Source organism: Pseudomonas sp. TE3-3-F2023, from assembly GCF_036784815.1.
In the GTDB taxonomy this organism is placed as follows: Bacteria; Pseudomonadota; Gammaproteobacteria; order Pseudomonadales; family Pseudomonadaceae; genus Aquipseudomonas; species Aquipseudomonas pudica.
In genome coordinates, this window is record NZ_CP145113.1 from 2,421,557 (window position 1) to 2,535,930 (window position 114,374).

96 protein-coding genes and 11 tRNA genes (2 of these 107 running past the window's edge) are annotated in these 114,374 nt (G+C 64.3%); 80 read left to right on the plus strand and 27 right to left on the minus strand.

What is annotated here, in order from left to right; all coding sequences use genetic code 11:
- Positions 1–3,109: the 5' portion of a ribonuclease E gene (gene rne, locus V3314_RS11025; RefSeq protein ID WP_338460214.1), read on the minus strand. It extends 188 nt beyond the left edge of the window; only the first 3,109 of its 3,297 coding nucleotides appear in the window; its start codon is at positions 3,107–3,109; its stop codon lies beyond the left edge, outside the window.
- 799 nt (positions 3,110–3,908) lie between these two features.
- Here rne and rluC point away from each other — a divergent pair.
- From rluC to sppA, 3 genes are read left to right on the plus strand one after another with little or no spacing between them, the layout of a single operon-like run.
- The gene (gene rluC, locus V3314_RS11030; protein ID WP_013971570.1) at positions 3,909–4,865 is read left to right on the plus strand and encodes a 23S rRNA pseudouridine(955/2504/2580) synthase RluC; all 957 of its coding nucleotides are present in this window, start codon (positions 3,909–3,911) and stop codon (positions 4,863–4,865) included.
- A 3-nt stretch (positions 4,866–4,868) separates the two neighbouring features.
- Positions 4,869–5,543, plus strand: coding sequence for an HAD family hydrolase (locus tag V3314_RS11035; RefSeq protein ID WP_046617002.1), 675 nt, complete (start codon positions 4,869–4,871; stop codon positions 5,541–5,543).
- Between the two features lie 6 nt (positions 5,544–5,549).
- Positions 5,550–6,539, plus strand: a complete 990-nt coding sequence (gene sppA, locus V3314_RS11040) for a signal peptide peptidase SppA (protein ID WP_046617001.1) — start codon at positions 5,550–5,552, stop codon at positions 6,537–6,539.
- A 135-nt stretch (positions 6,540–6,674) separates the two neighbouring features.
- On the opposite strand, the gene V3314_RS11045 is transcribed toward sppA, so the two are convergent.
- Entirely contained in the window at positions 6,675–7,253 is a 579-nt protein-coding gene (locus V3314_RS11045; protein ID WP_046617000.1) for a nucleoside triphosphate pyrophosphatase, read from the minus strand.
- Positions 7,254–7,349: 96 nt separating this feature from the next.
- Here V3314_RS11045 and V3314_RS11050 point away from each other — a divergent pair, with 96 nt between their 5' ends.
- From V3314_RS11050 to V3314_RS11130, 17 genes are all read left to right on the plus strand, one after another.
- Complete coding sequence (locus V3314_RS11050; protein ID WP_012313431.1) at positions 7,350–7,877, plus strand: YceD family protein; 528 nt, start codon at positions 7,350–7,352, stop codon at positions 7,875–7,877.
- Positions 7,878–7,890: 13 nt separating this feature from the next.
- The gene (gene rpmF, locus V3314_RS11055; protein WP_010223221.1) at positions 7,891–8,073 is read left to right on the plus strand and encodes a 50S ribosomal protein L32; all 183 of its coding nucleotides are present in this window, start codon (positions 7,891–7,893) and stop codon (positions 8,071–8,073) included.
- Positions 8,074–8,106: 33 nt separating this feature from the next.
- Complete coding sequence (gene plsX / locus V3314_RS11060) at positions 8,107–9,087, plus strand: phosphate acyltransferase PlsX (RefSeq protein ID WP_024086524.1); 981 nt, start codon at positions 8,107–8,109, stop codon at positions 9,085–9,087.
- A 231-nt stretch (positions 9,088–9,318) separates the two neighbouring features.
- A complete protein-coding gene (gene fabD, locus V3314_RS11065) occupies positions 9,319–10,257 on the plus strand; it encodes an ACP S-malonyltransferase (RefSeq protein ID WP_080958534.1) in 939 nt (312 codons plus the stop codon).
- 15 nt (positions 10,258–10,272) lie between these two features.
- A complete protein-coding gene (fabG, locus tag V3314_RS11070; RefSeq protein WP_003247160.1) occupies positions 10,273–11,013 on the plus strand; it encodes a 3-oxoacyl-ACP reductase FabG in 741 nt (246 codons plus the stop codon).
- A 203-nt stretch (positions 11,014–11,216) separates the two neighbouring features.
- A complete protein-coding gene (acpP, locus tag V3314_RS11075) occupies positions 11,217–11,453 on the plus strand; it encodes an acyl carrier protein (RefSeq protein WP_013971576.1) in 237 nt (78 codons plus the stop codon).
- 188 nt (positions 11,454–11,641) lie between these two features.
- On the plus strand, positions 11,642–12,886 hold the full coding sequence (gene fabF / locus V3314_RS11080) for a beta-ketoacyl-ACP synthase II (protein WP_015269411.1): 1,245 nt from the start codon (positions 11,642–11,644) through the stop codon (positions 12,884–12,886).
- Entirely contained in the window at positions 12,886–13,701 is an 816-nt protein-coding gene (pabC, locus tag V3314_RS11085) for an aminodeoxychorismate lyase (RefSeq protein WP_046616997.1), read from the plus strand. Before fabF ends, pabC begins: the two co-directional genes overlap by 1 nt.
- A 4-nt stretch (positions 13,702–13,705) precedes the next feature.
- Positions 13,706–14,914, plus strand: a complete 1,209-nt coding sequence (gene mltG, locus V3314_RS11090) for an endolytic transglycosylase MltG (protein ID WP_046616996.1) — start codon at positions 13,706–13,708, stop codon at positions 14,912–14,914.
- Positions 14,915–14,923: 9 nt separating this feature from the next.
- Positions 14,924–15,556 carry a dTMP kinase gene (gene tmk, locus V3314_RS11095; RefSeq protein ID WP_046616995.1) on the plus strand — a complete coding sequence of 211 codons (633 nt, stop codon included), beginning with the start codon at positions 14,924–14,926 and terminating at the stop codon, positions 15,554–15,556.
- Positions 15,549–16,535 (plus strand): DNA polymerase III subunit delta', encoded by a 987-nt coding sequence (locus V3314_RS11100; RefSeq protein WP_338460215.1) that lies wholly within the window; start codon positions 15,549–15,551, stop codon positions 16,533–16,535. Before tmk ends, V3314_RS11100 begins: the two co-directional genes overlap by 8 nt.
- Positions 16,536–16,565: 30 nt before the next feature.
- Positions 16,566–17,348, plus strand: a complete 783-nt coding sequence (locus tag V3314_RS11105) for a TatD family hydrolase (protein ID WP_338460216.1) — start codon at positions 16,566–16,568, stop codon at positions 17,346–17,348.
- Positions 17,349–17,851: 503 nt separating this feature from the next.
- A complete protein-coding gene (locus V3314_RS11110; protein WP_003260720.1) occupies positions 17,852–18,487 on the plus strand; it encodes a TetR/AcrR family transcriptional regulator in 636 nt (211 codons plus the stop codon).
- A 284-nt stretch (positions 18,488–18,771) separates the two neighbouring features.
- The gene (locus V3314_RS11115) at positions 18,772–19,740 is read left to right on the plus strand and encodes a radical SAM protein (protein ID WP_046616992.1); all 969 of its coding nucleotides are present in this window, start codon (positions 18,772–18,774) and stop codon (positions 19,738–19,740) included.
- A gap of 66 nt (positions 19,741–19,806) precedes the next feature.
- A complete protein-coding gene (locus V3314_RS11120) occupies positions 19,807–20,412 on the plus strand; it encodes a DUF4823 domain-containing protein (RefSeq protein ID WP_046616991.1) in 606 nt (201 codons plus the stop codon).
- 10 nt (positions 20,413–20,422) lie between these two features.
- Complete coding sequence (locus V3314_RS11125; RefSeq protein ID WP_046616990.1) at positions 20,423–20,983, plus strand: DUF1285 domain-containing protein; 561 nt, start codon at positions 20,423–20,425, stop codon at positions 20,981–20,983.
- 223 nt (positions 20,984–21,206) lie between these two features.
- Positions 21,207–21,623: a cupin domain-containing protein gene (locus V3314_RS11130; protein ID WP_046616989.1), complete on the plus strand. Its 417-nt coding sequence runs from the start codon at positions 21,207–21,209 to the stop codon at positions 21,621–21,623.
- Here V3314_RS11130 and V3314_RS11135 read toward each other — a convergent pair.
- The 3 genes from V3314_RS11135 to V3314_RS11145 all read right to left on the minus strand — a co-directional run bounded on the left by V3314_RS11135 (position 21,596) and on the right by V3314_RS11145 (position 24,331).
- A complete protein-coding gene (locus tag V3314_RS11135; protein WP_046616988.1) occupies positions 21,596–22,882 on the minus strand; it encodes a cytosine deaminase in 1,287 nt (428 codons plus the stop codon). The genes V3314_RS11130 and V3314_RS11135 overlap by 28 nt on opposite strands.
- Before the next feature lie 114 nt (positions 22,883–22,996).
- Positions 22,997–23,072 (minus strand) — tRNA-Asn (locus V3314_RS11140).
- A 62-nt stretch (positions 23,073–23,134) separates the two neighbouring features.
- Positions 23,135–24,331 (minus strand): amino acid aminotransferase, encoded by a 1,197-nt coding sequence (locus V3314_RS11145; RefSeq protein WP_046616987.1) that lies wholly within the window; start codon positions 24,329–24,331, stop codon positions 23,135–23,137.
- Between the two features lie 288 nt (positions 24,332–24,619).
- On the opposite strand from V3314_RS11145, the gene uvrB reads away from it, so the two are divergent.
- The gene (gene uvrB, locus V3314_RS11150) at positions 24,620–26,635 is read left to right on the plus strand and encodes an excinuclease ABC subunit UvrB (RefSeq protein ID WP_046616986.1); all 2,016 of its coding nucleotides are present in this window, start codon (positions 24,620–24,622) and stop codon (positions 26,633–26,635) included.
- Between the two features lie 127 nt (positions 26,636–26,762).
- Here the strand turns inward: uvrB and V3314_RS11155 are convergent, their stop codons facing one another.
- Both V3314_RS11155 and V3314_RS11160 read right to left on the minus strand, forming a co-directional pair.
- Positions 26,763–28,313, minus strand: a complete 1,551-nt coding sequence (locus tag V3314_RS11155; protein ID WP_338460217.1) for an MDR family MFS transporter — start codon at positions 28,311–28,313, stop codon at positions 26,763–26,765.
- A complete protein-coding gene (locus V3314_RS11160) occupies positions 28,303–29,358 on the minus strand; it encodes an HlyD family secretion protein (protein ID WP_338460218.1) in 1,056 nt (351 codons plus the stop codon). Before V3314_RS11160 ends, V3314_RS11155 begins: the two co-directional genes overlap by 11 nt.
- 143 nt (positions 29,359–29,501) lie before the next feature.
- Between V3314_RS11160 and gltX the strand changes: the two genes are divergently transcribed.
- The 12 genes from gltX (at position 29,502) to V3314_RS11220 (ending at position 35,820) form a co-directional block, all read left to right on the plus strand.
- Positions 29,502–30,983, plus strand: coding sequence for a glutamate--tRNA ligase (gene gltX, locus V3314_RS11165; protein WP_046616983.1), 1,482 nt, complete (start codon positions 29,502–29,504; stop codon positions 30,981–30,983).
- A 289-nt stretch (positions 30,984–31,272) separates the two neighbouring features.
- Positions 31,273–31,348: transfer RNA gene (locus V3314_RS11170), tRNA-Ala, on the plus strand.
- Between the two features lie 72 nt (positions 31,349–31,420).
- Positions 31,421–31,496: transfer RNA gene (locus V3314_RS11175), tRNA-Glu, on the plus strand.
- A 53-nt stretch (positions 31,497–31,549) separates the two neighbouring features.
- Positions 31,550–31,625: transfer RNA gene (locus V3314_RS11180), tRNA-Ala, on the plus strand.
- 41 nt (positions 31,626–31,666) lie between these two features.
- A tRNA-Glu gene (locus V3314_RS11185) sits at positions 31,667–31,742 on the plus strand.
- 60 nt (positions 31,743–31,802) lie between these two features.
- Positions 31,803–31,878, plus strand: a tRNA-Ala gene (locus V3314_RS11190).
- A gap of 42 nt (positions 31,879–31,920) precedes the next feature.
- A tRNA-Glu gene (locus tag V3314_RS11195) sits at positions 31,921–31,996 on the plus strand.
- 174 nt (positions 31,997–32,170) lie between these two features.
- A complete protein-coding gene (locus tag V3314_RS11200) occupies positions 32,171–32,710 on the plus strand; it encodes a TetR/AcrR family transcriptional regulator (protein WP_046617043.1) in 540 nt (179 codons plus the stop codon).
- Positions 32,711–32,725: 15 nt separating this feature from the next.
- Complete coding sequence (locus tag V3314_RS11205; RefSeq protein WP_046617042.1) at positions 32,726–33,607, plus strand: alpha/beta fold hydrolase; 882 nt, start codon at positions 32,726–32,728, stop codon at positions 33,605–33,607.
- Between the two features lie 140 nt (positions 33,608–33,747).
- Positions 33,748–34,182 (plus strand): thioesterase family protein, encoded by a 435-nt coding sequence (locus tag V3314_RS11210; protein WP_046617041.1) that lies wholly within the window; start codon positions 33,748–33,750, stop codon positions 34,180–34,182.
- A gap of 51 nt (positions 34,183–34,233) precedes the next feature.
- Entirely contained in the window at positions 34,234–35,205 is a 972-nt protein-coding gene (locus V3314_RS11215) for a tRNA-dihydrouridine synthase (RefSeq protein WP_046617040.1), read from the plus strand.
- A 171-nt stretch (positions 35,206–35,376) separates the two neighbouring features.
- Positions 35,377–35,820 (plus strand): Hsp20 family protein, encoded by a 444-nt coding sequence (locus V3314_RS11220; RefSeq protein ID WP_003260273.1) that lies wholly within the window; start codon positions 35,377–35,379, stop codon positions 35,818–35,820.
- A 94-nt stretch (positions 35,821–35,914) separates the two neighbouring features.
- On the opposite strand, the gene V3314_RS11225 is transcribed toward V3314_RS11220, so the two are convergent.
- Positions 35,915–39,211 carry a PAS domain S-box protein gene (locus V3314_RS11225; RefSeq protein ID WP_046617039.1) on the minus strand — a complete coding sequence of 1,099 codons (3,297 nt, stop codon included), beginning with the start codon at positions 39,209–39,211 and terminating at the stop codon, positions 35,915–35,917.
- A gap of 62 nt (positions 39,212–39,273) precedes the next feature.
- Positions 39,274–40,152, minus strand: coding sequence for a LysR family transcriptional regulator (locus tag V3314_RS11230; protein ID WP_015269430.1), 879 nt, complete (start codon positions 40,150–40,152; stop codon positions 39,274–39,276).
- 131 nt (positions 40,153–40,283) lie between these two features.
- On the opposite strand from V3314_RS11230, the gene leuC reads away from it, so the two are divergent.
- The 21 genes from leuC (at position 40,284) to V3314_RS11335 (ending at position 60,877) form a co-directional block, all read left to right on the plus strand.
- The gene (gene leuC / locus V3314_RS11235) at positions 40,284–41,717 is read left to right on the plus strand and encodes a 3-isopropylmalate dehydratase large subunit (RefSeq protein ID WP_013971600.1); all 1,434 of its coding nucleotides are present in this window, start codon (positions 40,284–40,286) and stop codon (positions 41,715–41,717) included.
- Complete coding sequence (gene leuD, locus V3314_RS11240) at positions 41,714–42,358, plus strand: 3-isopropylmalate dehydratase small subunit (RefSeq protein WP_046617038.1); 645 nt, start codon at positions 41,714–41,716, stop codon at positions 42,356–42,358. Before leuC ends, leuD begins: the two co-directional genes overlap by 4 nt.
- A gap of 146 nt (positions 42,359–42,504) precedes the next feature.
- A complete protein-coding gene (locus V3314_RS11245; protein WP_046617037.1) occupies positions 42,505–43,269 on the plus strand; it encodes a class I SAM-dependent methyltransferase in 765 nt (254 codons plus the stop codon).
- A 54-nt stretch (positions 43,270–43,323) separates the two neighbouring features.
- Positions 43,324–44,406 carry a 3-isopropylmalate dehydrogenase gene (gene leuB, locus V3314_RS11250; RefSeq protein ID WP_013971603.1) on the plus strand — a complete coding sequence of 361 codons (1,083 nt, stop codon included), beginning with the start codon at positions 43,324–43,326 and terminating at the stop codon, positions 44,404–44,406.
- Between the two features lie 63 nt (positions 44,407–44,469).
- A complete protein-coding gene (gene asd, locus V3314_RS11255; protein WP_003260268.1) occupies positions 44,470–45,582 on the plus strand; it encodes an aspartate-semialdehyde dehydrogenase in 1,113 nt (370 codons plus the stop codon).
- A gap of 527 nt (positions 45,583–46,109) precedes the next feature.
- Complete coding sequence (locus tag V3314_RS11260; protein WP_338460221.1) at positions 46,110–47,114, plus strand: aspartate-semialdehyde dehydrogenase; 1,005 nt, start codon at positions 46,110–46,112, stop codon at positions 47,112–47,114.
- Positions 47,115–47,185: 71 nt separating this feature from the next.
- Complete coding sequence (locus V3314_RS11265; protein ID WP_338460222.1) at positions 47,186–49,909, plus strand: FimV/HubP family polar landmark protein; 2,724 nt, start codon at positions 47,186–47,188, stop codon at positions 49,907–49,909.
- Positions 49,910–50,109: 200 nt separating this feature from the next.
- A complete protein-coding gene (gene truA, locus V3314_RS11270; RefSeq protein ID WP_200900022.1) occupies positions 50,110–50,964 on the plus strand; it encodes a tRNA pseudouridine(38-40) synthase TruA in 855 nt (284 codons plus the stop codon).
- Positions 50,965–51,025: 61 nt separating this feature from the next.
- Entirely contained in the window at positions 51,026–51,646 is a 621-nt protein-coding gene (locus V3314_RS11275) for a phosphoribosylanthranilate isomerase (RefSeq protein ID WP_046617033.1), read from the plus strand.
- Between the two features lie 221 nt (positions 51,647–51,867).
- A complete protein-coding gene (gene accD, locus V3314_RS11280) occupies positions 51,868–52,761 on the plus strand; it encodes an acetyl-CoA carboxylase, carboxyltransferase subunit beta (protein ID WP_046617032.1) in 894 nt (297 codons plus the stop codon).
- Positions 52,761–54,068: a bifunctional tetrahydrofolate synthase/dihydrofolate synthase gene (gene folC / locus V3314_RS11285; RefSeq protein ID WP_085601479.1), complete on the plus strand. Its 1,308-nt coding sequence runs from the start codon at positions 52,761–52,763 to the stop codon at positions 54,066–54,068. The genes accD and folC overlap by 1 nt, the downstream gene beginning before the upstream one ends.
- Positions 54,052–54,741, plus strand: coding sequence for an SPOR domain-containing protein (locus V3314_RS11290; RefSeq protein ID WP_338460224.1), 690 nt, complete (start codon positions 54,052–54,054; stop codon positions 54,739–54,741). The genes folC and V3314_RS11290 overlap by 17 nt, the downstream gene beginning before the upstream one ends.
- Before the next feature lie 211 nt (positions 54,742–54,952).
- Positions 54,953–55,510 (plus strand): CvpA family protein, encoded by a 558-nt coding sequence (locus tag V3314_RS11295; protein WP_013971612.1) that lies wholly within the window; start codon positions 54,953–54,955, stop codon positions 55,508–55,510.
- 42 nt (positions 55,511–55,552) lie between these two features.
- Positions 55,553–57,058 (plus strand): amidophosphoribosyltransferase, encoded by a 1,506-nt coding sequence (purF, locus tag V3314_RS11300; protein ID WP_046617029.1) that lies wholly within the window; start codon positions 55,553–55,555, stop codon positions 57,056–57,058.
- 16 nt (positions 57,059–57,074) lie between these two features.
- Positions 57,075–58,286, plus strand: coding sequence for an O-succinylhomoserine sulfhydrylase (locus V3314_RS11305; RefSeq protein ID WP_025338247.1), 1,212 nt, complete (start codon positions 57,075–57,077; stop codon positions 58,284–58,286).
- Complete coding sequence (locus V3314_RS11310) at positions 58,283–59,056, plus strand: SDR family oxidoreductase (RefSeq protein WP_046617028.1); 774 nt, start codon at positions 58,283–58,285, stop codon at positions 59,054–59,056. The genes V3314_RS11305 and V3314_RS11310 overlap by 4 nt, the downstream gene beginning before the upstream one ends.
- A gap of 167 nt (positions 59,057–59,223) precedes the next feature.
- Positions 59,224–59,299 (plus strand) — tRNA-Val (locus V3314_RS11315).
- Between the two features lie 66 nt (positions 59,300–59,365).
- Positions 59,366–59,442, plus strand: a tRNA-Asp gene (locus tag V3314_RS11320).
- 99 nt (positions 59,443–59,541) lie between these two features.
- A tRNA-Asp gene (locus V3314_RS11325) sits at positions 59,542–59,618 on the plus strand.
- Between the two features lie 141 nt (positions 59,619–59,759).
- Positions 59,760–59,836, plus strand: a tRNA-Asp gene (locus tag V3314_RS11330).
- A 201-nt stretch (positions 59,837–60,037) separates the two neighbouring features.
- On the plus strand, positions 60,038–60,877 hold the full coding sequence (locus V3314_RS11335; RefSeq protein WP_108479770.1) for a DUF2242 domain-containing protein: 840 nt from the start codon (positions 60,038–60,040) through the stop codon (positions 60,875–60,877).
- A 351-nt stretch (positions 60,878–61,228) separates the two neighbouring features.
- Here V3314_RS11335 and V3314_RS11340 read toward each other — a convergent pair whose 3' ends face one another.
- Both V3314_RS11340 and V3314_RS11345 read right to left on the minus strand, forming a co-directional pair.
- On the minus strand, positions 61,229–62,269 hold the full coding sequence (locus tag V3314_RS11340; RefSeq protein ID WP_338460225.1) for an AraC family transcriptional regulator: 1,041 nt from the start codon (positions 62,267–62,269) through the stop codon (positions 61,229–61,231).
- A gap of 4 nt (positions 62,270–62,273) precedes the next feature.
- Positions 62,274–63,392 (minus strand): nitrilase-related carbon-nitrogen hydrolase, encoded by a 1,119-nt coding sequence (locus tag V3314_RS11345; RefSeq protein WP_046617249.1) that lies wholly within the window; start codon positions 63,390–63,392, stop codon positions 62,274–62,276.
- 191 nt (positions 63,393–63,583) lie between these two features.
- Between V3314_RS11345 and V3314_RS11350 the strand changes: the two genes are divergently transcribed.
- Positions 63,584–65,620: an NADPH-dependent 2,4-dienoyl-CoA reductase gene (locus tag V3314_RS11350; protein WP_046617250.1), complete on the plus strand. Its 2,037-nt coding sequence runs from the start codon at positions 63,584–63,586 to the stop codon at positions 65,618–65,620.
- A gap of 154 nt (positions 65,621–65,774) precedes the next feature.
- Entirely contained in the window at positions 65,775–66,665 is an 891-nt protein-coding gene (locus tag V3314_RS11355; RefSeq protein WP_108481032.1) for a pyridoxal-phosphate dependent enzyme, read from the plus strand.
- Here V3314_RS11355 and V3314_RS11360 read toward each other — a convergent pair.
- Positions 66,656–67,201, minus strand: coding sequence for a cytochrome b (locus V3314_RS11360; RefSeq protein ID WP_085601484.1), 546 nt, complete (start codon positions 67,199–67,201; stop codon positions 66,656–66,658). The genes V3314_RS11355 and V3314_RS11360 overlap by 10 nt on opposite strands.
- Positions 67,202–67,424: 223 nt before the next feature.
- Positions 67,425–68,357, minus strand: coding sequence for a DUF1853 family protein (locus V3314_RS11365; RefSeq protein WP_338460226.1), 933 nt, complete (start codon positions 68,355–68,357; stop codon positions 67,425–67,427).
- Positions 68,358–68,445: 88 nt separating this feature from the next.
- Between V3314_RS11365 and V3314_RS11370 the strand changes: the two genes are divergently transcribed.
- The 11 genes from V3314_RS11370 (at position 68,446) to V3314_RS11420 (ending at position 80,606) form a co-directional block, all read left to right on the plus strand.
- Positions 68,446–69,336 carry an NAD(+) kinase gene (locus V3314_RS11370; protein WP_025338255.1) on the plus strand — a complete coding sequence of 297 codons (891 nt, stop codon included), beginning with the start codon at positions 68,446–68,448 and terminating at the stop codon, positions 69,334–69,336.
- The gene (locus V3314_RS11375; RefSeq protein WP_338460227.1) at positions 69,336–70,307 is read left to right on the plus strand and encodes a metallophosphoesterase; all 972 of its coding nucleotides are present in this window, start codon (positions 69,336–69,338) and stop codon (positions 70,305–70,307) included. Before V3314_RS11370 ends, V3314_RS11375 begins: the two co-directional genes overlap by 1 nt.
- Positions 70,304–71,191, plus strand: a complete 888-nt coding sequence (locus tag V3314_RS11380) for a rhomboid family intramembrane serine protease (protein WP_108480205.1) — start codon at positions 70,304–70,306, stop codon at positions 71,189–71,191. The genes V3314_RS11375 and V3314_RS11380 overlap by 4 nt, the downstream gene beginning before the upstream one ends.
- A 13-nt stretch (positions 71,192–71,204) precedes the next feature.
- Entirely contained in the window at positions 71,205–71,465 is a 261-nt protein-coding gene (locus V3314_RS11385; protein ID WP_003260154.1) for a DUF1315 family protein, read from the plus strand.
- Entirely contained in the window at positions 71,462–72,292 is an 831-nt protein-coding gene (locus V3314_RS11390) for a DUF2797 domain-containing protein (RefSeq protein ID WP_135002828.1), read from the plus strand. The genes V3314_RS11385 and V3314_RS11390 overlap by 4 nt, the downstream gene beginning before the upstream one ends.
- A 13-nt stretch (positions 72,293–72,305) precedes the next feature.
- Positions 72,306–74,963 carry an aminopeptidase N gene (gene pepN / locus V3314_RS11395; protein WP_338460228.1) on the plus strand — a complete coding sequence of 886 codons (2,658 nt, stop codon included), beginning with the start codon at positions 72,306–72,308 and terminating at the stop codon, positions 74,961–74,963.
- 375 nt (positions 74,964–75,338) lie between these two features.
- Positions 75,339–76,358, plus strand: a complete 1,020-nt coding sequence (locus V3314_RS11400) for a YCF48-related protein (RefSeq protein ID WP_338460229.1) — start codon at positions 75,339–75,341, stop codon at positions 76,356–76,358.
- A gap of 20 nt (positions 76,359–76,378) precedes the next feature.
- Positions 76,379–78,754: an RND family transporter gene (locus V3314_RS11405; RefSeq protein ID WP_085601525.1), complete on the plus strand. Its 2,376-nt coding sequence runs from the start codon at positions 76,379–76,381 to the stop codon at positions 78,752–78,754.
- Between the two features lie 163 nt (positions 78,755–78,917).
- Positions 78,918–79,208 carry a DUF5629 family protein gene (locus tag V3314_RS11410; protein WP_025338261.1) on the plus strand — a complete coding sequence of 97 codons (291 nt, stop codon included), beginning with the start codon at positions 78,918–78,920 and terminating at the stop codon, positions 79,206–79,208.
- Positions 79,174–80,304 carry a lactonase family protein gene (locus V3314_RS11415; RefSeq protein ID WP_235431434.1) on the plus strand — a complete coding sequence of 377 codons (1,131 nt, stop codon included), beginning with the start codon at positions 79,174–79,176 and terminating at the stop codon, positions 80,302–80,304. Before V3314_RS11410 ends, V3314_RS11415 begins: the two co-directional genes overlap by 35 nt.
- 122 nt (positions 80,305–80,426) lie before the next feature.
- Positions 80,427–80,606, plus strand: a complete 180-nt coding sequence (locus V3314_RS11420) for a hypothetical protein (protein ID WP_063913828.1) — start codon at positions 80,427–80,429, stop codon at positions 80,604–80,606.
- A gap of 121 nt (positions 80,607–80,727) precedes the next feature.
- On the opposite strand, the gene V3314_RS11425 is transcribed toward V3314_RS11420, so the two are convergent.
- The 9 genes from V3314_RS11425 to V3314_RS11465 form a co-directional block, all read right to left on the minus strand.
- Positions 80,728–81,321, minus strand: coding sequence for a glutathione S-transferase (locus V3314_RS11425; RefSeq protein WP_338460230.1), 594 nt, complete (start codon positions 81,319–81,321; stop codon positions 80,728–80,730).
- A complete protein-coding gene (locus V3314_RS11430; RefSeq protein WP_338460231.1) occupies positions 81,318–84,962 on the minus strand; it encodes an AAA family ATPase in 3,645 nt (1,214 codons plus the stop codon). Before V3314_RS11430 ends, V3314_RS11425 begins: the two co-directional genes overlap by 4 nt.
- Positions 84,959–86,197, minus strand: coding sequence for an exonuclease SbcCD subunit D C-terminal domain-containing protein (locus tag V3314_RS11435; RefSeq protein WP_108480198.1), 1,239 nt, complete (start codon positions 86,195–86,197; stop codon positions 84,959–84,961). The genes V3314_RS11430 and V3314_RS11435 overlap by 4 nt, the downstream gene beginning before the upstream one ends.
- Before the next feature lie 324 nt (positions 86,198–86,521).
- The gene (locus tag V3314_RS11440; RefSeq protein ID WP_196183219.1) at positions 86,522–88,156 is read right to left on the minus strand and encodes a BatD family protein; all 1,635 of its coding nucleotides are present in this window, start codon (positions 88,154–88,156) and stop codon (positions 86,522–86,524) included.
- A complete protein-coding gene (locus V3314_RS11445) occupies positions 88,156–89,871 on the minus strand; it encodes a tetratricopeptide repeat protein (RefSeq protein ID WP_085601493.1) in 1,716 nt (571 codons plus the stop codon). Before V3314_RS11445 ends, V3314_RS11440 begins: the two co-directional genes overlap by 1 nt.
- Entirely contained in the window at positions 89,868–90,944 is a 1,077-nt protein-coding gene (locus V3314_RS11450; protein ID WP_015269460.1) for a VWA domain-containing protein, read from the minus strand. Before V3314_RS11450 ends, V3314_RS11445 begins: the two co-directional genes overlap by 4 nt.
- On the minus strand, positions 90,937–91,431 hold the full coding sequence (locus V3314_RS11455; RefSeq protein ID WP_338460233.1) for a DUF4381 domain-containing protein: 495 nt from the start codon (positions 91,429–91,431) through the stop codon (positions 90,937–90,939). The genes V3314_RS11450 and V3314_RS11455 overlap by 8 nt, the downstream gene beginning before the upstream one ends.
- Positions 91,432–91,444: 13 nt before the next feature.
- A complete protein-coding gene (locus V3314_RS11460; protein WP_046616317.1) occupies positions 91,445–92,389 on the minus strand; it encodes a DUF58 domain-containing protein in 945 nt (314 codons plus the stop codon).
- Positions 92,390–92,393: 4 nt separating this feature from the next.
- Positions 92,394–93,353: a MoxR family ATPase gene (locus V3314_RS11465; protein WP_046616316.1), complete on the minus strand. Its 960-nt coding sequence runs from the start codon at positions 93,351–93,353 to the stop codon at positions 92,394–92,396.
- A 230-nt stretch (positions 93,354–93,583) separates the two neighbouring features.
- Between V3314_RS11465 and V3314_RS11470 the strand changes: the two genes are divergently transcribed.
- Positions 93,584–94,891 (plus strand): DUF2235 domain-containing protein, encoded by a 1,308-nt coding sequence (locus V3314_RS11470; RefSeq protein WP_338460234.1) that lies wholly within the window; start codon positions 93,584–93,586, stop codon positions 94,889–94,891.
- Between the two features lie 139 nt (positions 94,892–95,030).
- Here the strand turns inward: V3314_RS11470 and V3314_RS11475 are convergent, their stop codons facing one another.
- Together V3314_RS11475 and V3314_RS11480 are read right to left on the minus strand one after the other, a co-directional pair.
- Entirely contained in the window at positions 95,031–95,915 is an 885-nt protein-coding gene (locus V3314_RS11475; RefSeq protein WP_338460235.1) for a dihydrodipicolinate synthase family protein, read from the minus strand.
- Between the two features lie 44 nt (positions 95,916–95,959).
- The gene (locus V3314_RS11480) at positions 95,960–96,742 is read right to left on the minus strand and encodes an aldolase (protein ID WP_085601495.1); all 783 of its coding nucleotides are present in this window, start codon (positions 96,740–96,742) and stop codon (positions 95,960–95,962) included.
- 239 nt (positions 96,743–96,981) lie between these two features.
- Here V3314_RS11480 and V3314_RS11485 point away from each other — a divergent pair, with 239 nt between their 5' ends.
- The 3 genes from V3314_RS11485 (at position 96,982) to V3314_RS11495 (ending at position 101,066) form a co-directional block, all read left to right on the plus strand.
- Complete coding sequence (locus V3314_RS11485) at positions 96,982–98,529, plus strand: AMP-binding protein (protein WP_085601496.1); 1,548 nt, start codon at positions 96,982–96,984, stop codon at positions 98,527–98,529.
- Between the two features lie 14 nt (positions 98,530–98,543).
- Complete coding sequence (locus tag V3314_RS11490) at positions 98,544–99,710, plus strand: acyl-CoA dehydrogenase family protein (protein ID WP_046616311.1); 1,167 nt, start codon at positions 98,544–98,546, stop codon at positions 99,708–99,710.
- Between the two features lie 102 nt (positions 99,711–99,812).
- The gene (locus V3314_RS11495; protein WP_284386204.1) at positions 99,813–101,066 is read left to right on the plus strand and encodes an MFS transporter; all 1,254 of its coding nucleotides are present in this window, start codon (positions 99,813–99,815) and stop codon (positions 101,064–101,066) included.
- 12 nt (positions 101,067–101,078) lie between these two features.
- Here the strand turns inward: V3314_RS11495 and V3314_RS11500 are convergent, their stop codons facing one another.
- Complete coding sequence (locus tag V3314_RS11500; protein WP_046616309.1) at positions 101,079–102,023, minus strand: LysR family transcriptional regulator; 945 nt, start codon at positions 102,021–102,023, stop codon at positions 101,079–101,081.
- A 214-nt stretch (positions 102,024–102,237) separates the two neighbouring features.
- Between V3314_RS11500 and V3314_RS11505 the strand changes: the two genes are divergently transcribed.
- Genes V3314_RS11505 through V3314_RS11520 form a run of 4 tightly spaced genes read left to right on the plus strand, consistent with a single transcriptional unit; the run spans position 102,238 to position 106,093 of the window.
- Positions 102,238–104,088, plus strand: a complete 1,851-nt coding sequence (locus V3314_RS11505) for a DUF1302 domain-containing protein (RefSeq protein ID WP_046616308.1) — start codon at positions 102,238–102,240, stop codon at positions 104,086–104,088.
- A 22-nt stretch (positions 104,089–104,110) separates the two neighbouring features.
- Positions 104,111–105,421 (plus strand): DUF1329 domain-containing protein, encoded by a 1,311-nt coding sequence (locus tag V3314_RS11510; RefSeq protein ID WP_046616307.1) that lies wholly within the window; start codon positions 104,111–104,113, stop codon positions 105,419–105,421.
- Positions 105,421–105,807, plus strand: coding sequence for a DUF202 domain-containing protein (locus tag V3314_RS11515; protein ID WP_046616306.1), 387 nt, complete (start codon positions 105,421–105,423; stop codon positions 105,805–105,807). The genes V3314_RS11510 and V3314_RS11515 overlap by 1 nt, the downstream gene beginning before the upstream one ends.
- Positions 105,800–106,093, plus strand: a complete 294-nt coding sequence (locus tag V3314_RS11520) for a DUF202 domain-containing protein (protein WP_108481375.1) — start codon at positions 105,800–105,802, stop codon at positions 106,091–106,093. Before V3314_RS11515 ends, V3314_RS11520 begins: the two co-directional genes overlap by 8 nt.
- An 82-nt stretch (positions 106,094–106,175) precedes the next feature.
- Here V3314_RS11520 and V3314_RS11525 read toward each other — a convergent pair whose 3' ends face one another.
- Together V3314_RS11525 and V3314_RS11530 are read right to left on the minus strand one after the other, a co-directional pair.
- Positions 106,176–108,137, minus strand: coding sequence for an alkyl sulfatase dimerization domain-containing protein (locus V3314_RS11525; RefSeq protein WP_153671706.1), 1,962 nt, complete (start codon positions 108,135–108,137; stop codon positions 106,176–106,178).
- 101 nt (positions 108,138–108,238) lie between these two features.
- Positions 108,239–109,162, minus strand: coding sequence for a LysR family transcriptional regulator (locus V3314_RS11530; RefSeq protein ID WP_085601500.1), 924 nt, complete (start codon positions 109,160–109,162; stop codon positions 108,239–108,241).
- Positions 109,163–109,245: 83 nt separating this feature from the next.
- On the opposite strand from V3314_RS11530, the gene V3314_RS11535 reads away from it, so the two are divergent.
- The 5 genes in view from V3314_RS11535 to V3314_RS11555 are tightly spaced (at most 32 nt apart) and all read left to right on the plus strand, a layout consistent with a single transcriptional unit that may run on beyond the window.
- Complete coding sequence (locus tag V3314_RS11535; RefSeq protein WP_338460236.1) at positions 109,246–110,484, plus strand: 3-hydroxyacyl-CoA dehydrogenase NAD-binding domain-containing protein; 1,239 nt, start codon at positions 109,246–109,248, stop codon at positions 110,482–110,484.
- Positions 110,481–112,256, plus strand: coding sequence for an acyl-CoA dehydrogenase C-terminal domain-containing protein (locus V3314_RS11540; protein WP_338460237.1), 1,776 nt, complete (start codon positions 110,481–110,483; stop codon positions 112,254–112,256). The genes V3314_RS11535 and V3314_RS11540 overlap by 4 nt, the downstream gene beginning before the upstream one ends.
- A gap of 32 nt (positions 112,257–112,288) precedes the next feature.
- Positions 112,289–113,452, plus strand: coding sequence for an iron-containing alcohol dehydrogenase (locus tag V3314_RS11545; protein ID WP_108481439.1), 1,164 nt, complete (start codon positions 112,289–112,291; stop codon positions 113,450–113,452).
- Entirely contained in the window at positions 113,452–113,904 is a 453-nt protein-coding gene (locus V3314_RS11550; protein WP_085601503.1) for a thioesterase family protein, read from the plus strand. Before V3314_RS11545 ends, V3314_RS11550 begins: the two co-directional genes overlap by 1 nt.
- A protein-coding gene (locus V3314_RS11555) for an acetyl-CoA C-acyltransferase (protein WP_135002554.1) crosses the window boundary here: on the plus strand, positions 113,901–114,374 show its beginning. Its footprint extends 711 nt past the window's final position; only the first 474 of its 1,185 coding nucleotides appear in the window; the start codon lies at positions 113,901–113,903; its stop codon lies beyond the right edge, outside the window. Before V3314_RS11550 ends, V3314_RS11555 begins: the two co-directional genes overlap by 4 nt.

A 114,374-nucleotide genomic window follows, 5' to 3' on the forward strand; every position in this document is an offset into this window, starting at 1 on the left:
CGACCGGTGCAGGTTCGACGGCCACTGGTGCAGGCTCGGCCACCACTTCTGGCTGGGCTTCGACAACCGGGGCAGGTTGCTCGGCAACCGGAGCGGCTTCGGCCACGGCTGGGGCCTGCTCGATTTCACCGGCCTCGACGGCAGGTGCTTCTACCGGTGCTTCGGCAACCACTACCGGTTCGGCAGCAGGTGCTTGCTCGACCACTGGCTGCGGAGTGACTTCGACCACTGGCTCGGCAGTTGCCTCGACCACGGCCACAGGCTCGCTGACCGGCAGCTCGACCACGGGGGCCACGGCCACTTCTTCAGCTTTGGCAGCAGCTTCGATCTTCTCGACCTGCTCGACCGGCTGGGCGACTTCGCTGTTGTCGGTTTCCGCTACGGCGGCGACCTCGGCAGTGGCAAGCTCGGCCTGCTGGTTGGCCTGTGCTTCAGCGTCGGCACTGATGTTGCTGCTGGCGACAGCGGCAGTCACGGCCAGGCCGGCGGCCAGTTCGGCACCCAGCTCGGTGGCCTGATGCGGTTGAGGCTGCTCTTCGCTGCCTTCTTCCTCGCTGCCATCGATCAGCTCGCCGTTGGCGTTGCGCTGACGCTCACGACGGTTGCTGCGACGACGCTGGCCACGGGAACGGCGGCGTGGGCGCTCGCCATCGTTGCCTTCCTGTTCGTCCTGCAGCAGCTCTTCGTTCGGCAGTTGCTCTTCGGCCAGCTCGGCAGCCTGCTCGGCGGCTTCTTCGGCTGCGCGTGGCTGACGCTCTTCACGTGGTGGGCGAGGGGCACGTTCTTCGCGTGGAGCACGTTCTTCACGAGGTGCGCGCTCTTCACGTGGGGCACGTTCTTCGCGAGGTGCGCGTTCCTCGCGCGGTGCACGTTCTTCACGCGGTGCGCGTTCTTCACGTGGAGCACGCTCTTCACGCGGGGCGCGTTCTTCGCGAGGTGCGCGCTCTTCACGTGGGGCGCGTTCTTCGCGTGGAGCACGTTCTTCACGGGCCACACGTTCCTCGCGCGGCTGACGTTCCTCGCGCTCGGCAGGGGTAGCGTCCAGTGGCTCACGCAGTTCGCGCACGCGCTCTTCGCCACGGTTGCCACGGCGGTCTTCGCGTGGCTGGCGTGGTGCGCGTTCTTCACGCGGTGCACGCTCTTCGCGTGGGGCGCGTTCTTCACGTGGTGCACGCTCTTCACGTGGGGCTCGTTCTTCGCGTGGCGCTCGTTCTTCACGAGGTGCGCGCTCGGCACGCTCTTCACGTGGTTTGCGCTCTTCGTCGCGGCGGCCGTTGCGGTTGCGGCTCTGCTGGCGGCCGTTGCGGCGTTCTTCGTTGCGTGGGCTACGCTCGGCGGCTGGCTTCTCGGCGGCGGTGACAACCGGCGCGGCGGCAGGCTCTTCCTTGCCGGCGAACAGGCTTACCAGCGACTTCACCAGGCCCTTGAACAGGCTTGGCTCCGGGGCGACCGGGGCAGGGGCGACCGGTGCGGCAGGCTGCTGCTCTTCGATAGTGGCCGGCACCGGCGCGTTGGCGCGGGCCGGGGCGGTCTTGACTGCGGCTTCCTGGCGAACCAGGGTGCGGGTGGCGGTCGGCTGCGGCGCTTCTTCGGCTTCGGCGGCGGCGATCTCGTAGCTGGACTGGTTGTTCAGCACTTCCGGGTTGTCGTCGCGCAGGCGCTGGACTTCGAAGTGCGGGGTTTCCAGGTGATCGTTCGGCAGGATGATGATGCGCGCACGGGTGCGCAGTTCGATCTTGGTGATCGAGTTGCGCTTCTCGTTGAGCAGGAAGGCAGCCACCGGGATCGGCACCTGGGCACGAACTTCGGCGGTGCGGTCCTTCAGGGCCTCTTCTTCGATCAGGCGCAGGATGGCCAGCGACAGCGATTCGACGTCACGGATGATGCCGGTGCCGGAGCAGCGTGGGCAGACGATGCCGCTGCTTTCGCCCAGCGACGGGCGCAGGCGCTGACGGGACATTTCCAGCAGGCCGAAGCGAGAAATGCGGCCGACCTGGACGCGGGCACGGTCGGCTTCCAGGCACTCGCGAACACGTTCTTCGACGGCGCGCTGGTTTTTCGCCGGGGTCATGTCGATGAAGTCGATGACGATCAGGCCGCCGATGTCACGCAGGCGCAGCTGGCGGGCGATTTCCTCGGCCGCTTCCAGGTTGGTCTGCAGGGCGGTTTCTTCGATGTCGCTGCCTTTTGTGGCGCGCGCCGAGTTGATGTCGATGGACACCAGGGCTTCGGTCGGGTCGATCACGATCGAACCGCCGGACGGCAGGTCGACCACGCGCTGGAAGGCGGTCTCGATCTGGCTTTCGATCTGGAAACGGTTGAACAGCGGCACGCTGTCTTCGTACAGCTTGACCTTGCTGGCGTACTGCGGCATCACCTGGCGGATGAAGGTCAGGGCTTCTTCCTGGGCATCGATGCTGTCGATCAGCACTTCACCGATGTCCTGGCGCAGGTAGTCGCGGATGGCGCGGATGATGACGTTGCTTTCCTGGTAGATCAGGAATGGCGCGGCGCGGTCCTGGGACGCTTCCTTGATGGCGGTCCACAGTTGCAGCAGGTAGTCGAGGTCCCACTGCATTTCTTCACTGCTGCGGCCAAGGCCGGCAGTGCGCACGATCAGGCCCATGTCGCCCGGCACGGTCAGGCCGTTCAGGGCTTCACGCAGTTCGTTGCGCTCTTCGCCTTCGATGCGGCGGGAAATGCCGCCAGCGCGCGGGTTGTTCGGCATCAGCACCAGGTAGCGGCCGGCCAGGCTGATGAAGGTGGTGAGGGCGGCGCCTTTGTTGCCACGCTCTTCCTTCTCGACCTGGACGATGACTTCCTGGCCTTCGCTCAGTACTTCCTTGATGTTGACCCGCCCTTCGGGGGTTTTCTTGAAGTATTCGCGGGAGATTTCTTTCAGCGGCAGGAAGCCGTGACGTTCGGAACCGAAGTCGACGAAGGCGGCTTCGAGGCTGGGTTCGATGCGGGTGATCTTGCCTTTGTAGATGTTGGCCTTTTTCTGCTCGCGCGCGCCGGACTCGATGTCCAGGTCGTAGAGACGTTGGCCGTCCACCAGGGCTACACGCAACTCTTCGGGTTGAGTCGCGTTAATCAGCATTCTTTTCATGTTGTACCGTCGGTTTCCGGGCTGCCGGAAACGGCGTTCGGCACACACGACGTCTCATGGTCGGTGCCAAGGTGCGCAAAGGGTGGCCGGGCCACCCCCGTGTCGAGCGACGTTCGGCACCAGCCGGTTGCCCAGCCTGCCGTTGTCGCGACGACGCGTCCTGTTTGCTGCGGTGCCAACAAGGCCCCGGTGGCTTCGAATAGGAATCCGAATCAACCAAGCGGGCCTTGTGCACTCAGTCAGGAGGAGGAATCAACCGTCAGCCGTGGACGCCCGGGGGCATCTGTTCAGGACCTTATCCGCTCGCCAGCCGTTCAGTGGGCTGGTGGGCCGGACGCGGTGCTACACGGTCCGAGGGCTGTGCATCTCCACCCTGCACGTATCCCTGATAATTCGGGTGCTGCCGCGCGCTGAATCCGCAACGGGTTGCATTTTTCGCCAGCGCAGGTTCTGCGCTGGCGCCATTCATGTCCAAGGCAGGTATTTCCGAAGCATTCGCCGGGCGTTGCGTGGAAGCGACGGGGCGGGCAGAGGTGCAGCGAAAAGAATCGGGTAAGCAGGTGAAACACCGCACTTGTCGTTTTTTTTCGGTCTTCTCTACACAGCGCTGGTGGCGATTCCAGGCAATTCGGTAAACTGGCGAAAACCCCGTAGGACGGCCTCGCGTCCTGCAGAATTGCGTTGGTCAGGGGCCGGCTAGGAGCCTGGTGCCGCTGGCCTGCCGCTTTTGGCGGCGTTCGCGACTATAGCAGCAATGATTAAGTGCTTCAATTCCATAAAAAATTGTTATGATCCCGCCATGACGACCAATACCCCTCCGACTTCCGGCGTTCAGCTGATCGAAGTCGCGCCGGAGCTTGCCGGCCAACGCATCGACAATTTCCTCATCACGGCCCTCAAGGGCGTGCCAAAGACTCTGGTCTACCGCATCCTGCGCAAGGGTGAAGTGCGGGTCAACAAGGGCCGCGTCAAGCCGGAGTACAAGATCCAGGCCGGTGACATCGTGCGGGTACCGCCCGTCCGCCTGCCGGAACGTGACGAACCGGCGCCGGTGGCCCAGGGCCTGCTGCAGCGCCTGGAAGCGGCCATCGTCTACGAAGACAAGGCGCTGATCGTGATGAACAAGCCGGCGGGCATCGCCGTGCATGGCGGCAGTGGTCTGAGCTTCGGCGTGATCGAGGCGCTGCGCCAACTGCGCCCGGATGCCAAGGAACTGGAACTGGTGCACCGACTGGACCGTGACACCTCCGGCCTGCTGATGATCGCCAAGAAGCGCAGCATGCTGCGTCACCTGCATGCCGCGCTGCGTGGCGACGGTGTCGACAAGCGCTACATGGCGCTGGTGCGCGGCCATTGGCCGACCTCGAAGAAGCAGGTCAGCGCGCCGTTGCTCAAGAGCAACCTGCGTTCCGGTGAGCGCATGGTCGAGGTGAACGACGAGGGCAAGGAGGCACTGACCCTGTTCCGCGTGCTGCGCCGCTTCGGCGAGTTTGCCACCATTGTCGAGGCGCGCCCGATCACTGGCCGTACCCACCAGATCCGCGTGCACACCCTGCATGCCGGGCATATGATCGCTGGCGACAGCAAGTACGGCGACGAAGATTTCAGTCGTGAAATTCGCGACTTGGGCGGCAAGCGCCTGTTCCTGCATGCCTACGCGCTGACGGTGCCGCTGCCGGATGGTGGCGAATTGAAGCTCGAAGCGCCGGTGGATGAAGTCTGGGCGAAAACCGTTGAACGTCTGAGTGCGTCCTGATCCATGAAAAAAGGCTACGAGCTACTGATCTTCGACTGGGACGGCACCTTGGCTGACTCGATCGGGCGTATCGTCGAGGCGATGAATGCCGCCGCCGATCGTGCCGGTGAGGTGCAAAGCAGCGAGGATGCGGTCAAGGGCATCATCGGTCTGGCCCTGGGCGAGGCGATCCACACCCTGTACCCGCACCTGGCGCCTGCTCAGGTCGAAAGCTTTCGTCAGTACTATGCAGATATCTACATGGCCCTGGACCAGCAGCCCTCGCCGCTGTTCGAGGGGGTGGTCGAGTCGCTGGATGCCTTCCGTGCCGAGGGTTACCGCCTGGCGGTGGCCACCGGCAAGGCGCGTCGCGGGCTGGACCGGGTGCTCAAGGCCAATGGCTGGGAGCAGTTTTTCGACATCACTCGCGCCGCCGACGAGACCCGCGGCAAGCCGCACCCGCTGATGCTCGAGGAAATCCTCGGCCATTGCGGTGTCGAACCGGGGCGTGCGCTGATGGTTGGCGATTCGGCATTTGACCTGCAGATGGCCAGCAATGCCGGCATGCATTCGGTGGCGGTGGGCTATGGTGCCATGTCGCTGCAGGCGCTGGCCGAGTTTGGCCCGCAGGTATGCATCGATCATTTTTCCCAGTTGCGCGAGTGGCTGGGTGGTTCCGCAATTCCATTTCCAAGGTAGGTAAGCATGGCAGACGAATGGAAAGCCCCCGAGGCCGAACCCGAGGAGCGCGAAGAGCGCAAAAGCTGGAAGCTACTGGAAAAGACCCTGCTGGCAGGTGTTCAGGAGCAGCGCCGGGCGCGACGCTGGGGGATCTTCTTCAAGTTGCTGACCTTCGTCTACCTGTTCGGCATCCTGATTCTGTTCACACCGTTGATGGATATGGACAAGGCTGCGTCGCGCAGTGCCAGCCATACCGCGCTGGTCGAGGTGCGTGGGGTGATTGCCGACCAGGAGCCGGCCAGCGCCGACAATATCGTCAAGAGCCTGCGCGAAGCGTTCAAGGACAGCAAGACCAAGGCTGTGGTGATGCGCATCAACAGCCCTGGAGGCAGCCCGGTACAGTCGGGTTACGTGTATGACGAAATCCGCCGTCTGCGGGCCGAATACCCGGCCATCAAGCTGTATGCGGTCATCGCCGACCTTGGTGCTTCCGGTGCCTACTACATCGCCAGTGCGGCGGACGAGATCTATGCCGACAAGGCCAGCCTGGTGGGCTCGATTGGTGTGACCGCAGCCGGTTATGGCTTTGTCGGCACCATGGAGAAGCTGGGTGTGGAGCGGCGTACCTACACTGCAGGCGAGCACAAGGCCTTTCTCGATCCGTTTTCGCCTCAGAAGCCGGAAGAGACCGAGTTCTGGCAGGGCGTGCTGAATACCACGCACCAGCAGTTCATCGCCATGGTCAAGCAGGGGCGGGGCGAACGCCTGAAGGACAAGGAGCATCCGGAACTGTTCAGTGGCCTGGTCTGGTCGGGTGAGCAGGCCAAGGAGTTGGGCCTGGTGGATGGGCTGGGCAGTGCCAGCTATGTGGCGCGCGAAATCGTGGGCGAGAAGGAACTGGTGGACTTCACCGTGCAGGAGTCGGCGTTCGATCGCTTCTCCAAGCGTGTGGGGGCCAGTGTGGCCGAGCGCCTGGCGATGTGGATGGGGTTCCAGGGGCCGCAGTTGCGCTGATCCGGAAGTGCCGGGGCGCTTTGCGCCCCTTCGCGGGCATGCCCGCTCCCACGGGGAACGCGCAAAACTCGCAGGCTGCGACACGCCTGTGGGAGCGGGCGTGCCCGCGAAGGGCCGCAGCGCGGCCCCAAAATCTCAGGGAATCACCACCCCTTCCCTGGTCAACATATCCACCAATCTAATCAACGGCAGCCCGATCAGGCTGGTCGCATCGCACCCGTGCGTGCTCTGGAACAGGCTCACTCCCAGCCCCTCGGCCTTGAAGCTGCCGGCACAGTCCAGCGGCTGTTCTGCCGTCACATAGCGTTCCACCCGCTCCCGGTCCAGTTCGCGCAGGGTCACGGTAAACGGCACGCAGTCCACCTGGCAGTGCCCGGTGGCGCTGTTCAGCAATGCCAGCCCGGTCAGAAAGCTTACCTGCTGCCCGCTGCACTCCAGCAGCTGCTCGCAGGCCCGCTCGAAGGTGTGCGGCTTGCCCAGTACCTGTTCGCCCAGCACCGCAACCTGGTCCGAGCCGATGATCAGGTGCCCGGGGTGGCTGCCCGTCAGGGCCTCGGCTTTTTGCCTGGCCAGCCGGCGCACCAGTTCCACCGCCGGTTCGTCGTCCAGGCGCCGCTCGTCTATATCGGGGCTTGCCCAGGTGAAGGGCAGGCGCAGGCGCGCGAGCAGTTCGCGGCGGTAGGCAGAGCTGGAAGCCAGTAACAGAGGAAGCATGGTAGACTCCTGATTCGGTTGAACAAATTCTATCACGCACGATGCCGCCGAATTTCCTTTGACAGGGGCGGGGGGCATCCCTAGAATGCTGCGCCTATGTTGAATGACCCGATTCCACCTCACGTTGACCCGCGCAAATTAGCCGATCGTGGCGTAACCCTTAACGGTTCGCTGCAGCTCGCTGATTTGGAAAGACTCTGCGACCCGCTTTCCGACAATGTCGGTACGGTGCAGGCGAAGTTCGATTTTGAACGAGATGAACAGCACGTGGTGGTTATCCACAGCGAGCTGGACGTCGAGGTCAAGATGGTTTGCCAGCGTTGTCTTGAGCTGGTCACCCTGCCGATCCACAGCGAATGTACATACGCTGTGGTGAAGGAGGGTGCGAATACCCAGTCGTTGCCGAAAGGCTATGACGTGCTGGAACTGGGCGAAGATCCTTTGGATCTGCAGGCATTGATCGAGGAGGAGCTTTTGCTCGCCTTGCCAATCGTGCCTGCTCATCATCCGGAAGAATGCCAGCAGCCGGCGGGCGCAGACGAGCCCGAATCGAGCAAGGACGAGGTATCGCGGTCCAACCCGTTCAGTGTTTTGGCGCAGTTAAAGCGTGACCCAAACGTTTAGGAGTTAATCAATTATGGCTGTTCAGCAGAACAAAAAATCCCGCTCTGCCCGTGACATGCGCCGTTCGCACGACGCCCTGTCGGAAAACGCGCTGTCGGTAGAGAAAACCACCGGTGAAGTACACCTGCGTCACCACGTTTCGCCAGAAGGCGTATACCGTGGTCGCAAAGTGATCGACAAGGGCGCTGACGAGTAATCCTTGTCCGCTCAGATCATCGCGATCGACGCAATGGGCGGGGACTTCGGTCCCCGCAGCATTGTCCAGGCTAGCATTGCCTGCCTTTCGGCTACCCCCTCGCTGCACCTGACCCTCGTCGGTCAACCCTCCCTCCTTGAAGATCTTGTAAGCGGCCTTGCGGCTGCGGATCGCGCGCGCCTGCAAATCGTGGCCGCCAGCGAGGTGATCGGCATGGACGAGCGGCCATCCCAGGCGTTGCGCGGCAAGCCGGACTCGTCGATGCGCATCGCCCTCGAACTGGTACGTGACGGCAAGGCGCAGGCTTGCGTCAGCGCCGGCAATACCGGGGCGCTGATGGCGCTCTCGCGTTTCGTGCTCAAGACACTGCCGGGTATCGACCGGCCGGCCATGGTGGCGGCGATCCCGACCCAGACCGGTTACTGCCAGTTGCTCGACCTTGGTGCCAACGTCGACTGCAGCGCCGAGAACCTCTACCAGTTCGCGGTGATGGGCTCGGTGGCCGCCCAGGCCCTGGGCGTGCAGCGGCCGCGTGTGGCACTGCTGAACATCGGTACCGAGGACATCAAGGGCAACCAGCAGGTCAAGCTGGCGGCCAGCCTGTTGCAGAACGCCCGGGGGCTCAACTACATAGGCTTCGTCGAAGGTGACGGATTGTATCGCGGCGAAGCTGATGTGGTTGTGTGCGACGGGTTCGTCGGCAACATCCTGCTCAAGTCGAGCGAGGGGTTGGCGACGATGATCGGCGCGCGCATCGAGCAGTTGTTCAAGGGGGGCGTGTTGTCGCGGGCAGCCGGAGCTGTGGCCATGCCGCTGCTCAAGCGCCTGCAGGCCGACCTCGCACCGGCGCGGCACAATGGCGCGAGTTTCCTGGGGTTGCAGGGCATCGTCATCAAGAGCCATGGTTCGGCGGGGGTGCAGGGCTTCCAGAGTGCCATCCAGCGGGCGTTGATCGAGATCCAGGAAAACCTGCCGCAGCGCTTGCATGGGCGGCTCGAGGACCTGCTGTTGTAGTCTGTGCCGGCCCGTTCGCGGGCAAACTTGTTCAGGCCTGTGGTAACCCTGCGGGAGCGGGTTTTCCCGCGAAAGGGCCTGTGCCGAAGGAATAAAGGCCTTAGGCATATCGACGATGAAGTGCTTAAATGTGACCGCTTGGTCTGCGTCTTCATCCAAGCTTTCAGATTCCGCGCCTGGCCCAGGGCCTGGCGCACCCTATCCGACGACAAGATCATAAGGGCTTGTTCAATGTCTGCATCTCTCGCATTCGTCTTTCCCGGTCAAGGTTCCCAGTCGCTGGGCATGCTCGCCGAGCTCGGCGCCGAGAAGCCAGTGATCATCGAAACCTTCAAGGAAGCGTCCGAGGCACTCGGTTACGACCTGTGGAAGCTGGTCCAGGAAGGCCCGGAAGAGCAACTCAACCAGACCGACAAGACCCAGCCGGCCATCCTCACCGCGTCCATCGCGCTGTGGCGCCTGTGGCTGGAAGAGGGCGGTGCCAGGCCGGCCTTCGTCTCTGGCCACAGCCTGGGTGAATACAGTGCCCTGGTTGCCGCCGGCAGCCTGAGCCTGAAAGATGCCGTGCGCCTGGTCGAGCGCCGTGGCCAGCTGATGCAGGAAGCCGTGCCGGCCGGCCATGGCGCCATGGCCGCCATTCTCGGCCTGGACGACGCCGTGGTCGTGGAAATCTGCGCCGAAGCGGCCGAAGACCAGGTGGTCAGCGCGGTCAACTTCAACTCGCCAGGCCAGGTGGTCATCGCCGGCAACAAGGCCGCCGTCGATCGCGCCATCGAGCTGTGCAAGGCCAAGGGTGCCAAGCGCGCCCTGCCGCTGGCGGTCAGCGTGCCGTCGCACTGCGCGCTGATGAAGCCTGCTGCCGAGCGCTTTGCCGATGCGGTCAACGCCATCGAGTGGAAGGCCCCGCAAATTCCGGTGGTGCAGAACGTTACTGCCGCAGTAGCTGCCGACCTCGATGCTCTCAAGCACGACCTGCTGGCGCAGCTGTACCAGCCAGTGCGCTGGGTCGAGTGCGTGCAGACCCTGGCCGCCAACGGTGCGGTCAACCTGGTCGAGTGCGGCCCGGGCAAGGTCCTCGCCGGCCTGAACAAGCGTTGCGCCGATGGCGTGACCACCTACAACCTCAATACCCCTGACGCCGTCGCCGCCACCCGCGCGGCACTGGCCTGATTTGGAGAAGCTTGCATGAGCCTGCAAGGTAAAGTTGCACTGGTCACCGGCGCCAGCCGTGGCATTGGCCAGGCCATCGCCCTCGAGCTGGGCCGCCAGGGCGCGACCGTGATCGGCACCGCCACTTCGGCTTCCGGCGCCGAGCGCATTGCTGCCACCCTGAAAGAACACGGCATCACCGGTACCGGCATGGAATTGAACGTGACCAGCGCCGAATCGGTTGAAGCTGTGCTGGCCGCCATCGGCGAGCAGTTCGGCGCACCGGCCATCCTGGTCAACAACGCCGGTATCACCCGTGACAACCTCATGCTGCGCATGAAGGACGACGAGTGGTTCGACGTGATCGATACCAACCTGAACAGCCTCTACCGTCTGTCCAAGGGTGTGCTGCGTGGCATGACCAAGGCACGTTGGGGTCGTATCATCAGCATCGGCTCGGTCGTCGGTGCCATGGGCAACGCTGGCCAGGCCAACTACGCGGCCGCGAAGGCCGGGCTTGAAGGCTTCAGCCGCGCCCTGGCGCGTGAAGTGGGCTCGCGTGGCATCACTGTCAACTCGGTGACCCCGGGCTTCATTGACACCGACATGACCCGCGAGCTGCCAGAAGCGCAGCGCGAAGCCCTGCAGACCCAGATCCCGCTGGGCCGCCTGGGCCAGGCCGACGAAATCGCCAAGGTGGTTTCGTTCCTGGCATCCGACGGCGCAGCCTACGTAACCGGCGCCACCGTGCCGGTCAACGGCGGGATGTACATGTAATACTGCAACCCAATGTGACGGATTTCGTAAAAAAAGAGTCATACTGCGAGCCTAAAATCCGTTATAAAGCTGCAACCAGATTCCAGGCAGCGGGTGAGGTGACTGGTGTGAAGGTGCGTTTAGCTTGAAAAGCGAACGTCTTTCTATAAAATTAGCCACCGGCCAGCTGCCTGACATATGTCCATTAGGAGTGAAAACTAGGTATGAGCACCATCGAAGAACGCGTCAAGAAAATCGTCGCCGAGCAACTGGGCGTCAAGGAAGAGGAAGTGACTCTCGAGAAGTCCTTCGTCGATGACCTGGGTGCCGATTCGCTTGACACCGTTGAGCTGGTGATGGCTCTGGAAGAGGAATTCGAGACCGAAATCCCTGACGAAGAAGCCGAGAAGATCACTACCGTTCAAGCTGCCGTAGACTACGTCAAAGCCCACCAGGCCTAAGACGCTGTAGTCGACGCTTCTTGTCGGGAAAAACCGCACTGCCTTTGCCGGCGTGCGGTTTTTTCTTTGCGAGCACCCTGCGTTTTGCAGGTCGGTCTCGTTCACCGGGTACCAAGAGCTTGTTGCCATTTCATTCCATTGCTTGAATGCAATGGCAAGAAACTCTGTCATTAGAAAAGGAGAGTACTGTGTCGCGTAGACGCGTCGTGGTCACCGGTATGGGTATGCTGTCGCCACTGGGTACTGATGTACCGAGCACCTGGCAGGGCATTCTGGCTGGCCGCAGTGGCATCGGTCCGATCGAACACACGGACCTGTCTGCCTACTCCACCCGTTTTGGCGGCTCGGTGAAAGGCTTCGAGGTCGAGCAATACCTGTCGGCCAAAGAGGCCCGCAAGCTCGACCTGTTCATCCAGTATGGCCTGGCGGCCGGGTTTCAGGCGGTGCGTAATGCCGGCCTGGAGGTCACCGACGCCAACCGCCAGCGTATTGGCGTGGCCATGGGCTCGGGTATCGGCGGCCTGACCAACATCGAAGAAACCAGCCGCACCCTGCACGATTCGGGGCCGCGTCGTATTTCGCCGTTCTTCGTGCCGGGCTCGATCATCAACATGATCTCCGGGTTCCTGTCGATCCACCTGGGGCTGCAGGGGCCGAACTACGCCATTGCCACTGCCTGCACCACTGGTACGCACTGCATCGGCATGGCCGCGCGCAACATCGCCTACGGTGAAGCCGATGTGATGATCGCCGGCGGCGCCGAAATGGCCGCCTGCGGCCTGGGCATGGGCGGCTTCGGTGCCTCCCGCGCGCTGTCCACTCGCAACGACGAGCCGACCCGGGCCAGCCGTCCGTGGGACAAGGGCCGTGACGGCTTCGTGCTTTCCGACGGTGCCGGTGCCCTGGTGCTCGAAGAGCTGGAGCACGCCAAGGCCCGCGGCGCGACCATCTATGCCGAGCTGGTCGGCTTCGGCATGAGCGGTGACGCCTATCACATGACTTCGCCACCCGACACCGGCGAAGGCGCTGCCCGTTGCATGGCCAACGCCTTGCGTGATGCCGGCATCCAGCCGGAAGAGGTCAGCTACATCAACGCCCATGGCACCTCGACCCCTGCTGGCGACGTGGCCGAAGTGGCGGCGATCAAGCGCGTGTTCGGTGAGCATGCCTACAAGCTGGCGGTCAGCTCGACCAAGTCGATGACCGGTCACCTGTTGGGCGCCGCCGGTGCCGTGGAAGCTATCTTCAGCGTGCTGGCGATCAACAGCCAGATGGCTCCGCCCACCATCAACCTGGACGAGCCGGACGAGGGCTGCGACCTCGACTTCGTACCGCACCAGGCGCGCAGCATGCCGATCGATGTGGTGCTGTCCAACTCGTTCGGCTTTGGCGGTACCAACGGTTCGCTGGTATTCCGCCGGTTCGCCGGTTGATGCAAAGCTGGATCGATGGCCAGCCGGCGGCTGCAATCAACCTGCAGAACCGCGGCCTGGCCTACGGCGATGGGCTGTTCGAGACCATCGCCGTGCGCGGCGGCCGGCCCAGCCTGCTGGACGGCCATCTCGCACGCCTGGCGCTGGGCTGCCAGCGCCTGGCGATCAATGCCGACCTGGCGCTGGTGCGCGACGAACTCCTGCGCTACGCCAACCAACTCGGTGATGGCGTAGCCAAACTCATCCTTACTCGTGGCGACAGCCAGCGCGGTTACGCGCCGGTTGCCGGTGCCGCGCCGCGCCGTATCCTGCAGGGCAGCCTGTTGCCCAGCTATCCTGTCGAACATGCCGAGCATGGCGTGTGCCTGTTCCCCTGCCAGACCCGGCTTGGGGAACAACCGCTGCTGGCCGGCCTCAAACACCTCAACCGCCTGGAGCAGGTGCTGGCCCGTGCCGAATGGCAGGGCAGCGAACATGCCGAGGGCCTTATGCGTGATGGGCAGGGCAGGGTGATCGAAGGGGTGTACAGCAATCTGTTCCTGGTGCGCGATGGCGTGCTGTTCACGGCCGACCTCAGCCGCTGTGGCGTCGCTGGCGTGATGCGGGCCGCGTTGCTGGAACAGGCAGCGCTGCTGGGCATCCCGGTGCAGGTCTGCGACCTGCCGTTCGACGCGCTGGAGCAGGCAGATGAAGTATTTGTCTGCAACAGCGTCTACGGTGTCTGGCCTGTGCGTGGCGTTGCCGCGCTAAACTGGTCGCCGGGCCCGCTCACCCGTAAACTGCAGGCCGTTGCCCGTACGTTACTGGAAACCTGAATTCGTGAGACGTAAATTCCTGCTGCTGCTGGAAATGGGCTTGATCCTCGCCGGCCTCGCCGTGGGCTGGTCGGCCTGGAAGGTCAACTCGGTCCTGGAGCAGCCCCTGCACGTGACGCAGGAGCGCCTGCTCGACGTGCCCAATGGCACCACCCCCAACCGCATGTTCTATCGCATGCAGAACGAAGGGTTGCTCGACGACGCCGTCTGGTTGCGCCTGTACTGGCGCTTCAACATGGCCGGCACCCCCCTGCACACCGGCGAGTACCGCCTGACCCCAGGCATGACCGTGGAGCAGTTGTTCGATGCCTGGCGTCGGGCCGACGTGGTGCAGTACAACCTGACCCTGGTCGAAGGCTGGACCTTCCGCCAGGTGCGTTCGGCCGTGGCCAAGCATGAAAAGATCAAGCACACGCTGGATGGGCTGTCCGATTCGGAAGTGATGGACAAGCTCGGCCATACCGGTGTGTTCCCCGAGGGGCGCTTCTTCCCGGACACCTACCGCTTCGTGCGCGGCATGAGCGACGTCGAACTGCTGCAGCAGGCCTATATGCGCCTGGATGAAGTGCTGGCCAAGGAATGGGCCGAGCGCACAGCCGACCTGCCATACCGTGACCCGTACCAGGCACTGATCATGGCCTCGCTGGTAGAAAAGGAAACCGGCATTCCCCAGGAGCGCGGGCAGATTGCTGGCGTTTTCGTGCGGCGCCTGCGCCTGGGCATGATGCTGCAGACTGACCCGACGGTGATCTACGGCATGGGTGAGCGCTACAACGGCAAGATCACCCGCGACGACCTGCGCGAGCCGACGCCCTACAACACCTACACCATCAACGGCCTGCCGCCGACCCCGATCGCCATGGTCGGTCGCGAAGCGATTCACGCGGCGCTCAACCCGGCCGATGGCACAAGCCTGTACTTCGTCGCCCGTGGCGATGGCAGCCACGTGTTTTCCGACGACCTCGACGACCACAACTCGGCGGTGCGCGAGTTCCAGCTCAAGCGCCGTGCGGACTACCGTTCCAGCCCCGCGCCGCAATCGCAGTCAGAGCCGCAGCCACAAACACAACCAAGTGTCGACGAGGCCGAACAGCCCGAGGCGCCTGCCGATGAATCTACAGCGCAGCCAGCGCCCGACCAGCCGCCTGTGCAGGACGCTCCTGCCGGCGGCGCGCAAGCGGCCGAACGGCCGCTGCCTGACGAACAACATTAAGGACTGCCTGTGAGCGGCTTGTTTATTACTTTGGAAGGCCCCGAAGGCGCGGGCAAGAGCACCAACCGCGACTACCTGGCTGCGCGCTTGTGCGAGCAGGGCCTGGACGTGGTGCTGACCCGTGAGCCCGGCGGCACACCGCTGGCCGAAAAGGTGCGCGAGCTGCTGCTGGCGCCCAGCGATGAAAGCATGGCGGCCGACACCGAACTGTTGCTGGTGTTCGCTGCGCGTGCCCAGCACCTGGCGCAGGTGATCCGGCCGGCGCTGGCCCGCGGGGCGGTTGTCTTGTGTGACAGGTTTACCGATGCCACATACGCCTATCAGGGCGGCGGGCGCGGTTTGCCTGTCGAGCGTATCGCCACCCTGGAGCAATTCGTCCAGGGCGACTTGCGCCCGGACCTGACCCTGGTCTTCGACCTGCCGGTCGAAGTGGGCCTGGCCCGCGCAGCCGCGCGCGGCCGCCTGGACCGTTTCGAGCAGGAAGGCCAGGCGTTCTTCGAAGCGGTGCGTCAGGCCTACCTGCAGCGCGCCAACCGCGAACCACAGCGCTATAGCCTGCTCGACGCCGCCCAACCTCTGGAGGCCGTGCAACGTTCCATCGATGCGTTGCTACCAGGCATCGTGGAGCGTTGCCGTGGCTGAGGCCTATCCCTGGCAGCAGGCCCTCTGGCAGCAACTGGCCGGTCGCAGCCAGCACGCTCACGCCTACCTGCTGCATGGGCCGCAGGGTATCGGCAAGCGGGCCCTGGCCGAGCGCCTGATGGCCCGCCTGCTGTGCCAGCAGCCCCAGGGTATGGAGGCCTGTGGCGGGTGCAAGTCCTGCCTGCTGCTCAAGGCTGGTAGCCACCCGGACAACTTCGTCCTCGAGCCCGAAGAAGCCGACAAACCGATCAAGGTCGACCAGGTGCGCGAGTTGGTGGCCTTTGTGGTGCAGACCGCGCAGTTGGGTGGGCGCAAGGTGGTACTGATCGAGCCGGTGGAAGCGATGAACGTCAACGCCTCCAACGCCCTGCTCAAGAGCCTCGAAGAACCCTCCGGCGATACCGTGTTGCTGTTGGTTACCCACCAGCCCAGCCGCCTGTTGCCGACCATCAAGAGCCGTTGTCAGCAGGTCGCCTGCCCCCAGCCCAGCCTGGCCCAGAGCCAGGCCTGGCTGGCCGGCGCGCTGCCCGACAGTGACGAGGCCGAGCGCAACGAGTTGCTGACCCTGGCTGCCGGTTCGCCGCTGATGGCGGTCAGCTTGCAGGCCCAAGGCGTGCTCGAGCAGCGTGCGCTGGTCACCGACGGGGTGAAGAAGCTGCTGAAGCAGCAGCAATCGCCCAGCCAGCTGGCCGATGCCTGGAACGGCGTGCCGCTGTTGCTGCTGTTCGACTGGTTCTGCGATTGGGCGCATCTGATCCTGCGCTACCAATTGACCCAGGACGAGGAGGGGCTAGGCTTGGCCGATATGCGCAAGGTGGTGCAGTACCTGGCGCAGAAGAGCCGCCAGGCCAAGGTGCTGGAGGTGCAGGCGTGGATCCTGGAGCAGCGCCAGAAGGTGCTGGGCAAGGCCAACCTCAACCGCGCCCTGCTGCTTGAATCGCTGCTGGCCCACTGGCTGCAGTTGCCGGGCGCCCGCTGATTTTCATTTTTTCATGTGTGCCGTTATCCCATGCTTGTAGATTCCCATTGCCATCTTGACCGTCTGGACCTGAGCGCCCACCAGGGCTCCCTCGATGCTGCCCTGCAGGCGGCGCGTGAGCGCGGGGTCGGGCATTTCCTGTGTATTGGCGTCAGCGCCGAGAATGCTGGTGCGGTTAAGGCGCTGAGCGAGCGCTACGCCGATGTCGATTGCTCGGTGGGCGTGCACCCGCTGGATCTTGCGCCGGGCGAAACGCCGGCGCTGGAATGGCTGCTGCGCGAACTCGCTCACCCACATGTGGTGGCGATTGGTGAAACCGGGCTGGATTACCACTACGAGCCGGAAACAGCCGAGCTGCAGCAAGCCTCGTTCCGCCTGCACCTGGAGGCCTCGCGGCAGACCGGCAAGCCGGTGATCGTGCATACCCGTGCGGCGCGTGCCGATACCCTGGCGCTGCTGCGCGAGGCCAACCTGCCGCAGGCCGGCGTGCTGCACTGCTTCACCGAAGACTGGGACATGGCCAAGGCGGCGCTGGACCTGGGGTATTACATTTCGTTGTCTGGCATCGTTACCTTCCGCAATGCCGATGCCCTGCGTGAAGTGGCGCGGCAGGTGCCGGTCGATCGGCTGCTGGTGGAAACGGATTCGCCGTATCTGGCGCCGATCCCGCATCGGGGCAAGCCGAACCTGCCGCAGTACGTGCGTGAGGTGGCCGAGTATGTGGCTTCGTTGCGCGGGGCCAGTTATGAGCAATTGGCCGAACAGACCACTGCCAACTTCAAGCGCTTGTTCCCGTTGGCGCGGGTGGCCTGACAGCAACTCTTCACAATACAACGCCTGAGCGCTCTTGCTCTTGCTTCGGCTTTTGCTTTTAAGCGCGCAATCCCTTCGCTCGGCCTCCTGAAGTCGCGAAGATCAAGATCAAAAGCAAGCTCAAAAGCCAGAGCAAGATCAAAAGCTCAGCACGAGCCTCGAGTGGGCGGCCCGTCACGTAAGCAAAAAAAACCCGGGTTCTGGGGGGGGAATCCGGGTTAAGACCATTAGGAGTAAAACAAAGGTACGCGGTCCCTGAGCACCTTTATCGGCGCGCCACTTGGGGGGATGCGCCGCGCCAACACTTCAAGTATTGGCCAGCTTTGGCGCAGTGCCAGTGCATATTGATCGTTTTTTAAACAGATTTGGAATACGCCAACGTTTCATTCCTCCCGCATCGCATGGCCGTAAGCATCGTGAAACACAGACATGCGTGGATGATCCGTGCAATTTCTTGCAAGTTAGGCATAATAAACCGCTTCGATTGTCATCCAGTCCTTCCTATGCAGAAAGAACCTCGTAAGGTCCGTGAGTTTCGCCGTCGCGAACAGGAAATCCTCGACACCGCGCTCAAACTGTTTCTCGAACAGGGGGAAGACAGCGTCACCGTCGAGATGATCGCTGACGCCGTGGGCATCGGCAAAGGCACGATCTACAAGCACTTCAAGTCCAAGGCGGAGATCTACCTGCGCCTGATGCTCGATTACGAGCGCGACCTGAACGCGCTGTTGCATTCGGCCGACGTCGACCGCGACAAGGAAGCCCTGTCGCGAGCCTACTTCGAGTTCCGCATGCGCGATCCGCAGCGGTACCGGCTGTTCGACCGCCTGGAAGAAAAGGTGGTCAAGGGCAACCAGGTACCGGAAATGGTCGAACAGCTGCACAGCATCCGTGCCTCCAACTTCGACCGCCTGACCCAGCTGATCAAGGGCCGTATCAGCGAAGGCAAGCTCGAGGACGTGCCGCCGTACTTCCATTATTGCGCTGCCTGGGCGCTGGTGCACGGCGCCGTGGCGCTGTACCACTCGCCGTTCTGGAGCAATGTGCTGGAGGATCAGGAAGGCTTCTTCCAGTTCCTGATGGACATCGGCGTGCGCATGGGCAACAAGCGCAAGCGCGATCCGGAACCTTCCAACTGAGATAGTGCAGGCTTTCCCTGAAGCCTGCCAGTCAGCGTTATTGGGGCCGCTTTGCGGCCATCGCAGGCAAGCCAGCTCCCACATGTACAGCGCAGATCTCAAGTGTTGCGCGATCCTGTGGGAGCTGGCTTGCCTGCGATGGGCTGCGCAGCAGCCCCATGACTGACATGCCTGCTTCCACAACAGCACGGCGACACCGACAGCGGCAAAAAGGATAGGGCTTGCAAAAACCTGATTTATGAGTCAGGTTTTGCCAGCCCCCATCATCCATGCCGGAGTCATTCATGATCGTCGATCGTCAAGGCAGGCGTTTTCGCAACCTGCGCGTCAGCCTGACGGCTGCCTGTAATTATGCCTGCACCTACTGCGTGCCAGACGGCAAGCGCCTGGTGGCAGCACAGGACGAACTGCCGGCGGATGCCCTGGCCCGTGGCGTGGCCTACCTGATCGAAGCCGCCGGCATCGAACGCTTGCGCATTACCGGCGGTGAGCCATTGGTCAGTCCGCGCCTGGATGCTTTCCTGGCCGCCGTGGCCAAGCTCGACCTTGACGATATCTCGCTGACTACCAATGGCCAGCTGTTGACGCGCAAGTTGCCCCAATTGCAGGCGGCAGGTATCCGCCGATTGAACGTTTCCCTCGACACACTCGACCCACATGCCTTCCGCCGTATCGCCCGGGGCGGCGACCTGGCCAGTGTGCTGGCGGGTATGGAGCAGGCCAACGCCATGGGTATGCAGATCAAGGTGAACATGGTGCCGATGCGCGGGCACAACCTCGATCAGGTGCTGCCGCTGCTGGATTACTGCCTGGAGCGCGGCTTCGAACTGCGCTTCATCGAGCTCATGCGCATGGGCCATCTGGCCCGTGACCATAACGCCTTCCTGCAACAGTTCGTCGGCCTCGACCAGCTGCTCGCACTGATCGCTGGCAAGCATGCCTACGTTCAGGTCGACGCGCCGCTGGATGCCACCGCCTTGCGTTATGCGGTACCCGGCAAAGGCCACTTCGGGGTGATCGCCAACGAAAGCGTACCGTTCTGCCGCACCTGTTCGCGGCTGCGACTGTCCTCCACGGGTTGGCTGCACGGCTGCCTGTCGTCGGGCAATCGCCATTTCGTGGGCGACCTGCTGGAAAAACCGCGCCATCAGGCGCTGCCGGCCCTGCAGCGCCTGCTGGTCAAGGCCCTGGCAGACAAGCAGGACCTGGCGTTTTCCGGCGATGTGATGGTGATGAAGGTGATCGGCGGCTGAAGCTGGCGCAAAAGCTGCATCCGCCGGCTATTCGCCGGTTTTTCGTCGCCGGCCACTGGAGGAAAGATGCGTAGCCTGGTTTTGCTGCTGGCGCTGTTGGCGCTGGGCGGTTGCATGAATGTCAGCGATATGGGCGAGGGCGTCCGTTACCACATGAGCGATGCCGGTCTGTTGGACCACAGCGATACCCGCCGCACCCTGTCGATCCGCCTGCAGCCCGATTCGTTCATCTTCATCGGCCAGGGCGCATTCGTGCCCCCGGGCAAGGGGCCTGTGCCACGGCAGAACGCAGTGGCCGAACAGGCCTACAAGAGCTTCGTCGAGTATTTCCCACTGGTGCGCCGCGCCCAAGGGCCACTGGGCCTGGAAGAGGCCATCGCCCAGGCGCGTTCGGTGGGTGCCGACTACGTGCTGTATACCCGCTTCGCCCGCACCGACGACCGTATCGGCAATGGCGACGAGTGGTATGACGAACAGGCAGTCGACCGCCTGGGCTGGGACACCGGGGTGGTGCAGATGATGCTCATCGAAACCAGCACCCGCTACCTGATCGACACTGCGCGTATCAAGAGCCGTGGCGGTTTGTTGACGTTCCACGATAAAACCCCGGAGGATTTGCTTGGCGCGCCGATGCGCGAGTACGCTCGTAGCCTTCTGGGTATGAGTGAATGAGGCAAGCGTGATGAGCGATTCCGGCAAGGCCAATGATCTTCTGGCGCAGATCCCCAAAGCCAAGGGCCTGCCGCCGGTGCATCTGTGGAACCCGGACTTTTGCGGTGACATCGACATGCGCATCGCTCGTGATGGCACTTGGTACTACCTGGGTACGCCGATCGGCCGCAAGCCAATGGTGCGGCTGTTTTCCACCATCATCCGCCGCGATGGCGATGACTACTTCCTGATCACCCCGGTAGAGAAGGTGGGCATCCGCGTCGACGATGCGCCGTTCGTGGCCGTTGCGCTGGACGTGGAAGGTGAGGGTGAGCAGCAGGTGCTGCGCTTCACCAGCAATGTCGAGGACCAGGTCGAAGCCGGGCCGGCCAACCCGCTGCGCGTGGTGATCGACCCGGTCACGCAGGAGCCATCGCCGTATGTGCTGATGCGCAGCAACCTCGAGGCGCTGATTCATCGCAACGTGTTCTACCAGTTGGTAGAGCTGGCGGTACCGCGTGAGATCGATGGTGAAGAGTGGCTTGGGGTCTGGAGCCACGGTGAGTTCTACCCGATCGGGCTTAGCAGCTGAGATCTCTGTTGCCTGCACCGTCCTGTTCGGGGGGGGGGGCACTCGATTCCACAGGGTTCTCTGCAGGCTTCAAGGGCTGCAGTGTACCAGTGGGAGCGAGCAAGCCCGCGAAGAGGCCGGTACAGGCAATGATCGGCCTCTTGGTTTTTCACCGAATTGGTCATTTGTCTCTCTGCCCCACAGGCCTAACCTGCAGGCGATTGCCATCCAGGAGAGGCCTCCCATGAAATCCCCTAGCATCATCCTTTTCGCCCTGCTCGCCGCTCAAACCCCTGCCTGGGCGCACGGCGACTCTGCCGACCAGGTCAAGGTCCTGCAGCAGCAACAACCCTCGAACGCCCCCGGCAAGAACGCCGTGATGCTCACCGTCAGCTACGCCCCCGGCCAGGCATCACCCGCGCATCAGCACCCGGGCGCAGTGATGGCCTACGTGCTGGAAGGGGCAGTGGTATCGAAGCTCGATAACGAGCCGGAGAAAACCTACAAGGCCGGTGAATATTGGTACGAAGCCCCGGGTACCGTGCACAGCGTGTCACGCAACGCCAGTCAGAAGCAGTCAGCCAAGTTGCTGGTCTGGAGTCTGGTGGATGAAGGCAGTGCGGTCACATTGCCCTATCCGGCAGCAGGCTCGGAGCGCTGAGCCTTCCCCAGCCGGATCGTCACTTCCTGTGTCAGGTTCGGGTCCAGTACCTGGCAAGGCGCGACCTGCGCGTTGCTTGTGTAGAACGGCGGCAGGTTTCGCGCCAGTCGAGCAACGTCCCTGGCAGTGCAGCCTGTTGGCAGCAATACATATTGCAAGCTTGAGGGAAAGGACGGCGCGGTATGCCGTTCCATGGTGGAGCCATAGGCGCCAAGGGTCATGACCGCCTCGCTGCCGGCCGGGTCCGGAAAACGGAGCAGGACGAATGTGCAGTAACGGGGGTGGGTGAGATGCTGGTGTGCTTCGTCGCGGACCTGTGGGTCGTCATGATTCATCAGGTTCCAGCGTAACGCGGCGTAGCTGCGAGTGGTTTCCATGAACGCAGTGCGAATGGGGGAGCGCGTTTCGTCACCGCCCAGGCAGGCCAGCAGATTGCCGAATGGGTCCAGCAAGGCTACGGCGTTGCACGTATCTGCCGCGAGAGCTGTGTCGACCAATGGCTCGGCCAGTTCGATGCCGGGCAGGCGAGGGTCTGCACTTTTGATGCACAGGCTCCATGGGCTCAAGCCCGCCAGGGCCTGGCGTACCAAGCTCCGGCTGGGTAGGGTGATAGGGTCTTTCAGGGCAGATGGCGGGAGGCCGGCGTTGCTGCTTTCGTCATGCACGTGGTTCACGCTGGCCTCGAACAACGAACGGGTAAGGCACATCGTTGCGGCGTCGATGCGTTCGCCGGCATAGATCGGCCCTTGCGTCGGCCCGACATAGTCGCGATCAAAAGGGCTGCCGACAGCATAGTAGCCCCACGTGGCTTGCGCGCGCAGACGAAGTGCGGTCGGCAGGCCGGGGAATTCGAAGCGACCGTCATGATTGATGCCGGCAAAGGTGTCGAGCGCACTTACGGCAACATTGAAGCCGGCAGTCAGCAAAGCGCCTGCGCACATGGCGCAGGGGTCGAGCGTGGTGATGACGGTCAGTTCATGCGTGGGCGGTAGGGCAAGGCGCTGCTGATTGTCGAAATACCAGTCCACCAGCCGGCGCTCACCATGCCCCGTTGGGTCGTGGAGCCTGAATGCGGGTTGCGCCTGGCTGGCAGAGGGCTCCAGCACGCGGTTGTGCAGGGCGACCAATACCTTGCCAGTGGCATTTTCGATGATGCAGCCACCCACGGCGAACGTTGCCTGTCGGCTTGCCAGGAGGGCCTGGTTGGCGGCGATTGCTACCGCTTGCTGAGCGTTCTGGGTGAAATCGTTGGCTTTCATGCTTGCCTGCGCTCGTCGAGGGATCTCGGACGATACAGCAGCCGTGCGCTGGCATGAGAGGATAAGTGCAACAAAAAACCTCCAGTGCTTGCGCATCTGGAGGTTTTCAATGTTTGGCTCCGCGACCTGGACTCGAACCAGGGACCCAATGATTAACAGTCATTTGCTCTACCGACTGAGCTATCGCGGAATCTGTGCGTATCTTACTGATTGCCCAGGGGAAGTCAAGCCACCCCTAGGCAAAACAATGAGTTACAGCACCTGCACGATAGCTTTGGTCACCACGTGGATGTTGCTCTGGTTCAGCGCGGCCACGGCGATGCGGCCGGTGTCCAGCGCATAGATGCCGAACTCGTTCTTCAGGCGGGCGACCTGGTCTACGGTCAGGCCCGAGTACGAGAACATGCCAACCTGGCGGCCAACGAAGCTGAAGTCGCGGTTGGCGCCATATTCGGCCAGCAGCGAAACCATCTGCTTGCGCATACCGTGGATGCGCTCGCGCATTTCGGCCAGCTCGGTTTCCCACATCTGGCGCAGTTCGGGGCTGTTCAGCACGGTGGCAACGATGGTTGCACCGTGGGTCGGCGGGTTGGAGTAGGTGGTGCGGATCACGCGCTTGACCTGCGACAGCACGCGAGTGCTCTCGTCCTTGGAGGCGGTGACGATCGACAGCGCGCCGACGCGCTCGCCGTACAGCGAGAACGACTTGGAGAACGAACTGGACACGAAGAACTCCAGGCCCGACTCGGCGAACAGGCGCACGGCGAAGGCGTCTTCGGCGATGCCGTCACCGAAGCCCTGGTAGGCCATGTCGAGGAACGGCACGTGGCCCTTGGCCTTGACCACTTCCAGAACGTTTTTCCAGTCGTTCAGGTTCAGGTCGACGCCGGTCGGGTTGTGGCAGCAGGCATGCAGTACCACGATCGAGCCGGACGGCAGGTTGTTCAGGTCTTCGAGCATGCCGGCGCGGTTGACGTCGTTGGTCGGCGCGTCGTAGTAGCGGTAGTTCTGCACCGGAAAGCCGGCCGATTCGAACAGCGCGCGGTGGTTTTCCCAGCTCGGGTCGCTGATGGCAACCACGGCTTCAGGCGACACACGCTTGAGGAAGTCGGCACCAATCTTCAGCGCGCCGGTACCGCCGACGGCCTGCACGGTAACCACGCGGCCGGCGGCCAGCAGTGGCGACTCGGCGCCGAACAGCAGCTTTTGTACAGCCTGGTCGTAGGTGGCGATGCCGTCGATCGGCAGGTAGCCGCGCGAGGCGTGCTGGGCGGCACGCTGGGTTTCGGCTTCGATCACGGCGCGCAGCAGCGGAATGCGGCCTTCCTCATTGCAGTACACGCCCACGCCCAGGTTGACCTTGTCGGTACGTGGGTCGGCGTTGAATGCTTCGTTGAGGCCCAGAATAGGGTCGCGGGGTGCCAGCTCGACAGCGGAAAACAGGCTCATTGTTACCTTGGCTCTGATTGGAGTGTGATAGGACGTACACGCTCCAGCCCGAATGCACTGAAGCGGTGCACAAACGGGGAGTCAGTATAGTGATACCGACCGGTCACCGCGACAGTCCGGCGTCGCTTTTCCAGTCATTTGCGCAAATATTTTTCGACCATTGGTCTAATTGCCGGGTCCACCGTAACAAGCGCTCACAGCTGTGCCTTGAAAGCGCCCCCCGGCGGGCGCATTTGGGTATAGACTACTGGCTAAATTTACAGTTGCTGCAACACCGCGAGGTCCGTCATGTCCGAGTTCCAGCTCGTCACCCGTTTCCAGCCGGCCGGCGACCAGCCCGAGGCCATCCGCCAGATGGTCGAAGGCATCGAGGCGGGGCTGTCGCACCAGACGCTGCTCGGGGTGACCGGCTCGGGCAAGACCTTCAGCATCGCCAACGTCATTCAGCAGGTGCAGCGGCCTACCCTGGTGCTGGCGCCGAACAAGACCCTGGCCGCGCAGCTGTATGGCGAATTCAAGGCGTTTTTCCCCAACAATGCGGTGGAGTATTTCGTTTCCTACTACGACTACTACCAGCCTGAAGCCTACGTACCGTCGTCCGACACCTTCATCGAGAAAGACGCTTCGATCAACGACCACATCGAGCAGATGCGCCTGTCGGCGACCAAGGCATTGCTGGAGCGGCGTGACGCGATCATCGTCACCACCGTGTCGTGCATCTACGGCCTGGGCAGCCCCGAGACCTACCTGAAAATGGTCCTGCACGTGGACCGCGGCGACAAGCTCGACCAGCGCGCGCTGCTGCGCCGCCTGGCTGACTTGCAGTACACCCGCAACGAGATGGACTTCGCTCGCGCCACCTTCCGCGTGCGCGGCGATGTGATCGACATCTTCCCGGCCGAATCGGACCTCGAGGCCATCCGCATCGAACTGTTCGATGACGAGGTGGAGAACATCGCCGCCTTCGACCCGCTGACCGGCGAGGTATTCCGCAAGCTGCCGCGTTTCACCTTCTACCCAAAGAGCCACTACGTCACCCCGCGGGAAACCCTGCTGGAGGCGGTGGAGGGCATCAAGGAAGAACTCAAGGACCGCCTGGAGTACCTGCAAAAGGCCAACAAGCTGGTCGAGGCCCAGCGCCTGGAGCAACGCACCCGCTTCGATCTGGAGATGATCCTGGAGCTGGGCTACTGCAACGGCATCGAGAACTACTCGCGCTACCTGTCCGGTCGCCCGGCCGGGGCGCCGCCGCCCACCCTGTATGACTACCTGCCGCCCGATGCGCTGTTGGTGATCGACGAATCCCACGTCAGCGTTCCGCAGGTCGGCGCCATGTACAAGGGCGACCGCTCGCGCAAGGAAACCCTGGTCGAGTACGGCTTTCGCCTGCCGTCGGCGCTGGACAACCGGCCGATGCGTTTTGACGAGTGGGAAGATGTCAGCCCGCAGACCATCTTCGTGTCTGCCACCCCCGGCCCCTACGAGAGCGAGCACGCCGGGCGGGTGGTGGAGCAGGTGGTGCGCCCCACCGGCCTGGTCGACCCACAGGTGGAAGTACGCCCGGCGCTTACCCAGGTGGATGACCTGCTGTCGGAAATCCGCAAGCGCGTGGCACAGGGCGAGCGGGTGCTGGCCACCACGCTGACCAAGCGCATGGCCGAAGACCTCACCGACTACCTGGCCGACCACGACGTGCGGGTGCGTTACCTGCACTCGGACATCGATACCGTCGAGCGGGTGGAGATCATCCGCGACCTGCGTCTGGGTACCTTCGATGTGCTGGTGGGCATCAACCTGCTGCGTGAGGGCCTGGACATGCCCGAGGTGTCGCTGGTGGCGATCCTCGATGCCGACAAGGAAGGTTTCCTGCGCTCCGAGCGCTCACTGATCCAGACCATCGGCCGTGCTGCGCGTAACCTCAATGGCCGGGCCATCCTGTATGCCGACAACATCACCGGTTCCATGCAGCGCGCCATCGACGAGACCGAGCGTCGTCGCGAGAAGCAGATCGCCTTCAACCTGGCCAATGGCATCGTACCCAAGGGTGTGGTCAAGGACATCACCGATATCATGGAAGGCGCCACCGTGCCCGGCGCGCGCAGCAAGAAGCGCAAGGGCATGGCCAAGGCAGCGGAGGAGAGCGCCCGTTACGAGGCCGAGCTGCGCACGCCGGGCGAGATCACCAAGCGCATCAAGCAACTGGAAGAGAAGATGATGCAGTTCGCCCGCGACCTGGAGTTCGAGGCCGCAGCGCAATTGCGCGACGAGATTGCCCAGCTGCGCGAGCGGTTGATTACCAGCTGAAGCCTGACGCGGGCCTTGTGGGAGCGGGCGTGCCCGCGAAGAATTCAACGCGGTGGCTGGCACCGGCTGCGCCGGTGTTCGCGGGCGCGCCCGCTCCCACAGGGACCGCATACAGTCTGAAGTAGCCTCAATGTGCTTCTCCCGCCTTCAGCCCCTCCGGCAACTTCCGCGTTAACAACACCGCCACCATGCTCACCGCCAACCCGATCCCCACAAAGTGGAATGCATCGTTATAGGCCATGATCAACGCCTGCTGATGAGTGATCTCGCTCAACTTGCCCAGTGCCGCATTGTCATTGCCCAGCCGCTCCGCCAGCTGCGCCAACCGCTCCGCCACCTGCGGGTTGCTCGGCACCACCGCCTCCCTCAGGTAGTCGAAATACACTTTTGTCCGTGCATCCAGCAGGGTGGCCAGCAGCGCAATGCCGATCGCACCGCCCAGGTTACGCAGGATATTGAACAGGCTCGACGCCGAACCCGCATCCTGCGGTTGTATATACGCCGTGGCAATCAGCGAGATGGTCACCATGATCATTGGCTGGCCGATGGCGCGGATGATCTGGATATGGTTGAACTGCGGCCCTGCAAAGTCCGGGTTGAGCACCCCCGAGCCGAAACTGGCGGCGCCGAACAGGCAGAACCCCAGGGCACACAACACCTTGGGCGACACCACTTTCATCAGTTGCGGCACCAAAGGGATCAGGAACAGCTGCGGGATACCCATCCACATGATCACCTCGCCGATCTGCAAGGCGTTGTAGCCCTGTACCTGAGCGAGGTATAGCGGCAGCAGGTAGATCGACCCGTACAAGCCCACTCCCATCCCCAGGCTGGCGATGCTCGACAGGCCAAAGTTGCGATTGCCGAGAATGCGCAGGTTGATCAGCGGGTGTGGCCTGGAAAACTGCAGGATCACGAAGGTAATCAGGCAGACCAGGGCGATGCTGCCCAGGCCGACGATCAGCTGCGATTCCAGCCAGTCCTTGCGGTGGCCTTCCTCCAGGAACACCTGCAAGCAGCCAAGCCCCAGGCCCAGGGTGGCGATGCCGGCGTAATCGGTACTTTTCAGCAGGTCCCAGTGCGTATCCTTCTTCTCCAGCCCATACAGCAGGCCGGCGATCATCACCAGGCCCGGCGGGATATTGATGTAGAAAATGTATTCCCAGCCCCAGTTCTCAGTCAGCCAGCCGCCCAGGGTAGGGCCGATGGAGGGGGCGAAGGTGGCGGTCATGGCGAACATGGCCATGCCCTTGGCGCGGTGGTGTTCGGGCAGCTTGATCAGGGTCAGGGTGAAGGCCAGCGGGATCAGCGCACCGCCAGTAAAACCCTGCAGGGCGCGGAACAGGATCATGCTCTCGAGGTTCCAGGCCATCGAGCACAACAGCGACGACAACAGGAAGCCGCCGGATACCCATACCGCCAGGCGCCGCGCCGACAGTAGCTGCACCAGCCAGGCGGTGAGCGGGATCATGATGATTTCCGCGACCAGGTAAGAGGTGGAAATCCACGAGCCTTCCTCCAGCGTCGCTGACAGCGCGCCCTGGATGTCCTTGAGCGACGAGTTGGTGATCTGGATGTCCAGCACCGCCATGAAGGCGCCGAGCATCACGCTCATTACCGCGATCCAGTCCCGCCGGGTCGGCTCGGTGGTGGGCCTGAGCAGCTGGTCACCGGCCATCGCGGCCTTCGTCTTCGCTGCGCAGGTCGACGGTGGCGGTCACCGACATGCCAGGGCGGATGCGCCCGTGCAGTGGGTTGTCGGCGCGGAAAGTCAGCTTGACCGGGATACGCTGCACCACCTTGGTGAAGTTGCCGGTGGCGTTGTCGGGCGGCAGTAGGCTGAACTGCGCGCCGGAGGCGGCGAACAGGCTGTCGACCCGGCCTTCGATCGGTGTGTCGGGGTAGCTGTCGAACAGCAGTTCGGCACGCTGGCCGGGCTGCATGTGGCCGATCTGGGTTTCCTTGAAATTGGCCTGCACCCAGATGTCTTCGTCCGGCACTATCGACAGCAGGTAGGCACCGGCCTGTACCACCTGGCCACTGCGCGCGTTGCGCTGGCCGATGCTGCCGCTGATGGGTGCGCGGATTTCGCAGCGGGTCAGGTTCAGTTCAGCCTGGGCCAGATCGGCGCGGGCGTTGGCGATCTGCGCGTCGAGCCGCTTGAGCTCGGCGGTCAGCGCATTGACCTGCTGGCGCTGGCTTTGCAGGTCGGCACGGGCCTTGTCGACCTGCGAGCCGGCGACATGGCTGTCCGCGGACAGGGTGGTGACCCGCTCTTCCGATACGAAACCTGGCTTGCGCAACTTCTCGGCACGGCTCAGGTCCAGGCGTGAGCGGTCGAAGGTGGCCTGGTTGGCCGCCACCTGGGCCTGGCCGGCGGCGATCAGGCTGGCTTGCTGGGTCAGGCGGCTTTGCGCCTGCACCTGCTCGGCTTCGCGGGTGGCCAAGGCGGCGCGCGCGCGTCGCACGGCCAGTTCGAAGTCGGCGGACTCCAGGCGCACCAGCAGGTCGCCTTTGCTCACATGCTGGTTGTCCTCGACCCGCACCTCGTCGATGCGTGCGCCCAACTGGCTGGAAATGCGCGTGATCTCACCCTGTACGTAGGCGTTGTCGGTGCTTTCGTAGAAGCGACCCTTGAAGTACCAGTGCCCCACGAAAGCGAGGGCGATGACGGCCACCAAGGTGAAGAAGACCAGCAGGCGGCGTTTGAGTTGGGCAGGCATGAGGACTATCGTTCCAGAAATGTAAATAAATTTAACAGCGGCGCATGGCCGGTCGACAAGTGACGTTCGCGCCATTGCTGGAGCCCGGAGCCCGCCTCCTGCTAACATCCCGCCTTTGTTTCATCTTTCGTTCGAGACTCTCCATGACCACCGTACGCACGCGTATCGCGCCATCGCCTACCGGCGACCCCCATGTCGGCACCGCCTACATCGCCCTTTTCAACTACTGCTTTGCCAAGCAGCACGGCGGTGAGTTCATCCTGCGCATCGAAGACACCGACCAGCTGCGCTCCACGCGCGAGTCGGAACAGCAGATCTTCGATGCCCTGCGCTGGCTCGGCATCGAATGGAACGAAGGCCCGGACGTCGGCGGCCCGCACGGCCCGTACCGGCAGAGCGAGCGTGGCGAGATCTACGCCAAGTACGCCAAGGAGCTGGTTGACGCTGGCCATGCCTTCTACTGCTTCTGCACCGCCGAAGAGCTGGAGCAGATGCGCGCCGAGCAGCAAGCCCGTGGCGAAACCCCGCGCTACGACGGCCGCGCGCTGCTGCTGAGCGCCGAGGAAGTGCAGCGCCGCCTGGACGCTGGCGAGCCGCACGTGATCCGCATGAAAGTGCCGAGCGAAGGCGTGTGCGTGGTCCCGGACATGCTGCGTGGCGATGTCGAGATCCCGTGGGACCGCATGGACATGCAGGTGCTGATGAAGAACGACGGCCTGCCGACGTACTTCCTGGCCAACGTGGTCGACGACCATCTGATGGGTATCACCCACGTGCTGCGCGGCGAAGAGTGGCTGCCATCGGCACCCAAGCTGATCAAGCTGTACGAATACTTCGGCTGGGAACAGCCCAAGCTATGCTACATGCCGCTGCTGCGTAACCCGGACAAGTCCAAGCTGTCGAAGCGCAAGAACCCGACCTCGGTGACTTTCTACGAGCGCATGGGCTTCATGCCCGAGGCGATGCTCAACTACCTGGGCCGCATGGGCTGGTCGATGCCGGACGAGCGCGAGAAGTTCTCGCTGGCCGAGATGGTCGAGCACTTCGACCTGTCGCGTATCTCGCTGGGCGGCCCGATCTTCGACATCGAGAAGCTGTCCTGGCTGAACGGCCAGTGGTTGCGCGAACTGCCGGTCGAGGAGTTCGCCGCACGCCTGCAGAAGTGGGCGTTCAACAGCGATTACATGATGAAGATCGCCCCGCACGTGCAGGGCCGGGTGGAAACCTTCAGCCAGGTAGCCCCGCTGGGCGGGTTCTTCTTCGAAGGCGCGCTGAAGCTCGACGCCAAGCTGTTCGAAAGCAAGAAGCTGTCGGCTGACCAGGTACGCCAGGTGATCCAGCTGATCCTGTGGAAGCTCGAAAGCCTGCGTCAATGGGAAAAAGAGCGCATCACCGGTTGCATCCAGGCGGTGGTCGAGGCGTTGGAGCTGAAGCTGCGTGACGCCATGCCGCTGATGTTTGCTGCCATTACCGGCCAGGCCAGCTCGGTTTCGGTACTGGATGCCATGGAAATCCTTGGCCCGGACCTGACCCGATATCGCCTGCGCCAGGCCCTGGACCTGCTGGGTGGTGTGTCGAAGAAAGAAAACAAAGAGTGGGAAAAGCTGCTGGCTTCTATCGCCTGACAGTAGTCCCAAGGCCATAAGCCGAACTTGTGGGAGCGGGTTCACCCGCGAATACGATGGTGCATTTTCCGGCGCATTCGCGGGTAAACCCGCTCCCACAGGGCTCACTGTTGAGTTTTGGCAAGGGCAGGGCGGTAAGTGATTGTTATCTGTGAAAATTTTTTTGAATATTTTGAAAAATTCGTTTGACAGCCCTGCAATCCGATCTTAATATGCGCCCCGTCCACAGCGATGAACGAAAACGAAACGCCAGGCACCCAGCCAGCGCTTCGGTTCAAAGCGACATTGTGGGGCTATAGCTCAGCTGGGAGAGCGCCTGCATGGCATGCAGGAGGTCAGCGGTTCGATCCCGCTTAGCTCCACCAAATTCCGCTTGGCAGCCAAGGTTGTCAGGCAAGACCGGGTCCAGCAACCGGGTCTTGAAGGTAAGAAGGTTCGTCCCCTTCGTCTAGTGGCCTAGGACACCGCCCTTTCACGGCGGTAACAGGGGTTCGAGTCCCCTAGGGGACGCCAGTTTTGCACAAGCGATGTTTCAGGATGTCGCTGGGCCGAGAGGCTAGAAATCCGGGGCTATAGCTCAGCTGGGAGAGCGCCTGCATGGCATGCAGGAGGTCAGCGGTTCGATCCCGCTTAGCTCCACCAATTTGCCGCGGTCCGCGCAAGTGGATCGGCACGAAGGTTACGTCCCCTTCGTCTAGTGGCCTAGGACACCGCCCTTTCACGGCGGTAACAGGGGTTCGAGTCCCCTAGGGGACGCCACTTTTCCTGCGTTTTGCAGGGCTTTAAAGGCTCGTCGATTACTGATGAGCCTTTTGTTTCGGGGCTATAGCTCAGCTGGGAGAGCGCCTGCATGGCATGCAGGAGGTCAGCGGTTCGATCCCGCTTAGCTCCACCATTTCTGCCGCGGTTCGCGCAAGCGGATCGGCACGAAGGTTACGTCCCCTTCGTCTAGTGGCCTAGGACACCGCCCTTTCACGGCGGTAACAGGGGTTCGAGTCCCCTAGGGGACGCCACGTTTACCCGCGTTTTGCGGGACTTTTAAGGCTCATTCGATTATTGAATGGGCCTTTTGTTTTTCTCCTCTGCTCAAAAATTTCGCGACCGACAGGCAGCTGCAGATTCTGCTTGCCAAAAAATATTATGCGAATAATATTTCTATCATCATATTTTGATTGGCGAGTGGCACGATGAGCGACAAGAAGAGCAGAACCCGCGAACGCATCCTTGAGGCGGCGCGAAGTGCGCTGATCCAGCACGGCCCGGCCGAGCCCAGCGTCAGCCAGGTCATGGGTGCGGCAGGCCTGACCGTCGGTGGTTTCTACGCTCACTTCGACAGCAAGGACGAGTTGATGCTCGAAGCGTTCCGCCAGTTGCTGTGTGAGCGCCGCGCCTTGCTCGCGCAGATCGACCCCAGCCTCGATGGCGCCGGGCGGCGGGCGCTGGCCAGCGCTTTCTACCTGTCGCGCAAGCACCGTGATGCCGAAGTGCATGCCTGCCCGCTGCCCAACTCGCTGGGCGAGATGCAGCGCCTGCCGGAGGCCTTCCGCGAGGTGCTGGCCGAGCACATCGAGTTGATGGCTGCCGCCATGGTCGACCGTCCCGAGGATGCCGACAAGGCCTTGGCCGACCTGGCCCTGATGATTGGCGGCCTGGCGCTGGCCCGTGCCCTGGGCACCAGCGAGCTGTCTGATCGTATTCTGCGCGCCGCCAAATCGGCGGTGCTTTGATCCTGGAGCATGGCGATGACTACCCTGAGCTGGATTCGTGGTGTCAATGGCACCTTGGGCCGCCTGGCCCCTGAGCATGTCGCGGGCAAGATGCGCCGTGCCTTCATGACCCCGCGCAACCTGCCGCCACGGGATTGGGAGTTGCCCGTGCTGGCCAGCGCCGAGCGCATCACCCTGCGCTTCGGTTTGTCGGCCCTGCGCTGGGGCAAGGGGCCGACCGTGCTGCTGATGCACGGGTGGGAAGGGCGCCCGACCCAGTTTGCTGCGTTGATCGAAACCTTGGTCCAGGCCGGGCACACGGTGGTGTCGCTGGAGGGGCCGGGGCATGGGCGTTCGCCTGGCGAGCAGGCAAATGTGGTGCTGTTTGCCCGGGCGCTCCTGGAGGCTGCCGCCGAACTGCCGCCGCTGCGCGCGGTTATTGGCCATTCCATGGGAGGCGCCAGTGTATTGCTGGCCCTGCAGATGGGGCTACGCACAGAGGCAGCGGTCAGCATTGCCGCTCCGGCGCGGCTGTTGGGCGTACTGCGTGGCTTTGCCCATCGCCTGGGGCTGCCAGCGCGGGCGCGGGCGGCGTTCATTCGCCAGGTTGAGCGGGATGTGGGCATGCAGATTGCGCGGCTGGATGTGACTGGTTACCAGCTGGAGTTGCCTGGGTTGGTGGTGCATGCCGCCGATGATGCCTTGGTGCCCGTCGATGAGGCTCAGGTTATTCACAAGGCGTGGTTCGATAGCCGCCTGATGCTGCTGGAGGCGGGTGGCCACCAGCGGGTGCTGTCCGATTCGCGCCTGAGTGAAGCGGTGCTGGAGCTGCTGGCCCGGGCTGGCGCGGTCCCTGTAGGAGCGGCCTTGTGTCGCGATGGGCTGCGCAGCAGCCCCGGCAATCTGTGTCGGGACTGAGATTTTGGGGCCGCTGCGCGCCCCATCGCGACACAAGGCCGCTCCTACAGGTACCGCGTAGCCCCGCAGGCAAGTGCAGAAGGGCTGGACTTTCCCCCGGCGGTCCCTGCTAAATCCACTTTTGCTCCAAGGAAGCGAACATGAGTTGGGACCTGGCAACACCCTTCGTCATCGACCTGCGCGTCGGCAGCGAGGATATCGACGGCCTTGGCCACGCCAACAACGCGGTCTACGTCACCTGGCTGGAGCGCTGCGCCTGGCGCCACTCCCAGCGCCTGGGCCTGGACCTGGCCGAATATCGCCGGCTGGACCGGGCGATGGCCGTGGTGCGTCACGAAATCGACTACCTGGCCGCTGCCTATGAGGATGATGAGCTGCAACTGGCCACCTGGATCATCGACTGGGACCAGCGCCTGCGCATGACCCGGCGCTTTCAGCTCAAGCGCCCACGCGACGGTGTGACCTTGCTGCGCGCCCAGACCACCTTTGCCTGTATCGAATTGTCCAGCGGCAAGCCCAGGCGTATGCCGGCCGAGTTCCTCGACGGTTACGGCCCGGCGCTGATCGGCGCCTGAAACACCGGCAATTTTTGTTAGACTGCCGGCTTTTTCCGCCGAGACCCCGACATGCAAATTGCCCTGGCCCCCATGGAGGGGCTGGTCGACAACATCCTGCGCGACGTGCTGACCCGCGTGGGCGGTATCGACTGGTGCGTCACCGAGTTCATTCGCGTGTGCGATCGCCTGCTGCCGCCTTCCTCGTTCGACAAGCTGGCACCCGAGTTGCGCAATGGCGCGCGGACTGCCGCAGGGGTGCCCATGCGTGTGCAGCTGTTGGGTTCGGACCCTGTGTGCCTGGCGGAAAACGCCGCGCTGGCCTGCGAGTTGGGCGCGCCGGTGATCGACCTGAACTTCGGTTGCCCGGCCAAGACCGTGAACAAGTCGCGGGGTGGAGCAGTGCTGCTCAAGGAGCCGGAGCTGCTGCACGCCATTGTGCGTGAGGTGCGCCGTGCCGTGCCGGCGGATATCCCGGTCACCTCGAAGATGCGCCTGGGTTTCGACAGCCCCGACGGCGCGCTGGAGTGCGCCACGGCGCTGGCCGAAGGCGGCTCGGCGCACCTGGTGGTGCATGCGCGGACCAAGGTCGAGGGCTACAAGCCACCGGCCCACTGGGAGTGGGTGGCGCGGGTGCAGGATGTGGTCAAGGTGCCGGTGTTCGCCAATGGCGAAATCTGGACCGTGGACGACTGGCGGCGCTGCCGTGAGGTCAGTGGCGCCGAAGATATCATGCTGGGCCGCGGGCTGGTCTCGCGCCCCGACCTGGGGCTGCAGATTGCCGCAGCGCGTGACGGGCGGGACTACCAGCCGATGAGCTGGGACGACCTGCTTCCGTTGCTGCGCGAGTTCTGGCGCCAGGCCCAGGCCAAGTTGTCGCCGCGCTATGCGCCTGGGCGGATGAAGCAGTGGCTGGCGATGCTGACCCGCAGTTATCCCGAAGCGGTTGTGCTGTTTGCCGAGTTGCGGCGGGAGGATGACTGTGCGCGGATCAGCAGGTTGCTCGGGGTTGAGAGGCAGGCGCTTGAGGCTTGTGTTGCCTGATCCGGCCACTTCGCGGGTTCACCCGCGAAAGGGCCATTGAATCCAGTACAAAAATCGGATTTTTTTTGCTCGCCCCTTGAAAGCATTTCCCTCGGCCATATCTCTTGAGTACGCGATGCCGAAGTCGGGTCGCGTAATGACTTACTTGCTGAATCTCAGGAGTTCATGACCATGACTACCGCTTTCTCTCTCGCTCCACTGTTCCGCCATTCCGTTGGTTTCGACCGTTTCAACGACCTGTTCGAATCCGCGGCACGTAACGAGGCTGGTAGCAGCTACCCGCCCTACAACGTGGAAAAGCATGGCGATGACCACTACCGCATCGTGGTTGCTGCAGCTGGTTTCCAGGAAGAGGACCTCGACCTGCAGGTTGAAAAAGGTGTCCTGACCGTGACCGGTGGCAAGCGCGACAATGGCCCTGCTGAAGTGACCTACCTGCATCAGGGTATCGCGCAGCGCGCCTTCAAGCTGTCGTTCCGCCTGGCCGACCATATCGAAGTCAAGGCCGCCGGCCTGGCCAATGGCCTGCTCAGCATCGACCTTCTGCGCATCGTGCCTGAAGAAGCCAAGGCCAAGCGCATTCCGATCAACGGCGACAAGCCAGCGCTGAACTGATCGCGTAGTAGATGTGGAAAAGGGCACCCCCAGGGGTGCCCTTTTTTGTTGTTGTCGCCGGTTCGGCTTCCTTGTGGGAGCGGTTGCATCGGTTTCAGTAATCCGCCGGCGCCTCCAGCAACATCTGGCGAAACTCTGGCAACGGCAGCGGCCGGCTGTGCAGGTATCCCTGGTAAAGGTGGCACCCCAGCCGTTCCAGAAACTCCAGCTGTTCGGTCAGTTCCACCCCTTCGGCAATAACCGCCAGGTCCAGACTGCGGGCCATGGCGACGATGGCGCGGACGATTTCGGCGTCGTTGGGGTCAATCGGCGCATCGCGCACGAAGGTCTGGTCGATCTTCAGCGCATCCACCGGCAGACGCTTCAGGTAGGTCAGCGAGGAATAACCGGTGCCGAAGTCATCCATGGCAAAGCTCACCCCGTAGCGCTTCAGTTCGCGCATCTTGCTGATGGTATCTTCCAGGTTCTGGATGACGATGCCTTCGGTAATCTCCAGTGTCAGCATCTGCCGTGGCAGGCGGTAATCGTCCAGGCTGCGCAGCACCCGCCCGACAAAATCGTTCTGGCGGAACTGCCGTGGGCTGATGTTCACGCACAGGCTGAAATCATCGGCGTCGATCAGCCCGTCGCCGAGCATGCGCGCGCAGGCATCGCAAGCTTCGTCGAGGATCCAGCTGCCAACTTCAAGGATCAGGCCGCTTTCTTCCAGTACCTGAATGAATTGCGCGGGTGGCTGCTGACCCAGTTGCGGGTGATGCCAGCGCAACAGCACCTCGGCGCCGACGATGCGGTTGTCGCGGGCATCCACCTGTGGCTGGAAGTGCAGCGCCAGCTCGCCGCGGGCAAGGGCCAGGCGCAGGTCGTTTTCCATGCGCAGGCGCTCGCTGGCAGCCTTCTGCATGGTGGTATGGAACAGCTGGGTGGTGTTGCGCCCGGAATCCTTGGCCCGGTACAGGGCGATATCGGCACGCTTGAGCAGGTCGGCCGGGGTGGCGCCGTGGTCGGGGATCAGCGCCACGCCGATGCTGGGTGTCACCTGCAGGCGCTGGCCGTCCAGCGACATCGGCTCGGCCAGCAGTTCGCGCAGGGTGTCGGCCAGCCCGCGGACTTTCTCTTCGACCAGCTCTCGGCTGCCTTCCAGGCCGCTGAGCAATACCACGAACTCGTCGCCACCCAGGCGCGCCACGGTGTCTTCCAGGCGCACACTGGCTTCCAGCCGCGCGGTGATGATCTTCAGCACAGTGTCGCCCACCGGATGGCCCAGCGAGTCGTTGATGTGCTTGAAGTGGTCGAGGTCAAGGAACAACAGGGCGCCGCGCAGGTTGTGGCGCTTGAGCAGGGCGATCTGCTGGCTCAGGCGGTCCATCAGCAGGGCGCGGTTGGGCAGGTTGGTCAGCGGGTCGTGGTAGGCCAGGTGGCGAATCTGTGCCTGGGCGTTCTTCAGCTGGCTGACATCGCGGGCGGTCAGCAGCAGGCAGTCCACCTCGTTGAGGGTGATCGGCTCCACCGACACCTCCACGGTAAGAATATCGCCACGCTTGTTGCGCCCGAGCATCTCACGGTGGTGCACCCGGCCACGCTCGCGCAACTCGGCCAGCAGGGCGCTGCGCTGCTTGTCGTCGGCCCAAATGCCGATCTCATACACCGTGTGGCCGACCACTTCGGCAGCGCTGTAGCCGGTCAGGCGGCAGAAGCCGTCGTTGATTTCCAGGTAGCGACCGCTGTGGCGTTCGGTGATGGTGATGGCGTCGGGGCTGGAGTGGAAGGCCTTGGCAAACTTTTCCTCGCTGGATTTGAGTGCCGCCTCGGCGCGCTGCTGCTGGGTGATGTCGCGCAGGGTGGTGACGCTGCAGGGCTGGTCGTCGACGGTGATGAGGCGGCTGGAAATCACGCAGGTCAGCGGTGCGCCATTGCGGTGGTTGACCACCACGGCGACGTTGCTCAGGGCCTGTTCGCGGATCACTCGCTCGATGCGTTGCGCGCGTTCTATCGACTCCGCCCACAGGCCGATTTCCTCGGCGGTGCGGCCGATCACCTGGTCGGTGTTCCAGCCGAAGGTCTGGGTGAACGCCGGGTTGATCTCGATGAACTGGCCAGTGTCCTGGCGGGTGACGCAGATCGGGTCGGGGCTGACCTGGAACAGGCTGGCGAACTTCTCTTCCGAGGCACTCAGGCGCTGTTCGCGTTCCACCTGGTCGGTGATGTCGAGCAAGGTACCGGCCATGCGCAGCGGGTTGCCCTGTTCGTCGCGGTACAGTCGGGCGCGGCTTTCGATGTAGCGCGAGATGCCGTTCTCCAGTTGCACCCGGTAGGTGATCTGGTAATTGCCGGCAGGCCCTTCGCGCAGGCTGCGGTAGGCTTGGCGCATCGAATTGCGCTCCTGCTCCGGTACTCCTTCGAAAAACGCGTCGAACGATTCGTGAAAGGGGATGGGCGGCAGGCCGTGCAGTTGCGCGGCGCGGGCCGAGCCGTAGAGCATGCCGCTGGGGATATGCCAGTCCCAGGTGCCCAGCTGTGCCGAGTCCAGGGCCAGGTCCAGGCGCTCCTGGCTGTCCTTCAGGGCCTGCTCGGCGCGCTTGCGTTCGGTGGTGTCGACGAAAGTGCTGATCAGGAAGGTCACGCCCTCCAGTTCGATGCCCTGGGTGCAGAGAATGCCGTCATGCACCTTGCCGCTGATGGCGCGAAATTGTACTTCGAGGATCAACGGGCCGCTGTTGGCCCGGGTCGATTCCAGCACCATATGGCGCTGTTCGGGGTTGACCCACAGGCCCAGTTCCAGGCTGGTCTTGCCGATCACCTGGCTGCCGGGCCAGCCGAACATGTCTTCGAAGTGCTGGTTGACCTCGAAGATCATGCCGTCGTGGCGGCGGGTGAGCAAAATGGCATTGGGGCTGAGGTGGAACAGGGTGGCGAAGCGTTTTTCCGAATTGATCAGCGCTGTTTCCCGCTCGCGCTGGCGGGTGATTTCGCGGATCACCCCAATCATCTGTGGCCGGCCGTGCGGGTCGTGGGTCAGGCTGCCGTTGATCTCCAGCCAGTGCAGGCTGCCGTCCGGCCAGCGGATACGGTGGCGCATGGCCTGTTCCACCGGTTCGCCGTTGAACACCGCCTGGAATACCTGGCGTGTGCGCGCGCGGTCTTCCTCGGGCAGCAGGTCGAGGTAGTCGACATCGGCGGGGAGCGGGCGCTGCGGGTCGAAGCCGAACAGGGCCTGGGTGCCCCGTGACCAGCTGACCCGGCCGCTTTCGATATCCCATAGCCAGGCCCCCAGCCGCGCACCGTTGAGCGCGGCCAGCAATTGCGGGGCGTTCTGCCAGGCCTGCTCGGACTCCTGAGGGTCGGCCGCAGGTATGCGCGGCAGGCGCAAAAAGCGATTCGCTGATTTGGGCATCGGTACCAGACCTTTGGCGTGTGACGCGTCCTTGGAGGTGGCAATACCGGGCTGACGACCGGTCAGGCGGGCCCTGCGTGGCTGTCGAGCAGGGCCATGAATGCCCTGGCCGCGTTCGATAGCGTACGCTCCGTGTGCAAAATGTAGCCTAGCTGGCGTGACAGCTGTATGCCCGGCAAGGCGATGGGTGCAACCTGTTCGTCGAGCATGGTGCGCGGCAGCACGCTCCAGGCCAGGCCGATCGACACCATCATCTTGATGGTTTCCAGATAGTTGGTGCTCATGGCGATGTTCGGCGTCAGGCCCTGGCTTTCGAACAGGCGCTGAACAATGTGGTGGGTAAAAGTGTTGCCGCCCGGGAACACGGCCGGGTGGCGGGCGACGTCGGCCAGGCTGACCGTGTTGTTGTTGGCCAGCGGGTGCTCGGGAGCGGCGACGAAGTCCAGGGCGTCGTCCCATACCGGCACGGCCTTGACCAGGTGGTGCGGCTCGGGTGCCAAGGTGATAACGGCAATCTCCGCGCGGCCATGGAGGATTTCGTCGTAGGCCGCTTCCGAATCCATGAACTGAATATCCAGCGCCACTGCAGGGTATTCCCGGGTGAAGGCCCGCAGCAGCGGGGGTAGGCGGTGCAAGCCGATATGGTGGCTGGTGGCAAGGGTCAGCCGACCACTCACTTCCCCGGTCAAATTGGTCAGCGCGCGCCGGGTATCATCGAGGACGTTGAGGATCTGGTAGGCGCGGGGAAGCAGGGCGCGGCCCGCCTCGGTCAGGGTCACCTCGCGGCCCAGCCGGTCGAACAGGCGCACATCCAGTTGCTGTTCCAGTCCGGCGATGCGTTTGCTGACGGCCGGTTGAGTCAGGAACAGGCGGTCGGCCGCCCCGGAAAAACTACCGGTTTCGGCAATTGCGATGAAGGCGCTAAGGTTGGCCAGATCCATGGGGTGGCATTCCTGTTGGTTATCCAAAGCATAAAAATTATGAATTTGAGTTATTCAATCTAACCCCCTAGCATCGACCGCACAAGCCAAGGGGTCTTTGGCATAGAAAGACGCTGATGAGGAACAGTCTGATGGCTGGCAAAACGCTCTACGACAAACTCTGGGAAGCCCATGAGGTCAAGCGCCGTGATGACGGCTCGTCCTTGATCTACATCGACCGTCACATCATCCACGAAGTGACGTCGCCCCAGGCCTTCGAAGGCCTGCGCCTGGCCAACCGCAAACCCTGGCGAATCGATGCCAACATCGCCACACCGGACCACAACGTGCCGACCACGCCAGAGCGCAAGGGCGGTATCGAGGCCATCGTCGACCAGGTGTCGCGCCTGCAGGTGCAGACCCTCGACGAGAACTGTGACGAATACGGCATCGTCGAATTCAAGATGAATGACGAGCGTCAAGGCATCGTCCATGTCATCAGCCCGGAGCAGGGTGCCACCTTGCCTGGCATGACCGTGGTCTGCGGTGACTCGCACACCTCCACCCACGGCGCCTTCGGTGCCTTGGCCCACGGCATCGGCACCTCCGAAGTAGAGCACGTGCTCGCTACCCAGTGCCTGGTCGCCAAAAAGATGAAGAACATGCTGGTGCGCGTGGAAGGCCAGCTGCCTGCCGGCGTTACCGCCAAGGACATCGTCCTGGCCGTGATCGGCAAGATCGGTACCGCCGGTGGTAACGGCCACGCCATGGAATTTGCTGGCAGCGCCATCCGCGAATTGTCGATGGAAGGCCGCATGACCATCTGCAACATGTCCATCGAAGCCGGTGCCCGCGTAGGCCTGGTGGCGGTGGACGACACCACCGTTGCCTATGTCGAAGGCCGCCCGTACGCGCCGAAGGGCGAGCAGTGGAAGCAGGCGGTCGAAGCCTGGAAAGGCCTTGTTTCCGATGCTGACGCGGTGTTCGACACCGTGGTCGAGCTCGACGCTGCGCAAATCAAGCCGCAGGTCAGCTGGGGCACTTCGCCGGAGATGGTCCTCGCCGTCGACCAGCGCGTGCCGGACCCGGCTGCCGAGCCTGACCTGATCAAGCGTGGTTCGATCGAGCGTGCCCTCAAGTACATGGGCCTCGCCGCCAACCAGGCGATCACCGATATCAAGCTCGACCGCGTATTCATCGGTTCGTGCACCAACTCGCGCATCGAAGACCTGCGCGCCGCCGCCGAAATCGCCAAGGGCCGCAAGGTCGCTGCCAACGTCAAACAGGCGCTGGTGGTACCGGGCTCGGGCCTGGTCAAGGCCCAGGCCGAGCGTGAAGGCCTGGACAAGATCTTCCTCGAAGCCGGTTTCGAATGGCGTGAACCAGGCTGCTCGATGTGCCTGGCGATGAACCCGGACCGCCTGGAGAGCGGCGAGCACTGCGCGTCCACCTCCAACCGCAACTTCGAAGGCCGTCAGGGTGCCGGTGGCCGTACCCACCTGGTCAGCCCGGCCATGGCCGCCGCCGCCGCGGTGACCGGCCACTTCATCGATGTCCGCGAGTTGATCCAAGGGAGCGCAGCATGAAAGCCTTTACCCAGCACACTGGCCTCGTTGCGCCGTTGGACCGTGCCAACGTCGACACCGACCAGATCATCCCCAAGCAGTTCTTGAAGTCGATCAAGCGCACCGGCTTCGGCCCCAACCTGTTCGACGAGTGGCGTTACCTGGACGTGGGCCAGCCTTACCAGGACAACAGCAAGCGCCCGCTGAACAAGGAGTTCGTGCTCAACCACGAACGCTACCAGGGTGCCAGCGTGTTGCTGGCGCGGGAAAACTTCGGTTGCGGCTCCAGCCGTGAGCATGCCCCATGGGCGCTGGACGAGTACGGCTTCCGCAGCGTGATCGCACCGAGCTTTGCCGACATCTTCTTCAACAACAGCTTCAAGAACGGTTTGCTGCCGATCATCCTCAGCGACGAGGAAGTCGACGAGCTGTTCAAGCAGGTCGAAGCCATCCCGGGCTATCAGCTGACCATCGACCTGCAGGCGCAGGCGGTGACCCGTCCGGATGGCAAGGTGCTGCACTTCGAGATCGATGCGTTCCGCAAGCACTGCCTGCTCAACGGCCTGGACGATATCGGCCTGACCCTGCAGGACAGCGATGCGATCAAGGCCTTCGAAGGCAAGCACCGCGCCGCGCAGCCTTGGCTGTTCCGTGATGCCTGAATGATTTAGTGGGTTTGCTGGCCTCATCGCCGGCAAGCCAGCTCCCACAGGAACTCCACAGGTCTGAAAACTGTAGGTTCTCTGTGGGAGCTGGCTTGCCGGCGATAGAGCCAGTAAAGACAACCCAAAACCAGAAGGATCGAGACATGACCAGCACCCAGCACACCGATGTGGTCCAGCGCCAGTTCGGCGAACAGGCCAGCGCCTACCTCAGCAGCGCCGTGCACGCCCAGGGCAGTGAATTCGCCCTGCTGCAGGCTGCGCTGGCGGGGCAGGGCCATGCCCGCGTGCTGGACCTGGGCTGCGGCGCCGGTCATGTCAGCTTTCACGTCGCCCCGCTGGTTGCCGAAGTGGTCGCCTACGACCTCTCGCAGGCTATGCTCGACGTGGTCGCCAGTGCCGCTGCCGAGCGCGGCCTGGCCAATATCACCGCCGAACGCGGTGCCGCCGAACGCCTGCCGTTCGCCGACGCCTCGTTCGACTTCGTCTTCAGCCGCTACTCGGCCCACCACTGGAGCGACCTGGGCCTGGCCCTGCGCGAAGTGCGCCGGGTGCTCAAGCCGGGTGGCCTGGCAGCGTTCATCGACGTGATGTCGCCGGGCAGCCCGCTGCTCGACACCTACCTGCAAACGGTCGAAGTGCTGCGCGACAACAGCCACGTGCGCGATTATTCCGCCGCCGAATGGCAACGCCAGGTCAGCGAGGCTGGTTTGCATGTACGCAGCCACACCCGCCAGCCGCTGCGCCTGGAGTTTTCCAGCTGGGTCGAGCGCATGCGCACCCCCGAGCCAATGCGCGTGGCAATTCGCCAATTGCAGCAAGCCATGGGCGAGGAAGTACGGCAGTATTACCAGATCGAGACCGACGGTTCGTTCAGCACCGATGTGCTGGTGTTGTGGGCCGAGCGTTAAGAACTTTTCGGTGGGGCCCGCTTGGCCGCACCGCGTGAATGGATAGAGGAAAGCATGAGCAAGCAGATTCTGATTCTCCCAGGTGACGGTATCGGCCCGGAAATCATGGCCGAGGCGGTCAAGGTGCTGGAGCTGGCCAACGACAAGTTCCAGCTCGGTTTCAGCCTGGAGCACGACGTGATCGGTGGCGCTGCCATCGACAAGCACGGCGTGCCGCTGGCCGACGAGACCCTGGAGCGTGCGCGCAAGGCCGATGCCGTGCTGCTGGGCGCCGTGGGCGGGCCGAAGTGGGACAAGATCGAGCGTGATATCCGCCCCGAGCGCGGCCTGCTGAAAATCCGTTCGCAACTGGGCCTGTTCGCCAACCTGCGCCCGGCCATCCTCTACCCGCAACTGGCCGATGCCTCGTCGCTCAAGCCAGAGATCGTTTCCGGCCTGGACATCCTCATCGTCCGTGAGCTGACCGGCGGTATCTACTTCGGTGCCCCGCGTGGTCAGCGTGAGCTGGAAGGCGGCGAGCGCCAGGCCTACGACACCCTGCCGTACAGCGAGAGCGAAGTGCGCCGCATTGCCCGTGTCGGCTTCGACATGGCCCGCGTGCGTGGCAAGAAGCTGTGCTCGGTGGACAAGGCCAACGTCCTGGCGTCCAGCCAGCTGTGGCGTGAAGTGGTCGAGGACGTGGCCAAGGACTACCCGGATGTTGAACTGAGCCACATGTACGTCGACAACGCCGCCATGCAGCTTGTGCGTGCGCCCAAGCAGTTCGATGTGATGGTGACCGACAACATGTTCGGTGACATTCTGTCGGATGAAGCTTCCATGCTGACCGGTTCCATCGGCATGCTGCCTTCGGCGTCGCTGGATGCCGACAACAAAGGCATGTACGAGCCGTGCCACGGCTCGGCGCCGGACATCGCAGGCCTTGGCATCGCCAACCCGCTGGCGACCATCCTGTCGGTGTCGATGATGCTGCGTTACAGCTTCAATCAGTCGGCTGCCGCCGAGGCGATCGAGAAGGCCGTGAGCCTGGTCCTGGATCAGGGGCTGCGCACCGGCGACATCTTCTCGGAAGGCTGCCGCAAAGTTGGTACGCAGGAAATGGGCGACGCAGTAGTCGCAGCGCTGCGGAATCTGTAATCTCTCTGGCCCGCCACCCAAAATTCCCGGTGGCGGCCCACTTTTAGCAAAGGTGTAGTTGCGATGAAACGTGTAGGTCTGATCGGTTGGCGCGGTATGGTCGGTTCCGTGCTCATGCAGCGGATGCTGGAGGAGCAGGATTTCGACCTCATCGAGCCGGTGTTCTTCACCACCTCCAATGTTGGCGGCCAGGGCCCGAACGTGGGCAAGGATACAGCTCCGCTCAAGGACGCTTATTCGATTGAAGAACTCAAGACCCTCGACGTGATCCTGACCTGCCAGGGCGGCGACTACACCAACGAGGTCTTCCCCAAGCTGCGTGAAGCCGGCTGGCAGGGTTACTGGATCGACGCCGCCTCGTCCCTGCGCATGCAGGATGACGCGGTGATCATCCTCGACCCGGTCAACCGCAAGGTCATCGACCAGCAGCTGGACGCGGGTACCAAGAACTACATCGGCGGCAACTGCACCGTCAGCCTGATGCTGATGGGCCTGGGTGGTCTGTTCGAAGCCGGCCTGGTCGAGTGGATGAGCGCCATGACCTACCAGGCGGCCTCGGGTGCCGGCGCGCAGAACATGCGCGAGCTGATCAAGCAGATGGGTGCTACCCATGCTGCCGTTGCCGATGACCTGGCCAACCCGGCCAGCGCCATCCTCGACATCGACCGCAAGGTTGCCGAGACCATGCGCAGCGAAGCGTTCCCGACCGAGAACTTCGGCGTGCCGCTGGCTGGCAGCCTGATCCCATGGATCGACAAGGAGCTGCCGAACGGCCAGAGCCGTGAAGAGTGGAAGGCCCAGGCCGAGACCAACAAGATTCTCGGCCGCTTCAAGAGCCCGATCCCGGTCGACGGCATCTGCGTGCGCATTGGCGCCATGCGTTGCCACAGCCAGGCGCTGACCATCAAGCTGAACAAGGACGTGCCGCTGGCCGACATCGAAGGCATGATCAGCCAGCACAACCCTTGGGTGAAACTGGTGCCTAACCAGCGTGAAATCAGCATGCAGGAGCTGAGCCCGACCAAGGTTACCGGCACCCTGAACATCCCGGTTGGCCGCCTGCGCAAACTGAACATGGGCTCCCAGTACCTGGGCGCCTTCACCGTAGGTGACCAGCTGCTGTGGGGCGCGGCCGAGCCGCTGCGTCGCATGCTGCGGATTCTGCTGGAGCGTTGATCGTTCCGGTCTGACCGAAAACCCGCGCTGGTGACAGCGCGGGTTTTTTTATTGCCGATCCATCCCGGCCGGCCCGGCTTTTCTCTGCTTTTGCTTTTGCTTTTGATTTTGCTTCTAGGCGCGCGATAGTTCAGGCGCCGCCGATTGCGACTTCAGGAGGCCGAGCGAAGGGACTGCGGAGGGAGGTGACGGGCATGGATGCCCGTCAAGCGCTGAGGCCCCATGGATGGGGCCTGCAGCGCGTACTCCCGGGAGCAGGCCCGTAGCGAGGGGACCCCGGAGCGAAGCGTAGGGGCCGGATGATGGGAGCCGACGGTTTTTGGTTCCTTTTTGCCACGACAAAAAGGGACCCGCCGTAAGGGCGGAAAGGTGACTTGGCGCCACCATCGCGAATGAATGCCTACTCGATGCAAGAGCAAGAGCAAGAGCAAGAGCAGCGCAGCTCTAGGTTTGGGCCAGCACAGACAAAACTCTACAATCCGAGTAAAGTGCCGCCCCCCGCCGTTTTCAGCAAAAGGATCCCTTCCATGACAAACCCTTTGGACATCGCCGTCGTCGGCGCCACCGGCAGCGTCGGTGAAGCCCTGGTGCAGATCCTCGAAGAGCTGGATTTCCCGGTCGCCACCCTGCACCTGCTGGCCAGCATGGAGTCGGCGGGTAGCAGCGTGATGTTCGCCGGCAAGAAGCTGAAGGTACGTGAAGTGGACAGCTTCGACTTCGCCCAGGTCAAGCTGGCCTTCTTCGCCGCAGGCGCCGCCGTCAGCCGCAGCTTTGCCAGCAAGGCGCTGCAGGCAGGCTGCACGGTCATCGACCTTTCCGCTGGTCTGGACGACGCCCTGGCCCTGGTGCCGGAAGCCAACGCCGAACGCCTGGCCGGCCTGGTATTGCCCGCCCGCATCGTCAGCCCGTGCTCGGCCGCGGTAGCCCTGGCCGTTGCACTGGCACCGCTCAAGGGCCTGCTGGATATCGAGCGGGTGCAGGTAATGGCCGCGCTGGCGGTGTCCGCACAAGGCCGTGAAGCGGTCAACGAACTCGCCCGGCAAACCGCCGAGCTGCTCAATGCCCGCCCCTTGGAGCCACGCTTCTTCGATCGCCAGGTGGCGTTCAACATGCTGGCCCAGGTCGGAGCCGCCGATGAGCAAGGCCACACGGCCCTGGAGCGCCGCCTGGTCAGCGAGCTGCGCGTGTTGCTGGGCCTGCCGGAGCTGAAGATTTCCGTGAGCTGCGTTCAAGTCCCGGTATTTTTCGGCGATAGCTTCAGTGTGGCGGTACAGAGCCGTCGCCCGGTAGACCTGGGCGCGGTCAACCAGGCCCTCGAGGCAGCCGACAGCGTCGAACTGGTGGAGCGCGATGATTATCCAACCCCGGTAGGCGACGCAGTGGGCCAGGACGTGGTCTATGTTGGTCGTGTACGGCACGGTGTTGATGAAGACCAGCAGCTCAACCTCTGGCTGACCACCGACAATGTGCGCAAAGGCGCCGCGCTCAATGCCGTGCAAGTGGCGCAATTGTTGATTAAACACATGCCGTAAAAGATACTGGCGAGCACTATTGTCCTGCTCTGCATGCAGGTTTCAGGACGCTTTATACAAGGGAAGAGGTCATGCTTCGAATTCGCAAACTGGTTCTGGCCATGGCTGCAGCATCGGCGCTGTCGTCGGGCATGGCGAATGCCTTGGGCCTGGGGGAGCTGACCCTCAAGTCGGCACAGAACCAGCCCCTGGACGCCGAGATCGAGCTGCTCGACGTGCGCGACCTCACCGCCGCCGAAGTGGCACCGAGCCTGGCGCCGCCGGAAGAGTTCAGCAAGGCAGGGGTGGCGCTGCCGACGTACCTCGAAGACCTCACCTTCACGCCGGTGATCAACCCCAACGGCAAGAGCGTGCTGCGGGTTACCTCCAGCCAGCCGCTGCCTGAACCGGTGGTGAAGTTCCTGGTCCAGGTGATGTGGCCGCAAGGCCGCCTGCTGCGTGACTACAGCGTGCTGCTCGACCAGGCCAAGGCCCAGGGCGACAAGCCTGCGGCGGGCAATGTCGCGCCAGCGGTGACCGCTGCCGGCAGCTACACCACCCAACGCCGCGACACCTTGTGGCAGATTGCCGCGCGCAACACCCAGGGTGGCTCGATCCAGCAGACAATGATCGCGATCCAGGCGCTTAACCCGGACGCTTTCATCGGCAACAACATCAACCAGCTGAAGGTCGGCCAGGTGCTGCGCCTGCCCGACCAGCAGCAGATCCAGAATATCGCACAGGGCGAGGCGATCGCTGAGGTGGCCGAGCAGTATGCCGCCTGGCGTGAAGGCCGCCGCCTGGGGCCGCGCGCCCGCCAGCTGGACGCGACCCGTCGCGGCGCCGCCGAGGCAGCGCCGGCACGTATCGCCCAGGGCGACAACCTGCGCCTGGTCAGCCCGGGCAACCAGGCCGGTGCCGACCAGGCCAAGGCTCTCAACGACAAGCTGGCGGTGGCCCAGGAAAGCCTGGACACCAGCCGTCGCGACAACGAAGAACTCAAGAGCCGCATGGCCGACCTGCAGAGCCAGCTGGACAAGCTGCAGCGTCTGATCGAGCTGAAGAACAACCAGCTGGCCCGCCTTGAGGCTCAGGGTGCGACGGCGCCGGCCCAACCGGTCGTCAAGCCTGCGCCTGCCGCCGTCGATACCGCACCCAAGCCGGTGCCCGCCGCCGAGGCCGCACCTGCCGGCCAGCCTGGCAGCGTGGTCGACGAAATCATGGGCAACCCGCTGCTGCTCGGGCTGATTGCCGGTAGTGCCTTCCTCGTACTGCTGCTTTTACTGTTGCTGCTGGCGCGCAAGCGCAAGGCCCAGCAGGAGGCTGAAAAGCACCTGCGCATGGCGCGGGCGCTGGAAGAAGAGCAGGGCGCAGGCTTCGACAGCGATAGCGCAAGCTTCGATGGCGTCGAGGTCTCGGCCCCGAGCGTGACCCTGTCGCCGGCCGTGGTCGCTGCTTCGGCTGCCGCCGCCACCGCCGCGGAAAAAACATCGGTACCCGCCGTCGAAGCGCAACCTGAACCGCAAGCCGACCCCCATGCCGCGTTGCTGGCGGAGGTCGAACAATGCGTGGCCGAAGGTCGCCTGAACCGCGCCGCCGACCTGCTGGAGCCTGCCGTGGCCGCCGCGCCTCAGCGTGACGACCTGCGCCTGAAACTGATGGATGTGTATGCACGCCAGGGGGATCAGAGCGCGTTCGTCGAGCAGGAGCGCAAGCTGCCGGCCAGCGAGCCGAACAGTGCAGCGGTTGCCGGGCTGAAAGAGCGTTACCCAGCCATGCTCGGCCTGGCCGCTGCCGGCCTGGGCGCTGCGGCCCTGGCTGCCGAGATGGACGAGCAGTACGTGCAGGAGCTGCTGCAAGATCAGCCTGAAACGCCAGTGGTTGCCGACGTGGCGGCCGAAGAAGTGCCGGCGTTCGAGCCAGAGGTGGCGGCTGAACCAGAGGCCGTTGCCCAGTCGGAACCTGACGCAGCGCTCGAGCCTGAAGTTGATCTGGATGCTGAGCTGGATGCCTTCGATGAAGTGCCGACCCTCGATGCGCCGGGCCTGGACGAGCAGGACCTGGACAGTGCCTTCGACCTGAGCCTGGGTGACGACCTGCCCGAGCAAGACCCGCTGGCGACGCCGTTGCTGGACGAATCGGTGGCCCAGCAACCTGTCGTCGACGAGCCGGTACTGGATGAGCCGGTGCTGGATACGGCTCAGCCGGAAGACCAGCCGTTTGCCGTGGACGCCGAGCTGCCGGCCGACGCCGACGCCGAATTCGAGGCCATGCTGGCCCAGGCCGAGACACAGCCCGCTGTGGACCTGTCCGACTTCGACCTCGACGTCAGCGAACCGGTTGCCCCGGCCGCCCCGACTGCAGACGACGCAAACCCGGTGGATGTCGCTGCCGAGCTGGCTGCCTTCGACAGCGAGCCAGCGTTCGACCCGCTTTCCGAGTTCGACCTGCCGTCCGACTTCGACCTGTCGCTGTCGCTGGAAGACGATTCGCCAGCAGCCAAGAGCTTTGCCTCGGAGCTGGACGACGTCAATGCCGAACTGGACAAGCTGTCGCAGAGCCTCGAATCGCCGTCGCTGGAGCCGCACTTCACCAGTGAGGACGCGCTTGCCCAGCCTGAGCCCGAGCCACTGGACGACCTGGACTTCGACTTCTTCTCCGGCAGCGACGAAGTGGCCACCAAGCTTGACCTGGCCCGCGCCTATATCGACATGGGCGACAACCAGGGCGCGCGCGACATCCTCGATGAAGTGGTCAGGGATGGCGACGACAGCCAGCGTCAGGAAGCCGAGGACATGCTCTCCCGACTGGTCTGATGTAAGCAGGGCCGGCCTCTTCGCGGGCTTGCCCGCCCCCACAGGATCTCCACACATTTTCGACCTTGTGAGTAACCTGTGGGAGCGGGCGAGCCCGCGAAGAGGCCCTCAAATGCGGTGCATATTCAACGGCAGCCCTACACGGCTGCCGTTGTCGTTATAATCCCCGCCATTCCGTACACCCCACAGGTTTCATGCTCTTGGACATCATCGACACCGCCGCCGCCGAGTCCGCGGCCGAAGGCTACTCCCGCATCGCCCTGGGCGTGGAATACAAAGGCGCGCGCTATCGTGGCTGGCAGCGTCAGGCCAGTGGTGTGCCCAGTGTCCAGCAGGCCCTGGAGCAGGCGTTGTCCAAGGTGGCCAACGAGCCGATCTCGGTGATCTGCGCCGGGCGCACCGACGCCGGCGTGCATGGCTGCGGGCAGATCGTGCACTTCGATACCCGCGCCGTGCGCGACGAACGCGCCTGGACCATGGGCACCAACTTCAACCTGCCCCACGACATCAGCGTGGTCTGGTCGCGGCCGATGCCTGCCGACTTCCATGCCCGTTTCAAGGCCTGTGCCCGGCGTTACCGCTACGTCATCTACAACGACCCGATCCGCCCGGCGCACCTGGCCGAGGAAGTCACCTGGAACCACCGCCCGTTGGATGTGGAGCGCATGGCCGAAGCCGCGCAGTACCTGCTCGGTACCCATGACTTCAGTGCCTTCCGCGCCAGCCAGTGCCAGGCCAAGTCGCCGGTCAAGCACATCTACCACCTGCGCGTCACCCGCCATGGCCAGATGATCGTGCTGGATGTGCGTGCCACTGCCTTCCTGCACCACATGGTGCGTAACATTGCCGGTGTACTGATGAGCATCGGTGCCGGAGAACGCCCGGCCACCTGGGCGCGCGAGGTGCTGGAGGGGCGCAACCGCCGCGAAGGTGGAGTCACGGCGCACCCGTACGGGCTCTACCTTGTGCAGGTGGAGTACCCCGAGGAGTACGCGCTGCCCAAGCGTTACATCGGCCCACACTTTTTGACCGGCTACGAGGCACTGGCAGACTGACGGGCGAAAAGTCATTTGCTAACATCCGGCCTTTCACCGTAACAACCAGGGTTCGCTGTCCATGAGCAATGTTCGCAGCAAGATCTGCGGGATTACCCGCATCGAAGACGCACTGGCCGCTGCCGAAGCGGGCGCCGATGCCATCGGCTTCGTCTTCTATGCCAAGAGCCCGCGCGCCGTGGACGTGCGCCAGGCGCGGGCGATCATCGCCGAGCTGCCGCCGTTCGTGACCACGGTCGGGCTGTTCGTCAACGCTTCGCGCTGCGAGCTGAACGAGATCCTCGAAGTGGTTCCGCTGGACCTGCTACAGTTCCACGGCGATGAAACCCCGCAGGACTGCGAAGGCTACCACCGCCCCTGGATCAAGGCCCTGCGCGTGCGCCCGGGCGACGACCTGGAGGCGGCCTGCCAGCTTTACGCCGGTGCCCGCGGCATTCTGCTGGACACCTATGTGCCAGGCGTACCCGGAGGCACCGGTGAAGCGTTCGACTGGTCGCTGGTGCCGGCGCGACTGAGCAAGCCGATCATCCTGGCGGGCGGGTTGTCTGCCGACAATGTCGGCCAGGCCATCGCCCAGGTGCGGCCGTACGCGGTGGATGTCAGTGGCGGCGTGGAGCAAGCCAAGGGCATCAAGGACGCGGCGAAGATCGAGGCATTCATGCGTGCGGTGAAACAGGCGTGATGGCAGATGTGACGGCTGGCTGCGCGCCATCGTCCATAGCTTTCGCAGCCCCGCGGGGCAGCCGCCCGCGCCTGTGGCGGCAAGACATACATTAGCGGTGGGGTGGCGCGCTGGAAGTCCCGGCGGCCGGTCCATCATCGTTTCATAAAAGATTTTGAGCTCAAGGGCAGGGCAGGGCCGGCGATACCGGCCCACGCCTGCCAATACTGGAGAAAGAAAGCATGAGCAACTGGTTAGTCGACAAACTGATCCCTTCGATCATGCGTTCCGAGGTGAAGAAGAGCTCGGTGCCTGAAGGCCTGTGGCACAAGTGCCCGGCCTGCGAGGCCGTGCTGTATCGTCCGGAGCTGGAAAAGACCCTGGATGTCTGCCCCAAGTGCAACCACCACATGCGCATTGGCGCACGTGCGCGCATCGACATCTTCCTCGACGCCGATGGCCGTGCCGAACTGGGCGCCGACCTGGAGCCGGTCGACCGCCTGAAGTTCCGTGATGGCAAGAAGTACAAGGACCGCCTGGCCGGGGCGCAGAAGCAGACCGGGGAGAAGGACGCCCTGATCTCCATGAGCGGCACCCTGATGGGCATGCCGATCGTGGTCAGCGCCTTCGAGTTCTCGTTCATGGGCGGCTCCATGGGCGCCATCGTTGGCGAGCGCTTCGTGCGCGCGGCCAACTATGCCCTGGAAAACCGCTGCCCGATGGTCTGCTTCTCCGCCTCCGGCGGTGCGCGCATGCAGGAAGCGCTGATCTCGCTGATGCAGATGGCCAAGACCTCGGCCGTGCTGGCGCGCCTGCGCGAAGAAGGCATCCCGTTCATCTCGGTGCTGACCGACCCGGTTTACGGTGGTGTTTCTGCAAGCCTGGCCATGCTCGGTGACGTCATCGTCGGTGAGCCGAAGGCACTGATCGGCTTCGCCGGCCCGCGCGTGATCGAGCAGACCGTGCGCGAGAAGCTGCCGGAAGGCTTCCAGCGCAGCGAGTTCCTGCTGGAGCACGGTGCCATCGACCTGATCATCTCCCGTGGCGAGCTGCGCCCGCGTCTGGCCCGCCTGCTGGCGCAGATGACCGGCCAGGAAACCCCGGAACAAGCGCGCGAGGCGGCTGCCGTCGCGTGATGAAACAACGATCCCTGGGCGAATGGCTCGCCTACCTCGAGCAGTTGCACCCCTCGGCCATCGACATGGGCCTGGAGCGGTCGCAGAAGGTGCTTGCCCGGCTGGCGCTGGGCAAGCTGGCGCCACGCGTGGTGACGGTGACCGGCACCAACGGCAAGGGCTCGACCTGCGCCTTCGTGGCCTCGCTGCTGCGTGCCCAGGGGCTCAAGGTCGGCGTGTACAGCTCGCCGCACCTGTTGCGTTACAACGAGCGGGTGCTGATCGATGGCCAAGAGGCCAGCGATGAGCGCCTGTGCGAAGCCTTCGCCGCCGTCGAGGCGGCGCGGGGCGATATTTCCCTGACCTACTTCGAGATGGGCACCCTGGCCGCGTTCTGGTTGTTCTACCAGTCGCAGCTGGATGCCGTGGTACTGGAAGTGGGCCTTGGTGGCCGACTGGACACCGTGAACGTGGTGGATGCCGACCTGGCCCTGGTGACCAGCATCGGCGTCGACCATGTCGATTACCTGGGGGATACCCGCGAGCTGGTGGCCTTCGAGAAGGCCGGCATCTTCCGTCAAGGCAAGCCGGCACTGTGCGGTGACCTGGATCCGCCTCAGCCGCTGCTGGACAAGGCCGCCGAACTGGCTGCGCCGCTGTTCCTGCGTGGTCGTGACTTCGACCTGGCCAGTGCCGATGGCAGCTGGAACTGGCGGGGTACTGCGGCTGATGGTACGCAGTTGGAGCTGCGTGGCCTGCCTTTGCTCGACCTGCCCATGGAAAACGCCACGCTGGCCTTGCAGGCTTATCTGCTGATGGGCCTGCCCTGGGACGCCGGGCAGATTCGCCAGGCGCTGCTGGATACCCGTATCACGGGTCGCCTCGACCGTCGCCTGCTGAGCTGGCAGGGCAAGTCGGTGGAACTGTTGCTGGATGTCGGGCACAACCCGCATGCTGCGGAGTACCTGGCCCGGCGCCTGGCGGCCCGACCGCTGAAAGGGCGCCGCCTGGCGGTGTTCGGCCTGCTCGCCGACAAGGACCTGGACGGTGTTGTTGCGCCGCTGCAGGGGCTGGTCGACGACTGGGCGGTGGCGCCACTGGATACCCCGCGCAGTCGCCCGGCTGCAGAACTGGCCACGGCCTTGACGAACCTCGGCGCCGCGGTGAAGTCTTATGCCAGCGTCGACGCTGCCCTTGAAGGGCAGTGCGCGCAGGCAACGGCGGGTGATCAGATCTTGCTGTTCGGTTCGTTTTTCTGTGTTGCCCAGGCACTGGAATGGCTGGAGCGGCACGCCCAGGAGGGTGGAGTAGATGGCAGTGCTGGATAAAGGGATGAAACAGCGCATGGTGGGTGCGTTGGTGCTGGTGGCGCTGGCGGTGATTTTCCTGCCGATGCTGTTCACCCGCGAGGACGAGATGCGTCAGGTGCGCGTCGAGGCCCCGCAGGCGCCGGCCATGCCAAGCCTGCCGGAAGTGAAGGTGGAGCCGGTCGCCGTGCCGGAGCCGCAGGTCATTCCCGAAGAGCCGCAGCAGGCACCGGTGGTGGTGGACGAATCCACTGCGCCGGCGAGCGCGCCCAGCCAGCCGATTACACCGTCACCGCAGACCCAGCCTCAGGTACAGGTGCAGCCTCAGCCTCAGCCTCAGCCTCAGCCCCAGCCCCAGCCCGTCAAGCCGCAGGCGCCCGTGGCCAAGGTCGAGCCTCAGCCGGCAGCCAAGCCGGCCGCACCCGCGGCGCCGTCCAAGATCGACGTCAATGGCCTGCCGGTCAGCTGGTCGATCCAGTTGGCCAGCCTGTCCAACCGTGCCGGGGCCGAAAAGCTGCAGCAAACCTTGCGTAGCCAGGGTTACAACGCCTATATCCGCTCGGCGGGTGGCATGAACCGGGTGTACGTGGGGCCGCTGATCGAGCGGGCCGAGGCTGAGCGCGTGCGTGACGCCATCAATCGCCAGAACAGCCTCAAGGGCTTCGTGGTGCGCTTCCAGCCTGAGCGCAGCTGATACGCGGGGCGGCTTTGCCGCCCATCGACGCGGTTCGTCGCCACGACAAGCCAGCCCCCACCTCGACCGCACTGCTCTCAGGGCCTGTGCAGTTCCTGTGGGAGCCGGCTTGCCGGCGATGAAGCCAACACCAATCTGTCTGACATTCCGCTTACCCAAGCCCCCGCCGCTCTGTTAAAATGCGCCGCCTCAAACGTCTGCAGGCAGCACCGTGGCATTTACCTTGGTTGATTGGGCGATCATCGCGATCATCGCCGTCTCCACACTGATCAGTCTCAAGCGCGGCTTCGTCAAGGAAGCCTTGTCCTTGCTCATCTGGATCATTGCCGGTGCGGTTGCCTGGATGTTCGGTGGTTCGCTCTCGGTGTATCTTGAAAGCTACATCCAGACGCCGTCGATGCGCGTCATCGCCGGCTGCGCCATTCTTTTCGTCGCCACCTTGCTGGTGGGGGCCATGATCAACTTCCTCATCGGCGAGCTGATCCGCGTGACCGGGCTGTCCGGTACCGATCGTTTCCTGGGCATGGCCTTCGGCGCCGCGCGCGGGGCCTTGCTGGTGGTGGTGGCCATCGGGCTGATCAGCCTGGGGCCGGTTCAACAAGACACCTGGTGGCAGGAATCTCGCCTGATACCACAATTTCTCTTGGTCGCCGACTGGTCGAAAAACCTGATCCTGGGTTTTACCGGCCAGTGGACACCCAGTGGGCTGATCGGCACTCCAGCTGATCTTCCGTTCAAGGAACAGTTGCTCGGGCCGGCAAAGCCCTGAGCGCTATTCACTCAAGTTTCGTCAAAGTAGGGGTTGCGTCGCATGTGTGGCATCGTCGGTATCGTCGGTAAGTCGAACGTCAATCAGGCGCTGTATGACGCGCTTACGGTCCTCCAGCACCGCGGCCAGGACGCTGCCGGTATCGTGACCAGCCATGACGGCCGGTTGTTCCTGCGCAAGGATAATGGCCTGGTGCGCGACGTGTTCCAGCAGCGTCACATGCAGCGCCTGGTCGGCAACATCGGCATCGGCCACGTGCGCTACCCGACTGCGGGCAGCTCGACCTCGGCCGAGGCCCAGCCGTTCTACGTCAACTCGCCGTATGGCATCACCCTGGCACACAACGGCAACCTGACCAACGTCGAACAGCTGGCCAAGGAGATCTACGAGTCCGACCTGCGTCACGTCAACACCAACTCCGACTCGGAAGTACTGCTGAACGTGTTCGCCCATGAGCTGGCGGTGCGTGGCAAGCTGCAGCCGACCGAAGAAGACGTGTTCGCCGCGGTTTCCCACGTGCACAGCCGCTGCGTCGGCGGTTACGCCGTGGTTGCTATGATCACCGGCTACGGCATTGTCGGTTTCCGTGACCCCAACGGCATCCGCCCGGTGGTGTTCGGCCAGCGTCACACCGACGAAGGCGTGGAATACATGATCGCCTCGGAGAGCGTGGCCCTCGATGTGCTCGGCTTCACCCTGATCCGCGACCTGGCGCCGGGCGAAGCGGTGTACATCACCGAAGAAGGCCAGCTGTACACCAAGCAGTGCGCCGAAGCACCGAAGCTGCAACCGTGCATCTTCGAGCATGTCTACCTGGCCCGCCCGGACTCGATCATGGATGGCGTGTCGGTGTACAAGGCCCGTCTGCGCATGGGTGAAAAACTGGCCGACAAGATCATGCGCGAGCGCCCCGAGCACGACATCGATGTGGTCATCCCGATCCCGGACACCAGCCGCACCGCGGCCCTGGAGCTGGCCAACCGCCTGGGCGTCAAGTTCCGCGAAGGTTTCGTCAAGAACCGCTATATCGGCCGTACCTTCATCATGCCCGGTCAGGCCGCGCGCAAGAAATCGGTACGCCAGAAGCTCAACGCCATCGAGTTGGAGTTCCGCGGCAAGAACGTGATGCTGGTGGACGACTCGATCGTGCGCGGCACCACCTGCAAGCAGATCATCCAGATGGCCCGCGAAGCCGGCGCCAAGAACGTCTACTTCTGCTCCGCAGCCCCTGCGGTTCGCTACCCCAACGTCTACGGCATCGACATGCCGAGTGTTCACGAACTGATCGCCCACAACCGTACCACCGAACAAGTGGCCGAGTTGATTGGTGCCGACTGGCTGGTCTACCAGGACCTGCCGGATCTGATCGACTCGGTTGGTGGCGGCAAGATCAAGATCGACCAGTTCGATTGCGCGGTATTCAACGGTGAGTATGTCACCGGCGATATCGACGAAGCCTACCTCGACCGTATCGAGCAGGCTCGTAATGACCTCGCCAAGGTCAAGAACCAGGCGGTCAGCGCGATCATCGACCTCTACAACAACTGATTTCGGGAGCGACGGCATGACGGATCAATGGGATGCCGGACGACTGGACAGTGACCTCGAGGGTGTCGGTTTCGACACCCTGGCGGTGCGTGCCGGTCAAAACCGTACACCGGAGGCCGAGCACAGCGAAGCGCTGTTCCTGACCTCCAGCTATGTGTTCCGCACGGCTGCCGATGCCGCCGCGCGGTTTGCCGGCGAAACGCCGGGCAACGTCTATTCGCGCTACACCAACCCGTCGGTGCGTGCCTTCGAGGAGCGCCTGGCGGCCATGGAAGGGGCCGAGCAGGCCGTGGGCACCTCCACCGGCATGGCGGCGATCCTCGCCGTGGTGATGTCGCTGTGCAGTGCCGGTGACCATGTGCTGGTGTCGCAGAGCGTGTTCGGCTCGACCATCAGCCTGTTCGAGAAGTACTTCAAGCGCTTCGGCGTGCAGGTGGACTACGTGCCACTGGTCGACCTCGCCGGCTGGGAAAAGGCCATCAAGGCCAATACCAAGCTGCTGATCGTAGAATCGCCGTCCAACCCGCTGGCAGAGCTGGTCGATATCACCGCACTCAGCGAAATCGCCCACGCCCACGGTGCCATGCTGGTGGTGGACAACTGCTTCAGCACCCCGGCGCTGCAGCAGCCGCTGAAGCTGGGTGCCGACATCGTGTTCCACTCGGCCACCAAGTTCATCGACGGCCAGGGTCGCTGCATGGGTGGCGTGGTTGCCGGCCGTGCCGAGCAGATGAAAGAAGTGGTGGGCTTCCTGCGTACCGCAGGTCCGACCCTCAGCCCGTTCAACGCCTGGATCTTCACCAAGGGCCTGGAAACCCTGCGCCTGCGCATGCGTGCGCACTGCGAAAGCGCCCAGGTACTGGCCGAATGGCTGGAGCAGCAGGAGGGCGTGGAGAAGGTGCATTACGCCGGCCTGCCGAGCCACCCGCAGCACGAACTGGCCAAGCGCCAGATGAGTGGCTTCGGTGCGGTGGTGAGCTTCGAGGTCAAGGGTGGCAAAGAGGGCGCCTGGCGCTTCATCGACGCTACCCGGGTGATTTCCATCACCACCAACCTGGGTGACAGCAAGACCACCATCGCCCATCCAGCGACCACCTCCCACGGTCGCCTGACGCCGCAGGAGCGTGAAGCCGCCGGTATTCGCGACAGCCTGATCCGTGTTGCCGTGGGCCTGGAAGACGTGGCCGACCTGCAGGCAGACCTGGCGCGCGGGTTGGCGGCACTGTGATCGAAATCCGCGGCGGTAAACCCGGCCATAACGGCCGGGTAGCCCTGGTGACGGGTGCCGCGCGCGGCATCGGCCTGGGTATTGCCGCGTGGTTGATCTGCGAAGGCTGGCAGGTGGTGCTCAGTGACCTGGACCGCCAGCGTGGCGCCAAGGTGGCCAAGGCCCTGGGTGACAATGCCTGGTTCATCACCATGGATGTTGCCGACGAGGCCCAGGTCAGCGCCGGGGTGTCCGAGGTGCTGGGGCAGTTTGGCCGCCTGGACGCGCTGGTGTGCAATGCGGCCATCGCCAACCCGCACAACCAGACCCTCGAAAGCCTGAGCCTGGCGCAGTGGAACCGGGTGCTGGCGGTCAACCTCAACGGCCCGATGCTGCTGGCCAAGCATTGTGCGCCGTACCTGCGTGCGCACAACGGGGCGATCGTCAATCTCACCTCCACCCGGGCGCGGCAGTCCGAGCCCGATACCGAGGCCTATGCGGCGAGCAAGGGCGGCCTGGTGGCCTTGACCCATGCCCTGGCCATGAGCCTTGGCCCGGAGATCCGCGTCAATGCGGTGAGCCCGGGCTGGATCGATGCCCGTGACCCGTCGCAGCGCCGTGCCGAGCCGTTGTCCGAGGCGGACCATGCCCAGCACCCGACGGGCAGGGTAGGGACGGTGGAAGACGTGGCGGCCATGGTTGCCTGGCTGTTGTCTCGGCAAGCGGCGTTCGTCACCGGCCAGGAATTCGTGGTCGATGGCGGCATGACCCGCAAGATGATCTACACCTGAGCCCTTTTGCAGTCTCTTCGCGGGTAAACCCGCGAAGAGGCCGCCACAGGCAACCGCACCGCTTTTGCGCTTTTCTGAAAAAAATTCAATGGGGCTATTGACTTAGCTTCGCCACCTGCGTAAATTTCGCGGCCTCAGCGAAGCAAACGCAACAAGCAACATCGCGAGGGTGATTAGCTCAGCCGGGAGAGCATCTGCCTTACAAGCAGAGGGTCGGCGGTTCGATCCCGTCATCACCCACCACTTCCTGAGATGTTCCTGGTGCTTCAGGTTTCGCAAGAAGCCGATAGCCAGAGAGGAACGCACTGCGCAGCGGTAGTTCAGTCGGTTAGAATACCGGCCTGTCACGCCGGGGGTCGCGGGTTCGAGTCCCGTCCGCTGCGCCATTTTTCAGTAACAGATGGGTGCCTGGCGCCGGTCTGAAGCCACAAGGCAAACACCTTGGGCTGATCCCAGTTTCAATCGGGCGAAAGCCTGAACGATACGCAGCGGTAGTTCAGTCGGTTAGAATACCGGCCTGTCACGCCGGGGGTCGCGGGTTCGAGTCCCGTCCGCTGCGCCATCTTAGCTTCAAGGTCCCTTGAACACCTCGAAGCAAACACAAGAGAAGCGATCACGTTATCGCTTTTTTTGTGCCTGCCCTGAGGCCATCGCGCCGGAAGGGTAGACCCAGGTTTCAATCGGGCGCAAGCCTGAATGATACGCAGCGGTAGTTCAGTCGGTTAGAATACCGGCCTGTCACGCCGGGGGTCGCGGGTTCGAGTCCCGTCCGCTGCGCCATCTTCGCCTCGAGGCCCCTTGGACGCCCTCGAAGCTACGAGAAAGCGACCTTCGGGTCGCTTTTTTCGTTTTTGCGCCTGGCAATTGCCGCCCTTGACCCAGATTTACACGAACCTGACAGACTCTTCACCGATCAGCGGTTCCTGTGCCTGCCTGCTGTGTTGCACAATAGGCACCTTCTCGACTTACCCGGAATTCGCAATGACCAGATCTTCCGTCTTTGGTGCGCTCGGGCTGGCCCTGGTGCTGGCGGGTGTGACCGGTTGTTCCTCGAAAAAAGCCGCCGTCTACGAGCACGAGAACTTCGATGACTCGGGCACCTACTCGCGCAGCTTCCCGGTGAGCGATGCCGGCTCCTGCGAGGCCGCCCGGCGCGCCTTGCTCAGCCAGGGCTACATCATTACCAGCAGCGGCGCCAACCAGGTGGTGGGCAACAAGAGCTTCCAGCAGAACAGCGAGAACCACCTGCAGATCAGCTTCAACGTCACCTGTGCGCCAGATGTGAGCGACGAGCAGCGTTCGACCATGTTCGCCAACGCTCTGCAGGATCGTTATGCGCTGAAAAAGTCCAATACCTCCGCCAGCCTGGGCGTTGGTGTATTGGGCTCGGTGTCGATGCCGATCGGCTCCAGCGACGACTCGATGGTCAAGGTGGCCAGCGAGACGGTGACGGCGGCGCAGTTCTATGACCGTTATTTCGCACTGGTGGAGAGCTACCTGCCAAAGCCCAAGCCTAAGCAGGAGAGCAAGGCCAAGGTCGAAGAGCCCGCGCCTAAGGTCGAAGCGCCGGCGGCTGCCTTGGGGCTGCCGGAGCAGGCCGCGGCAGCGCCGGTGGCACCGGCCCCGGTGGCGGCGCCTTTGGTTGAAGCGGCGCCAGCCCCGGCCGCTGTTGCCCCGGCCAGCGAGGCGGTAGCAGCGCCGGTGCTGGATGACAGCCAGGGCTCGCAGCCAGTGGCGCCGCCAGCGGAGGCGGCACCGATCGAGGTGCAGCAGGAAGCCCAGCCTGCCGAGGCCGCCGAGACCGCTTCCCCCGCCCTTTGATAGCTTTCCTGTACCCGGCCTCTTCGCGGGTAAACCCGCTCCCACAGGTACTGCGCAGATGTTGAGAACTGCGCAGTACCTGTGGGAGCGGGTTTACCCGCGAAGAGGCCGGTGCAGGCAGACCATCCCCTGTTACAGACGCGCCGCGATAACTTCCTGAACCCCTGCTACGTTTACCACTCATAAGCTTGTCATGATTTCTTCATCCCACCTGCCTAGGGTGAAGGCGACAGTTATCAGGAAAAATGAGTGAAGAGGGCGTAGGGCTATGGACGAATATCAGGAAGAACTTCTCGAATTCCAGGCTTATGAACTGGACCCCCCGGAGCCGGCTGACGACGCTACCGAACTCTAGCCTGCCCGCCGCTGGCTGCGGCGAAACTCCCCCGGTGTGAGGCCCGTCCAGCGCTTGAACGCGCGCTGGAAGGCCTCGGCCGACGCAAACCCCAGCAGATAGGCAATCTCGCCAAAGGCCAGTTCCGTATCGCGGATGTAGGTTTCGGCAAGGTCGCGCCGTGTTTCGCTGAGCAGGTCGCGAAAGCGCGTGCCTTCCTCGGCCAGTTTGCGGCGCAAGGTCCAGGTCGGCAGTTGCAGGTGCAGCGCCACTTCTTCCAGGTCCGGTTCACGGCCACCATTGAGCAAAGGGCCCAACAGGTGGGTGATGCGCTCACCCAGGCTGCGCACCCGCGTACGCTGAAGCATTTCCGCCTCGCACAGCTGCAGCAGGTGCTGCCAGGTGCTGGGGCAGTGCCTGGGGTTGGCCAACTGCAGCGTGGCGCGGCTCAGGCGCAGCTGGTTGCCTTCGGCGGCGAACTGTACGGGAGTGCTGCACAGCGGCTGGTAGCGCGCGGCGTAGGCGGGTGCGGCAAACTCGATTTCCATCTGTTCGGCCTGTACCGCCGTACCGGCCAGGTCGGCAAGCTGGGCGAGCCAGCCGGCGAGTAGCGAATCGACCACGAAACGGTTGTAGGCGTTGTAGGGGCTGATGGAGTAGAAGCGTAGCCAGGCGCCCTGGGCATCTTCCTGGAAACTGGAATGGCCGCGATAGTTGGCGGCGTACAGCGGCTCGAAGCGCAACAGGGCGCGTGCCGCCTCGCCCAGGTTCGGGGCCTGGGCAGCGGTGACCCCGGCCAGGCCGGCATGCGCCAGGCGGCTCAGGCGCCCCATGTGCAGGCCCAGCGCGGTCTCGCCGGACAGTTCGATGGCAGCGTGCCCCAGGTGCATGTAGCGCGGGATCGACAAGCGCGCACCGGCTTTGCTCAGGCGCGCCGCATCCAGGCCATAGCGGCGCAGCAGAGGTTCGGGGTCGTGGCCCAGTTCGCGCAGGGCCTCGGTCAGCGGCTGGACAAAGCCAACCGAAAGGTCGCCCAGGCGCACGCGGGGGCGGGCCATGGGCTTACAACCACAAATTCAGCAAGCGGGCGCCAGGGCTGGGGGTGCCTGCCAGCAATTCACCCGCCTGGCGGGCAAAGCCCTGGCCGTCGCTGCCCTGTTCCCAGAACTGCCCACGCATGAACACGCTCATGCTGCTGACACCAGCCCCGGCCGCTTCGGTCAGGCGTTGCCAGGCGGCTTGTTCACTGACTTCGCCGCGCTGCAACGCCAGCCCGGCGCTGGCATCCTGGTGGCGATTGCCGCGCCAGGGCGCTTGCCAGCTGCCCCTGCCGCTGAGGAACACCGGGTTGGCGATCAGTTGTACCGCCTGTCGTGCCAGTTGCTGGTGGTTTTCCGGGTACCAACTGTCACTGCCCACCAGCACGCCCAGGCGCCCGGCAGGGGTTTGCAATACCTGCAGCGGGTGCTGGCGGCCATCATGCACATAGCGGCGTGTTTCGCTGTCGGGGAACTGCTGGCGTTGCGGTTGGCCCAGCAGCGAACCGTCGCCGGCGAACACTACGCTGCTGTTGAACAATGGGCCGCTGCCGGCATGCAGCACGCCCTGTTTCACGTAAGGGGCGGGCAGCACGATGGAGCCGGCCACCAGGGTGACGTTGAATTCCTTGGCCAGGCCGCCGAACAGTTGCTGGTAGTCCGCGGCCATCTGATCGGCCTTCATGCGCAGGTGCGCGTCGGCGCGCCGGTCGTCCCCGTCGGCACGGAGCATGGCCAGGCCATAGCGCAGCGGGTTGCTCAGTTCCAGCCATTGCAGGGCCTCGCGGCTTTGCGTGACCTGGTACAGCTCGTTCTTTTCCCCGCGTGCCCACAGCCAGGTCCCGATGTGCTCTGGTAGCACCACCACCGTACGCGGGCCTACAAGCCCTTGGGTACGGGCCTGCTCCAGGTAGGCCGCGAGCTTGCGGTGCAGGCGCTGCAGGTTCTGGTAGTCGCCCGGGTAGAGCAGCGGTTCGACACCGAGCAGGTTGCCGTGCTCGCCCGGTACGCCGTGGTTAAGTGCCAGTTCGATACGCAGGTCGGACAGGTAGTGGCCTTCCGGGCGCTGCTGGGTCCAGAAACCGTAGCCGCAAAGGGCGGCGATCATCACCAGCGCCAGGGCGCTTGCCAGAAGTTTTCGCATGAAGCAGGACAGCGCCTTGGAAACGGGAGTTTCCTAGGGTAGTCGTGCTGTGCGCGAGGATCAATAACTTGTCAGTTTCGATCATTGAGCCCATTCAAACGGCTGTTTAATGTCGCAGGCAGACAAACGACGGGGCCCGCCAGACGGTGCGGCACCCGCATTCCGTGATCACGCCACCTGGGGACCTTTCCATGGCCGCCGACCGCTACCCGCACCTGCTCGCCCCGCTGGACCTGGGCTTTACCACCTTGCGCAACCGCACCCTGATGGGCTCGATGCACACTGGCCTCGAAGAGCGCCCGGGCGGCTTCGAGCGCATGGCGGCGTACTTTGCCGAGCGCGCCCGCGGTGGCGTCGGCCTGATGGTTACCGGCGGCATCGCGCCCAACGATGAGGGGGGGGTGTATTCCGGGGCGGCCAAGCTCAGCACCGAGGAAGAAGCCGACAAGCACCGCATCGTCACCGAGGCGGTACACGCTGCCGGCGGCAAGATCTGCCTGCAGATCCTGCATGCCGGGCGCTACGCCTACAGCCCGCGCCAGGTGGCGCCCAGCGCGATCCAGGCGCCGATCAACCCGTTCAAGCCCAAGGAACTGGACGAGGCGGGTATCGAAAAGCAGATCGCCGACTTCGTCAATTGCGCGGTGCTGGCCCAGCGCGCCGGTTACGACGGCGTCGAGATCATGGGTTCGGAAGGCTACTTCATCAACCAGTTCCTCGCCGCCCACACCAACCACCGCACCGACCGCTGGGGTGGCAGCTATGAGAACCGCATGCGCCTGGCGGTGGAAATCGTCAGCCGGGTGCGCGGCGCGGTAGGCCCGAACTTCATCATCATCTTCCGCCTGTCGATGCTCGACCTCGTCGAGGGCGGCAGCAGCTGGGACGAGATCGAGCTGCTGGCCAAGGCCATCGAGCAGGCCGGCGCAACCTTGATCAATACCGGCATCGGCTGGCACGAAGCGCGTATCCCGACCATTGCCACCAAGGTGCCGCGCGCGGCATTCAGCAAGGTCACCGCCAAGCTGCGCGGCGTGGTGAACATTCCGCTGATCACCACCAACCGCATCAATACCCCGGAAGTGGCCGAGGCGGTGCTGGCCGAGGGCGATGCCGACATGGTTTCGATGGCCCGGCCGTTCCTGGCCGACCCGGACTTCGTCAACAAGGCCGCTGCCGGCCGCGGCGACGAGATCAACACCTGCATCGGCTGCAACCAGGCCTGCCTGGACCATACCTTTGGCGGCAAGCTGACCAGTTGCCTGGTCAACCCGCGTGCCTGCCACGAAACCGAGCTCAACTACCTGCCCGTGCGCACCGTGAAGCGCATTGCCGTGGTCGGCGCTGGCCCGGCCGGCCTGGCGGCAGCCACGGTGGCGGCCGAGCGCGGCCACGCAGTGACCCTGTTCGATGCCGCCAGCGAGATCGGCGGGCAGTTCAATGTCGCCAAGCGGGTGCCGGGAAAGGAAGAGTTCCATGAAACCCTGCGTTACTTCCGCAACAAGGTCGAAAGCACGGGCGTGGACCTGCGCCTGAACACCCGGGTCGATGTGCAGGCCCTGGTCGACGGTGGCTACGACGAGATCATCCTGGCCACTGGTATTGCCCCGCGCACGCCGGCCATCCCCGGTGTCGAGCATGCCAAGGTGCTCAGCTACCTGGATGTGCTGCTCGAGCGCAAGCCGGTGGGCAAGGCTGTCGCGGTGATCGGTGCGGGTGGCATCGGTTTTGACGTTTCCGAGTACCTGGTGCATCAGGGCGTGGCCACCAGCCAGGACCGTGAGGCGTTCTGGCGGGAGTGGGGCATCGATACCCATCTGCGGGCACGCGGTGGCGTGGCCGGGATCAAGGCCGAGCCGCATGCCCCGGCGCGGCAGGTGTACCTGCTGCAGCGCAAGAAATCCAAGGTGGGTGACGGCCTGGGCAAGACCACCGGCTGGATTCACCGTACCGGGTTGAAGAACAAGCGGGTGCAGATGCTCAACAGCGTCGAGTACCTGGGTATCGACGATGCCGGCCTGCATATTCGCGTGGCCGATGGCGAGCCGCAGGTGCTGGCGGTGGACAACGTGGTGATCTGTGCCGGGCAGGAGCCGCTGCGCGAACTGCAGGACGGGCTGGTGGCGGCGGGGCAGTCGGTGCACCTGATTGGTGGTGCCGATGTGGCGGCCGAGCTGGATGCCAAGCGGGCGATCAACCAGGGTTCGAGATTGGCGGCTGAGCTCTGAGATTGCCGGGGACCGCTTCGCGGCCCTTCGCCGGTAAGCCGGGCTCCCACAGGTACAGCGTGATGCTTGAGGTTGGCGCTGTATCTGTGGGAGCCCGGCTTGCCGGCGATGGGCTGCAAAGCAGCCCCCCGACTTTCGCTGGTAAACTCGCACAATGCACTTTGACCTACCCCAAGCCCCCCTGCAGCCCCTGATCCTGCCTTGGCTGCAACAAGCCCAGGTAGAAGCCGCCATCTTGCGCCTGGACCTGATCGACCCGCTGATCAGCGGCAACAAGTGGTTCAAGCTGCGCCACCACCTGCAGCACGCCTCCGCCATCAAGGCCCCAGGCCTGATAAGCCTCGGCGGCAACCATTCCAACCATCTGCACGCCCTGGCCGCTGCCGGCAAGCGCTTCGGTTTCGCCACCGCCGGCCTGCTGCGTGGCCACGCCCAGGACACGCCAACCGTGCGTGACCTGCAAGCGCTGGGCATGGAACTGCACTGGCTGGGCTATGGCGGCTACCGCGTACGAAACGAAGCGGGTTTCTGGGAGCCCTGGCAGGCACACTACCCGGGTTGGCACTGCATCCCCGAAGGGGGCGGTGGGCTGGCCGGTGCACAGGGCTGCGCGCTGGTCATTCAGCAGGCGCGCGCGCAAATCGCCGCGCTGGGCTGGTCGGGCTACGACGCCTGGTGGCTGGCTGCAGGAACGGGAACTACCCTGGCCGGCCTCGTGATGGCCGAGGCGGGCGCACATGTCGTGCATGGCGCATTGGCTGTACCCAGGGATCATGGCGTGCCGGACGCGGTAGCGACACTGGCCGGTGCGCATGGCTACCAGCTGCACGACGCCTGCCGAGGTGGTTTCGGCAAGTTCGACGCTGAGCTGCTGGCGTTCATCGCCGATTGCGAGCGGCACACCGGCGTGCCGCTCGAAGCCCTCTACACCGGCAAGGCCCTGCTGGCCCTGCGTGAGCAGGTCGAGGCCGGGCTGTTCGCGCCCGGCACCCGCCTGATCGTGGTGCACACCGGCGGCCTGCAGGGCCGGCGTGGTTACTTGTAGGGCAGCATGCGCAGCAGCGTGTTGTCGCGCTGCACATAGTGGTGATACAGCCCGGCCAGAGCGTGCAGGCCGATCAGCCAGTAGCCCCAGCTGCCGATGCGTTCATGCCAGCCTTTGATGAACTTGGCCTGGTCCGGGTTCGGGCCGATCAGATGCGGCAGCTCCAGGCCGAAGAACGGCACTGGTTTGTCGGCGGCGCTGAGGATCAGCCAGCCGGCAAGCGGCAGGATGATCATCAGCAGGTACAACGCCAGGTGCATCAGGTGCGCGAGGCCGGTCTGCCAGGCCGCAGGTTTGGGCACGATGGGTGGGGTCGGGCGGCTCAGGCGGATGGCCAGGCGCAACCAGACCAGCACGAACACGCTGAGCCCGAGCATGAAGTGCAGGTCCTTCATCAGGTTGCGTTCGACGCTGTCCTTGGGGAACAGGCCACGCAGTTCGATAAGGGCATAGACAGCTGCCAGCAGCACCAGCATCATCCAGTGCAGGGCGATGGACAAGCGCGCGTAATGGGTCGCGGGGGTGGATGAAACCATGATCGGTCCTCGTCATCAGGTCGGAATGGCGCTCTTGCTGGCGCTCAGATAGTACTGTAATGGCTACGGGGGAACGAATCTTTGCGCCAGGTCTGTGAAAATTGTGTTGTCTGCACCGGCCTCTTCGTGGGTAACCCGCTCCCACAGGTACTGCACAGGTTCTGAATGCTGTGCTGTACCTGTGGGAGCGGGTTTACCCGCGAAGAGGCCGGAACAGCTGACATCATGCCTCGGGGGGAAATGGCCAACTGTCAGCCACTAGAAACACCCGTTCAGCCTCCTGCCAGGCGCCATCAGCCTCTTGCTCCAACCTCACCAGCAACTGCGCCGGAGCCTTCCGCTCCAGCACATGCAGCCATGCCGCAAACTGCTCCACCGCCCAGCACTCATGCGCCTCGACCCGCGCCGGCGCCAGCCAGGCATGCCGTTGCAGCGGCTGCCATCGTTCACCTTCGCCCATGACCCAGTCCCTCCGCCGCAGCCAGCGCCCGCGCAAATGCTGCGGGTTGGCGCCCTGTGGTGGCTGCGCATGCCCAGGCCACGGGTAGAACAGATAGCCACCCAGCCACACATGCGCCTGCAGCTGCTCCACCCCCAGCCGGGCCAGCACCTCGCGGCTGTGCGCCCCGGCCGACATGGGCAACTGGTGCCGCGCCAGGTGCGCCAGTTTGCTTCCCAGTCGGTCATGGCAGCCCGGCCCCAGCCAGGCGACGGGGTCGTGCCCGGAATGCTCCGGGCCCAGGTAGAGCTTGATGGCCAGTTCCAGGTGGTGCACGCCGTCGCGGTCGCGCAGCACCACATCCAGCTCGCCCAGGGTGCGTCCGCCGTCGCGAATCGCCAGGTTGGCCGCCAGCAGTTCGATGCCCGGCGCCTGGCCCAGGGCAAATTGCCACAGCCGTTCGTAGTAGTGCCCCAGGCGCCGGCTGCCCAGTTGCGCCAGCCAGTCATGCAGTGGGCGGTCATCGTCATCCAGCGCCCGCAGCCAGTCCGCCAGGCGCTGTGGCTGGTCCGCCCACAGGCTGCCCGCCAGCGGGTGGCGCTGGGGGCAGGGCGGGGCGCTGAGCAACGGGGGCGACAGCAGGGCCCAGGCCAGGTCGCGCACGTGAGGGCGGCGTAGCTGCCGGGGCAGGTCGTGGAGCAGGGCGAATGGCATCATCCTGCGAGCATAGCCGGTTTGCCGCTACCCGGTGGTTTCGCCCATAATCGCGGCATAGTCACCCGCCGCAGAGCCTCGCAGGAGCCCCATGGAGCAATTTCGCAATATCGGTATCATCGGCCGCCTTGGCAGCTCCCAGGTGCTCGACACCATTCGCCGACTGAAAAAATTCCTCCTCGAGCGCCACCTGCACGTGATCCTCGAGGACACCATTGCCGAAGTGCTGCCTGGCCATGGCCTGCAAACCTCTACCCGCAAGCTGCTGGGCGAGGTCTGCGACCTGGTCATCGTGGTCGGCGGCGACGGCAGCCTGCTGGGCGCCGCCCGCGCTCTGGCCCGGCACAACATTCCGGTGCTGGGCATCAACCGTGGCAACCTGGGCTTCCTCACCGACATCCGCCCCGACGAGCTGGAAGAGAAGGTCGCCGAAGTGCTCGACGGCCACTACCTGGTGGAAAACCGCTTCCTGCTGCAGGCCGAGGTACGCCGCCACAACGAAGCCATCGGCCAGGGTGATGCACTGAACGACGTGGTGCTGCACCCGGGCAAGTCCACGCGCATGATCGAGTTCGAGATCTACATCGACGGCCAGTTCGTCTGCAGCCAGAAGGCCGACGGCCTGATCGTCGCCACCCCCACCGGCTCCACAGCCTATGCCCTGTCGGCCGGCGGCCCGATCATGCACCCCAAGCTCGACGCCATCGTCATCGTGCCAATGTACCCGCATACCCTGTCGGGCCGGCCGATCGTGGTCGACGGCAACAGCGAGCTGAAGATCGTGGTGTCCAAGGACCTGCAGATCTACCCGCAAGTATCCTGTGACGGCCAGAACCACTTCACCTGCGCCCCCGGTGACACCATCACGGTGAGCAAGAAACCGCAGAAGCTGCGCCTGATCCACCCGCTGGACCACAACTACTACGAGGTCTGCCGCACCAAGCTCGGCTGGGGCAGCCGCCTGGGAAGCAGGGACGACTGATGCTCGATCCGGCGCGTAGTTTCGACATCATCGGTGACGTGCACGGTTGTGCGCTGACCCTTGAACGCCTGCTCGACGCCCTTGGTTACAAGCGTATGGCCGGCGTGTGGTGCCACCCGCGGCGCCAGGCGCTGTTCCTTGGCGACATCGTCGACCGCGGGCCACGCATTCGCGAGGCGTTGCACATCGTCCACGACATGGTCGAGGCCGGCCAGGCGTTCTGCATCATGGGCAACCACGAGTACAATGCCCTGGGCTGGGTTACCCCGGCGCTGCCTGGCAGCGGCAAGGCCTTCGTGCGCGAGCATACGCCGCGCCACGCCCGGTTGATCGACGAAACCCTGACCCAGTTTGCCAACCACCCCGCTGACTGGCACGACTTCGTCAACTGGTTCTACGAGTTGCCGCTGTTCGTCGACGCCGGGCGTTTCCGCCTGGTGCATGCCTGCTGGGACCCGCGGCTGATCGAGCCGCTGCGCCAGCAGTACCCCGACGGTCGTATCGACGAGCACTTCATCCAGGCTTCGGCGGTGAGCGGCAGCTTTGCCGCCACCGTGTGCAACCGCCTGCTGCGCGGTACCGACATGCGCCTGCCGGACGGCCTGACCCTCACCGGTGGCGATGGCCTGACCCGTGCCTTCTTCCGTACCAAGTTCTGGGAAGAGGACCCGCAAACCTACGGCGACATCGTGTTCCAGCCAGACGCTCTGCCTGCGGAAGTGGCCAGCACCCCGCTCAGTCACAGCCAGAAGAACGCCTTGCTGCGCTATGCCGAAGACGAGCCCATGCTGTTCGTCGGCCATTACTGGCGCAGCGGCCGCCCGGCGCCGATCCGCGCCAACCTGGCCTGCCTGGACTACAGCGCCGTGCTCTACGGCAAGCTGGCCGCCTACCGGCTGGATGATGAAACCCGCATCGACCCGCACAAGTTCGTCTGGGTCGATGTGGACCGCCCACAGGCCAACCAATGAACATTATCGAAGTGATGCGCCTGCCGCTGTCGGTCGACCTCAGCGGCTTCGTTCACCTGCTGCAGCGCCTGCAGGTGCCGCACCGGGTCAGCGAGGAAGGCGATGCCCAGGTGCTCTGGGCCCCCGACACCCTGGCGGCAGACGTCCGCGAACTCTACCAGCGCTACCCCGACGGCAACGCCGACCTTGAACTTGCTCAGGACCCTGTGGGAGCGGGTTTACCCGCGAATAGCCCTACACAACCGTCCCTGGCAGAACAGGCCAGAGCCTGCAAAGTCACCACTATCACCCTGCTGCTGTGCTTCATCGTCGCCGGCCTTACCGGCCTGGGCGACAACTTCACCACCATCAGCTGGTTCACCTTCCTCGACTTCCGCGTCCAGGGCGACTACCTGTATTTCAGCCCACTGGCGCAAAGCCTGGACGAAGGCCAGTGGTGGCGCCTGGTATCGCCCATGCTGCTGCATTTCGGCGTGCTGCACCTGGCCATGAACAGCCTGTGGTACTGGGAACTGGGCAAACGCATCGAATTGCGCCAGGGCCCGTGGGCGCTGCTGGGCCTGACCCTGTTGTTCAGCCTGGTGTCCAACCTGGCCCAGCACTTCAGCAGCGGGCCGAGCCTGTTTGGCGGCCTGTCCGGCGTGCTGTACGGCCTGCTCGGGCACATCTGGCTGTGCCAATGGCTGGCACCCGACCGTTACTTCAACCTGCCCAAGGGCGTGCTGGTGATGATGCTGATCTGGCTGGTGGTGTGCCTGAGCGGCGTTATCGACACCCTGGGCCTCGGCCAGATCGCCAATGCCGCCCACGTCGGCGGGCTGCTCATCGGATGCCTGACCGGGCTCTTGGGTGGGGCGCTGGCCCGGCGTAAACTGTCGGCTTGAATCAGGAGACACTATGTCCACTTTCGCGCAAATGATCGAAAACATCACCCCGGAAATCTACGAAAGCCTGAAACTGGCCGTGGAAATCGGCAAATGGTCGGATGGCCGCAAGCTCACTGCCGAGCAGAAAGAGCTGTCGCTGCAGGCGGTAATCGCATGGGAGATGAAAAACCTCCCCGAAGACCAGCGTACCGGCTACATGGGCCCGCAGGAATGCGCCTCGAAGTCCGCGCCGATCGCCAACATTCTGTTCAAGTCGGACTCGGTACATTGATCGAACTCGCTCGTGGCTCGTTGAGCAAGATGGCGGTAAGCCTGCAGGCACCAGTGGTGCAGTACAGCTTCCGCCTGGATGACACGCAGGTGCCGGTGAACCCGCTGATCGGCCAGCGCCTGCGCCTTGAATACCTCGGCGCCATTCACTGCAGCCATTGTGGCAAGCGCACCAAGACCAGCTTCAGCCAGGGTTACTGCTACCCGTGCATGACCAGGCTGGCCCAGTGCGATGTGTGCATCATGGCTCCGGAAAAATGCCACTACGACGCCGGCACCTGCCGCGAGCCGTCGTGGGGCGAACAGTTCTGCATGACCGATCACGTGGTCTACCTGGCCAACTCGTCGGGGATCAAGGTCGGCATCACCCGCGCCACCCAGCTGCCCACCCGCTGGCTCGACCAGGGCGCCAGCCAGGCCCTGCCGATCATGCGCGTTGCCACCCGCCAGCAGTCCGGCCTGGTTGAAGACCTGCTGCGCAGCCAGGTGCCGGACCGCACCAACTGGCGCACCCTGCTCAAGGGCGATGCCGAGGAGCTCGACCTGGTCGCCATTCGTGAGCAAGTCTTCGACACCTGCGCAGATGGCCTGCGCGAGCTGCAGGGCCGCTTCGGCCTGCAGGCGATCCAGCCGCTGGCCGATGCCGAAGTGGTGCAGATGAAGTACCCGGTCGAGGCCTACCCGGCGAAGATCGTCAGCTTCAACCTCGACAAGGACCCGGTAGTGGAAGGCACGCTGCTGGGCATCAAGGGCCAGTACCTGATCTTCGACACCGGTGTGATCAATATTCGCAAGTACACGGCCTACCAGTTGGCCGTGCTCCAGTAAAAAGGACCTGCACATGCGTACCGAACAACCGCAAGTGATCTACCTCAAGGATTACCAGGCGCCCGAGTACCTGATCGACGAGACGCACCTGACCTTCGAGCTGTTCGAGGGCCACACCCTGGTCCACGCGCAACTGGTCATGCGCCGCAACCCGGCACGCGGTGCCGGCCTGCCGCCATTGGAGCTCGATGGCCAGCAGCTGGAACTGCTGCGCGCCTCGCTGGATGACCAGGAGCTGCAGCCGGGCGACTACCAGCTCGATGCCGACAGCCTGACCGTGCAGCCCAAGGCCGAGCGCTTCACCCTCGACACCAGCGTGAAGATCCACCCCGAGAGCAACACCGCACTGGAAGGCCTGTACAAGTCGGGCAAGATGTTCTGCACCCAGTGCGAGGCCGAAGGCTTCCGCAAGATCACCTACTACCTCGACCGCCCGGACGTGATGAGCACCTTCACCACCACGGTCATCGCCGAACAGCATCGCTACCCGGTATTGTTGTCGAACGGCAACCCGATCGGTAGCGGGCCGGCAGACGATGGTCGCCACTGGGCGACCTGGGAAGACCCGTTCATGAAGCCGGCCTACCTGTTCGCCCTGGTGGCCGGTGATTTGTGGTGCGTCGAGGACAGCTTCACCCGCCAGTCCGGCCGTGACGTGACCCTGCGCATCTACGTCGAGCCCGAGAACATCGACAAGTGCGACCACGCCATGGTCAGCCTGAAGAAGTCCATGCGCTGGGACGAAGAAGTCTATGGCCGCGAGTACGACCTGGACATCTTCATGATCGTCGCGGTCAACGACTTCAACATGGGCGCCATGGAAAACAAGGGCCTGAACATCTTCAACTCCAGCTGTGTGCTGGCCCGTGCCGAAACCGCCACCGATGCCGCCCACCAACGCGTCGAAGGCGTGGTTGCCCACGAGTATTTCCACAACTGGTCGGGCAACCGCGTCACTTGCCGTGACTGGTTCCAGCTGTCGCTGAAAGAAGGCTTCACGGTGTTCCGCGATGCCGAGTTCAGCGCCGACATGAACTCGCGCACGGTCAAACGCATCGAAGACGTGGCCTACCTGCGTACTCACCAGTTCGCCGAAGATGCTGGCCCCATGGCCCACCCGGTACGCCCGGACAGCTTCATCGAGATCTCCAACTTCTACACCCTGACCGTGTACGAGAAAGGCGCCGAAGTGGTGCGCATGGTTCGTACCCTGCTGGGCGCAGACGGCTTCCGCAAGGGCAGCGACCTGTACTTCGAACGCCACGATGGCCAGGCGGTGACCACCGACGATTTCATCAAGGCCATGGAAGACGCCAACGGTGTCGACTTCACCCAGTTCAAGCGCTGGTACAACCAGGCCGGCACCCCACGCCTGGAAGTCAGCGAGGCCTATGACGCGGCCGCGCAGACCTACAGCCTGACCTTCCGCCAGAGCTGCCCGCAGACCCCGGACAAGGCCGAAAAACTGCCGTTCGTGATCCCGGTGGAACTTGGCCTGCTGGATACCGCAGGCAACGACCTGCCGCTGCAACTGGCCGGCGAAGCGACAGCGCAGGGCACCAGCCGCGTGCTGTCGGTGACCGAGGCCGAGCAGACCTTCACCTTCCAGGGCATCCGGGCCAAGCCGCTGCCGTCGCTGCTGCGCGGTTTCAGTGCACCGGTCAAGCTGAGCTTCCCCTACGACCGCGACCAGCTGATGTTCCTGATGCAGCACGACAGCGACGGCTTCAACCGCTGGGAGGCGGGGCAGCAGTTGTCGGTGCAGGTGTTGCAGGAGCTGATCGGCCAGCATCAGCGTGGCGAAGCACTCACGCTCGATCAGCGCCTGATCACCGCCCTTGGCACCGTGCTCGGCAACGAGTCGCTGGACCCTGCCATGGTTGCCGAAATGCTCTCGCTGCCGGGTGAGGCCTACCTCACCGAGATCAGCCAGGTGGCCGACGTGGACGCCATCCACGCCGCCCGCGAGTTCGCCCGCCAGCAGATCGCCGAGCAGCTGTTCGACGCCCTGTGGGCGCGCTACAAGGCCAACCGCGAAGTGTCGCGCAGCACCGCCTACGTGGCCTCGGCCGAGCACTTTGCCCGCCGCAGCCTGCAAAACATCGCCCTCTCTTACCTGATGCTGAGTGGCAAGCCACAGGTGCTGGAAGCGACCCTGGAGCAGTTCGAGCACTGCGACAACATGACCGAGCGCCTGACCGCGCTGGCAGTGCTGGTCAACTCGCCGTTCGAAGCCGAGCGGGCCAAGGCGCTGGAAGCCTTTGCCGAGCACTTCAAGGACAACCCGCTGGTCATGGACCAATGGTTCAGCGTGCAGGCGGCCAGCGCGCTGCCGGGCGGGTTGGCGCGGGTCAAGGCGCTGATGCAGCACCCGGCGTTCACCCTGAAGAACCCGAACAAGGTGCGCGCGCTGATCGGCGCCTTTGCCGGGCAGAACCTGGTCAACTTCCATGCGGCGGATGGCTCCGGCTACCGCTTCCTGGCGGACCTGGTGATCGAGCTGAATGCGCTGAACCCGCAGATCGCCTCGCGGCAACTGGCACCGCTGACCCGCTGGCGCAAGTATGACGCTGCGCGTCAGGCCCTGATGAAGGGCGAGCTGGAGCGGATTCTGGCTTCTGGTGAGCTGTCCAGTGATGTGTATGAGGTTGTGAGCAAGAGCCTGGCTTGAGCCTGTAGAAACTGGGGCTGCTTTGCAGCCCATCGCCGGCAAGCCAGCTCCCACAGGTACTCCACTGCCTTCAATGCCTGTGCAGTACCTGTGAGCTCAATTGTCTTGTATTGCCTGCAAGGGCCTTATTGCTCCCACAGGTATTTGACTGCTTTCAAGGCATGTGCAGTACCTGTGGGAGCTGGCTTGCCGGCGATGGGCCGCACAGCGGCCCCTGCTTTTTACAGGCGACAACAAAACATAACACCCCGCCCGTTGTGTTCCCGCAAACATCCCCGCTACGATCCCCTCAAGCTATTGCAGGCCTCTAGATCAGGCTTTTCGCAGTACGTGCAGTGCATTGACCCACCAGACAAGAACAACAGGGGGACAGTCATGAGGGAACAGAACAGGCGCTTTGCCTGGCCATTGGCAGCCGGCGCAGTACTGGCGCTGGGGCTTGGCGTGTGGGCTGACAGCGTGCAAGCCGCTGCCGCCGACGAATACTCCACCGAATCGGCCAAGGCCAGCCAAAGCCTGCTGATCGATACCACTCATGCCGGCAAGCGCCTGGTGGTGGTGGGCGATCGCGGTCATATCCTGTTCTCTGACGACCAGGGCAGCACCTGGACCCAGGCGCGGGTGCCCACCCGGCAACTGCTCACCGCGGTGTTTTTCCTCGACGACAAGCACGGCTGGGCCGTCGGCCACGATGCGCTGGTGCTCGCCAGCAGCGATGGTGGTGCCACCTGGAGCAAGCAATTCGAAGACCTGTCCCGCGAAGCACCGTTGCTCGATGTCGTCTTCCTCGATGCTCGGCACGGCTTTGCCGTAGGTGCCTACGGCGCCTTGCTGGAGACCACCGACGGTGGCCAGCACTGGCAGGACGTGGCCGAGCGCCTGGACAACCCCGACCAGCTGCACCTGAACGGTATCGCCCAGGTGCGCGACGCAGGCCTGTTCATCGTCGGCGAGCAGGGTGGCATGTTCCGCTCCGCCGACCACGGCCAGACCTGGGCCAAGGTCCAGGGCCCTTACGAGGGCTCGCTGTTCGGCGTGATCGGCACTGCCCGGCCGCACACCCTGCTGGCCTACGGCCTGCGCGGCAACCTGTTCCGTTCCACCGATTTTGGTGACAGCTGGCAGCCGATCGAGCTCAAGGTCGCACGTGGCACCCTCGAATTCGGCCTGGCAGGCGCTACGCTTGTCGAGGACGGTAGCCTGGTGCTGGTCGGCAATGGCGGCAGCGTGCTGCGCAGTACCGATGATGGCCAGACCTTCAGTGTCTACAACCGCGCCGACCGCATTGCCCTGGCCGGCGTCAGCGGCCTGGCCGATGGCGGCCTGCTGCTGGTAGGGCAGGGTGGCGTGCACCTGGCTGACCCGCAGGGTGCTGACCAGGAGGTGCGTCCATGACCAGCAGGGAGAGCATCACCATGCACCCGCATCACCAGGACAAGGCCACGCTGCTCGAACGCCTGATCTTCAACAATCGCCCGGTGGTCATCGCCCTGTGCGTACTGGTCAGCATCTTCCTGTTCTGGCAGGCCACGCAGATCCGCCCGTCCACCAGCTTCGAGAAGATGATCCCGCTGCAGCACCCGTTCATCGAGCAGATGATGGAGCACCGCAACGACCTGGCCAACCTCGGCAACACCGTGCGCATTTCGGTGGAGGCAGTGAATGGCGACATCTTCGACAAGGACTACATGGAGACCCTGCGGCAGATCCATGACGAAGTGTTCTATATCCCTGGCGTCGACCGTGCCGGGCTGAAGTCGCTGTGGAGCCCCAGCGTGCGCTGGAGCGAGGTCACCGAGGAAGGCTTCTCCGGTGGCGAGGTGATTCCCAACACCTACAACGGCTCGCAGGACAGCCTCGACACCCTGCGCGACAACGTGCTCAAGTCGGGCCAGGTGGGGCGCCTGGTGGGCAACAACTTCAAGTCCAGCATCGTCGATGTACCGCTGCTGGAGAGCTACCCAGACCCGCAGGACCCGGGCAGGCAGGTGAAGCTGGACTATCAGCAGTTCTCGCACCAGCTGGAAGAAAAGATTCGTGACAAGTTCCAGGCGCAGAACCCCAACGTGAAGGTGCACATCGTCGGCTTCGCCAAGAAGGTCGGCGACCTGATCGACGGCCTGGTGATGGTGGCGATGTTCTTCGGCGTCGCCCTGGCCATCACCTGGGTGCTGTTGTACTGGTTCACCTGGTGCATCCGCAGCACCATCGCCGTGCTCATCACCACCCTGGTGGCGGTGGTCTGGCAGCTGGGGCTGATGCATGCGGTGGGCTTTGGCCTGGACCCGTACTCGATGCTGGTGCCGTTCCTGATCTTCGCCATCGGCATTTCCCACGGGGTGCAGAAGATCAACGGTATCGCCCTGCAGTCGAGTGACGCCGACAACGCGCTGACCGCCGCCCGGCGCACCTTCCGCCAGCTGTTCCTGCCGGGGATGATCGCCATCCTTGCCGACGCCGTGGGCTTCATCACCTTGCTGATAATCGACATCGGGGTGATCCGTGAACTGGCCATCGGTGCGTCCATCGGTGTGGCGGTGATCGTGTTCACCAACCTCATCCTGCTGCCGGTAGCCATTTCCTATGTCGGCATCAGCAGGAAGGCCGTCGAGCGCAGCAAGCAGGACGCCACCCGCGAGCACCCGTTCTGGCGCCTGCTGTCGAACTTCGCCAGTGCCAAGGTGGCGCCAGTATCGGTGGCCTTGGCGCTGGTCGCCTTCGCCGGTGGCCTGTGGTACAGCCAGAACCTGAAGATCGGCGACCTCGACCAGGGCGCGCCGGAGCTGCGCCCCGACTCGCGCTACAACCAGGACAACAACTTCATCATCAGCAACTACTCGACCAGTTCCGATGTGCTGGTGATCATGGTCAAGACCCCGCCCGAAAGCTGCTCGATCCACTCGACCATGGCGCCGATCGACGAGCTGATGTGGACCATGCAGAACACCCCTGGCGTGCAGTCGGCGATTTCCCTCGTGACCGTGTCCAAGCAGGTGATCAAGGGCATGAACGAGGGCAGCCTGAAATGGGAAACCCTGTCGCGCAACCCTGACATCCTCAACAACTCCATCGCCCGCGCCGATGGCCTGTACAACGGCGACTGCTCGCTGGCACCGGTGCTGGTGTTCCTCAACGACCACAAGGCCGAAACCCTGGAGCGGGTCACTGCCGTGGCCAAGGCGTTTGCCGACAGCCACAACAAGGAAGGCCTGCAGTTCCTGCTGGCGGCGGGCAACGCCGGGATCGAGGCGGCGACCAACGAGGTGATCAAGTCGGCCGAGCTGACCATCCTGATCCTGGTGTACATCTGCGTGGCGGTGATGTGCCTGATTACCTTCCGTTCGTTTGCCGCCACCCTGTGCATTGTCCTGCCGCTGGTGCTGACCTCGGTGCTGGGCAACGCGCTGATGGCCTACATGGGCATCGGGGTCAAGGTGGCGACCCTGCCGGTGGTGGCGCTGGGTGTGGGCATCGGCGTGGACTATGGCATCTACATCTACAGCCGGCTGGAAAGCTTCCTGCGCGCCGGGTTGCCGTTGCAGGAGGCTTATTACGAGACCTTGCGCTCGACCGGCAAGGCGGTGCTGTTCACCGGGTTGTGCCTGGCCATCGGCGTGTGCACCTGGATCTTCTCGGCGATCAAGTTCCAGGCGGACATGGGGCTGATGCTGACTTTCATGTTGTTGTGGAACATGTTCGGGGCGCTGTGGTTGTTGCCGGCGTTGGCGCGGTTCCTGATCAAGCCGGAGAAGATGGTGGGCAAGGAGGGCGGGTCGATTTTTGCCCATTGAATTGCAGGGGGCCGCTTTGCGGCCCATCGCCGGCAAGCCAGCTCCCACAGGTACAGCGCAAGCCTCCAGATTTGTGCGATCCCTGTGGGAGCTGGCTTGCCGGCGATGGGCTGCAAAGCAGCCCCATGGCTATAATGCCAACTCATTTCAGATTGGTACCCCCATGTCCCCCCTCGCCACCGCCCTGCAGTCCTGTGACATGCTCCTGATCGACGGCCTGCACGCTTTCGACTTCACCTCCGATGAATCCGGCCTCACCATCGAATGCATGGACGGCCGCCAGCTCCGCCGCTGGTCCTTCACCCCCGAGCAGATCACTGCTGCCATCGCCGTGGGTGACGAGTGGCAACTCGACGATGCCAACGGCGAGCATCGACTAGTCTGTATGAGTGCCTTTCGTGCCCCGGATGATGATGAAGATGAATCGGATCTGGACGAGCCTGCTGACCGCTAGCCTGATGAGCATGACCCTCCACGCCCACGCCGCCACCTTGTTGGTGGGCAGTTACACCGATGGCGCCAGCCAGGGCATCTACCGCTATCGGTTTGACGAAAAGACCGGCCATATCGACCCTGCGCCGCAGCAGGTGGTGAAGAGTGTCAGCCCTTCCTGGCTGGTACTGTCGGCCGATCAACGCCAGCTGTTCGCAGTCAATGAAACCCCGAACGGCCATGCCAGCAGTTTCAGCGTCAGTGCAAAAGGCGAGATCAAGCCCCTCAACCAGGTGGCCAGCCAAGGTGACGAGCCGACTCACGCCAGCCTCAGCCAGGACCAGCGTTACCTGTTCGTGGCCAACTACGCGGTCCAGCCCGACCCCGGCGGCAGCCTGGTGGTAATCCCGGTGGCCAAGGACGGCAAGCTCAAGCCAGTGGTGCAACAGGCCCGGCACAAGGCGAGTGGGGTCAACCCCGAGCGCCAGGTCGGCGCTCATGTGCATTCGCTGGTGTTGTCACCGGACGGTCGCCACCTGTATGCCAGCGACCTGGGTGCCGACAAGGTGTTCATCTACCGCTACGACGGTGCCAGCGCAGACCACCCGCTGACGCCGGCGATCCCCGCGTCGGTGGACCTGCCGCCGGGCAGCGGGCCGCGCCACCTGTTGTTCGACGCCAAGGGCAGGCACGCCTACCTGACCCTGGAGATGACTGCCGAAGTGGTGATGTTCGATGTGCAGGAGGGCAACCTGGTCGAGCGCCAGCGCCTGCCCCTGACCGAGAGCAGGGAGGCTGCGGCTAAAGCGGCAGGTGGCTTGCATCTGTCGGCGGACGGGCGCTTCCTTTATGTGAGCAACCGTGGCACGGTCAACGAGATCGTGGTGTTCAGCGTGGGCAAGCAGGACGGCCAGTTGGCATTCCTGCAGCGCCGTTCGGTGGAGGGTGATCACCCCCGCGAGTTCGCCCTCGACCCGAGTGACAACTTCCTGCTGGTGGCCAACCAGAAGAGCAACCAGATCGTGGTGATACGCCGCGATCCGCGTAGCGGCCGCCTGTTGGAAACGGTACAGACACTGAAGCAGGATGCGCCGTCGGACCTGAAGTTCATCGAGTGATATCGATCGGCGTGATAATCGATACTGCCGCAATGAATTTTTGCCTGCGGCTTCGGCGGCGTAAGTTTGACCCAAGGCCCAAACGGGCCAACGTCAAACCACCGCCGTCGAGGTCAGCCCAGATGAACTTCAATCTCTTCCCGGTCATTGCCGCATCCGCCATTTCCGCTTCGGTCGTGTTGCCGACGCATGCCCATGCCGACAGCAGCGGCAAGGCGTCCGCCACCCATAGCTACACCGAACAGTACCTGCGCCAGAGTGCCAATTTCCATGCGGCATTGAGTGGCAAGCACCACCACTGAATCCTGTACTGGCCCTATCGCCGGCAAGCCGGCTCCCACAGGGGTTGAGCAGGCCTCAGGTCCAGCACCGTACCTGTGGGAGCTGGCTTGCCGGCGATAGGGCCAGTACAGGAAACAGGGTTCATTTGGCCATTACGGCCTTGAACAGCTCCGAAGCCAACCACCCCTCCAGCCAGCTCCGCACTCGCGGATAAGCCGCCTCGGCGAACCACTGCGGTTCGACCCCGGCAAACTGGCGCATCAGGGGCAGCAATGCGGCATCGGCAATGCTCGGGTGCGTGGCCAGCAAGTAGGGCCTGCCCGCCAGCAGGCCTTCGAGCTCCGCCAGCCAGGCCTCGGCCTGCTGGCGGTAATGCTCGCGGGTATGATCGGGGTAGCGCTCGGCATACTTGTACAGGTTTACCTGCCCCTTGAACGTGCTGTCGTTGCGCGCAATCAGTGTTTCAGCCTGCTGCGCCGCCGCAGGGTCGCCCTGCAGTCGCCAGTCCTGTGGGTCGTTTTGCGCCAGCGCCCAGCGCATGATGTCCAGGCTTTCTTCGAGCACTCCGGCACCGGTATCCAGTACCGGCACCGTGCCCTTGGGTGACAAGGCCAGCAGTTGCGCCGGCTTGTTCTTCATCGCCACCTCGCGAATCTCCACCTCGCACCCCGCATAGCGCAGGGCCAGGCGCGCGCGCATGGCCCAGGGGCAGCGGCGGAACGAGTAGAGGATCACCCGCACACCTCCACGTCACTCAGGCCATTGCCTTGGCGGCGCACCTGGATCTGCACCGGGATGCGTTCGTGCATTTCCTGCACGTGGGAAATAACCGCCACCTTGCGGCCCTGAGCTTGCAAACCGTCGAGGGCGTCCATGGCCAGTTGCAGCGACTCGGGGTCGAGGCTGCCGAAGCCTTCGTCGATGAACAGCGATTCGATACGCAGCGTGCTGGAGGCCATCGAGGCCAGGCCCAGGGCCAGGGCCAGCGACACCAGGAAGGTTTCCCCGCCAGACAGCGAGTGCACCGAACGCAGTTCGTCACCCATCTCGGTGTCCAGCACCAGCAGGCCGAGGGCGCTGCCGCCGCGCTTGAGGCGGTAGCGGCGGGCCAGCTGGCGCAACTGGGCGTTGGCGTGGTGCAGCAGCAGGTCGAGGTTGTAGCCCTGGGCGATCTTGCGGAACACATCGCCCGAGGCCGAACCGATCAGGGCGTTCAGGCGAGCCCAGCGTTGCCACTGCTGATGGGCCTGCTCGATTTCCGCCGCCAGCGCCTGGTGCGCCTGTTGGCGACGCTGGTCATCGGCCTGCTGTGCACGCAGTTCGGCGCATTGCTGCTCGTGGCCGGCCAAGCGTTCGCGCAGCTCGGCCAGGGCCTGTTCCAACGCGTCGGCAGAGGTGTCCACGGTCATTTGCGCAGCATGTTGCTGCAGGCGTTGTTCACGTTCCTGCAGCAGCACGCGGCCCTGTTCGATGGTTTTTTCCGCCCCTTGCAGGCGCTGGCGCAGTTCATTGACTTGCGTGTCATCCATGCTCAGCAGGCGATTCAGGCCGGCGTCGTCCAGTTCCGGGTGTTCTGCGCGCCACTGGGCGATCTGGCCCTGCAACTGCTGGCACTCGGCATCCAGCGCCTGCTGCTGCTGGGTGTTGGCCTTGAGTTCGCTGGCCAGTTGCACGCCTTGGGTGCGCAGGTCCTGCAGGCGCTGGGCAGTGTCGGCGTCGAGGGCGCGGGCCTGCTCCAGCGTGGCGTCCATGTGCTGTTGCCAGGCTTCGGCGCTGTCGTGCTCGCCCAGCAGTTCGCCGAGCGAAGCCTGGGCCTGTTGGCGCTGTTCGTCGAGGGCGGCAAGTGTGTGCTGCAACTGCTGCAGGGTCTGAATGCGAGCCTGTTGCTGGTCACGCAGTTTGTCCAGCTGGGCCTGGCGGGCTTGCTGTTCTTCCTGTTCGTCCTTGCGCTGCTCGAGTTGCTGCAGGCGTTGGGCAATCTGCTGGTCCAGAGCGAGGAAGGCATTGGCCGGGTCGTCGTTCAAGGCCTTGAGGGCCTCTTCGGGCAACACCCCGGCCAGGTCGTCAAGGCCTTGCTGCAACTGCTGCTCGTCGCTGGCCAGGGCCTGGTGCTGTTGCTCCAGGTGACGCTGGGCTTGCTGTTGCGCCTGTTGGGCAGCCTGCAGTTGCTGGTTGAGACGGGCTGCATCTTTTTGCAGGGCGAGCAGGGCGCTCTGGCGTTTCTCATCCTGGCCGATTTCTTCGTCCAGGCGTCGCAGCTGGCTGTCGAGCCAGGCACTGCGGGCCTTGTCGTCCTGCGGGGCCAGGGCCGGCCACAGGCTGTGTGCCTGCACCTGGGCTACCAGCGGTTGCAGCTGTTCGCCCAGTTGCTGCTGTTGCTGCTGGAAGTCCTTGAGCTGGGCGTTGACCACGCCCAGCTGAGTGCGCAGCTCAACCAGCTTGCTGTTGAGGGTTTCGACCTGCTTCTGCGCGGCATCTTCCTCGGCCTGGTCATGGCGACCCAGGCTTTGCAGCAGCGCTTCTGGCTGGTGAAACGGGTGCTCGGCGCTGCCACACACCGGGCAGGGTTCGCCATCGCGCAACTGGCCGCGCAACTCTTCGACGCTGGTATTGCGTGCCAGGCGCTGGCGTTCCAGCAACTGGCGGGTGAGGTTGAGCGCTTGCTCGGCGGCCTCCAGCTCGGCCTTGGCGGCGGTGCCTTCGGTAATCAGTTGCTGGCGCTGCTGCATGGCCTGCTGCTGACGCACGCGCACGGCCTCCAGCTGCTGGCGCAGTTCCAGTTCGCGGCCATGCAGGCGTGACAGCTCTTCCACGGCGCGCTGCTGCTTGCGGTTGTCCTGCAGCATGCCACCCAGCAGGTCGATCTGTTCTGCCAGGGCCTGGGGTTCGGCCTTGGCTTCGCGGAACAGCAGTTCGAAGGCATCGCGCTCGGCCTGCAAGTGCGCATTGGCCTGGCTGGCCTGGGCCTGCAGGCCGGGCAATTCTTCGCGGCCCTTGGCCAGGCGGCCACCGATCAGCATCACTTGCTTAAGCTGCGGCAGGTAGGCGTGCCAGGAATTGGCCAGGCCCGCCAGGTGCTGGCTGTCGGCGAGCGCGGTATCGATCTGCGCCAGTTGCTGCAGGCTGCGCTGCTGGTTGTCTTCCAGCTGCTGCAGGTGCTGTTGGCCTTCGGCGACCTGCTGCTCGGCCTGCTGGCCGGCACTGCGCTGTGCTGCCAGCTCCTGGTCCAGGCGGGCCAGGTTGTCCTGGGCGGCAAAGGCCTGGCGCAGGCGAGGGGTGTTTTCGCTGTGTTGGGCCAGGCTATCGGCAAGTGCCTGGCGCGCGGCGTCCAGCGCCTGTTCGAGTTCGCTGGTGCGTACCTGCAGCTCGGCTTGCTGCTGCTGTTGCTCGGCGATCTTCGCTGCCACCGGCGCCAGTTGCGCGGTCAGTGTCTGCTGGCGGTGGAACTGGTGACGCTGCGGGGCCAGGCGCTCCAGGCGCACAAGGTCCAGGCGCTGGTCAGCCAGTTGTTGCCAGTCCTGTTCGGCGGCCTGCAGCGCGGTGCCGGCTTCGGTGTGCTGGGCCTGCAGCTGGCGGTGCTCGTTCAGCCAGTTGCGTTGCTGTTCCAGCTGGCGCTCGCCGGCCTGGTCAGCCTTGAACTGCTGTTGCGCCTGCTCCAGGCGCTGGTCGAGCTCGGCGCGTGCTTCGGCGGCCATCGGCAGCAGGTGGCTGGCACGGTCCTTCAGGGCGTTGTGGGCCTCGCCGGCTTCGCGTGCCTTGCTGAAGGCGCGCTGGCCCAGGCGGGTGTAGATGGCGGTGTTGGTAAGCTTTTCCAGCAGCTCGCTGCGTTCTTTGTCGTCGGCCTTGAGGAAGGCGCCGAATTCGCTCTGGGCCAGCATCACCGCGCGGGTGAACTGTTCGAAGTTCAGGCCCAGGCGGGCTTCGACCAGTTGTTTGTATTCGTTCTTGCCGCTGCCCAGTACCTGCTCGCTGTCCAGGTCGTAGAAGCTCTGGCGGCTGTGCTGCAGCTTGCCGTTTGCCTTGTCGCGGGCGCGGTTGGCTTCCCAGCGGGCGCGGTAGCGGCGGCCATCGATGCCGACGAAATCGACTTCGGCAAAGCCACTGCCGGTGCCGCGGCGCAGCAGGTTGCGCGGGTCGGAGGTAGGGATTTCACCGTCGGCGTCGGGCACCTTGGCTTCGCGGCCAATGTCGTTCAGCCGTGGCACGGTGCCGAACAACGCCAGGCAAAGGGCGTCGAGCAGGGTACTCTTGCCCGCCCCGGTAGGCCCGGTGATGGCGAACAGGCCGGCGCTGGCCAGCGGCTCGGCGGTGAAATCGATATCGACCGGGCCAGCCAGAGATGCCAGGTTCTTCAGGCGGATGGCGAGAATCTTCATGGCTGTTCCTCTTCCTGCTGCACGTCCTGCAACAGCAGGGCGAAGTCGGCCAGCGCCTGTTCGTCGGCGGGGTTGCCATAGGCCTGCTCCCAGGCACGGCTGAACAGGTCCTGCGGGGTCATCTGGGCCAGTTCGACAAAGGCCAGGTCATCGTCTTCGGTATTGTTGCGGCCGGCGTATTCGGCGCTGATGCGGATCAAGCGCACGGCCTTGCCTTGCAGTGCGGTTTCGATCTGCTGGCGCAGGTCGGGTTGCGGCTCGTCCAGTATCACCCGCACCTCCAGCCAGGGCTGGCGATTGGGGTCTTCGAGCAGGTCGACCACTGGCAGATCGGCCAGCTGTTCCAGCAGTTCGCCCAGTGGTGCCGGGCCGACCCGTTGCAGGGCTACGGCGCGCGGTACCGGGCGCGGTTCGACGCTGACCAGGCCGGTGCCGTCCAGCTCCACTTCCAGCACCTGGTGCGGGTAGTTGATTTCGGCGAACGACAGCGGGATCGGCGAGCCGCTGTAGCGGATGCGTTCTTCGCGGTTGACCTTCTGCGGCTTGTGCAGGTGGCCCAGGGCGACGTAACTGATGGCCTTGTCGAACAGCTTGGCCGGCAGCGCCTCGGCGTTGCCGATGATCAGGCTGCGCTCGGAGTCCTCCGACACCGCACCACCGGCCATGTGCGCGTGGCTGATGGCGATCAGCGCCTGGTCCTTCTTGCGCTTTTTTTGCGCGGCGGCGATCAGTTGCTGGTGCACCTGGGTGATGCCTTGCAGGTAGTCGTCGCCCAATTGCGGGCCGGTCACCTCGGCCGGGCGCAGGAAGGGCAGGGCCAGGCACCAGGCAGCGACCTTGCCACGGCCGTTGGTCAACGGAATCAGCAGGCGCTCGGCGTCCAGCTGGCCCTCGTCCAGCCAGTGCACACGGCCCAGGGCATGGGTGCGCAGGCGGCGCATCAGCGCCGCGGGCAGCTCGATGCGCGAGCCGGAGTCGTGGTTGCCGGCGATCATCACGATGTCCAGCTTCGGCTGTTGCTCGTGGGCCTGGACAATGAAGTCGTAGAGACGTTCCTGGGCTTTGACCGGCGGGTTGACCGTGTCGAAGATATCGCCGGCGATCAGCAGCGCATCCGGCTGGCGCAGGCGCAGCTGGCCGAGCAGCCAGTCGAGGAAGCAGGCGTGTTCGAAGTCGCGTTCCTGGCCGTGCAGGCTTTGGCCCAGGTGCCAGTCGGAGGTATGAAACAGACGCATGGATGACCTGTTGGTGTCGAGTCGAGCAAGCGGGGAAAGGGCGGTATGGTAACCCAAGCATGGGGCTAACAGGTGCTCGCCTGAAGATGTATGGCGCTCGATCTCTCAGGCGCTGAAAGTGTGTCAGCGAACGCCTGACAGCCTTGATGCGATCACGCTTTCTGCAGTAGCGGCCTTGTGTCGCCAAAGGGCGTTGGGTTGCAGGTGCAGAAATATCTTACGGTGGCACCGGCTGCGCCGGTGTTCGCGGGTGAACCCGCTCCCACAGGTACTGCGCATTGTGGGAGCGGGTTTACCCGCGAAGATGCCCGCAAAGGCAGCACATCACTTGGGATAGAGCGGCGGCAGGCTGCCATTCTCGCCGGTCGGCAGCAACACCTGCTCAGCCGGCGGTATCGTCCCAATCGCCCGCCACAAATCCTCACCCTGCCAATACTGGCCACTCTCGCTGTACAGCGCCCCGTTCAACCCATCCAGTGCATCCGACAACGGCACGAACCGCGCCGCCATCTCGGCCAGGGTTTCCGGCTGCTGGCGGGCCCAGGCGTCCAGCGCCTGGCGGGTTGCCTGTGGGTCGTTGGCCTGGCAAGCGCGCTTGAGGTCGTCCAGCAAGGTACGCGGGCTCGGCCCGGCCTGCGCGGCGCGCAGCACCGCTGGCTGCGAGCGGGCCCGCCACCACAGGGCAAAGCCCAGCACGGTGGTGAGGGCGAACACCAGGGTGGCCAGCTGCCAGGGCCACAGCAAGCCGCTGGCACTGCTGTTATCGCCCGCCGGGGTGTCGGCACTCAGCGCCGGGTTGTCCTGCACGTTCAGCGTGCGCGCCGGCAGGCTACTGTGCTCCAGGTGGTCTTCGCGGGTGTTCCACCAGGTCACTTCCAGCGCCGGCAGCGCCAGCGCACCGCTGTGGGTCGGTACCAGGGCTTCGCGCTCTTCGCGGTTGGCGGTCATGCCGCGGTCGCTGATTTCGTTGCGCAGCAACGGCTGGTCGGGATAGCGGCGCAGGCCGGTGATTTCGGTGGCTGGCAGCGGTGGCAGCTGGGTGCTGGACAAGCCTTCGGCACGCAAGGTGATGTTGCGGGTCAGCGAGTCGCCAATCTGCACCTGCTGGTTGCCAGGGTCGGGGTTCCAGTGCTCTTCCAGGGTCAAGCTACGGGCCGGTAGCCATGGCACGCCAGCAGGCCAGGCCGCCGGAATCGGCCTTACGGCCAGGCGCAATGGCAGCGAGCTGACCTGCACCTGGTGGCCGGCCCGGGCCGTGCCGTTGGTTTGTGTGGCCTCGTCCGGGCTGGCGGCGGCGGTGGCGGTGAAAGTCAGCGGCGGGATGTCGAGGGTGCCGCTTTGCTGGGCATACACGGCATAGCGGGTTTCGATCACGCCGTGGCGGACGCCGTTGATTTCCTTTTCATACGTGCGCGATTCACCCAGCGGTTCGACTTTGGCGTTTTCCAGCTGCAGCGGGCTCAGGCTGCTGTCGTCGTACAGTGCCACCGAATGGTAGATGCGCAGGGTGAGTACGGCCTGGGCCTGGACGTAGACCTCGCTGCTGTCGAGCGTGGCTTCGATGAACACCTGCGAGGCACTGTCCTGACGGCTGGCATCGGCCTGCAACACTTGCAGTTCGATGGCCTGGCTGTGCGACTGACCCAGTTGCAGTTCGGGGATGCGCAGGCTGCCGCTGCGCCGCGGCAGCAGGGTGATGATCCAGCGGGTGCTGGCGCGGGTTTCGCCGTCGAGGCTGTGCAGGCTGTTCAACTGGCGCGTGCCGCGCACCTCGAAGTCACCCTCCAGCGCGCGCAGGTCGGGCTTGCCGAACTGGGTGACGTCCTGGCTTTCCAGGGTCAGCTCCAGGCTTTCGCCGGCTTCCAGGCGGGTGCGGTCGACGCTGGCCCGCAGCAGCGGTTCGGCCTGGGCCAGCACGGCCCACAGCAGACTGAGGAGAAAGACGCCGAAGCGACTCATCATGGGGTTTCCTGATGCAATTGCTGTTCATACCAGAATTTGCGCCGCAGCAGCTCCGCCGGATTATCGGGGATCTCCCGCAGCCATTGTTCCAGGGCCTGGCGCTGTTCGGCATCGAGGCTGGTCGATACCGGGCGCTGCGGCGGCTGGATGACGCTGTCATCCGCGCCCGCCTGGTTGCCGGGCGCTGCCTGGCTGTTGCTGGTGCCTTCGCCGGGCTGTTCGGCGCTGGCTTGTTCGTCGTTGCCGGGCGTGCCCTGGGCGGGGCTGCTGGCCGAGCTGCTGTTGCCTTCGGTTTCGCTGCCGGGCGTGCCTTGGGCATCGCCGCTGGCCGGTTGTTCCTCGGCCTTGGCCTCGCGCTGTTGCAACAGTTGTTGCACGAGAGCCTGGTTGTCCAGCGCCGGTTGCAGGTCGGGCTGGCGTTCCAGGGCTTGTTCGTAGGCGTCCAGGGCAGCTTCCAGCTCACCGCTGCGGGCCAGGGCATTGCCTCGATTGTAGTGGGCGGCGGCGGTGTCGCCTTGGGAAAAGGCTTCGGCGGCGCCGGCATAGTCGCCCGCCTGGTACAGGGCCATGCCGCGCCATTGCGGGTCCTGGAACTGGCGTGCAGCGCTTGCCGGGCGGTTCTGCTCCAGCAGGCGCTGGCCTTGCTGGTCGGGGCGCAGCCACAGGTCGTTGAACTCGAAGGCCTGGCTGGGCTGGGGCAGGGCCAGCAGCAGCGGCAGGCAGAATAGCCAGCCGCGTCGGCCGGCACAGGCGGCCAGCAGCAACAGCGGTAGCAGCAGCCAGTAACCCTGATCGGCCCAGCTGTCCAGTTGCAGGGTCTGGCCGTCATTGCGGCCGGTGCGCGGGTTGTCGAACAGGCCCAGGCCACGCAGGTCGAGGTCGTCGATGCGGGCATGCCGGTAGCGCCCGCCTGTACCGCTGATGAAGCCCTTGAGGCTGGCGCTGTCCAGGCGTGGCACCAGGATACCGCCCTGGTCGTCCTTGAGATATTCGCCATTGACCTGACGCACCGGTGCGCCTTCGCGGCTGCCGATGCCCAGCATCAGCAGGCTCGGGCCCTGGCGGCCGAGGGCCTGGGCGATGCCTTGGCGCTCCGGGGCGCTGAGCGACGAGCCGATCAGCAGCAGCCGGCCCTGGCCCAGGCCACTCTGGGCCAGCAGGGCCAGGCCTTTTTGCACGGCCAGGTCGGCGCGCTGGCCGGGTTTGGGCATGATCGACGGGTCGATCGCCTCAAGCAGGTTGCGGCTGGTGGCCAGGTCGTCGGACAGCGGCACCAGGGTGTGCGCGGAGCCGGCATAGACCACCAGCGCGGTCTGGCTGTCGCGGCGGTGCTCCAACAGGTCGAGGATTTTGCGCCTTGCTTGCTCCAGACGGTTGGGCGGGCTGTCTTCGGCGAGCATCTGCGGGGTCAGTTCCAGCAGGATCACCAGCGGGTCGGCCGGGCGCTGGCGGCTTTCTTCCACGCGCTGCCAACTGGGCCCGAGCAGGGCCAGGACCACCAGAGCCCAGGCCAGGCCCAGCGCTACCCACGGCAGCTTGCTGGTGCTGCCGCTGCCACCGCCGAGCAGGACGCCATGGAACGCCGGTGGCAGAATCATCTGCCAGCGCCCGGCGCGCTTGCGCCGGTGCCACAGTTTGTACAGCAGCCAGCCGAGCAGGGGCACGGCCAGCAGCCAGAGCGGGCGCAACCATTCGGGCCACAGTTCGATCATCGCCGCCTCCTCAGGCGCAGGCGCTTCAGGCGCTGGCGCCATTCCGGGTGCGGTTGCAGGAAGCGCGGCTTGCGCAGCAGGCGGTGCAACAGGTTGTCGGGCCATTGCACGGCCAGCACCAGCAGCACGCTCAGCAGCAAGGCCAGGGCCAGGGGCCAGGCATACAAGGCCTTGGCCGTGCGCGCCTGGGTGGGTTGCTGGGCCACCGGCTCGAGCTGGTCGAGGGTGTCGCCGATGGCGTCCAGTTCGGCGCCGTCATGGGCGCGGAAGTAGGTACCGTGGGTGATGTCGGCAATTTCCTTGAGCGAGGCTTCGTCCAGATCCAGGCTCGGGTTCAGGCCGAGCAGGCCAGGGGTGCCACTGGCTTCGGGGTTGGCGCCGATGCCGATGGTGTAGATGCGCACGCCTTCCTGGGCGGCCAGGCGGGCGGCGGTCAGCGGGTGGATCTGCCCGCCGTTGTTGGCGCCGTCGGTGATCAGCACCAGTACCCGGCTTTGTGCCGGGCGTTGGCGCAGGCGCTTGACCGCCAGGCCAATGGCGTCGCCGATGGCGGTGTTCTTGCCGGCGATGCCGATCTGCGCTTCGTCGAGGAAGGTGCGCACGGTGCGCCGGTCAAAGGTGAGCGGGGCCTGCAGGTAGGCCTGGCTGCCGAACAGGATCAGGCCCACGCGGTCGCCCTCGCGGTCCTGCAGAAAGTCGCCGAGCAGCGCCTTGACCAGGTCGAGGCGGCTGATCTCTTCGTTCTGCCACTGCATGTCGGGGAAGTCCATCGACCCTGACACATCCACCGCCACCAGCAGGTCGCGGCCGCTGGCAGCCACTGGTACCGGCTCGCCCAACCATTGCGGGCGGGCGGCGGCGCACAGCAGCAACAGCCAGATGACGACAAAGGGTGCCTGCTGGCGCCAGGTCGGCAGGTTGAGCCGCGCGCGGCGCCCGGCCAGGCCTTCCAGTTCGTCGAGGAAGCCCACCTTGAGCACCGGTTCGCCGCTGTCGGCGGCCGGCAGCACCAGGCGCGCCAGCCACGGCAGCGGCAACAGGGCGAAGACCCACGGCCAGGCCAGTTCAAACATGCTTGCGAATCCAGGTTTCGACGGCCTGGCTGAGCCCGGCGATGGCTTTGTCGTCAAGCTTGCACTCGGGCTTGTAGGCGCCTTCTACCAGTACCATCCAGCGGGTCAGGCCGGCGGCCGGGCAGCGGTTGTCGAGAAACGCCAGCCACTGGCGGCCGTTGAGGGTATGGCTGTTGGCGCCTGGGTAATGGTTGCGGCACAGGCGTTTGAGCAGGGCGTTGATCTGTTGCAGCCAGGCTCCGGCCGGGGCGCCGTCGTAGGGGCGCGACAGGCGGGCCAGTTCGGCCAGCGCTTCCACGCGTACCGGGTCCAAAGGTTGTTCGGCACGCACGATGCGGCGTTTGCCCGGGCGCCAGCGGCGCACCCGCCACAGGCCCCAGGCCAGCAGCGGCAGCACAGCCACCAGTAGCCACCAGCCGGGTGCCGGCGGCCACAGGCCGATCGGTGCGGGGGCGATCAGCGGCTGCAGTTGGTCAAGCGGGTTCATCGGCCGCTGCTCTTCATGACGCGCTCCGTGGCCGCTGGGCGTTCAGGTATTCGCGTAGCTGTTCGATCATTTCGCTCTGGGTGCTCAGGGGCATCAGCAGCACGCGCAGCTTTTGCGCCATCAGCTCCCAGCGCTCGATGCGCGCTTCGGCCTGCTGGCGGTAGGCCTGGCGCAGGTTGCTGTCCAGGGTGTCGAGCTCAAGCTGCGCGCTGCGCTGGGCAAAGCGCAGCAGGCCGGCGGCGGGCAGGGCGTGGTCGAGCGGGTCGGACACCGGCATCAGCAGCAGGTCGCAATGGCGCGAGAGCATGGCCAGGTGCTGTTCCACCTGGGCAGTGAGCGAGCGCTCATCGCAGATGACGATGGCCAGGCTGCCGGGGCGCAGCACTTCGCGGGCGCGGCGCAGGGCCAGGCCGAGGCTGTCGGCACCGGGCGTGGCCTCGGTGTGCAGCGCCTGGTTGACCTTGGCCAGGCGGTTGAGCAGTTGCAGCAAGCTCTGCTTGCTGCGCCGGGGCTTGATTTCGTGGTGCTCGTTGTCGCCGAACACCAAACCGCCAATGCGGTCGTTGTGGCCCAGCGCGGCCCAGCCGAACAGCGCGGCGGCCTGGGCGGCCAGCACCGACTTGAATATCAGCCCAGAGCCGAAGAACAGCCGCTGGCTCTGCTCGACGAGGATGAAGATGGGCCGTTCGCGCTCCTCGTGGAACAGCTTGGTGTGCGGCTCCTGGGTACGCGCGGTGACCCGCCAGTCGATGTTGCGCACATCGTCACCGGCCTGGTACACGCGCACCTGGTCGAAGTCCACGCCCCGCCCGCGCAATTTGGAGTGGTGCAGCCCCACCAGCGGGCTGCGCTGGCCGGGCCGGGAAAACAGCTGGATTTCGCGCACGCGGTGGCGCATGTCGATCAGCTCGGCAAGGCCGATGCGGATGCCGGGCTCGGCCAGCGATGCGGTGGGCATGGGCTCAGGCAACGGCGACGACGTCGAGGATGCGCTGGACCACGCGGTCCTGGTCGATCCCCGCCGCCTCGGCCTCGAACGAGAGGATGATGCGGTGGCGCAGTACGTCGAACAGTACCGCCTGGATGTCTTCGGGGCTGACGAAGTCGCGCCCGGCCAGCCAGGCGTGCGCGCGCGCGCAGCGGTCCAGCGATATGGAGCCACGCGGGCTGGCGCCGTAGGCGATCCAGTCGGCCAGTTCGGCGTCGAACTTGGCCGGAGTGCGGGTGGCCATCACCAGTTGCACCAGGTACTCCTCCACCGCGTCGGCCATGTACAGGCCGAGGATTTCCTTGCGGGCGGCGAAGATCGACTGCTGGCTGACCCGGCGCTCGGGCTTGGTCTCGCCGCCCAGGGCTTCACCACGAGCCTGCAGCAGGATGCGCCGCTCCACCGCAGCGTCGGGGAAGCCGATTTTCACGTGCATCAGGAAGCGGTCGAGCTGGGCCTCGGGCAGTGGGTAGGTGCCTTCCTGCTCGATCGGGTTCTGCGTTGCCATCACCAGGAACAGCGGCGACAGGTCATAGGTACTGCGGCCCACGCTGACCTGGCGTTCGGCCATGGCTTCGAGCAGTGCGGACTGCACCTTGGCCGGGGCGCGGTTGATTTCGTCGGCCAGCACCAGGTTGTGGAAGATCGGCCCCTGCTGGAACACGAAGCTGCCGGTTTCCGGGCGGTAGATTTCGGTGCCGGTGATGTCGGCCGGGAGCAGGTCGGGGGTGAACTGAATGCGGTGGAACTGTGCCTCGATGCCTTCGGCAAGCTCTTTGATGGCTTTGGTCTTGGCCAGGCCCGGCGCGCCTTCGACCAGCATGTGGCCGTCGGCCAGGAGCACGATCAACAGCCGCTCGACCAGTTTTTCCTGGCCTAGGATCTGGGAAGAAAGAAAGGTGCGCAGCGCGATCAGCGCTTCACGGTGTTCCATCGGTGACGGTTCCTGGTATGGGGCCGCAGGCGGCTGGAAGCAGCTGCCCTGGCAAGGGGTGATACTTTAATCCATCCGGGGGGGTGGCGACCAATGGCGGTAGGGAAATTTATCCTTGCCGGGGCCATGCAGGTGCGGAAATATCCTGCATATGGCTGGCCATTGGCTGATGTTCCGCAGCGGCGTGTTGGCGCTTGCTTGTGCTTTTTGTACAAGCAGGAGGCACCACGATGGACCTGAACAGCTGTAGCACCGCACACATCACGCCAGTCACTCTGCGTTTTGGTGTGTTCTTCGATGGCACCGGTAACAACCTGAACAATGTGATGCCGGTGGATGCACCGGGGGGTAAAGGAGGCAGTTATGCCAATGCCTTGAGCAACGTGGCCCTGTTGTATGCGCTGTACCCGGCGCAGGGGGCCGGCGCTGACGGGGCCACGGCGTTCCTCAAGCGCTATGTCGAAGGCGTGGGCACCCTGGCGGGCGAGGAGGATCATGTCTATGCCTTCTTCACCGGGTGTGGGTGCAGGGGGGCCGAGACCCGGGTCAACGAGGCCCTGGAGGGAATTGCCGGGCAACTGCGGGAGTGGGGCCAGGCGAATCCGCAGGCAAGACTCGAGCGGGTCGAGTTCGACTTGTTCGGTTTCAGCCGAGGGGCAGCTGCTGTGCGGCATCTGGCCAACCTGCTGCATGATGGCGGCGGCAGCCTGTTGGCTGTGCCCTGTGGCATCGTGATCAACTTCATCGGCCTGTTCGACACGGTGGCGGCGATCATCGCGCCGCTGCAGGGCGACTTCGACCCCGCCGACGACCGCCATGGTGACTTGCGCCTGGGCCTGGGCGCGGGCATTGCTCGGCAAATGGTGCAGCTGGTGGCGGAGGACGAGCAGCGACACAACTTCCCGCTGGTGCGCAGCGACCATGACATCGTGCTTCCGGGCGTGCACTCGAACATTGGCGGTGGTTACCCGGATACCACTCAAGAGCAGGTGCTGCTGTGCAAACCGCAGTCACAGCGGGTACCAGTGGGCATGCGCGCCGAGCAGACTCGCGTGCATGCCACCGTCAGTGCCTTGCTGGCGTCGGCGTTCGGCGAACTGGGGGCGCCCAGGCCGCAGGTGCTCGCCTGGGAGGAACCGATCGCCGGTGGCCGGCCGAGCGAGGCGCAAAAGCAGGTATATGCGGCGGTGTACCGCGAGCGGGAAGTGGCGGGACAGCTCTCCCGGGTATACCTGAGCATCATGCGGGAGCTGGCAGTGCGGGCGGGTGTGCCGTTTGCGCCGTTGGGCGGGCAGGCTGAGCATCGGTTGCCGGAGGAGTTGCTGGGCATCAGCCGCAAGTTGCACGGGTTTGCCTTGGGTGAGTGTGAACAGCATGGGTTGACCGAGGATGAACTGCGTTTGTTGCGTGACAGGTATGTGCATACATCGGCGAACTGGAATGCGTTGAAGGGGTTGCGTAACAGTGTGTTGGATGTGCTGTTCGTCGATCGGCCGGCGGCGGGAGGGCGGGTGATACACGCCAACCCGGTTGGGTGATTGGCCTGGATGGATAGAAGGGCGTGATGGCTGGCGGGTTTTCGCCGTTGCGTTTTCAGCGCCTGTCCGAATCAGCGCCGCGCGGGCGGCGCTCGATCTGACAGGCGCTACAAATATTGTGGCAAACACCCGCCAGCCATCATGCCAGCTCCTCCAGCAGGCCCTTCAGGTAGGCGCTACCGTGCCCGTCCAGCGGCTGCAGGGGCAGGCGTGGAGCGCCGACATCCTGGCCGAGCAGCTTCAAACCGGCCTTGATGGTGGTGGGCAGGCCGCGGCGGGTGATGTACTCCAACAGTTCGTACTGGCGGTAGAACAGCGCGCGAGCTTCAGCCAGGTCGCCTTGCTGCACCGCGTCCCACAGTGCCAGGTTCAGCGCCGGGATCAGGTTGGGCGCGGCAGTGCACCAGCCGGTGGCGCCGGCCACCAGGGCTTCCAGGGTGAGCGGGTTGCAACCGTTGTAGAAGGCCACCTGGCCATCGGTGGCCTTGAACAGGCGGTGCATGCGCTGTATGTCGCCGGTGCTTTCCTTGACCATGGTCACATTGGGCACTTCGCCGAGAATGCGCAGGATCAGCTCCACAGACAGGTCGGTGCCGCTGGTGCCCGGGTTGTTGTAGAGCATGATCGGAATGTCGATGGCCGCGCCCACGGCCTTGTAGTGGGCGACCACTTCGGCTTCGGTGAGCTTCCAGTAGGAGACGGGCAGCACCATCACCGCCGTGGCGCCGCAGGCCTGTGCCAGGCGAGCGCGCTGCACGGTGCGTGCGGTGGTCAGGTCGGAGACGCTGACCACGCTGGGCACGCGACCGGCAATGCGTGCCAGGCTGAAGCGCACCACCGTTTCCCATTCGCTGTCGGACAGGTAGGCGCCTTCGCCGGTGCTGCCCAGCGGTGCGATGGCGTGCACGCCGTTGGCGATCAGCCGGTCGATGGACAGGCCCAGGGCATCCAGGTCGAGTGTGCCGTCTGCCGTGAAGGGAGTGATGGTGTAGCCGATAACGCCGCGAATTACAGGTGTAGACATAACCAGGCACCTCTGCCGTTGTTGGGGAAAGAGTACAACTTCAGTCAGCCCAGGCAGTCGCCATGGGCACGCAAGGCACGGCGCGCGTAGTAGCTGAAGGCGGCGCCATGACGTTTGGGGGTGGAGATCCAGTCGTGAGCCTCCTTGCCCAGGGCATCCGGGATGGGGCGGATGTCACCGGCACCCATGGCCAGCAGCTGCATCTTGGCCGCGCGCTCGAACAGCAGGGCGAGCACGCAGGCTTCCTCGATCGAGCGGCCGGCGATCAGCAGGCCATGGTGGGAAAGCAGGATCGCGCGCTTGTCGCCGATCGCCCTGGAAATGATTTCACCTTCTTCGTTGCCCACCGGTACGCCGGGCCATTCCTTGAGGAACGCGCAGTCGTCGAACAGTGGGCACAGGTCCATGTGCGAGATGGCCAGCGGCACTTCCAGCATCGACAGGGCGGCGCTGTGCAGCGGGTGGGTGTGGATGATGCAGTTGACGTCGGGGCGTGCGCGGTACAGCCAGCTGTGGAAGCGGTTGGCCGGGTTGGCCATGCCGCTGCCTTGCAGCACGGTGAGGTCTTCGTCGACCACCAGCAGGTTGGAAGCGGCGATCTCGTCGAAACCCAGGCCGAGTTGTTGCGTGTAGTAGGTGCCAGGCTGCTCGGCGCGGGCGGTGATCTGCCCGGCCAGGCCGGAGTCGTGGCCGCCATCGAACAGGATGCGGCAGGTGAGGGCGAGCTTTTGTCGAGGGGTGTAGGTGTTGTCGGTCAGCGCCGTCAGCATTTGCTGCTGGGCGAGTTTGACCAGCTGGTCCTTGGGTGTCTGCATGGTGGTCGTCATGGGCGGTACCTGCATGGAGAGGGGCGATGGATTGCTGATCGGCGAGGGCGCCGTCAGGACACAATTGCGATATTAATGACACAAAGTGTCATATGCAAGCGATGTGTCATCTCCGATATCAGTTCAGGCAATGTGGCCCAGTGCAAACCGTTATGGCCCGCATACGTAACTGGTATTACTTGCTCCGGCTGCACGCTGTTTAGCATCGACCGGGTCTTAACCGCGACGAGAACAACAACGTGAACCTCGCAACCCTAACCAGTCGAAGTGCCAGATACTGGCCGGAACGTTTGGCGGTGATCGACCGCCATACCCGGCTTACCTTTGCCCAGCTTGAACAGCGGACCAATCAGTTGGCCTCGGCCTTGTTGGCCCATGGCATCGCCACCGGCGAACATGTCGCGATCCTGGCTCCCAACCGGGTCGAGCTGGTGGAGGCGGAGGTGGCTTTCTACAAGGCCGGCCTGGTCAAGGTCCCGGTCAATGCACGCCTGGCGCTGGATGAAGTGATCCAAGTACTGAACGACGCCTGCAGCGTCGCGCTGATCGCCGACCCACAAGCTGCCGAGGCCTTGCTGGCGCGCAGGCAGGAGGTGCCTGCGCTGCGCCTGATCGTTACCCTCGGCGAGCAGGGCGGTGACATCGGCTACGCCGCACTGCTGGCCCAGGGCAGCAGCCAGCCAGTCAGTTGCGACCTGCCTGACGAAGCACTGGCCGTGTTGCACTACACCTCGGGCAGTTCCGGTGTGCTCAAGGCAGCAATGCTCAGTGTGGGCAACCGCAAGGCGCTGATCCGCAAGAGCATCGCCAGCCCCACGCGGCGTGCCGGCCCAGGCGACATCATGGCCCATGTCGGCCCCATCACCCATGCCAGCGGCATGCAGCTGATGCCGCTGCTGGCGGTGGGCGCCTGCAACCTGTTGCTGGATCGCTACGATGACCAGTTGCTGCTCGAGACCATCCAGCGCGAGGGCGTGACCCGGTTGTTCCTGGTACCGGCCATGATCAACCGTCTGGTCAATTTCCCCGGGGTCGAGCGCTATGACCTGAGCAGCCTGCGCCTGGTGATGTATGGCGCAGCGCCAATGGCGCCAGCGCTCGTCAAGCGGGCCATCGAAGTGTTCGGGCCGATATTGGCCCAGGGCTACGGTGCTGGCGAAACCTGCTCGCTGGTGACGGTGCTGACCGAGCAGGACCACCTGTGCGAAGACGGCGACTACCGCCGGCTGGCCTCGTGCGGACGATGCTACTTCGAGACCGACCTGCGTGTAGTGAACGACGATTTTAGCGACGTCCAGCCAGGCGAGGTGGGCGAGATCGTGGTCAAGGGCCCGGACATCATGCAGGGCTACTGGCGCGCACCGCACCTTACCGCCGAGGTTATGCGTGACGGCTACTACCTCACCGGCGACCTGGCCACAGTGGACCAGCAGGGCTACGTGTTCATCGTCGACCGCAAGAAGGAAATGATCATTTCCGGCGGCTTCAACATCTACCCCAGCGAAGTCGAGCAGGTGCTCTACAGCCTGCCGCAAGTGTTCGAGGCCGCCGTGGTGGGCGTGCCCGACGAGCAGTGGGGCGAAGCGGTGCGTGCAGTGATCGTGCTCAAGCCTGGCATGCAGCTGCAGGAACACGAGGTGATCGAACATTGTGCCCAGGCCCTTGCCGGGTTCAAGAAACCGCGCGGGGTGGACTTCGTCAGCGAGCTGCCGAAGAACCCCAACGGCAAGGTGGTGCGCCGCCTGATTCGAGACGCCTACTGGCAAAACAGCGAACGCCGCATTTGACCTGAGGAATTGCCATGTACCAGCCAAGTGAAAAGGCCAGACAGATCATCGAGGCCATCGGCGGCTTCGTTCGCAACGAGATACTGCCCCTGGAACAAAGCGCCGGCCTCAGCTGGGCCGAGCCCCACCCGCGTGAAGTGCTGCAGCAGGTGTGGCAGCGCTCGTGCGAGCAGGGCTTCTACAACATCATGCTGCCTGAAACGATCGGTGGTGCAGGATTGAGCGTGTCCGATTTATGTGCGGTGAAAGAGGCCACGGTGCTGACTGGCTCCATGCTGGCGCCGCATATTCTCGGCGAGCTTTCCGGGCCGCCGCGTGTTGGCCACCTGTTCAAGGTGGCCAGCCCAACCCAGGTCGAGGCATTCCTGCAGCCGGTGTGCCGGGCCGAAAAGGCCGTGTGCTTCGCGCTGACCGAAAGTGAAGCCGGGTCCGATGCCACGGCGATCAGGACTACCGCCCGGCGTGAAGGCGAGTACTACGTGCTGAGCGGGGCCAAGCGCTACATTTCCGGTGCACCTTATGCCGACATCGCGGTACTGCTCGCGGTCACTGGCCCCGGGCGCGGCGCCCAAGGCATCTCGGCATTCTTTGTCGAGCTGGATGCGCCGGGAGTGCGGGTAGAAAGCGATTACTCGGTCATGTCCGGCGGCGGCGCCCATGGCGACATCCTTCTCGATGAGGTACGGGTGCCGGTGGCCAACCGCATTGGCGAGGAAGGGCAGGGCTTCAAGCTGGCAATGGGCCGCATCACCCTCAATCGTCTGCTGCATTGTCCAACCATGCTGGGCCTGGCGGGGCTGGCGCTGAACCTGTCGATCGACTACGCCCGCACGCGCAAGCAGTTTGGCCAGCCGATCGCGATGTTCCAGTCGATCAATCACATGATCGCCGACATGGCCACCGAGCTGCATGCGGCACGCAGCATGGTCTATGCCACTGCCGCGCTGAATGACGCCGGTGGCGATATCCGTACCCAGGCGCCGATGTGCAAGCTGTTCGTATCGGAAACGGCCTTCCGTATCGCCGACCGTGCCGTGCAGATTCATGGGGGGGCCGGGCTGTTGCGGGGCAACCCGGTGGAGTGGATTTTCCGTGCGACCCGTATGATGCGCATTCTTACCGGAACCAGCGAAATCCAGCGCAACACCATTGCCAAGGGCGTGCTCATGCCCGAGCAGTGAAACTGCACACCCGGCCTCGATTGGCCGGGCTCTCCCACAAGAACAATAAGAGAGATCGACATGACTCATACTGACTCCCCCGCGCGTGCAGGCACGGCCTGGATGATTGCGGTACTGCTGGCGATGCTTATGTTGGTGAACTTCCTGGACAAGGTGGTCATCGGCCTTGTAGCGGTACCCATGTCCAGGGAACTGGGTTTGTCCCCGGCCGAGTTCGGCCTGGTAGGCGGCGCGTTGCACTGGTTCTTCGCCATCTCTGCGGTGGTCGGCGGCTTCATGGCCAACCGCCGGCCGACCCGCACGCTGCTGTTGGGCATGGGCGCGTTCTGGGCACTGATCCAGTTGCCCATGCTGTTCGTCACCTCCCTGTGGGCGATTGTCGCTTGCCGGGTGTTGCTGGGCATCGGCGAAGGGCCGGCGTCACCGGTGGCTACCCATGCCTTGTACAAGTGGTTCCCCAACGACCGGCGCAACCTGCCGGTGGCGCTGTTGCATACCGGTAGTGCACTGGGGCTGCTGGTGGCAGGCGCAATGATTCCATGGATCAGCGTGCACTATGGCTGGCGCATGAACTTCATCGTGCTGGCTCTGATCGGCGCGGCGTGGTGCGCGCTGTGGTGGGCATTGGGGCGTGAGGGTACGCTTGACCGCATCCGCCCCGGCCAGCTCAAGGAAGAGCAGGTGCACATCGCCTACCGTCGTCTGCTCGGCGACCGCACGGTGCTGGGCAATTACCTGTGCCACTTCGCCGCCAATTGGTCGCTGGCCCTGACCTTGACCTGGGTGCCGAGCTACCTGGAAACCGGGCTGGGCATCGACCCGATCATGACCGGCCGGGTGTTCGTGCTGTTCGTGGTGGTGACCACGCCGCTGAGCCTGTTCATGGCGTGGCTGTCGCAGCGCATGATGCGCGCCGGGGTGGCGACGCGCTGGTCGCGCGGAGCCTTCGTCTCTCTGTGCCTGATTGCCAGCGGGTTGCTGTCGGCGGCGTTGTTCCTGCCGGGTTTGGGCAATGTCGAGCGAATCATGAGCCTGACCTTCAGCGGCGGGCTGGCGCTGGTCATGTACTCGGTGGGGCCAGCCATGCTGGCGGAGTTCACGCCTAGCGGGCAGCGTGGCGGCATTCTGGCTATCGGCAATGGTATCGCTTCGCTGGCAGGGCTGGCGGCACCCGTAGTCACGGGTTTGCTGGTGCAGGGCGCCGGAGCCGACCACCCGGCAGGGTATGGCCAGGGCTTCCTGGTGTGCGGGGCGGTGCTGGTGATCGCCGGGTTGACCGGGCTGGTGTGGATGGACCCGCAGAAAACCCGCCAACGGCTGCTGCAGGTGGACACGGCTGCGCTGGCCCGGGCCTGAGCTGCGCTGCGTTCAGAGGCTCTGCTGCGGCAGTGGAGCACGCTCGATCAGGGTGCCTCTCCAGCGCTCGCTGCGCACCGCATCCACCAGCAGCCCGCGCACCAGGTCGCGCATGCAGGCGGCGGCGAATGACAGTGGCTTGTGTTGCGAATGGGCCAGGGCAATGGTACGGGTGATGCGCGGTTCCACGATCAGCCGCGCACTGGCCGGGGCTGCCAGGTCCAGCAAGGGCGGCCAGTTGCTGATGGTCGCCGCCAGGCCGGCACGTACCAGGCTGGTTATGCCGGGTGCCGACTGCTGTTCATAGCTTGAATCCAGCGTCACGCCGGTTTCCATGGCCGCCTGCTCGATGCGCCTGCGCAGGTGCAGGCTGCGCGGCGGCATCACCAGCCGGCTCGACGCTGCCTCGGCCAGAGTGATTGGTGAGTCGTCCGGACCATGCGCAGGCAGGCCTACCCAGTACAGGTCTTCGGAGAACACGGGTTCGGCAACCACGTGCGCCAGCTCTTCGGCGTTGGGCACCACACCGAAATCCACCTTGCCCAGCTCGATCGCCTGGCCGCCTTCGCGGCTCAAGCCGTCCCATACGGTGAGCTTGATGCCGGGAAAGCGTGCCTGCGCCTGGGTGATGATGGCTGGCAACAGCAACGCCGAAGCCGTGGCCGGAATCGAGATGGCCACGTGGCCCTTGGGGTTGCCCCGGCTGGATTTGAGTTCGTCCTTGACCGAGTCGAGCTTCTGTATCACCGAGCGTGCCACCTCGTACAGCTGGCGCCCTGCATCGGTCAGCTCGATGCCGTCATGCTGGCGCGCCAGCAATTGCATTTCCAGTTCGCTTTCCAGCAGGCCTATCTGACGGCTCAATGCCGGCTGGGCAATGAACGCGTGCCGCGCGGCGTTGGAGAAACTGCCGGCTTCGACAATGGCAATCAGGTAACGCAGCTGTTTCAAAGTCATGGCAATTCTCAGGCTATGCCGAAGTGGTATGGCAACTATCGGGAGACGTTATTTGTTCCGGTCTGGTGGCCTACTTAGTATCAGGGAACACCGAATCGAGGATAACAGAAACGTTCGCTTATTTACCCAAGCCCTTTCATACAAGCCTTTGCGCCGTGTTTCGGCGCTAACTCGCAACTCACTCTCGAATAAACACAATAAGAGGTTAAGAGTGATGGCATTCCGTACTTCTGGTCTTTCGGGGCCGTTGTCGTTGCTTGCATCTGCACTTTTTTCTATGCCTGCCCTGGCCGTGCAATTTAATCTTGGAGCGTTTGAAGGACAGTTTGATTCAGCGCTTTCGTTTGGCACCAGCATTTCCACTGCCAACCCGGACCCGGCTTTGCACAATAGTGCAAACAGTGATGACGGCCGCCTGAACTTTGCCTCGGGTGATGTGTTTTCGGCAGTGTTCAAAGGTACCCATGATCTGGAGCTCAAACATGCCAACCTGGGTGTGTTCCTGCGTGGCACCTACTGGTACGACACGGCGCTGCGTGACCATGACCAGCGCTTCAAGGCGGTCGAGGACAACAACCGCAAGCGCTCGGCCAAGACCGCAGGTACACAGTTGCTCGACGCCTTCGGCTACTACCTCTACGACATCGATGGCCAGCCAGGCTCGGTAAGGCTGGGCAAGCAGGTGGTGAACTGGGGCGAGAGCACCTTCATCCAGGGCGGGCTGAACGTCATCAATCCCTTCAACCTGGCGGCGTTGCGCCGCCCAGGTTCGGAGGTGAAGGACGCGCTGGTACCGGTGAACCTGTTCTATTTCACTCAAAACCTGACCGAGGCGTTGTCGGTCGATGGCTTCTACCAGCTGGACTGGGACCAGACCCAGCTCGACAACTGCGGCACGTTCTTCTCCAACAACGACTTCCTGCCCGATGGTTGCGATGGCCTGGACGTGGGGGCCAGGTTGCTTGGCAACCCGGCTGCTGTGGCCGGCCTTGCACCGTTTGGCGTGAACCTGACCAGCGAAGGCGTGCGCATACCCCGGGGCAGTGACCAGGATGCCCGCGACGGCGGGCAGTGGGGCGTTTCGCTGCGCTGGTACGTGGCGGCGCTGGACACCGAGTTCGGTGCCTACGCTGCCAACTATCACAGCCGCACGCCTTATCTGGGGACGGTCAGCAGCCCATACTTCGACAACAGCCGCTTCGCCCCTCAGTTGTGCGCCAACCTGGGCATTGGCCCGGCCGGCTGTGCCGGGTTTCTCGGTTCCGCTGCCGGTCAGTCGCTGGTCGGCGCATTGCGCCTGGGTACCTCCCAGTACCGCGTGCAGTACCCCGAGGACATCCGCATGTACGGTTTGTCGTTCGCCACCACCCTGCGCAGCGGTACGGCTCTGCAGGGTGAGCTGAGTTACCGGCCGAATATGCCCATGCAGCTCAACGGTACCGACATCATCCAGTCACTGCTCAATGTCGAGGGGCGTTCGCCTTTGCTGGGCGACGGGCTGCGGCCAGACAGCGCCAGCACCTTGTTCGATGGCTACCGGCGCAAGGAGGTGACCCAGCTTCAGGTCACCGCCGTGCATGCATTCAGCCAGGTACTGGGGGCCAACCAGATGCTGCTGGTGGGCGAGGCCGGGGCCACCTACGTCGGCGGGCTGGAGGGCGGCACAGGCCCGCGTTACGGCCGCTCGGGTACCTTCAACAGTGGCGAACTGGCGGACAACAGCGTATGCCGGGCGATTTCCAAGACGCCAGAGCACTGCAACGACCAAGGCTTCATGACCCCGTTCTCCTGGGGCTACCGGCTACGCGCCACCTTGACCTACCCCAACGTGATCGCCGGCTTCGACCTGCGGCCAAACCTGTCCTGGTCGCACGATGTGCACGGTACAGGCCCGGTGGAGGGCTCGGCTTTCAGCGAAGGCTCCAGGGCCATTAGCGTCGGGCTGGATGCGACGCTTGCCAGCACCTACAGCCTGAGCCTGTCGTACACCGACTTTATCGACGGCGATTATGGCACCCGTGGCGACCGGGACTTTGTCTCGCTGAGCCTGGGCGTCACCTTCTGAGGGCATGATGATGAAAATGCGAATGCTGATGATCGGCCTGTTCTGGGCCAGCGCCGGGTTGGCTGCAGCAGGCCTGCCTGACAACCTGACCCCTGTGGGTGCTGAACGTGCAGCCAGCCCGGACGGCCGTATCCCGGCCTGGCAAGGCGGGTTGACAGTAGCCCAGCAGCGCTTGGGCGACAACGGCACGCCGCTGGATCCGTATGCCGCCGAGCAGCCACTGTACCGGATCACGGCGGCCAACTATCGGCTTTACCAGAGCCAGCTTTCCGACGGCCAGGTAGCTTTGCTCAAGCGCTTCCCGCAAACCTTCGAACTGCCGGTCTACCCTACCCATCGCAGCGTGGCGGTGCCTGCCGGAGTCGCCGCCTCGGCCGCCCGCAACGCAGTGCAGGTGCAGCTGGATGACCAGGGCAACGGGCTGCGCGGGTTCAGTGGCGTGATTGCGTTTCCTCGGCCGGACAATGGCCTGGAGGTGATCTGGAACCACCTGACCCGGCACCGCAATGCCAGCTACATTCAGATGTCCGACAGCGTCACACCGCTCAAGAACGGCCGCTTCGTGCTGATGAGCGCGCGCCAGGACCTGGCCCGCCCGGAAGGCCTGAGCGGGCTGGGTGCAAGCAATGTGCTGTATTACTTCACCTACCGCATGATGGCACCATCACGGCTTGCCGGTGATGCCATGGTGGTCCATGAAACCCTTGACCAGGTAGCCGAGCCCCGCTTGTCCTGGGTCTACAGTGCCAGTCAGCGGCGTGTACGGCGCGCGCCGAGCATCGCCTACGACACCACCGGGCCAGGCACTGCCGGCCTGCGTACTGCCGACAGCCGCGACATGTTCAATGGCGCCCCCGACCGTTACCAATGGAAGTTGCTGGGCAAGCAGGCCCTGCATGTGCCCTACAACAGCTACCGCCTGGCATCGCCCGAGCTGAGCTATGCCGAGCTGATCAAACCTGGCCATGTCAATCCGGCGCCCACCCGCTACGAGCTGCATCGGGTGTGGGTGGTGGAGGCGACCCTGAAGCCCGGCGCACAGCACATCTACGCCAAGCGACGCTTCTATGTGGACGAAGACACCTGGGCCATTCTCGAAACCGACAGCTACGATGCTGGCGGCCAGCTGTGGCGTACATCACAGGCCCACAGCTTTTACCACCCGGGCGGCGAGGTGGCGGTCAACGCAATGGAGGTCACCTATGACCTCAAGAGTGGCCGCTACCATGCGTCAGGGCTGATCAACGAGCAGCGTCGCCCGTTTGACTTCAATGTTCGCACCAGCCTTTCGTATTTCTCTCCCGGCGCTTTGCGCAGCTTTGGCGTGCGCTGATGGACGTGTTCGAACCACGGCCGGACTGGACTCGGCGCCTGCTGGGGCAAGGCGAGGCGCCCGACCCTCGTTTCACCCTGGCCAACGAGCGCACGTTCCTGGCCTGGATCCGTACCGCGCTGGCGTTGCTGGGAGGTGCTATTGCCATCGAGACCTTTGCCGGCCAGGCCCTGCAGGCGCCGCTTCGGCTTTGGCTGGTCGGCGGCCTGATGTTGTTGAGCACGCTGCTGAGCGCCGGCGCCTGCCTGCGCTGGCTGCGGGTGGAGCGTGCCTTGCGCCAACGCCGGCCATTGCCGCTGCCAGCGCTGGTGCCGATGTTGGCACTGGGTTGCCTGGTCGCGGCATTGATGGCCGCTGCCGTGTTGTGGCCGCGTTGGCATGCTTGACCCGGGTTTGCAGGCCGAACGCACCGAACTGGCCTGGCGGCGTACCTGGCTGGCGCTGGTGGCAGTCGCGGGGCTGGCTTTGCGACAGGGCGACCTGCCGCTGGCCGCACTGGTGGGCTGCGCAACGCTGATGCTGTTGGCCCGCCAGGGGCGGCGCTACAGCGAGGGCCTGGCGATGTTGCGCGCCGAGCGCGGTCAGCCTGCGATTCTGCCGGTATTGGCGCTGGGTGGCGGGGTGTGCCTGATGGCGCTGGCAGGGTTGTACCGCTTGGCGAACGGGGGCTGAAACCTCTCCCACAGGTACAATGTGAGTCTGAAAGCCAAGACGGTACCGGTGGGAGCGGGCTTGCTGGCGAAGACGCCGGGGCTCAAGGGGTCACGATGTTGAAACGGGAATCGGCGTTCTCCAGGCCGCCCATGAAGCGCAGGAACTTCACCCGCTCACCCTCGATGGAGATTTCGCCCAGGGTGGCCTCCTTGAGGAACCCGGTCTGCTTCAGGGCAATGCGGTCCAACGTCTGTTTGCTCATGCTCACCTGCACATCGGCCTGGGCGTGACGAGTCAGGTCGCGATGGGTGAGCACGCCGTTGCGCAGGGTCAGGGCGTAATCTTCGCCCAGGTCGGTGAAGCGCCAGTTGATGCTAAGGTCGCTATCCGCCGCCTTGAAGGCATCCACTCGTACCCCCAGGTAATCGAAGAACAGGCTGGGTGTCAGTGCCCGCACCATGTCGTCGGCATTGCCGCCACTGCCGGTGGCGGCGGCTACTCCACCGCGCAGCTCCTGGGCGCCGCTGAGGTAGGCGTTGCGCCAGGTAGCGTTCTCGCTTTGGTAACCCAGCTGTTCCAGCGCATCGGCCTGGAGCTCGCGCGCTGCGGTATTGCCCGGCTCGGCGAATACCAGATGGTTCACCAGCTGCGCGACCCAGCGGTAGTCACCTTCGGCAAAGGCTTGGCGTGCCTGGGACAGCACCTGATCGGCGCCACCCATTGCCGCCACGTAGCGCTTGCCGGCAGCTTGCGGCGGGAGTGGGTCGAGGTTGGCCGGGTTGCCATCGTAAAAGCCCATGTAGCGTTGGTAGACCGCACGGACGTTATGGCTGAGCGAGCCATAGTAGTCGCGGCTGTACCACTTGCTGGCCAGGCGCGGCGGAAGGCTGGCCAGGCTCTGGGCGATTTCCATCGGTGTCTGGCCCTGGTTGATCAGGCGCAAGGTCTGGCTATCGATGAAGGCATACATGTCACGCTGGTCAGCCAGGTATTCGCGGATTGCCGGCCCGCCCCAGGTCGGCCAGTGATGCTGGGCAAACACCACCTCGGCCTGGTCGCCGTAACGCAACAGCGATTGGTCCAGGTAGTGCGCCCAGACTTTCGGGTCGCGCACCAGCGCCCCGCGCAGGGTCAGCACATTGTGCTGCACGTGGGTGGCGTTCTCGGCCATGCACAATGCCTTGAGCCCAGGGAAGTAGATGTTCATCTCTGCTGGCGCTTCGGTGCCCGGGGTCAACTGGAACTCTACCTCCACGCCGCTGAGGGTCATGCGTTGCAGCGGCTGGCTGATTTCCAGCGTCGGCGCTATCAGGCTGACGGTGGCATTGGCCGGTACCCCTTTGCCCAGGCCGGCATCCACCTGGCCGCGTGGCCCGCGGGGCAGTGGGGCACCGTACATATACTGGGCGCGGCGTTTCATGGCCGGACCGGCCAGCACGTTCTCGCCGATGGCATGCTCGAAGAAGCCTTCAGGTGCAATGACCTGGACCTTGCCGGCCTTGACGTCCGCCTCGTCGATCACCCCGCGCGCGCCGCCGAAATGATCGATGTGCGGGTGGGTGTAGATCAGCGTGGTCACCGGCTTGCGCGGGCGGTGCCGGAAATACATCTCAAGGCCAGCCCTGGCGGTTTCGACGGCCAGCAGCGGATCGAGCACGATCAGCCCGTCCTGGCCTTCGATGATGGTCATGTTGGCCAGGTCCAGGCCGCGAACCTGGTAGATGCCTTCGGTGACCTTGAACAGCCCGGCGATGGTGTTCAGCTGGGCGATGCGCCACAGGCTCGGGTTTACCGTGGCCGGGGCCTGCGCCGGGTCGAGAAAACGGTACTGGCCCAGGTCCCACACTGTCTTGCCATCGGCGGTCGCGACCGGCCCGTCGAAGCGCTCGATCAGCCCGCGCCGGGCCGCCTCGTAATCCCGGTGGTCATCGAAGGGCAGGCGTTGCAGCCATTGCTGGTTGCTGGCCTGGGTGGCCGGGGTGGCGTCCTTTGCCGCCGTAGTGGCCAGGCTCGGGAGGGGCGCCAGCAGGGCGAGCGCCAGCATCGACAGTGGGAAGCGCATGGTGTGTCCTTGTTGTTATCGGGGCGGACCACTGTAGGGGACCGGTTCGGGCACCAGCCAATACCAGAGCGGCATGGTTGCCATCGCATTTGCTGATGGCCTCAGGCAGGCGGGAGCTCCAGGATCTGCTCCACCAGCCAGGCAAGGGCGGGGTCGTGCCGGCGGTGGGTCAGGTGCACCAGTTCCAGCTCGAACGGCTCCAGGGCAAAGGGCAGTTCGTGCACCGTGAGGGGCAGCAACTTCGCGAACTGCTGTGCAAGTTGCCGCGGCAGCACCACGCACATCTCGGTGGCGGCAGCCAGATGCGCGGCTTGCAGGTAGTTGGGAGTGGTGTACGCAATTTGCCGGGTCAGGCCTTGTTCGGCCAGCCATTGGTCGACCATGCCCCGGGTCTGGCCACCGTGTACCCAGATATGCCGCAAGCCGAGGAACGCCTGAAGGTCCAGCGCCTGGTCCGGCGCCAGTTGCGGATGCTTCTGGCGCAGCGCGACTTGCAGGGTTTCGCGCCGCCAGGGGCGACGGCTGAAGCGTGCCGGCACCTCGTCGAAGCGCCCCAGTACCAGATCGAGGTCGCCGCGGTCCAGCGCTTCGGCCGGCAGGTTGGGAGCCAGGTGCACCACATCGATGCGCAAGTGTGGGGCCAGTACCTGCAGGCGTGCCAGTAGCGGTGGCATGCACAGCTGTTCGACGAAGTCGGTGAGGGCGATGCGCAGTTGACGGTGGCTGCGCTGTGGCTCGAAGGCATCGCCGGTGGCCAGGGTCTGCTCGATCTGTTGCAGCGCCGCTCGAATCGGCCCTTCCAGTGCCAGTGCTCGCGGCGTAGGGCGCATGCGCCGGCCAACACGAACCAGCAGCGGGTCGCCCAGCTGGTCGCGCAGCCGCGCCAGGGCGTTGCTTACCGTGGGCTGGGTCAGGGCCAGTCGTTCAGCCGCCCGCGAGACATTCTGCTCGCGCAGCAGCATGTCGAAGACCCGTAACAGGTTCAGATCGAAGTTGGAAATATTCATGGCCAGAATATATGGCATACGAAATGGAAATTTCAAAAATACCTGCGGCCTGCTTAGGGTGATGCCTGTCCTCATACCTACAACAAGCAGGAGCGTTGCGCGTGAATACCCCCTTTCCGATCAACCAGGTGGCCGTGATAGGCGCAGGTACCATGGGCCGCGGCATCGTCATCAGCCTCGCCAGTGCCGGCCTGTCGGTGCTGTGGCTCGACAGCAACGCATCAGCCCTGGACGCTGGCCTGAGCATGGTCAGCCAGGCCTGGGCCCAGCAGGTGGAAAAGCAGCGTGTAACCCAGGCCGAGGCCGAAGCCTGCCTGGCGCGCGTGCAGGCGGTGGATGGCTACACCGCGCTGGCCCAGGCCGATCTGGTGATCGAGGCGGTGTATGAAAGCCTTGAACTCAAGCAGGAAATCTTCCGAGCCCTGGATCAGTACCTCAAACCTGAGGCGATCCTGGCCAGCAATACCTCGGCGCTGGACATCGACGCGATCGCGGCGGTGACCCAGCGACCGTCGCGGGTGCTGGGCCTGCATTTCTTCAGCCCCGCGCATGTCATGAAGCTGCTCGAGATAGTGCGCAGCGCGCACACCGACCAGGCGGTGCTCGATACCGCCCTGGCGCTGGGCGAACGCCTGGGCAAAGTGGCGGTAGTGGCCGGCAACTGCCCGGGTTTCATCGGCAACCGCATGCTGCGCAGTTATGTGGCCGAAGCGCGCAAGTTGCTGCTCGAAGGCGCGCTGCCGCACCAGGTGGATGCGGTGCTGCAACAGTTCGGTTTTGCCATGGGCCCGTTCCGCATGTACGACGTGGTAGGCATCGACCTGGAATGGCGCGCCCGTCAGCTGGCCAGGCAGGGTATGCACGATCCGCTGGTGCAAGTGGACAATGCGCTGTGCGATCTGGGCCGGCTGGGTCAGAAGACCGGGAAGGGCTATTACCGTTATGCACCTGGCAGCCGCCAGGCCGAGCATGACCCCGAGGTCGACGCCCTGGTGCTCAAGGTTTCCAACGACCTGGGTTACCGTCGCCGGGGCATCAGTGCGGAGGAAATCGTCGAGCGCTGCCTGCTGGCGCTGGTCAACGAGGGGGCCAGGATTCTGCAGGAAGGCATCGCTGCCGACAGCACCGACATCGACCGGGTGTGGCTCAACGGCTATGGCTTCCCGGCGGCCACTGGTGGCCCGATGCGCTGGGCCGATGACCAGGGTGCAGCATTCATCCTGGCCCGGCTGGAGTACCTGCAAAGCGTACTGGGCGAGCATTGGCGCCCGGCCGGCCTGCTCTACTCGATGGTGGCCAAGGGCAAGCGCTTCGACCAGCTGGCGGAGGCTCAGGCATGAATTACCAGGCTCCCTTGCGCGACATGCGCTTCGTGCTGCACGAACTGTTCGACGTTGCCGGCCATTGTCGGCAGCTGGGCATCGATCTGGACCGCGACACCCTCGACGGCATCCTGGAAGAGGCCGCGCGTTTTACCGGCGAAGTCGTCGCTCCTCTAAACCGCAACAGTGACGAGCAGGGCTGCCAGTTGGCCGGGGGGGAGGTCACCACGCCCGACGGTTTTCGCGACGCCTACCGGCAATACGTCGCCCATGGTTGGGCCAGCATGACCGGCCCGCAGGCTTACGGCGGACAAGGCCTGCCGCAAATGGCCTCGGCCAGTTTCCACGAAATGCTGATGGCCGCGTCGTTGTCGTTCCGCATCTATTCCGGCCTCACCGAAGGCGCCGTGCTGGCCCTGCATCGCCATGGCAGCCCGGCGCTGCAGCAGGCCTACCTGGCGCCCATGGTCAGTGGCGAGTGGGCCGGTACCATGTGCCTCACCGAACCGCAGGCCGGCACCGACCTGGCCTTGCTGCGCACCCGCGCCCAGCCGCAGGTCGACGGCTCCTATCGCATCACTGGCAGCAAGATCTTCATCAGTGGCGGCGAGCAGGACCTGACCGACAACATCATTCATCTGGTGCTTGCCCGCCTGCCCGATGCGCCTGCCGGGGTGCGGGGCATCAGCCTGTTCCTGGTGCCCAAGCTGCTGCCGGGTGGCGAGCGCAACGCGCTGGGTTGTGGTGCGCTTGAGCACAAGATGGGCATCAAGGGTGCCTCGACTTGCGTGATGAATTTCGACGGTGCCCTGGGATGGCTGGTGGGTGAGGCCAACCAGGGCCTGGCGTGCATGTTCACCATGATGAACGACGCCCGTTTCCAGGTCGGCCTGCAAGGGCTGGGCATTGCCGAGGCGGCTTTCCAGGGTGGCCTGGCCTATGCTCGCGAACGCTTGCAATCGCGCGCGCTGACAGGCCCGGTTGCGGCGGACAGGCCGGCCGATCCGATCATCGTCCACCCGGATGTGCGACGCATGCTGCTGACCCAGAAGGCCCTCACCGAGGGCTGTCGCATGCTGGCTATCTACACGGCCCGGCAGCTTGACCTGGAGCACGCAGCGGCGGGCGATCAGGCACGCCAGGGCGCAGCCCGACGGGCGGCGCTGCTGATCCCGATCGTCAAGGCGTTCTTCACCGATGTCGGGCAGGAGGTCGCCAGCCTGGGCGTGCAACTGTACGGCGGGCACGGCTATATCCGCGAGTGGGGCATGGAGCAATTGATGCGTGATAGCCGCATCACCCAGCTCTATGAAGGCACCAACGGCATCCAGGCTCTCGACCTTGTGCGCCGCAAGCTGCTGGGCGATGGCGGGGCCGAGCTGAATCTGCTGGTCGATGAACTGGCCCTGCAGGTCGAGGCGGCTGGTGCCGGTGGTGGTCTGCATGCCATGGCGACAGCGGTCGGGCAGCGCCTGGAGGAATGGCGCGCACTGGCCGGCCATGTCGTCGAGGCTTGCCAGCATGCCCCCCAGGAAATGGGCGCGGTCTCGGTGGACTTCCTGGCTTACTCGGCCTATGTGCTGCTTGCCGCGTTGTGGCTGCAGGCGGCCATGCGCGCCGAGGCGGCCCTGGCGGGTGGCAGTGCCGAAACGGGTTTCTATCGGGCCAAGCTGCACGCGGCGCAGTTCTACTGGCGACGTGTCCTGCCCCGTGCCACCGCCCACCGTGAAGCCCTGCTGGGCGGTGCAGATTGCCTCATGGCGCTGCCAGCGAGCGACTTTGCCTTTTAGCGCTCGGCCAACGACGACACAAGGAGAGCCAGATGCAGCCTTTCAGTTTTGCCACTACCGGACAGATACTCTGCGAAGCGGGCGCGGTGCAGCGCCTTGCCACTCTGTGCCGCGAGCGCGGCGCACGGCGTGTGCTGATCGTCAGTGACCCCGGTATCGCCCGCCTGGGCATGCTCGATGACCTGCTGCCGGGGTTCACGACGGCCAAGGTCGGCGTGGCGATCTTCAGCGAGGTCACCGCCGACCCCAGCGAAGCCTGTGTGCTGGCGGCCACCCAGCGGGCCCGGCATATCGGCGCCGACCTGGTGGTAGGCTTTGGCGGCGGCAGTTCGATGGATGTCGCCAAGCTGGTCGCGCTGCTGGCTCACCGTGACTGTACCCAGCCGCTTGCCGAGCTCTATGGCATAGACAAGGCCAAGGGCCGGCGCTTGCCGTTGATCCAGGTGCCGACCACGGCCGGCACCGGTTCGGAGGTGACGCCAATCGCCATCGTCACCACCGGCGCCACCAGCAAGATGGGCATCGTCTCGCCCCTGCTGTTGCCGGACCTGGCGGTACTTGATGCCGTGTGCACCCTCGGCCTGCCCCCCGCGGTAACCGCTGCGACCGGCATCGATGCGATGGTGCATGCCATCGAAGCCTATACCAGCCGTCTCAAGCGCAACCCGCTGTCGAGCCTGCTGGCCCGCGAGGCGCTGCGGCTGCTGGCGGAGAACCTGGACCAGGCCGTGCACAACGGCGGCAACCTGGATGCGCGCCAGGCCATGCTGCTCGGCGCCTGCCTGGCCGGCCAGGCGTTTGCCAATGCCCCGGTGGCGGCGGTACACGCCCTGGCTTATCCGTTGGGTGGGCACTTCCACATTCCCCATGGCCTGTCCAACGCACTGGTTTTGCCACATGTGCTGCGCTTCAACCTGCCCGTCGCGGTGACGGACTATGCCCAGCTGGCGGTGCCCCTGTTGGGCGCGCGGTTGCAGCCTGGCGACCTGCACCGGCAGGCTGACCAGTTCGTCGAGGAACTGGCTGTGCTGGGCGCCCGCTGCGGTTTGCCTGGGCGACTGCGCGATGCCGATGTTCCGCGCCATCGCCTGCCGCAACTGGCAGAAGATGCCATGCAACAGCAGCGCCTGCTGGTCAACAACCCGCGTGAAGTCACCCAGGCCGATGCACTGGCCATCTACGAGGCGGCCTACTGATGAGCGTGCATCGGCAACGTGACTATTATCGGCACTTCACGCCCATCGCCACCCGCTGGCATGACAACGACGCCTATGGGCACGTGAACAACGTGGTCTATTACGGCTTTTTCGACAGCGCCGTGAACCGCCTGCTGATCGAGCAGGGCGGACTGGATATCCACCACGGCGCGGCGATTGCGCTGGTGGTCAGCTCGGCCTGCGACTACCAGTCGCCTGTAGCGTTTCCGCAGGACATCGAGGTGGGCCTGGCGGTAAACCGGCTGGGCAACACCTCGGTGCAATACCAGTTGGCCGTTTTCATCCAGGGCCAATCCCTGGCCTGCGCCACCGGACGCTTCGTCCATGTGTTCGTCGACCGGCAGGGTCGACGCCCAGTCCCGGTGCCTGCCCGTTTGCGGCAGGTGTTGAGCGAATTGCAGCCCTTGTCCCCTGAGGAATTTCGACCATGAAAGACGCCGTGATCGTAGCCACTGCCCGTACACCCATCGGCAAAGCCATGCGTGGCGCCTTCAACGACCTGAAAACCCCCAGCATGACAGCCGTCGCCATTCGCGCAGCCGTCGAACGGGCTGGTATCGAGCCGGCGCAGGTGGAGGACCTGGTGCTGGGTACCGCCATGCAGAGTGGTACTGCCGCTATCAACCCTGGGCGTCTTTCGGCGCTGGCAGCCGGTTTGCCGCAGTCGGTCAGCGGGCAGACCCTCGACCGCCAGTGTGCGTCGGGCCTGATGGCCATCGCCACAGCGGCCAAGCAGATCATTGTCGATGGCATGCAGGTGACCATTGGCGCCGGGCAGGAGCAGATCAGCCTGGTGCAGCAGGTGCACAACCAGCTTGCCAGCGAGGCCTGTGACCCTGCCGTGCTGCGCATGAGCGAACACGCCTACATGCCGATGCTGCAAACCGCGGAGTTCGTCGCC

Excerpts from the sequence above, each read along its gene's own strand:
- V3314_RS11550 (WP_085601503.1), top strand. The coding sequence starts at position 113,452 with ATGAGCGTGCATCGGCAACGTGACTATTATCGGCACTTCACGCCCATC.
- plsX (WP_024086524.1), top strand. The coding sequence starts at position 8,107 with ATGGGCGGGGACTTCGGTCCCCGCAGCATTGTCCAGGCTAGCATTGCC.
- V3314_RS11410 (WP_025338261.1), top strand. The coding sequence starts at position 78,918 with ATGTCCCCCCTCGCCACCGCCCTGCAGTCCTGTGACATGCTCCTGATC.
- V3314_RS11450 (WP_015269460.1), bottom strand. The coding sequence starts at position 90,944 with ATGTTTGAACTGGCCTGGCCGTGGGTCTTCGCCCTGTTGCCGCTGCCG.
- V3314_RS11340 (WP_338460225.1), bottom strand. The coding sequence starts at position 62,269 with ATGGCCCGCCCCCGCGTGCGCCTGGGCGACCTTTCGGTTGGCTTTGTC.
- V3314_RS11275 (WP_046617033.1), top strand. The coding sequence starts at position 51,026 with ATGAGCAATGTTCGCAGCAAGATCTGCGGGATTACCCGCATCGAAGAC.
- pepN (WP_338460228.1), top strand. The coding sequence starts at position 72,306 with ATGCGTACCGAACAACCGCAAGTGATCTACCTCAAGGATTACCAGGCG.
- asd (WP_003260268.1), top strand. The coding sequence starts at position 44,470 with ATGAAACGTGTAGGTCTGATCGGTTGGCGCGGTATGGTCGGTTCCGTG.
- V3314_RS11480 (WP_085601495.1), bottom strand. The coding sequence starts at position 96,742 with ATGACGACCACCATGCAGACACCCAAGGACCAGCTGGTCAAACTCGCC.
- pabC (WP_046616997.1), top strand. The coding sequence starts at position 12,886 with ATGCAAAGCTGGATCGATGGCCAGCCGGCGGCTGCAATCAACCTGCAG.
- V3314_RS11200 (WP_046617043.1), top strand. The coding sequence starts at position 32,171 with ATGAGCGACAAGAAGAGCAGAACCCGCGAACGCATCCTTGAGGCGGCG.
- V3314_RS11495 (WP_284386204.1), top strand. The coding sequence starts at position 99,813 with ATGATTGCGGTACTGCTGGCGATGCTTATGTTGGTGAACTTCCTGGAC.
- V3314_RS11455 (WP_338460233.1), bottom strand. The coding sequence starts at position 91,431 with ATGAACCCGCTTGACCAACTGCAGCCGCTGATCGCCCCCGCACCGATC.
- V3314_RS11475 (WP_338460235.1), bottom strand. The coding sequence starts at position 95,915 with ATGTCTACACCTGTAATTCGCGGCGTTATCGGCTACACCATCACTCCC.
- V3314_RS11205 (WP_046617042.1), top strand. The coding sequence starts at position 32,726 with ATGACTACCCTGAGCTGGATTCGTGGTGTCAATGGCACCTTGGGCCGC.
- V3314_RS11125 (WP_046616990.1), top strand. The coding sequence starts at position 20,423 with ATGAGCGATTCCGGCAAGGCCAATGATCTTCTGGCGCAGATCCCCAAA.
- V3314_RS11365 (WP_338460226.1), bottom strand. The coding sequence starts at position 68,357 with ATGATGCCATTCGCCCTGCTCCACGACCTGCCCCGGCAGCTACGCCGC.
- V3314_RS11305 (WP_025338247.1), top strand. The coding sequence starts at position 57,075 with ATGACGGATCAATGGGATGCCGGACGACTGGACAGTGACCTCGAGGGT.
- V3314_RS11345 (WP_046617249.1), bottom strand. The coding sequence starts at position 63,392 with ATGCGAAAACTTCTGGCAAGCGCCCTGGCGCTGGTGATGATCGCCGCC.
- V3314_RS11225 (WP_046617039.1), bottom strand. The coding sequence starts at position 39,211 with ATGCCCAAATCAGCGAATCGCTTTTTGCGCCTGCCGCGCATACCTGCG.
- V3314_RS11245 (WP_046617037.1), top strand. The coding sequence starts at position 42,505 with ATGACCAGCACCCAGCACACCGATGTGGTCCAGCGCCAGTTCGGCGAA.
- purF (WP_046617029.1), top strand. The coding sequence starts at position 55,553 with ATGTGTGGCATCGTCGGTATCGTCGGTAAGTCGAACGTCAATCAGGCG.
- V3314_RS11135 (WP_046616988.1), bottom strand. The coding sequence starts at position 22,882 with ATGAAAGCCAACGATTTCACCCAGAACGCTCAGCAAGCGGTAGCAATC.
- leuD (WP_046617038.1), top strand. The coding sequence starts at position 41,714 with ATGAAAGCCTTTACCCAGCACACTGGCCTCGTTGCGCCGTTGGACCGT.
- rpmF (WP_010223221.1), top strand. The coding sequence starts at position 7,891 with ATGGCTGTTCAGCAGAACAAAAAATCCCGCTCTGCCCGTGACATGCGC.
- accD (WP_046617032.1), top strand. The coding sequence starts at position 51,868 with ATGAGCAACTGGTTAGTCGACAAACTGATCCCTTCGATCATGCGTTCC.
- V3314_RS11530 (WP_085601500.1), bottom strand. The coding sequence starts at position 109,162 with ATGCCATATATTCTGGCCATGAATATTTCCAACTTCGATCTGAACCTG.
- acpP (WP_013971576.1), top strand. The coding sequence starts at position 11,217 with ATGAGCACCATCGAAGAACGCGTCAAGAAAATCGTCGCCGAGCAACTG.
- V3314_RS11360 (WP_085601484.1), bottom strand. The coding sequence starts at position 67,201 with ATGGTTTCATCCACCCCCGCGACCCATTACGCGCGCTTGTCCATCGCC.
- V3314_RS11435 (WP_108480198.1), bottom strand. The coding sequence starts at position 86,197 with ATGCGTCTGTTTCATACCTCCGACTGGCACCTGGGCCAAAGCCTGCAC.
- V3314_RS11265 (WP_338460222.1), top strand. The coding sequence starts at position 47,186 with ATGCTTCGAATTCGCAAACTGGTTCTGGCCATGGCTGCAGCATCGGCG.
- V3314_RS11115 (WP_046616992.1), top strand. The coding sequence starts at position 18,772 with ATGATCGTCGATCGTCAAGGCAGGCGTTTTCGCAACCTGCGCGTCAGC.
- V3314_RS11350 (WP_046617250.1), top strand. The coding sequence starts at position 63,584 with ATGGCCGCCGACCGCTACCCGCACCTGCTCGCCCCGCTGGACCTGGGC.
- V3314_RS11430 (WP_338460231.1), bottom strand. The coding sequence starts at position 84,962 with ATGAAGATTCTCGCCATCCGCCTGAAGAACCTGGCATCTCTGGCTGGC.
- V3314_RS11370 (WP_025338255.1), top strand. The coding sequence starts at position 68,446 with ATGGAGCAATTTCGCAATATCGGTATCATCGGCCGCCTTGGCAGCTCC.
- V3314_RS11050 (WP_012313431.1), top strand. The coding sequence starts at position 7,350 with ATGTTGAATGACCCGATTCCACCTCACGTTGACCCGCGCAAATTAGCC.
- V3314_RS11220 (WP_003260273.1), top strand. The coding sequence starts at position 35,377 with ATGACTACCGCTTTCTCTCTCGCTCCACTGTTCCGCCATTCCGTTGGT.
- sppA (WP_046617001.1), top strand. The coding sequence starts at position 5,550 with ATGGCAGACGAATGGAAAGCCCCCGAGGCCGAACCCGAGGAGCGCGAA.
- V3314_RS11490 (WP_046616311.1), top strand. The coding sequence starts at position 98,544 with ATGTACCAGCCAAGTGAAAAGGCCAGACAGATCATCGAGGCCATCGGC.
- gltX (WP_046616983.1), top strand. The coding sequence starts at position 29,502 with ATGACCACCGTACGCACGCGTATCGCGCCATCGCCTACCGGCGACCCC.
- V3314_RS11465 (WP_046616316.1), bottom strand. The coding sequence starts at position 93,353 with ATGGAACACCGTGAAGCGCTGATCGCGCTGCGCACCTTTCTTTCTTCC.
- V3314_RS11440 (WP_196183219.1), bottom strand. The coding sequence starts at position 88,156 with ATGAGTCGCTTCGGCGTCTTTCTCCTCAGTCTGCTGTGGGCCGTGCTG.
- V3314_RS11545 (WP_108481439.1), top strand. The coding sequence starts at position 112,289 with ATGCAGCCTTTCAGTTTTGCCACTACCGGACAGATACTCTGCGAAGCG.
- V3314_RS11045 (WP_046617000.1), bottom strand. The coding sequence starts at position 7,253 with ATGCTTCCTCTGTTACTGGCTTCCAGCTCTGCCTACCGCCGCGAACTG.
- V3314_RS11525 (WP_153671706.1), bottom strand. The coding sequence starts at position 108,137 with ATGCGCTTCCCACTGTCGATGCTGGCGCTCGCCCTGCTGGCGCCCCTC.
- V3314_RS11290 (WP_338460224.1), top strand. The coding sequence starts at position 54,052 with ATGGCAGTGCTGGATAAAGGGATGAAACAGCGCATGGTGGGTGCGTTG.
- V3314_RS11520 (WP_108481375.1), top strand. The coding sequence starts at position 105,800 with ATGCTTGACCCGGGTTTGCAGGCCGAACGCACCGAACTGGCCTGGCGG.
- rluC (WP_013971570.1), top strand. The coding sequence starts at position 3,909 with ATGACGACCAATACCCCTCCGACTTCCGGCGTTCAGCTGATCGAAGTC.
- V3314_RS11385 (WP_003260154.1), top strand. The coding sequence starts at position 71,205 with ATGTCCACTTTCGCGCAAATGATCGAAAACATCACCCCGGAAATCTAC.
- V3314_RS11415 (WP_235431434.1), top strand. The coding sequence starts at position 79,174 with ATGAATCGGATCTGGACGAGCCTGCTGACCGCTAGCCTGATGAGCATG.
- V3314_RS11500 (WP_046616309.1), bottom strand. The coding sequence starts at position 102,023 with ATGACTTTGAAACAGCTGCGTTACCTGATTGCCATTGTCGAAGCCGGC.
- V3314_RS11130 (WP_046616989.1), top strand. The coding sequence starts at position 21,207 with ATGAAATCCCCTAGCATCATCCTTTTCGCCCTGCTCGCCGCTCAAACC.
- V3314_RS11215 (WP_046617040.1), top strand. The coding sequence starts at position 34,234 with ATGCAAATTGCCCTGGCCCCCATGGAGGGGCTGGTCGACAACATCCTG.
- fabD (WP_080958534.1), top strand. The coding sequence starts at position 9,319 with ATGTCTGCATCTCTCGCATTCGTCTTTCCCGGTCAAGGTTCCCAGTCG.
- V3314_RS11210 (WP_046617041.1), top strand. The coding sequence starts at position 33,748 with ATGAGTTGGGACCTGGCAACACCCTTCGTCATCGACCTGCGCGTCGGC.
- V3314_RS11145 (WP_046616987.1), bottom strand. The coding sequence starts at position 24,331 with ATGAGCCTGTTTTCCGCTGTCGAGCTGGCACCCCGCGACCCTATTCTG.
- V3314_RS11230 (WP_015269430.1), bottom strand. The coding sequence starts at position 40,152 with ATGGATCTGGCCAACCTTAGCGCCTTCATCGCAATTGCCGAAACCGGT.
- leuC (WP_013971600.1), top strand. The coding sequence starts at position 40,284 with ATGGCTGGCAAAACGCTCTACGACAAACTCTGGGAAGCCCATGAGGTC.
- V3314_RS11375 (WP_338460227.1), top strand. The coding sequence starts at position 69,336 with ATGCTCGATCCGGCGCGTAGTTTCGACATCATCGGTGACGTGCACGGT.
- V3314_RS11120 (WP_046616991.1), top strand. The coding sequence starts at position 19,807 with ATGCGTAGCCTGGTTTTGCTGCTGGCGCTGTTGGCGCTGGGCGGTTGC.
- V3314_RS11035 (WP_046617002.1), top strand. The coding sequence starts at position 4,869 with ATGAAAAAAGGCTACGAGCTACTGATCTTCGACTGGGACGGCACCTTG.
- V3314_RS11335 (WP_108479770.1), top strand. The coding sequence starts at position 60,038 with ATGACCAGATCTTCCGTCTTTGGTGCGCTCGGGCTGGCCCTGGTGCTG.
- V3314_RS11510 (WP_046616307.1), top strand. The coding sequence starts at position 104,111 with ATGCTGATGATCGGCCTGTTCTGGGCCAGCGCCGGGTTGGCTGCAGCA.
- fabG (WP_003247160.1), top strand. The coding sequence starts at position 10,273 with ATGAGCCTGCAAGGTAAAGTTGCACTGGTCACCGGCGCCAGCCGTGGC.
- V3314_RS11515 (WP_046616306.1), top strand. The coding sequence starts at position 105,421 with ATGGACGTGTTCGAACCACGGCCGGACTGGACTCGGCGCCTGCTGGGG.
- V3314_RS11260 (WP_338460221.1), top strand. The coding sequence starts at position 46,110 with ATGACAAACCCTTTGGACATCGCCGTCGTCGGCGCCACCGGCAGCGTC.
- V3314_RS11110 (WP_003260720.1), top strand. The coding sequence starts at position 17,852 with ATGCAGAAAGAACCTCGTAAGGTCCGTGAGTTTCGCCGTCGCGAACAG.
- V3314_RS11355 (WP_108481032.1), top strand. The coding sequence starts at position 65,775 with ATGCACTTTGACCTACCCCAAGCCCCCCTGCAGCCCCTGATCCTGCCT.
- V3314_RS11400 (WP_338460229.1), top strand. The coding sequence starts at position 75,339 with ATGAGGGAACAGAACAGGCGCTTTGCCTGGCCATTGGCAGCCGGCGCA.
- V3314_RS11420 (WP_063913828.1), top strand. The coding sequence starts at position 80,427 with ATGAACTTCAATCTCTTCCCGGTCATTGCCGCATCCGCCATTTCCGCT.
- V3314_RS11470 (WP_338460234.1), top strand. The coding sequence starts at position 93,584 with ATGGACCTGAACAGCTGTAGCACCGCACACATCACGCCAGTCACTCTG.
- V3314_RS11155 (WP_338460217.1), bottom strand. The coding sequence starts at position 28,313 with ATGGCCGGTGACCAGCTGCTCAGGCCCACCACCGAGCCGACCCGGCGG.
- uvrB (WP_046616986.1), top strand. The coding sequence starts at position 24,620 with ATGTCCGAGTTCCAGCTCGTCACCCGTTTCCAGCCGGCCGGCGACCAG.
- V3314_RS11460 (WP_046616317.1), bottom strand. The coding sequence starts at position 92,389 with ATGCCCACCGCATCGCTGGCCGAGCCCGGCATCCGCATCGGCCTTGCC.
- V3314_RS11160 (WP_338460218.1), bottom strand. The coding sequence starts at position 29,358 with ATGCCTGCCCAACTCAAACGCCGCCTGCTGGTCTTCTTCACCTTGGTG.
- V3314_RS11505 (WP_046616308.1), top strand. The coding sequence starts at position 102,238 with ATGGCATTCCGTACTTCTGGTCTTTCGGGGCCGTTGTCGTTGCTTGCA.
- folC (WP_085601479.1), top strand. The coding sequence starts at position 52,761 with ATGAAACAACGATCCCTGGGCGAATGGCTCGCCTACCTCGAGCAGTTG.
- V3314_RS11445 (WP_085601493.1), bottom strand. The coding sequence starts at position 89,871 with ATGATCGAACTGTGGCCCGAATGGTTGCGCCCGCTCTGGCTGCTGGCC.
- V3314_RS11105 (WP_338460216.1), top strand. The coding sequence starts at position 16,566 with ATGCTTGTAGATTCCCATTGCCATCTTGACCGTCTGGACCTGAGCGCC.
- V3314_RS11540 (WP_338460237.1), top strand. The coding sequence starts at position 110,481 with ATGAATTACCAGGCTCCCTTGCGCGACATGCGCTTCGTGCTGCACGAA.
- V3314_RS11405 (WP_085601525.1), top strand. The coding sequence starts at position 76,379 with ATGCACCCGCATCACCAGGACAAGGCCACGCTGCTCGAACGCCTGATC.
- V3314_RS11380 (WP_108480205.1), top strand. The coding sequence starts at position 70,304 with ATGAACATTATCGAAGTGATGCGCCTGCCGCTGTCGGTCGACCTCAGC.
- leuB (WP_013971603.1), top strand. The coding sequence starts at position 43,324 with ATGAGCAAGCAGATTCTGATTCTCCCAGGTGACGGTATCGGCCCGGAA.